Genomic DNA, 115,343 nt, shown 5'->3' on the forward strand with positions numbered 1-115,343 from the left:
CTGCACCTTCTGCGGGACTGGCGGCGCAACCCCGCCTTCTACCTCGACCAGGCCCTGCTGCCGGTCTATCACCACCTGTTGCGGCCCGCCGTCGAGGAGCGGGCGAGGGCGGTGGCGGATCTGCTGGCCCGGGTGCCGGAGACCCTCGCCCACGGCAGGCTCAACCTGGCCGGTCACGCGGCCGCGCCGCTCGCCGAGTACGCCCTGCGCCTGCTGGACACCGCCGGCGAGGCGCTGGGAGCGGGCATGGCGGCTCTCGCCCGGCGGCTGCCGACGGCGGTGGCGGCGGAGCTGGACGCCGCCACGACCGCCGCGCAGCGAGCCCTGGCCGACTACCGGCAGTGGCTGCGGGCGATGCTGCCGACCTTCACCGAGGCGTTCAGCCCGGGCCGTGCGGCGTTCCGCTACTTCCTGCACCATGTCGCGTTGCTCCCCTACTCGGTGGACCGGTTACGCGAACTGGGCCGCCGGGAGTACGCCCGAGCAGCGGCAGCCGAGCTTGTCCTGAACCGCCGGGGGGAGCCGTCCGCTCCGCCGCTGCTCGCCGGCGTCTCGGAACAGATCAGCCGGCAGCGGGCGGATGAGCTGGACGTCCGGAGGTTCCTGAGGGAGGAGGGCATCGTCAACCTGCCCGACGGTCTCCGGCACTACCGCAACGCCCCGGTGCCGGCCTACCTGGAGCCGTTGACCTGGCTCGGCGTACAGCACCACACCGCGGGGCAGGCGGGATGGGACGAGGACGCGCTTCGCTACATCCCCGAGCCCCGGCCGGATCTGCCCTACTTCCAGCTGGCCGAGGCCCGGGACCCGCGCGTCGGCATCGTCCATGAAGGGGTCCACGCCTGGCAGCTCGCCCTGTCCGCGCGGCACGAAAATCCGGTGCGCCGTCGCTACTACGACTCAGCCGCCAACGAGGGCGTCGCCTTCCACACGGAGGAACTCGCCCTGATCGCCGGCCTGTTCGACGACGCCCCGGCCAGTGGCCGGTTCGTCGTGAACGCGATGCGGCTGCGCGCACTGCGGGTGGAGATCGATCTGGGCCTCGCCCTGGGGGAACTGACGCTCGACGAGGCGGCCGGCCGGCTGGCCGAGCTGGTCCCGATGGACCGCCGGACGGCGTGGGAGGAGACCGCCTTCTACGCCGGCCGCCCCGGGCTGGGCCTGAGCTACCTGGCGGGCAAGGCCCAGGTGCTCGACCTGCTGACCGCCTGCGCTCAGCGGGAGGGTGCCGCCTTCAGCCTCTCCGCCTTCCACGACCGCCTGTGGCGGGAGGGAAACGTACCGCTGGCCCTGCAGCGTTGGGAGGTCCTCGGTACCCGCGATCACTGGGACGAGGCCCGGCGGCTCGGAGGGCCGGTACATGACTAGGTCGAAGGAGAGAGACATGCCACACGAGACCGGGACAGAGCGCCCGACCGGTTCGGAGTCCGCCGTGTACGAGGGACTGACCGCGAACGGGTTCGGCCCGTTCTTCGGTACGCCCTGCGGTGTCCTGGCGCCCTTGCTCGCGCTGCTGGAGGCGGGCGCCGACTACCACGTCGTGGCGCGGGAGGACAACGCCGTCGGCGTCGCCGCCGGGGCGAGTCTGGCGGGCGCCGCCCCGGCGGTGCTGATGCAGAACTCCGGCTTCGGACAGTCGGTCAACGCGCTCGCCTCGCTGGTCGTGCCGTACCGGATCCCCATGTTGCTGGTGGTCAGCATGCGCGGGACACCCCCGGACACCACCACCGAGAACCTCCCGATGGGGCGGCTCACCGAGCCCGTGCTGGAGGGCCTCGGCATCGACCACGACTACCTGACCGGCGAGAACGCGGCCCGGCAGATGGAGCTGGCCGGCGCCGTCGTGCAGGAGAAGCGTCAACCCTTCGCATTCCTCGTCCGGCCGGACGAGTTCGCCTGGAAGGCATAGCGCCATGACCATGACCAAGACATCGGCCGTCGCGGTCGCACTCGCCACGGCTCACGGCCTGCCGACGGTGTTCACCACCGGGTTCATCTCCCGCATCGGTGCCGCCTCCGCACAGCCGAACCACTTCTACATGACGGGATCGATGGGGCTGGCCCTGTCGCTCGGCACCGGTATCGCCCTGGCGTCCCGCCGGACGACCCTGGTGGTGGACGGCGACGGGAGCCTGCTGATGAATCCCGTAGGGCTGATCACGGCGGGCGCGCTGCCGGACCTGCCGCTGATCCAGCTGGTTCTCGACGACGGGGTCTACGACTCGACCGGCGGGCAGTGTTCCCCCGGCCGTTCCGTGGACCTGCCCGCCTGGGCGCGCGCGTGCGGGTTCTCCCGGACCCACACCGTGGACTCCGAGGAGGGGCTGGAGAAGACGCTCCGGCACGAGCTGGAGAACCCGGATGCGCCTGTTTTCGTCCACTGCCTGGTGACGGCCGACACCGCGCCGCCTCCGCCGCGGGTCACCGACGACCTTGAGGGGATCACGGCCCGGTTCTCGGAATTCCTGCAGCCGCAGACCTGACTCGATCGCTTCGTGGAAGAGGGCTCACGCCGCACGGCCACCCGGGCCGGCTCATCGATCATGCCGAAGGATGTCGCGTGCAACGAGGAATCAAGATCGTGGGAATCGGTGGCTCGTCCGGTCCGGGATCGAGAGTGGAACGAGCCCTCCAGGTCTGCCTGAACGCGGCGCAGGACCTGGGGGCGGATGTCCGGCTGATCAACGGTGCGGAGCTCACCATGCCGCTGTACACCGCCCGGACGGAGGTGATCGATCAGCATGCCACCGCGCTGATCCGCGAGGTCGCGGATTCCGACGCCGTCGTGGTCGGGAGCCCCGCCTATCACGGGACCGTCTCCGGTCTGGTCAAGAACGCTCTCGACCACCTGGAGGAACTGCGCGAGGACACTCGCCCGTACCTCACCGGCAGGGCTGTGGGGTGCATAGCCGTCGGCCAGGGGTGGCAGGGCGCCGTCGCCACTTTGGCCACGCTTCGCGACATCACACACGCCCTGCGCGGTTGGCCCACGCCGATCGGTGTGGCGGTCGGCAACGGGACGACGGTGTTCGGCCACGACGGGCGGTGTGACGACGCCCGTGTCCGGGACCAGCTGACGCTCATGGCCCAGCAGATGGTGGAGTTCGCCCGGATGCGACGAGCCCTCGTCAACTCGGCACCGCCGGAAGAGCATGCGGAGCGCGCGGACCGTGAACGGGGTGTACCGGCGAAGTCCGCGGGCCGGGCGCCACACGCCGTCGGTTGATCAGGCCGCGAGCCGTTCGCACCGAGCGTCCTCGCCTCGGACACCCCGGCAAGCCGGCCCGGGCCGGTGCCGGCACCGGCCCGGGTCGGGTGGCGGTTCACCGGGGGGCGAGGTCGACCGTTCCGGTCGAGCCGTCCACGGTGATCCTCTGGCCGGAGCGGATCAGCTGGGTCGCGCCGGTGACGCTCACCACTGCGGGAATGCCGTACTCGCGGGCCACCGTGGGCCCGTGCGCCATCGGCGAGCCGGTTTCGGCCACCAGCCCGCCCGCGGTCAGGAACAGCGGCGTCCAGCCCGGGTCGGTGGTCGGCGCGACGAGGATCTCCCCGGGCTCCAGGCGTGCGTCCGCCGGATCGAGAACGACCCGTGCCACCGCGGTGACCGTCCCCGGCGCTCCGGCCACCCCGGCCAGCAGCCCCTCGCGCGGTGCGGCGGGGGGAACGGCCGCCTCCGGGTCGGTCCCGTCGGACAGCAGGACCCGCGGTATGTACCGGCGTCGCTTCTCCCGGTCGTAGGTCTCCCGGCGTTCGGCGATCAGCTCCCTGAAGTTCGCCCCGTCCACGGCCCGCCGGGCCTCACGGAGGTCGAGGAACATCACGTCGTGGCAGCACTCCAGCAGGCCGCGGGCGGCCAATTCCTCACCGACCAGCAGCATTTGCTCGCGCATCTGGGCAATCGCGTACAGCCAGGCGAACTTCGGCAGCTCCCGCAGCCCGCCGAGCTCGCGGGCCCGGCGCAGGAAGAACCCGACGGCACCCGCCCGTACCCGCCCCAGGCCGCGGGCGCGCTCCACCAGCTCCCCGAGCATGGCCTCGGCGTCCGCCGCCGCCTTCGCGAACCGCCGGTCGGGCGCCTGTTCCGGGTCGGTGACCAGAAGATAGTTGGCGATCATCGAGAAGACCGGTGCGGGATCCTCCGCCCAGCGCGGCACGCCGAGGTCGATCTCGGCGGCGCCGCGCCGGCCGTACCGTGCCAGGAACGCGCCGAGCCCGAACTCCGGCAGCTCCCCGGCGAGGTAACGGGCGGCGAGCTCGGCCGGCGGTGTGTCCAGGAGCACGCCGCTGTGCTCCCGGGCACGGCGCGCCAGGTGCCACAGCTCCAGATCCATCTCCGTGGTGATGTTGTTCGGCATGCCGCGCAACACCGTCTCGACCTCACCGGCGGTGGCGGCGTCCCTCAGCAGGGCCACCGGGACGCGCGCCGCGAGGAGGCCGACCGCCACCGGCCAGTACAGGTCCGCGAGCGTCCTCTTGTGGAAGACCGACTTCTGGACGTTCTCGACGAAGTGCAGCCGCTGCGCCGCCGTCATGTGCGCGGGCGCCGTCGTCCTGCGTTCGGTTTCCTCCAGCACCCGCAGGGCCCGTGCGGGCGCGGCGGCGGGGCGCAGGAGGGCGCGGGCCGCGGCGACCGCGACGGAGGGGGCCAGTCGCAGTGCCAGCCTGCTCTTGAAGCGCCGCCGGGCGGCCCGTCCGTGCGCCGGTGAGATCGACAGGTCCTTCCTCACCCGCTCCAGGACCGCCGTGCCCTGCGGCCCGCCGAGCCATCCGTCGCCCAGGTAGCCGCGCAACCCCTTGTCGGCCAGGGCCGAGGTGGCGTCGAAGTACATCCGTCCGCCGATGTCGACGATGCCGGCGGGGCCGTCGAGCGGATCGGCCGGCAGGCCGAACTCCCTGAGGATGATCCCGAAGGCGATCTTCTGCCCGCAGAAGCCCATCCTGGTGAAGGGACGGAGCATGCCCTGCACGGGGCCGTTGGTGAGGTAGACACGCGGCTGCGGCCGGTCGGTCCTGGGCGGCAGCGGGAAGAGCGTGGTGACCGGCCGGCTCTGCAGCAGCCACAGCACACCGTTCTTGTCGATCGCCCACTCGACGTCCTGGGGCGAGTCGAACAGGTTCTGGAGCCGCAGGCCGGTGCTCCGGAGCTCGTCCAGCTGCGGCCCGTCCAGGCATCCGGTCCGCGTCGTGGGCATCCGGTGGCCCGTCAGGACGTAGTGGTCGGGGCGGCCGTGGCCGTCGACGACCGCGGTGCCCAGGCCGGGGGCGGCGTCCACGACGGACTCGGTGCGGGTGCCGGTGACCGGATTGGCGGTGAAGAGGACTCCGGCGACCTCCGGGTCGACCATCCGCTGCACGATGACGGCCATCCTCGCCGTGTCGTGGCCGATGCCGTTGGCTTCCCGGTACTGCACGGCGCGCGCGTTCCACAGCGAGGCCCAGCAGTCCCGTACGGCCTTCACGACCGCGTCCGCTCCGACGACGTCGAGGTAGGTGTCCTGCTGGCCGGCGAAGCTGGCGAAGGGCAGGTCCTCGGCGGTGGCGCTCGACCGTACGGCCACCGCGCCCGCTGCCAGGCGCTCGTAGGCGGTGACGATCTGCGCCCGCAGCCCGTCCGGGAGTTCGTCCGCCGCCGAGGACAGACCGTCGAACGCGGCGGTGGTCAGGCAGAATCCGTCGGGCACCAGTTCCCCGGCCTTGAGCATCTCCCCGAGCGCGGCCGCCTTTCCGCCGACGAGGTGCGTCATGGATGAATCAATGTGCTGCAGGTCGATCACCTTCACGGCAGCCCTCTTCCGTCGTCGTTTTCCACAAACCTGTCTCGGCGAAGAACCGCACATAGCCGTCCAGCACCTCCGCCCCCATCGGGGGGCATTCGATTCCCGAACCGGCCAGGGCGCGCGCTGCGTTGGCGCGGTCGTAGCGGACCCCGGCGGCCGCGTCCTTGCGGTGCGCGAGCAGGACCGCCGCGGACGGCAGGACGCTGCCCTCGGCCGCCGTACGCGCCCGGTCGGCCGCCCGCTCGGCCCACTCCTGGGCCGGCAGACGCTCCAGCGGATGGCCCGCCGCCCGGATGCGCTCCAAGACCGCGGCCACCGGAGTCGGTTCCGGGGCGCTCAAGCTGTAGGCGGAGCCGTCCGGTTCCGCGTGGCGCGCCAGGTGCACCATCGCCCGGGCGACGTAATCGACCGGCACCAGGTCCTCCTCCCCGAGCGGGCCCGCGCCGTCCGGAGCCGCCCCCAGCTCGACGCAGGCCCGCAGCAAGATCCACAACGCGTCGTCCGCCGAGCCCGCCCCGCTGCGCGTGTCCCCGGTGATGCGGCCCGGCCGGTGGATCACCGCCGGCACACCGCGCCGCCGCGCCTCGCGCAGCAGTTCCTCCCCCACCCACTTGGTCCGGACGTACCCGTTGGGCAGCACGCTCTCCGCCGGCACCCGCCGGTCCTCCCGCAGGACCTCCGGGTTGCCCCGGGAGGCGAGCAGAACGCTGTTGGTCGAGACGAAGTGCACCGGGACCGCCCGGCCCGCCGCCAGCCGCAGCACCTCCTGGGTACCGAGCACATTGGCGTCCCGCAGCCGCGCGTACGGGTCGACGAGGTCGACGCGGGCACCGTTGTGGAAGATCAGGTCGACCCGTGCGGCAAGGTCGGCGAAGGGGCCGTCCGCCAGGCCGAGCCGAGGGAGCCGCAGATCGCCGGGGACCGCGACGATCCGCTCCAGGAGGGGCTCGTGTCCGATCCGGTAGCGACGCAGGTTGCGTTCGACGCGTGAGAGGGCCTCGGCCGCGTGCGCCGCCCGCACCGGGCACACCAACCGGGCCCGCGGAAAGGCCCGTACGATCTCCGCGGCGAGGAACGCCCCCAGGAAACCGGTCGCCCCCGTGAGCAGGATGCACTCGGGCTCCGCGGCCGGCCGGCCGCGGGACGGCACGGAAGGCCGGATCGCGGGGTCCAGCCGCGCCTCCGCGACGAGGTCCACCTCGCCGTCGACGCCCCGGCCCGCGGCGGCGTCAACCAGCGCGGCGACCGACCGGGCCGTGAACACCTCCCGTACCGACAGCTCGACGCCCAGTGCGGCGCGGAGCCGCTCGGTGAGCCTGACGGCCAGCAGCGAATGCCCGCCCAACGCGAAGAAGTCGTCGTCGATGCCGACCGCGGGCAGCCCCAGTACGTCGGCGAAGACGGCGCACACGGTCTTGTCCCGCTCGTCGCGCGGTCCGCGCGCGGCAGCGGCGTCCGGAACCGCGGGGGCGGGAAGCCGGTCCCGGTCGGTCTTGCCGTTCGCGGTGAGCGGCAGCTCCGGCAGGACCACGATCGTGGCGGGCACCATGTACGAGGGCAGCCGTTCGGCCGTGAACGCCCGTGCCTCGCCGGGGTCGATTCCGGCCGGACCGGCCGGGGCGACATAGCCGACCAGGCGTCTGTCGCCGGGGCGGTCCTCGCGCAGCACCACCGCGGCCTGGGCGATCCGGGGATGGGCCAGCAGCGTGGCCTCGATCTCACCGGGCTCGATACGGAATCCGCGGATCTTGATCTGGCCGTCGGTACGTCCGAGGAACTCCAGTGTCCCGTCCGGTCGTTGGCGCACCAGGTCGCCGGTGCGGTACATCCGTGTGCCCGCGGGCCCGAAGGGGTTGGGGACGAACCGCTCCTCGGTCAGGTCCGGCCGCCCCAGGTAGCCGCGGGCCAGGCCCGCCCCGGCGAGGTGCAGTTCGCCGGGAACACCGGGCGGCACGAGCGCACCCGCACCGTCGAGAACGTAGACCTGGGTGTTGTCCATCGGCCGGCCGATCGGCACCGCGCCGCGGACCGGCCCGGTGACGTGGTGGTACGTGGCGAAGGTCGTGTTCTCCGTCGGGCCGTAGCCGTTGGTCAGCCGCGTGCCGGGGCAGGCGGCCAGGAAGCGGTCGAAGGCGGCGGGGGAGACCGCTTCACCGCCGGTCCACACCTCCCGCAGCCCGGCCAGCGCGCCGGGTCGCTGCTCGACGATCAGGTTGAACAGCGCGGTGGTGAACCACGCCGCCGTGGCGCCGTGTTCGGTGATGGTCCGCTCCAGCACGTTCGGATCCGGATCGCCGGGCGGGACCACGACCACCTGACCGCCGGACAGCAGCGGCACCCACAACTCGTAGGTGGCGGCGTCGAACGCCGCCGGGGAGTGCAGCAGCACCCTGGAGTGGTCGCCCTCCCGCCAGCACCGGTCAAAGGCCAGGCTCACCACGTTGCGGTGAGTGACCTCGACCCCCTTCGGTGTCCCGGTGGAGCCGGAGGTGTACATCACATAGGCCGGCTGATCGGCGGAGAGGGCCAGGGGCGGGGCGCCGCGGTCCTCCGCTCCGGCGGACGCGGCCTCCACGTCGATGATCCGCAGCCCTTCGCCGCGGGGGTGCGGCGGCGCCGACCGGTCCACCAGCAGGACCGACGCCCGCGTCCGGCCGAGGACCAGACGCATCCGGGAGGCCGGGGACCTGGCGTCCAGCGGAACGTACACACCGCCCGCCTTGACCACGGCCAAGATCGCCACCACGAGGTTCACCGACCGCTCCAGCAGCAGGGCCACCGATCCCCCCGGAGTGACCCCCAGCTCCCGCAGGCGCCACGCCAGCCGGTCGGCCGCCGCGTCCAGTTCGGCGTAGGTGAGCCGTTCATCGCCGCAGCTGACGGCGGTGCGGTCCGGGACACGTGCGGCCTGCGCCGCGAACAGCTGCGGCAGGGTGCCCCGCGGGATCTCCCGGCCGGTGTCGTTGACCCCGGTCAGCAGATGACGGCGTTCGGCCGGGGTGAGCAGGTCGATGCCCCCGACGGGTCGGTCGGGGTCGGCCGTCACCGCCCGCAGCAGGTGCTCCAGACGACGCAGCAGGGCCTCGACGGACCACGGGTCGAAGAGGTCGGTGCGGTACTCGGCCGTGCCGTCGACGCCCGCCGGCAGCCCGTCCGGGCCGTGCCGCTCGGTCAGCGACAGGGACAGGTCCAGCCGTGCGGTGCCGGTGGCCACGGGCAGCGCCTCGCTGCCCACTCCGGGCAGCTCCGGCACGGACAGCGGGGGCTGCCAGGCGAGCAGAACCTGGAAGAGCGGATGGTGGGCGAGCGAACGGGCGGGACGGAGGGCCTCGACGAGGTACTCGAAGGGGATGTCCTGGTGGGCGTAGGCGTCCAGACTCCGTTCCTTCACCCGGGAGAGCACGTCGCGGAAGGTGGGGTTCCCCGAGGTGTCCACCCGCAGGACCAACGTGTTGACGAAGAATCCGACCAGGTCCTCGGTGGCCTGGTCGGTGCGGCCGGCGACGGTGACACCCACGGGGATGTCGTCACCGGCGCCGAGACGGGAGAGCAGAGCCGCCAGCGCCGCCTGCACCACCATGAACGGGCTGGCCCCACAGGCGTGGGCCAGCCGCACCAGCCTCCGGTGCAGCGCGGCGTCCCAGGCGAAGGACGCGTTCCCGCCTTGGTGGGACGCCTGGGGCGGGTACGGGCGGTCGACGGGCAGGGCGATGTGTTCCGGCAGCCCCTCCAGCGCCCGGCTCCAGTACGCGAGCTGGCCGGACAGCAGGCTGTCCGGGGCGTCCCGCTCACCGAGCAGCCCCTGCTGCCACAGGGTGTAGTCGGCGTACTGCACCGGCAGCGGCGTCCACCGGGGAGCCAGGCCCGTGCGGCGCGCGGTGTAGGCGGTGGCCAGGTCCTTGCCCAGCAGCGTCAGTGACCAGCCGTCCGCGGCGATGTGGTGCACCACCAGCATCAGCACATGGTCCTGCGGCCCCAGCGTGAACAACCGGGCGTGCAGGGGGATCTCCCGCGCCAGATCGAATGCGTACCGGGCGGCGTTCGCCGTCGCCTGCCCGAGCCCGCCCGCGGACAGGGCGGTCACGATCAGGTCCGGGCGGGCGTCCTCCGGCGCCAGGATGTGCTGGCGCGGTACTCCTGCGGCGTCGGGGAAGAGGGTCCGCAGGGACTCGTGGCGGGCGACCAGGTCGGCCAGCGCGTTCCGCAGAGCGGCGGTGTCCAGTGCGCCGGTCAGGCGCAGCGCCACGGGAATGTTGTAGGTGGCGGACGGGCCCTCGGCCCGGTGCAGGAACCACAGGCGGCGCTGGGCGAAGGACAGCGGCAACGCCGCGGGGCGACCGGCCGGACGCAGCGGGGGGCGGCCCGCCGCGTCCTGCCGCACCCGGTGGGCCAGGGCGGCGGGAGTGGGGGCCTCGAACACGGCGCGGACCTGTACCTCGGCACCGAACGCGGCCCGCACCCGGGAGACCAGCCGGGTCGCCAGCAGCGAGTGACCGCCCAGGTCGAAGAAGTCGTCGTCGGCCCCCACCTCGGGCACCCCGAGGGTCTGGGAGAACAGCCCGCACAGCGTCTCCTCGACCGCGTCACGCGGGGCGCGGTACGCCGAACTCCGCTCGGTGGGGCCGGTGTCCGGTGCCGTCAGGGCCTTGCGGTCGATCTTGCCGCTGGGCGTCAGCGGCAACGCGTCGAGAAGGACGTACGTGGACGGAACCATGTAGCCGGGCAGGGTCCGGCCGAGTGCCTCGCGCAGCACGGCCGTCAGCCGCCGCTCGCGACGGCGCCGCGCCCCGTTGACATAGGTGTGCCAGGGCCGGGGCCCGGCATCGGGCCGCGGCGGGGCGGTGCGCGGGGCCGCGGGCGCGGGCGTGGTGCCGGCGTCGTGGCGGCGCAGGATCACGTCGAAGGAGCCGTCCGGGCCGTGCCGCGACCAGTCGAAGTCGATCCGGTAGCCGCTCTCCCTCGCCAGCAGCCACAGCTCCTCCGGGTCCGCGGCGTCCGCGACCGGGGTGTCACCGAGCTCCCGCCGCAGCTCCCGCACCGGTGGTGGCCCGCTCTCCCGCAGCCGCCGCAGCAGTGCGGTCAGCGGCCGCAGCCGCTTGTTCGGCACCTCGCGCAGGGCCAGCACGTGGGGGCCGCTCCCGGCCAGCAGGGCGCGGAGCGACCCGACCGTCAGGTTCTCCGCACGCCACTCCCGCCATGCGTACGCGCTCCGGTCCGTGGCCCGGCCCCCGACGGTCAGCAGGACGTCATAGCGGAAGCGGGTCATCTCGTTGGCGAAGCCGCCGCGTTTGGGCAGGACCACGACATCGCTGATCTTGGCCGACCGCGTGGCGAGCGCGGTGAACAGCGCGGGGTCCACGACCAGTTCGCGTTCGTCGTCGACGCCGCGGCGGATGCGCTCGCGCAACCGGTCGGCGGACAGTTCCTCCTCGGCGCGCGAGATCTGCACCGAGGCGTGGAAGGCTTCGAGCAACGGCAGGCTGCGCACGTCGCCCACCAGCAGCGTGCCGCCGGGCGCGACCCGCCGCACGGCGCTCTCCAGCACGCGCAGCAGATAGCGCTCGTCCGGGAAGTACTGCACCACCGAGTTGAGGACCACGACGTCGAACAGCCCGTCCGGCAGCTGCTCAAGCCGGTCGGCGGCGCATTCGAAGAGCTCGACCCGTCCGGGGAGCCCGCCGGGGCCGGCCGTCCGCCGGCGCAGCCCGTCCAGGGCGACCGGCGAGATGTCGGTGCCCCAGTACCGCTCACAGTGCGGGGTGACGCGGTGCAGCAGCATCCCCGTTCCGCAGCCGATGTCGAGCACGGACCGCGGCCGGAGGCCGAGGACCAGCTCCGCGGTCCGGTCGGCCCAGGCACGCATCTCCTGCGCGGGGAGGGACGCTCCGGTGTAACTGCTCTGCCAGCCGCGGGTGTCGAGGGCCGGGTCGACGTCCCCGGCGGCCTGCGCGTACGCGGCGTCCCAGACGTCGCGCCACTCGTCGGGCCCCTCCGACGGGGCCTGGCCGTCCTCGTGGACGCCGTCCTGCCCGGCCACCACATAGGCCACCAGCCGCTGGTCGCCCGGAGCGTGCTCACGCACCGTCACCACGGCGTCCTTGACACCGGGCTGCCGCGTGAGGGCCGACTCGATCTCACCGAGCTCGATCCGGTGGCCGCGCAGCTTCACCTGGTGGTCCAGCCGGCCGAGGAACTCCAGCCGGCCGTCGGCCCGGCGACGCACCAGGTCACCCGTCCGGTACAGCCGGTCGCCGAGAACGGATCCGAACGGGTGGGCGATGAAGCGTTCCGCGGTGAGCGCACGGTTGCCCAGATAACCGCGGGCCAGACCGGCACCGCCGATGCACAGCTCGCCGGGCACGCCGAGGGGAGCCAGGCGGCCTTCGGCGTCAAGCACGTGCAGCTCGGTGTTGGCGACGGGCTCGCCGAGCGTGACCGGGCCGTGAGGGGCATCGCCGGCGGTGTCGGTCCCGGTGACCTCGTTGACCGAGGACCAGACGGTGGTCTCGGTGGGACCGTACATGTTCCACAGGTGCACGCCCACGCTCAGCAGCTGCCGCGCCAGCTCCGCCGGCAGCGCCTCTCCCCCGGCGAGGGCGCGAAAGCCCCTCGCGCCCTCCCAGCCGGCGTCGAGCACCATGCGCCAGGTGGAGGGCGTCGCCTGCATGACCGTGGCGCCGGACTCCGCCAGGGCACGGACCAGCCGCCGGCCGTCGGCGGCGGTCTCCCGGTCGGCGAGTACGACGCGCGCCCCGGCCATCAGGGGCAGCAGAAGTTCGAGGACCGCGATGTCGAACGCCGGCGTCGTCACGGCGAGCAGGGTGTCGTCGGCACCGATGCCGGGCCGCTCCTCCATGGACAGCAGGAAGTTTCCCAGGGCACCGTGCGAGATCTGCACGCCCTTCGGACGCCCGGTCGAGCCCGACGTGTAGATGACGTACGCCAGGTCCTCCTCCGCCACGGGCTCGCCGAGGGCGTCGGCCGGCTCACCGTCCAACTCCCCGCCGATCTCGTCCAGGCAGAGCACCTGCGCGTCGGGCACCGGCAGACCGTCCAGGACCGGGCGCCGGGTCAGCAGCACCGACAGGCCGGAGTCCGCCAGCATGTGCGTGACACGCTCCCGCGGCAGGCCCGGATCCAGCGGAAGGTAAGCACCGCCGGCCTTCAGCACGGCCAGGAGCCCCACCACCATCTCCGTGGTGCGCTCCAGGAAGATGCCCACCAGCACGTCCCGGCCGACCCCGAGACGCTTGAGGCGCCGCGCCAACCGGTTGGCACGCTCGTCGAGTCGGCGGTAGCTGAGAGCGCCGTCCGCACAGCGCAGGGCCTCGGCCTCCGGAGACCGGGCGGCCTGCCGTTCGAAGCGCCGGTGGGCGAGGACGGGTCCGGGCCACCGCCGGGGTGCGGGATTCCACGCCTCCAGCAGCCGGCGCTCCTCCTGCGGGGTGAGCAGCGGCACCGAGGCGATGGACCGGTCCGGGTCGGCGACCAGGCTCTCCACCAGGGTCCGCAGATGCCGCGACAGCTGTTCCACGGTGGCCCTGTCGAACAGGTCACTGTCGTACTCCAGCGAGCCGCGCAGCCCGTCGGGTCCCTCGAAGACCTCCAGTGACAGATCGAAGCGGGAGGTGCTGCTCTCCACGGCGAAGGGCTCCATGCGCAGCCCCACCCCGTCGAAGCCGGGCAGCGCGATGTTCTGGTAGAGAAAGGAGACCTGGAAGACCGGCGACCGTGACAGGTCCCGTTGCGGTCGCAGCTCCTCCACCAGTCGCTCGAACGGCACGTCCTGGTGGGCGAACGCACCCAGGGACGTCTCACGCACCCGTGCCAGCAGCTCCCGGAACGCCGGGGCGCCGGACAGGTCGGTCCGCAGGGCCAGCGTGTTCGCGAACATGCCGATCAGCCGCTGGGTCTCGGGCCGGCCCCGGTTGGCGACCGGAACGCCGACGACGATGTCCTCCGCGCGGCTGTACCGGTGCAGCAGCACCTGGAAGGCGGCGAGCATCGTCACGAACGGGGTCGTGCCCTCCTGCTTGCTCAACGCCCGCAGTCCGTCCGTCACCGAGGCGGGCAGCTCGAAGGGGCACGACGCCCCCCGCATCCCCTGCACGGCAGGGCGGACCCGGTCCGTGGGCAGTTCCAGGGCCGGCGGGGCGCCGTCCAGCGCCCGCTTCCAGTACTCCAGGCCCGCCGCCAGGGCGTCCCCGCCGAGCTGCCGGCGCTGCCACACCGCGTAGTCCGCGTACTGGACGGGCAGTTCGGGCAACTCCGGCTCCGCACCGGCGCAGTACGCCCCGTACAGGGTCACGAGTTCTTCGAAGGCGACGGAAGCCGACCACAGATCACCGGCGAGATGATGCAGCGTCAGCAGGAGAAGGTGTTCGTCCTGGCCCAGCCGCAGGAACTTCACCCGCCACAACGGTCCGGCCGCCAGGTCGAACGGGCGGCTGAACTCGGCACGGGCGAGTTCCCGTAACTCGGCTTCGCCCTGCGGGCCGTGCAGCCGTCCGCATTCGAGGACGTCGAACTCCACCGAGCCGGATTCCGCGACGATCTGCACCGGCTCTCCGCCGGATTCCGTAAAAGTGGTGCGCAAGGACTCATGGCGGCGCACCACCTCGTTGCAGGCACGTCGCCAGTTCTCCACGTTCAGTGGCCCCTTGACGCGGAATGCGCCCGGGATGTTGTAGGCGGCGTTCCCTGGTGCCAACCGTTCAAGAAACCACAGGCTCTGCTGTGGGAACGACATGGGGAACGTCCGCGGATTCTTCTTCCGGTTCCGTAGGCGCTCGGCCAGCAGCGCGCGCTTCTCGGCCGCCGAAAGATTTCCCAGGTCGATATTTGTCACGGGCGCAGCGTCTTTCTGTGACACGGGGCGCGGTGGCCACGTGGCGGGCCGGTGCGGTGATGGGAATGCGGAGGTACGGCGAGGACGGCCGTCAGACGAATGGACGAATGGTTGACGCACGCGGCCGCCGCCGTCGGCGTCACCCGGTCAGGCGCCGAGGAGGTGGAGGGCCTCGGGGCCGAGCCGGGCCCGTGTCCGGGGGAGCAGCATCTCGGCCTGGGTGACCTTCCGCTTTTCCGCGTTGGCCGGAGTCGTGTAAAAGGCGAACAGCGAACGCCGGGGCCGGCCGCTGCGGTTCATTGTGCCGCCGTGCCACAGATGCACGTTGAAGACGAGCAGCGATCCGGCCGGTGCCACGATCAGCTGCTCCTGAGGATGGGATTCGGCGGGGTCGCGCATCACCTCGGCCGGTGCCTTTCCCCACCGGTGCGAACCGGGGACCACACGCGTGGCGCCGTTGTCGTCCGTGAAGTCGTCCAGAAGGAAAATCGAGTTGAGCCCCTGCCAGTTCCCCGGTTCGGGAACCTCCTCCCGCCAGTCCGCGTGCAGGACCTGGTGCCCGTGACCGGGCCTGGGATCACGACCGCTCAGGATTCCCAGGGTGATGTCCCCCGGCAGGACATGGCTCACCGCTGCCAGCAACAAGGGATGGGTGTAGAGCACGTCGAACATCTCACCGGAATTGACCAGGTCGGGAACGATGACCGAGCCCGGCTCGTGTTCACCGCACCGCTCGGGATCCTCCTCCACCAACTCCACGAAGCGCTCCCGGAACGCCTGCACCTGCTGCGGATCGAAGAATTCAGGGAGAACGAAAAAGCCGTCCTCATCGAGACGGTGCACCAGCGCCCGGTCCAGAACGTCATCGGTGACCTTGAAGTGCTCCAACACCTGGGCCTTGTTCACCGGCAATTCCCTTCAGTCAGCGACTCCCCCGCTTCCTTCACCCGGATACGCAGGAACGAGGACGACGGATCAGTACTCGTGAATCCAGGAAAGCAATGCCGCAGACCCGGTACCGGATCTGTCGGAGGATCACGCGTACACACCCTGCCAACTCACCGCCGGCACGTCTTTGACCGCCGGCGCACACTCCTTTGACGATCAGTGCACACGGCCCGCCCGGGGGCCGGTCACCGCGGAACGGCCCGGCACGCTCCACAGCTACGGGGACGGGCGGCGCCGACGGTACTCACCCGGAGGCAGCCCGTACCGCGCCTTGAACGCCCGGCTGAAGACGGCCGGGGCCGTGAAGCCCCAGCGCGCTCCGATCTCACCGGCGCTCAGCGCGTCGAGCAGGGGGTCGGCCAGATCGGCCCGGCAGCGTCGCAGGCGCTGCTCGCGGATGAACGCGCCGACGGACTCGTGATCCCGCTGGAACAGCAGGTGCAGGGAACGCACCGAGATGTGGTGGGCCTCGGCGATCACCGTGGGCGACAGCTGAGGCTCACCGAGGCGCTGCTGGATGAAGGACCTGACCTCGCTGAGCAGCACCGTCTGCCGCGTCGTGGCGGACGACAGGCCCTCGGTGCCGGCCAGGCCCGCCAGAAAGGCCGAGGCGAGGTCGACGACCGCCGCACCCAGCCTGCCCACCTGCGATCCGGGGAGCGTCGCCGCCTGCTCGACGAGCCCGTGCAGGACCCCGCCCAGCACCGCCCCCACACCGGTGTGCGAGGGCAGCCCCCGCGCCACCAGGCCGCGCAGCGCCCGCTCCGATACCGGGACCGCGCGCCGTGGCAGCCCCGCGATCACCATCCGCACCGGGCCGTTCGCGCCGAGCGCCATGGCCTCGAACGGTCGCGAACTGTCCCACAGCCCCAGGTCACCGGGCCCCAGCGACGCCGTGTCGCGCGCCTGCTGGACCTCCACCGACCCGCTCACGACCAGTCCCAGCTCCAGCATCTGCGGATCGGAGCGCTGGATCATTCCCCGCGTGCGCACGAACCGTGCCCAGGGGAACTCCGGCGCGGTCACCCGCACCTGTCCCAGGTCCATCATCATGATCGAAGCGCGGTGGCCGACAGGGCAGGTACCGGTGCCGCGGGCCGGCACCCGGGCACGGGACGTCAGCTCACGCCACCGCCGCAGCCGTTCCAGCTGCTCCGCGACCGGCACGTTCGAGGGACGGAGTTCGACCGCGGTCTCGTCCCATGGCCCACGGGCGCGGGACGTCAACGGATCCCGCCCCCTCGGTCGACGAGCGCCGGCAGGCCGAGGACCAGCCGTGCACCGGGCGGCGCCACGAGCAGGCCCGGCCACGCATCCCGTGACACCGGACCGGCCGCGACAGGCCGCGAAAATCCAGCGCCTCTTCTCCGCCCTCTGCCCTGGGCAGGGAAACGCACATGACCGACCACAATTCCCCCGAACCTCACTGATCAAGTCCGGGCGAGGGTGTCAAAGTTGCCGGTGTTCGGTCCAGAAGGAATCAGGCCGTATCCCGCCCGCTCACGGCAACGGCGGTCCGGTGCGGTGCCCCTGGACGGTGCGGACCGCGCTCCGGGGCCTCTCCCGAGGCGCCGGAGAGCGTGCCGCCCCGTGCCGGGCCGTGGTTCCGGACCTCGTTTTCCCTGATCACGACGCATGCCGTGTTCCCGACGGGGGCACCCCGGGCTGCCCTGCCCGAGGGGCCTGCCACCGGCTCCGCCGACGACCGGCCTCCGACCCCGCAGGTGCCGGGTTCGGCACCCACAGCGGTGGGCTCGCTGTCAGCTCTGCTTTCTGAACGCCTGCCGGGCCAGCGGGTCGTCGGCGGGGAGCACGTTCTTCTCCTCGCCGGGGGCCGGGGCTTCCACCGCCCGGGCAGCTTGCTCCGCCCGGACCGGGCTGGTCAGGCGCTTCGCGTAGGGCGAGTGGGCATGGGCGGCGAGCAGGCGCACCCGGCCGTCGCCGGAGCCGCGCGGGGAAACCGGCACCACCACAGCCGGCCGGCCGCTGTCGTCCGTCACGAACAGGGTGAAGTCGTCGTACCGGAAGTGGTCGATGTCCACGATCGGCTTGGGGTAGTGGTGGTACCCGGCGGACTTCGGGAGCACCCCTGAGTGGGTGCCGGCGGGCAGCGGCACCGAGGCGTTGAAAATCGAGTCCGTCCACTCGGCCACCTGAGCCGCCGTCTCGATGGGGTTGTCCAGGAGCCGTTGGCCGTCGTCGTAGCCGAAGCTCGCATATCCGGGCAGGGTGTCCGGGAACGCTCCGACCACCCGCGCGGCACAGCGGCGGACGTGGTCCACCTTCGCGGGGTCCGCGCAGAATTGCGCCGACCACTCGATTCCCAGCGGCAGGAAAAGGCACAGCCAGCCGTCGCTGTCCTTGACCCACACTCCCCCGCCGTGATGGTCCTGGTACGGTCCGGGCGCGAACGCCCAATCATCGGTCGTCCCGACGAGTTTGCCCATCAACTTGCGACTGGCCTGGTACTGCGGACTCTCGGTACGCGGTGGGTGGTCCGCCACGGAGATGGTCCACGGAAAGTCTTCGTGTTCCGGGTGTCCATGTTCCGGGCTGGTCATGGCGACCTCCTCGGCAGGCCGTTCAGCTGGCAGGAAGGGCCCTTGGCGAATCGGCATTCGATGAAATACCGTAATGCCATTTTCTCGATTCGGTTTCACCGGCCCTTCCGCAAATCTGCCCTACGCAAGGACCGGCGTCCGCTCCTCAGTAGGGGTGTGGCGGCAGGTTCGGATTCGCCTGCTGAACACGTGAGATATCTCCGTACCTGCGCCAGATGTAGTTGACGGCCGCCGCGATGTTCGCCAGCGGGTCATAGATCAGGTTGGAGGTACCTTTCTCATGGTCCTCGGCAAATGTCTCGGCAGTCACCTGTGCATAACCGCGCGAACAGTTGAAATGCGCTCCGTCCGACTGCACGGCTCCCGTCGCGTTGTCATCGCTCAGGTTCACCGCGTTCGGGTTGAAGGATGATTCCCGGAACATAAGAGTGAGCAGGTTCGCGCCATTACTGACCCCGGTGACCCAGCCTGACGGCGCGCCGGTCAGGGTGCACACGCGTTCCGCGAATCCTCTCGCCGTATCCTTGCCATGGAGAATACCGGAGTTTTTCGTGAACCGGACCGAACTCGCCGGAATGGCGCCCGGATGCCGGCAATCCACCGCAAACCCCGATTTATGGCCGAGCTTCGTCAAGGAAGAGCAGCCGGGAAATCCGTCGGCAGCTGGGCCGGTCAGGCCCAGCGACCTCTGCCAGGCGGCGTATGCGGATCTGGTCTGCCCGTCATAAACTCCCGTGACTCCTGCCGGAAGATTGAATCCCGCAGCCATCAAGGCCCTTTGCACGGTTTTCACGTCGTCACCGCTTCTGCCGAAACGGACGTGGGAAAGGAAAACCACCCTTGCCTCCTACCCCTGGAAACCTTTGCGGGGGCGGTCCCGGCCACAGCGCACACCACCGGTATCCACGACGACCAGGCACCGGCCGACCTCACGCGACTGGTGTGCGCAGAGGTGCCGGGGGCGTCGCGGCAGGCCGGCCCCGGCGGTGTCGCCGGTGCCCGTCATCGCGTCATGCGGGGTGAGGCACGCGGAGCCTGTTCCAGCTGGACTCTCCCGGAACCCCGTCGGCATCGCTGCCCGAGAGGCCGATCTTTTCCTGCCAGGCGGCGTAGGATTTCACGTCGCCCGATTCCCATACGTCGGCCTTGTCGCCGGGCGGGTACCGATTGCATCCCTCGGCGACGAGCCGGCTGTGCATGGCCGCGATGACCGGCGACTTGTGACCGGTATGGAAGAACGCCGGGCCGGGGAACGGCTCGGTGGCCTGCGGCTGCGCCACGAAGAGCGGCCATGAGCCGGGATCGACATGGTCGTTCTCGGGCACGTGGGCGTGCGCGTACCAGCCGCCCTCGGTCTCCCACATGGTCTCGGAGCGATGCGGAGTGAAATCGGTGGGCCGCCCCATGGGCCAATTGTTCGGCACACCCCAGGAGAGAACCCACGCGTTGAGTTCTTTCCACCCCTTGCACGGCGTATCGGCCAGATTGGCGTACACCTTTCCGCCGACACGGCAGTGCGGGAAGAACAGCGCCTCGATCTGAATGACGACCTTGCCCGCACGATTGGTGCGGGTACCGCCGGGCAGATCACGGAGGGCCTTGCTCCGGGACGTGGCAGGGAAGAATTGAGCGAAGACGCCGGCGAAGGGGTCCCACAGGAGATGCGGGGCCATCCCCGACCCGCCGTCCGTGAAGAAGCGCTTCAGATTGGCGAAGGGCACCAAGTCCTGTGGAGCCGCCGCACTGGCGACGCGGTCCGCCGTGATGTGTGCGATCGCTTTCGCCGGGAACGCCGCGTCACAAGGCGCATGGTCACCGACATCTGCATTGATGGCCTGAGGCATCCAAATATCGGGCATGGCGAACCGTCCTCCTGCCCCCATCAAGCCCAGATGGGCACGTGCAGCATTTACTCCAATTCTCTTACGGTGGACGTGGCCCAGCCACTGCTGAGGCAGGCCGGAAGACTGCTCGCAGGCCACTCATCCGCCCAGCGGGCCGACATACACATTTCGCCCGGCGTGATACGCAAAATACCGTCGGTGATGCGTTCCCCACTGATCCGCCGAAGCAGGTTCGCGGGGCTCGCCCCGCATGAGGGCATCGTCCACCGGTCGGCGGCAGCGGGGGCACGCGAGCTGCGTCATCGCCGTCGGCCCGGTTGATGCAGAATGGACCGGCGCCACGGCTGCGCTGCTCCATTCCGCCCGCTCGGGCAGGCCACCGGGGTGATGTGCAGACCGGCGCATCGGCCTCACCGCCGACGGCGGGGACCTCTGCCACATGAATACGCCCCTCCCCCATGACGGGAAACGCCGAGCGCCGAAAGCGGGCAACTGCTTCTGCACCATCGTGCCGCCGTTCGTTCTCGAAGGACTCGCCGAGTCGGACGACCCCAAGGTGAGCGAGCCCGCCCGGGCCACCCTCGAAGCCGACTCCGAGGCCGCGTTCCGGGCCTACCGCGCCGAATCGCCCAGCCTCATGGCACCGGCCGCACCGGCAACCGAACCCCACCTGGAGCGGACGCTCTACGACGCCCACCACGGCCTCGGGCTGCCCGGTGATGTGGTCAGGCCCGACGGGGCCGACCCGGTCGCGGACGGCAGCGTCAACCGTGCCTACGACGCCCTCGGCCTCACCTTCGCCCTCTACAAGGAGGCGTACGGCCGGTATTCGGTCGACGGCAACAACATGCCGCTGAACGCCAGCGTCCACTACCGCCGCGGTTACAACAACGCGTTCTGGGACGGCGAACGCATGGTCTTCGGCGACGGCGACGGTCACGTCTTCAACGATTTCACCGTGTCCGTCGACATTCCCGCCCACGAAATGACGCACGCGGTCACGCAATTCACGGCGGGTCTCGCGTACCAGGACCAGTCGGGCGCCCTCAACGAGTCGATCTCCGACGTATTCGGCTCGCTGGCCAAGCAGTTCGCCCGGCGTCAGACCGCCGAACAGGCGGACTGGCTGATCGGCGCCGGTATTTTCACCCCCACGGTGCAGGCGCAGGCGCTGCGGTCGATGAAGGCTCCGGGCACGGCCTTCAACGACCGCCGGCTGGGCGGCAAGGACCCGCAGCCGGCCACCATGGCCGCATTCGTCGAGACGAGCCAGGATGACGGCGGCGTCCACACGAACTCGGGCATCCCCAATCACGCCTTCTACCTTGCGGCGATCGGCATCGGCGGCTTCGCCTGGGAGAAGGCCGGCCAGATCTGGTACGACACGCTCACCTCGGGCGAGCTGGATCCACATGCCACCTTCCAGGAATTCGCCCGTGCGACGCTCGCCGCCGCGGCAAAGCGCTACGGCAAGGGAAACGAGTACGAGGCGGTGCTCAAGGCATGGTCCGAGGTGGGTGTGAACGGGAACAGCAATGGCTGATCAGCTCTCGCCCCGGTCCCTGAGCCGTCCGGTCGCGCAGGTGCCATGCGGATCCGGGTGACCAGGAGCGGCGGCCTGGCCGGGCTGTCGCGTCAGGCCGAGCTGGACACCTCCGGCCGGCCTGACGCGGCCGAATGGGAACGCCTCGCGCGCGCCGCCCTCGCCGGCAGCCGGGCCGGGCCCGCCCCCGGTGTGCCGGACGGCTTCCGGTACACCGTGACCGTGGACGACCGCACCGTCGAATTCGCCGATCCGCACCTCAGCGAGGCCCAGAACGAACTGGTCGACCGGGTGCTTCGGGAAGGGGCGTAGAAACCGCCGCCCGCCGGGCTTCCGCCTCGCGCGCCGGGGACGCGGTGGAAGCGGTGCACGGTGGCGCAGCAGCCCGGTTGCGGGGCATTCGGCGGAGAGTAGCCTGAAATTGATGCCCTGCCGGTTCAGGAGGTAAGCAATGTTTCTCCGACTGCTGCGGCGCCGTAAGCCGCCTCGGCTCGTCCTTCTCGGCAAAGGCCGTCTGATCCGCGGCTTCAGTGGCGGGCTTTACGACGGCCATGGATATCAGTCCTGAAGCCGTTCACGGTGGAACAGCGGAGGATATGCGGTGGCAGAGGAGCGTGATGCCCTGGCGGCCATGGAAAGCGTCCTCGCACCGCACTGCCGCATCACCCGGATGTCCGACGGGGTGCTGATCGCGGACTGGAAACGGACGCGTTTCCTGGGATTGGCGACGGCGGAAGTCCGGAAACTCACCTCCGGAACCCCTGCGGAACGCGCCGAAATCGTCAGCTCGCTCACGCATGCCGGGTGCACCACGGGCCGCCGGAAAAAATATACGGACGTCGGCGTCGGGCTGCGGCTGAAGGGAGTGCACCTGCTGATCCGGGCCCTGGGATTCGGGCGCGTCCTGCGGCTGCTGCCCTTGGCCGTCCCGCATTACGCCCGTGCGGACCGCCCCTCCGTGGCGGAGGTCGGGCGGCTGAAGCGAGCGGTGCACTCACACAGCAGCGGAAGCTGGTTCGTCAACGGCGACTGCACGTCCGAGGCGGTGACGGCCTTCGTGCTGCTGCGGCGGCGTGGTCTGAAGGCCGTACTCCACGTGGGCGTGCGGGAACACCCGTTCGCGCTGCACGCCTGGACGGCGTCGGGCGGGCTGTGCATCCCCGACGCGGCCCCGCGGGGGGCACGCGTTCACGCCGGTGCTTTCGATCGGCTGTGGAGCGCAGTGACATGGATGCGCTCCGCCTCGAATGGGTCGGGGGCGCACCGCGGCTGTGGACCAGCGCCGCCATGACGCGTCAGGGACTCGTGACGCCCGTCTCCACGCGGTGCGGCGCCGCGGCCGTCGTCGGCTGGGTCGGCTCGGCCCGGGACCGGGCGGCGGGCGCGCGCGGTCTCCTCGACTCCGCCGGGCGGGGAACCGCCTCACCTCTCCCGGCCGGCGATTACGCCGCCGTTCTGGTCTCTCGCGACCGCATCCTTCTGCTACGCGACGAGCAGGCCCGTATCCCGCTGTTCTTCCAGGAGTCCGGTGGCCGCGTCAACGCCGTGAGCACCTCGGTCCGCAGTCTGGGGAGCGTCACGGAACTGGACCCCCGCTACTTCTGCCGCTACCTCACCGGGAATCTGGCGCAACCGCACTCGGACCTCACCCCTTTCGCCGGGGTGCACCGCGTCCTCGGTGGCGAGGTGGTCGAGCTGTCCCTCACCGGGCAGTTGCGCAGTCGTACGCAGCGACGCGCCCATCAGGTCACCGTCCCGCCCGATCCGGCCGCAGGCGGCTGCGGCCTCGATGCGGCCGCACAGGAATTGCGTCTCGCGCTGGAGGACGCCGTCGGACGCCGCATGGGCACGACGACGGCATGCCATGTCTCGGGCGGCACCGACTCCACCGGCATCGCGCTGCTCGCCGCACGCGCGCCGGCCGCGGAACGGGGCAGCGCCGGGGAAGGCCTGGTCCTGCTCGCCGGGCGGTTCTCCCGCGGGGAGCTGGCCGCGGAGCGGTCGTACCTCGATGCCGCGTTGGAGGAGATCTGCCGCCACGCACCCGCGGCCCGCCCTGTGATCGTCGATGCCGACGAGGTGGCCGACTTCGACGACTTCCCGCACCACGCGGGAGACGCCGACGAGCCCCATGCGCACGCCTTCCGCGCCCCGTTCTGGGCCAGGCTGCACGCGGCGGCCGCGGAACTGGGCTGCGACACGCTCCTGACCGGCTGCGGGGCCGATCCGATCGCGGACGCCAACCCGTTCCACCTGTACAGACTGGCCCGCACGGGGCAGCTACGGCAGATGACCGAGCAGGCACGCGCCTGGGCCGCGGGAAGCGAGCAGGGCGTGCGGGACATCGTCCGCACCTACGTGCTGCAGCCGGCTCTTCCGCTGGCAACCGAACGGTTCGCCGCGCTCCTCCACGGCGGAACCGTTCTCGGCGGTCTCGGCACCTTCAACCGCCCCAGATGGCTGCGCCGTGGGTTCGCACGCGCGCACGGCTATCGCGAGGCGGGGATCGCGGAGAGCCGGTTCGTGTTCGGGCGCGCGCCGGAACGGTCGCTCTACGACGCCGCCAACTACGTTGCCGCTCCCGACCTGCTGTCCTGGCAGCGGGCACCACGGGACGGGTTCTTCCTGACGCACCCCTTCCTCGACCCGGAGGTCGTCGCCACGATGCGCCGCCTGCCCGCCGCGGTCACGTTCCGGCCGGGCCGTCCGAAGGCCGTTCTCCGTGCGGCCGTGGCGGATCTGCTCCCGGCCGCGATCCGCGAAAGGACGGTCAAGGTGCCCTTCAACGACCTTTACTCCCAAGGCCTGCAAAGACACGGGGACGCGCTCATCGCCCTGTGCCGCTCCGCCCGCCATCCGCTGATCACGGAGATGTTCGACGTCGAGATGCTCTGCCGAGCCGTACGGGAGGCCCGGCTCGGCCTGGGGGACTCGTACTCCTGGGATCGTATGAACAGATCGCTCGCCCTGGTGGCCTGGCTGGAGCGGCTGGACCGGCGTTCCGGCGCGCCCGACGCGGCAGCGCCCGTCACCGCCGGCTCTTGATGTCCCACAGGGTCCGCTCGACCGGACCGGTGAACAGGTCGACGAGTCCGTACCGGCCCACCAGTTCGCGTGCCTGCGCAGGGGTGGCGATGCGGTCTTCCTCTCCTTTCCGCCCGATGGATGTCTGCACGCTCGCGCCGTGCGTGCCGAACCGCCAGTAGACGGTGACATATCGCGGATCCCTTGTGCGTTCGTCGATCGCATTGTTCTCGTGCACCCTGGCACGGTAGATGAGAGAATCCAGACCGGCCTTTTGTTGCTCCTTCACCCATCCGGGGACGTTCTCCTTACCCCAGGAGTACGCCACGAAGTCGAGCGGTGGCTGCAGCACCAGCCGATCCTTGCGCGCGAGGCTCGCGGTGGCGTAGAACGCCACCTGGTCGTACGGCGTGTCCTTGGGAAGCTGCACCACCACTTGCGTGGCGAAGGTGTCTTTCGACTCGACCCATTGCCCATAAGGCATCCATGGTTTCGCCTCGACCAACTGGCCGGGCTGATGAATCTCCCGACGGGAGAGCGGGTTCACTTCCGAGGACTTGCGCCACTGCTCGGCATCGGTTCGCCACTGCCGGCGGAGCCGGTCCTTCGGGCTCAGCGGAACCTTTTTCCCCATGACGTGGAATTCGGTGCCGAGCACATAGAATCCCACATCGCTGTTGTTCTGGAGGGTGATGTCGACCGGTACGGCGAATGCTTTGTGGTCCTTGCTCAGTACCGCTTTCCCCATGGACAAGGTGATGAGCGGCCTGGTTTGCCGCTGGAACGGCTGGTAGAGGTCCTGGTAGCCGAAGTTGGCGATCGCGATGACCGAGGAGACGCTCAGCGCGGCGGCCACCCGTTTCGGAGCGGGGATCACCACCGACGTCCGCCACACCGCGAAGACGCCGTACGCCGAACCCACCGTGAGCGCGCCGAACAACGCCGGGTAGGCAGCGGAATCGCCGTTCTTGACCGTCTGCACCAGGAGCATGGCGTTGGTCAGCAAGGCCGCGAACGTGCCGATCAGCGCCACCAGACCGGAGTAGGGAAAGGTCTGCCGGATCCAGTGGTCCAGGACCGCGGCGGCGCCCACGAGCGTGGTGAACGAGACCACGAGAAGAACGGCGCCGGTGATGCGACCGGCAAAGGTCAGATCGTGGACGAAGTCCTCCAGGCCGAACCGGGACAGCAGCAGTGTGGTCGTGAGAAGGACCAGCACGATCACTGCCAGGGCCACCCGCGACTGCCAGGTTCCCAGCGAGGGCCCCCGCGTTTTGACGGGCGCGGGCGAGTCGTTCCCGGGCGGAGTTTGCACGCGGTCACCTCCTGAGGCCGCCGGTCGTGCCCAGCACGTGTGCAGCACGGAATCGGGATGCCTGCCGCCGCGCCGAGGTTTCGAGCACCATCGTCCGCGGCAATTCATCGGGTCGCCATCCCTGTGCCCCCGGATGCGCGAGAGGCAATGCCAACGGCCGGGCGAAGGGCAGCTCCACAGGTGACAGCGCCACGCATCGATGCGTGACCGACCCGCGCCCCGTCACACCCGAAGCCGAAGCCAGGCCGGCCCGGAGGCCCGGAGGCCCGGTCGACGGAAATGCGTACCTGAAAAGATAGCAATGAGAGGTTTCCGGAATTCTCGGCGTCTTCATCGCACTGCGCCACTCCCGCGGCGACACGCCATAGCGCGGTGACATGCCATAGGCGGCGCGGAAAGCTTGGCTGAAGTGAGCCGGGCCGGTGAAGCCCCAACACCGGGTCCGGAGCCGGCCACCGGGTCCCGACGGGTGGTCCGGATGGAGAAAACCGGTTCTCGGCGGTCCCGACGAAGCCGTACACAAGGCGCTCCTCGGGGCGGAAGACGCCGAGCGGTGCATTCAGGCCGTCAGGCGGGTCCAGAGGTGCACGTCGTCAGGGTGGATCCTGCTGCCCCACACAAGGGCGCCTTCGACGAGTCCGGGCTCGTCAGAGGTCGCCAGACCGGGGTTTTCGAGAGAATCGGCCATCTCCTCAAGGAATTCGGTCAGCGACTCGTATGCGACTTCGGGGTGGTGCTGCGCGTAGCGGGTCCAGCGGCACAGTCTTCCGGATTCGGCGTCCAGGTAAAGGCCGGAGGTCTGATCGTCGGCCGAGAAGGAGAAGACGGGGATCCAGGCCGCGCGCCAGGTGACGGCGGAGTCGGTGTAACGGCGCTGAAACTCCATCTCCTGGCCGTACTTCGTGGCAACCGTCTCCAGGCGCATCAGGGCGTGGCCTCCCATGAGGAAGGTGGAGTGCCGGTCTGCCCGGGTTCCCGCGCAGCGGGCCCACAGGGCGCTGAGGGAGGAGGGTATGCGGGCACCGGTCTGCCTCTGCAGAGCGGTGACGGTATCCCGGGAGGCGCCGCCGAGGAGCAGGGTGCGGGTGCGCGGGGCATGCCGGGCGATCCAGGTTTCGATGCGGGCCCAGGCGTCTGCTACCTGCCGGGCTTCGATGTCCCGGGTGCGGGGTATGCGGCCGGTCACCGGTTCTCCTTGCGGTCGCGGTGGTGGTTGCCCGGGACAGTACTCGTTGAGGTCCTCGTCGCCGTACTCAGCGAAGGGCCATGACACCTGCTCGACCGCCCGGCACCATGGGCACCATGGACGCGCCGAGCACCGACTGGATCACCATCGCAGCCTACGAAATCCTGCCGGGCCGCCTCCACCCGATGGCCGCTGCCCGCGCTTGACTGCGAGACCGTGGCATCGACTGGATGCCCTTCGCCCCGGACGAGATCCGATCGAATACGGCCTGCGGCATCGGCGCTGACGGACACCGGCACGGCTGGTTCGATGTCAGCATCCACGCGAGCGCGCTTCGACGGCTTGGACTTCACCCCGACCAACCCACCGCCGACGTCACCGGTGCGTCCCCACCTCGTTGGTGGCATGCCACCGCAGAACGCGACGCTCACCAGCACCCACAGAGGCCGCTCCCGAAACAGGCGCCCTGCCTCACCTCCTAGCGTTTTTGCTGGCCAGGTGTGTGAGCGGAGTACCACCTGCAGACCAAGAACCTTCTCGTGTCGTACTCGCCCAAGAAGCTGGGGTTCTTCCAAACACGGACAAGGAGGCGTCTGGCCAGGGAGAATTCCCGTCAGGCGCCCCTTTCGCGCTTGCCGTGGGACGCGAGCGCACCGGGCGGCCACGGCCGAGCCCGCACCACCGACGGTGAGAGATACGCCTGGGCGACCGAGAGGGTTCCGTCGAGTGCGATGAGGGCGTTGCGAGCGAACTTCGGCGGGTCCGCGTACCGCTGCTCGGAGTTGCATCGGTCGGCCCAGAAGGCCATCAGGTCGCCGTCCCAGCCACCGATGTCGCCGCCGTTCGCGGACTTCGGGGTCTTCCTGCCCAGCCCGAGGTTCAAACGCCGCCCGGATTCCGCCCGGTTGAGGTACGACGTACGGCCGCCCAGGACGGCACACACCTCACGGACCCGATCGCACGCAGCCGCCTCCCGCCCGCGATCCCCGAAAAGGGGACTTTCCATCCAAACAATTGATCTAATCGTACGAACTTCATTAAGGTCATGCGCCAACCCCCCGTTCAGTGCTCACTCAGACGGAGTGACGGCGGAAGGCCCCGCCCGTCGGCGAGTTGGCAGGCGGTTGAAGGAGCAAGGAGTTCGTCCCGTGGCGTCCCATCGTCGGCCCAAGCACCCCAGCCGAACGCGTATCACCGTCCTGACCACCGCAGCAGCCGCCGCCGTGGCACTGAGCTCACAGACCGCCAACGCCGCGCCCCACCAGAAGCTCAACAAGGACGAGGTCAAGGCGGAGGTCGACAAGCTCTACGAGCAGGCGGAGCAGGCCACCGAGAAGTACAACGGGGCCAACGAGGAGCGGCAGAAGCTGCAGAAGGGCCTCTCCTCGATCCAGGACGGTGTCGCCCGCTGCCAGCAGGAGCTGAACGCGATGCGCAACGGCCTGGGTTCGCTGGCCAGCGCGCAGTACCGCTCCGGAGGCATCGACGCCTCGGTCCAGCTCTTCCTGTCCTCCGCCCCGGACGACTACCTGGACAAGGCATCCAGACTTCACCAGTTGAGCGCACAGCAGGTTGCCGCCTTGAAGCAGATCCAGGACAAGCAGCGGGAGATCGTCCAGGCACGGGCCAAGGCCACCGAGAGACTCAAGGACCTCGCCGCCACCCGTACCGAACTGGGCCACAAGAAGCAGGAGATCCAGAGCAAGCTCGCCGAGGCCCAGCGACTCCTCAACACCCTGACCGCCAAGGAGAAGTCGGCCCTCGCCGACGAGCAGGAGCGGGCCAGCCGCTCCGCCACCGAGCGCGTGCAGCTCGGCAACGACACCTCCGCCTCCGGCCGGGCGGCCGCCGCCTTCGCCGCCGCCCAGGGGCAGCTCGGCAAGCCGTACTTCCGCGGCGGCACCGGCCTCGCCTCCTACGACTGCTCCGGCCTGACCTCCTGGGCCTACGCACAGGCCGGCGCCCACCTGCCGCGTACCTCCGAGGAACAGGCGGGCATCGGGACCCGTCTCACACGGAGCCAACTCCAGGTCGGTGACCTGGTCTTCTTCTTCAACGACCTGCACCACGTCGGCCTCTACGCCGGCAACGGCCAGATCCTCCACGCCCCTCGCACCGGCACGGTCGTACGGTACGAGTCGATGGAGACCATCGGCGGACCGTTCATGTTCGGCGTCCGCGTCTGACGCGTCCTCACTCAGGTCCCGCGTTTGACGCGTCCTCACTCAGGTGAGCCGCCCGCGCCTTCGGCGAGAAGACGCGGGCGGAATCCTCGTATGCGCGCGGCAGGCGCTGCCCCGGCCGCCGGGCGCCGCGGCCGGTCAGGGCCTGCGGTGCACGGAAACCGCATACGGGCCGCCGGCGTAGGGCTCGCGTGACCAGGTCGCATACCTGGCCTCCGGCACGAGCCCCGCCTCGCGGCAGTGCGCGTCGTAGTCGTCGAGACCGTAACCGCGGTCCAGGGAGAACCCGGCGACGAGGTGCCCTCCCGGCCGGACGTGCCGGGCCGCCCCGGCCACCAGGTCGGCCTCCGTCCCGGGCGGGGTGAACAGCGGGACGTTGCCGGCCATCACCACGACGTCGAAGGTCCGGCCCAGATCGAGGCCGACCAGGTCCCGGCGGTACCAGCGGATCTCCGCCGCCCGGCGCCGCGCGGTGTCGAGCATCGAGGCATCGGCGTCCACCCCCGTCACCTCGATCCCGTGCCGGGCCAGCTCCACGGCCACCCGCCCCGTGCCACAGCCAGCGTCGAGAACGCTCGCCGGCGCGAAGGCCCGGACGAACACGGCCTCACCGTGCACGTCCTCCCCCGCGGCAGCCATCCGATCGAACCGGTCCTGGTAGTCGTCACCGTTCCACGTCATGGGCCCCACCTTGGCACACCGGTCATCCGCCGCCCCGGGCCGTGGCCACCCGCTTCGGCGGGGCCGTCCCGGCCGGCTCATTTTCCGTTGCCCCGTGCGCCCGGTGATGCTGGAGTGAGCGGATGGATCAGGACACAGTGCTGGCGGTCTTCGATCGCGAGATGCGACAGGGCATCCGGGCCGATGGGCCCGGAGCCCGGGTGGAGCAGGTGGGCGGCGTCGTACGCCATGTCGGCGCGGACGCCGACGGCTGGAACGGAATCGTCTGGTCGGACCTGGACGAGGCCACTGCGGACGCCGCGGTCGCGGAGCAGGTCGAGTACTTCGCCTCGCTCGGGCGCGGCTTCGAGTGGAAGCTGTACGGGCACGACCGGCCGGCCGACCTGCCTGGGCGGCTGCGGGCAGCGGGTTTCGTACCCGAGCCCGAGGAGACGCTGATGGTCGCCGGGATCGAAGACCTGCCCACGAGCGTCGAACTGCCCGAGGGCGTCCGTCTGCTCCCGGTGACCGATGCTGCCGGGGTCGAGCTCGCGGTGACCGCGCAGGAGCGGGCGTTCGGCGCAGCGCGGCCGTACCACCGGCAGCTGTTGCTCGGCCGGCTGTCCGCCGGTTTGCCGCCCGCGGTCGTCGCGATGGCCGGTGACGTGCCGGTGAGCGCCGCCCGGCTGGAGCTGCACCCCGGTACGTCCTTCGCGAGCCTGTGGGGCGGGGGCACCGTGCCGGAGTGGCGCGGCCGGGGCGTCTACCGGGCCTTGGTCGCCTTCCGCACCCGCATCGCCGCCGAACACGGCTACCGCTACCTCCAGGTCGACGCGTCCGACCAGAGCCGCCCGATCCTGCAACGCCTCGGGTTCGTACCACTGGCCACCACCACCCCGTACGTACGCTGACCTCCACCGGAACGCGGCACCGGCGCCGCGACCGCGGCCACCGGCCCGGCCGGGCACGTCCGCCTCGGCCCCGCCCGCACCCCGACCACTGGTGGAGGGCGATTGACGCGATGGGCCCGGAACGTGGCACTCTCCTGAGGTGGTCAATCAGGATGATGAAGTGAAGGGCGGGGAGCGCGGCCGGCCGAGGGCCAGTTACGAACTTCCGCTGCTGCTGTTCGCGGGATTCCGCACGCTCATCGACGAGGTGCACACCGAACTGGCTCGGCAGGGACATCCGGATGTGCGTCCGGCCTTCGGTTTTGCCCTGCAGGCGGTCGGCCGTGGAGGCAGTACGGCGAGCGATATCGCCCGCCGCCTGGGGATCTCCAAGCAGGCGGCGAGCAAGACCGTCGACCGCTTGGCCATGCTCGGTTACGTCGAACGTGCCGATGATCCCGCCGACGCCCGGCGCAGGCTGGTGCAGCTGACGGAGCGTGGGTACGACCTGCTGGCACGGTCGGCGGCCATCTTCGACCAGTTGCGTACGGGGTGGGCCGCCGTGCTCGGGGAGGAGCGCCTGCGGGCGATCGAGGACGATCTGGGTGCCGTCGCGGCGCCTGGGGCGTTCCGGCTCGACGCGGCGGGGTGGATCGGCGGAATGGGCTGACCGGGGTTCCCGGGCACTCCTCGGGCGGGGGTGAGTCCGTGGCCGATGTTCTGGGGCGCGGCTCGCCACGCACAGGACCTCAAGGTGTGTCCCAGTTCACATTCACCTGACGGCCGGGACGCCCCTCGCGTAGGACGTCGCGGCTATCCGCACAGGTGGAGGGGTTGCACAGAGAGCGGCGGAGAGGTCCGCGATCCCGGGGCGCGCAGTAACTCCCCGTGAAGAACTGGCCCGTACATCTCCGCGGCAAAGTTGCGCGGCCGACTCTTTTGATACCGTCAACCTCGTTGACGATCATCAGGGGATTCGGGGGGTTCTCCGTCATGTCTGCAGCACAACTGCGCCGTAAATCGAGCGATTTGCTCTCGGCCACACTTCTTTCCGCTGTCGAGATGATCCGGTCCTGTACGGGAAGGGCGTGACCGGCATGCCCATGACTGACATGCCGACGACGTCGAACACCACGGACATCGCGACTGTCGCGGACTGGATCCTGTCCTATCTCGGCGAGGAACTATCCGTTCCGGTGAGCCGGTTGGCACATGAGGCGACCTTCTCGTCGCTCGGCCTCACCTCTCAGGACGCGGTGACCATGGTCAGCCGCCTGGGGCTGCATCTCGGCCGCGCCATTCCCGTCGCCACGCTATGGGCTTTTCCCACGGTGAACGGACTCGCGGCCGCAGCGGTGTCCGAGAAGCCGGACGCCGGCGTGCCGGGGAGCCGGCACGTTGCCGACGCGCAACGGAGCGAGCCGTTGACGGTCGTGTCCATGGCGGCACGCCTGCCCGGCGCCGACTCCGTCACGCAGTTGTGGGAGCTGCTGCACGCCGGCGGGGACGCGATCGGCCCGCCCCCGCCGGGGCGATTCCCGCATGCCGGGGAGGCGGTGCCCGACGCGGGCTATCCGGGCCGGCGAGCGCCCCCGCGGGCCGGGACGACGACTTCTTCGCGCTCGGCGGCAACTCGCTGCTCGGCGTCCGGCTGATGTCCCGCATCCGGACCGCCCTGGGGGTCACGCTCCCCCTGTCGGTGCTGTTCACGCACTCCACGGTCGCGGCCATGGCCGAGGCGATCCGCAGCGGACAGGCATCGCGCACGGTGCTGGTGCCGATCACCTCCCGGGGCGGTGGCCCCACCTCGTACTGGATCCATCCCGTGGGCGGCGACGTCGTCTGCTACCGCGACCTGGCGCAGCTGATCGGCGTGCCGGTGACCGGGGTTCAGGTACCCGACGGCCTGCCCGCCACGGTCGGCCTCGCCGAGCTCGCGGACCTGTACGCCGAGGCGATCGCCGAGGACGCCACGGGCCCGCAGGTGCAGGTCGCCGGGTGGTCGATGGGCGGGGTCCTCGCGTTGGAGGTGGCCGAGCGGCTGGCCGCACGGGGCTTCACCGTGGCGCCGGTCCTCGCGATCGACCTGATGGAGCACCCCGACGAGGACCGCGGCCAGGTGTCCCACGCCGAGCTGCTGGCCTGGTTCGCGCGGGACGTCGCACACATCGCCGCGCTGCCCGACCCCCTGGCCGGATGCGATCTGGCGCAGGAGGAGAGGCCCGACGACGTACTGGCCGAACGGCTGCGCTCCGGCGGGCTGCTGGACCCGGACACCGACGCGGAGACCATCGGTGCCCTGGTGGGGCGCTTCACCGTCAACTCCCGTGCGCTGTCCGCCCACCGGCCCGGTGCGTACAGCGTTCCCGTGGTGCTGATCCGCGCCGGCCAGGGAGCGTCGGAAGCGGTGACGGCCGCGTGGGCCACCCGTCTCAAAGACCTGGTGGCCGTCCATACCGTCGACGGCGACCACTACTCGGTGTTCCGGCCCGACCGGATCGATGCGCTCGCCACCGCGGTGCGCGCGAGCTGGGACACCGGCACCCAAGACCACCGAGTGGCAAGCCCGTCACTCGGCTCGGACCCCTCAGAGAGGAAATCCTGATGACCTTCACCCGCCACGACGCCTCCACCGCCCCGGAGAAGTCCCGCCCCATCGTGGAGAACACCGCCAAGGGCTTCGGTTTCCTGCCCGCGCCGGTGGCGATGATGGCGGAGTCGCCGGAGCTGCTCGAAGCGTTCATGACCGGCAACGGGCTGTTCAACAAGACGAGCCTGAGCCAGCTGGAGCGTGAGGTGTTCATCCTCACGATGGCCACCACCGTGGAGTGCCACTACTGCGTGGCCATGCACTCCTCCATCCTGGCCCGCTCGAAGGCCGACGCGTCCCTGATCGAGGCGCTGCGTGCCCGTACGCCCCTGGACGACCCGAAGCTGGAGGCGATGAGGGTGTTCACCCTCACCGTCATGGACGGTCACGGCTACGTCGAGCCGGCGAAGATGCAGGCGTTCCTCGACGCCGGCTACACCCGCCGCAACGCGCTGGAAGTCGTTCTCGGACTGGGCGTCTACACCATCTCGACGTTCGCGAACCGCATGACCGAGGCGCCCGTCGACGAGCCCTTCAAGGCCTTCGAATGGCACGCCCAGCACTGAGCACCGCACCTCGCACACCGAGCACTGAGCACTGAGCACTGAGCACCAATGAACGGGGGAACTCTGCATGAAGATATCCGGACGCCGAGCGCGCTGGTCGCTCCTCGGCCTCGCATGCGGCACGACGGCGCTGATCGGGCTCGCACCGATGGTCTCCGCCCTCGGCACCCCGGCCACCGGCCCTGCCACCAGAGCAGCCGGGGCCGGGGCGGCGGAGGACGGGGGTGATCTGCCGGCACTGACGCTGTTCAACAAGGTCTCCCTCGGTGACGGCTTCGTTCAGACGCTCTACGCCACCGACGACACCAATCATCCGAAGGTCCTCGCGGTCAAGGTCGACGCGGCCGCCATGAAGACGCTGCCGACGACGCCGACCAACGACGGCCAGACCTGCTTCGACAAGGACAACAACGGCATCGACCTCGAAACGGACTGTGCCAGCGGCCACGAGCGGGACCTGTGGTTCCCCAAGCTGCCCGGCCTGCCGTTCCAGTGGATGATGTTCGACTGGCAGCGCAACGGCCACGGCCCCAGCCATGTCTTCGACAAGCCGCACTTCGACTTCCACTTCTTCATGCAGGACTTCACGGAAAGGAACAAGATCCGGACAGGGCCCTGCAACCTCGTCATCAACTGCGACGACGAGAAAACCGCGATGAAGCCCGTCCCCGAGCAATTCATGCCCCCGGGCTGGGGAATGCCCGGAGCCGCGGGCCGCATGGGAAACCACATCATCGACCCCAACGCGGCCCCCGCCAACGGCGGCCCCTTCACCCAGGCCTTCGCCTACGGCACCTGGGACGGCCACGTCACCTACTGGGAACCGGTCGTCAACAAGGACTGGATCACCACCGAGAAGCCCGCCAAGGCCTGCCAGCCCATCACCCAAGCGCCGGAGGTGGAAACCACCGGCTACTACCCCACCCAGATGTGCACGCGCTACAGCACCGCGGGTGACGTCACCTTCACCCTGGAGAACTTCACCTCACGCACCGCACCCGACAACGCCTGAGCACCACACACCGTGCCCCCATCTCACGTCACGGGTGGGGTGGGGGCACGGTGCCGCCCGGGGCCGGGGCAGGAACCCCTCCGGGAGGAGGCCTCCTTCTCCACGGAGTGCAGGGCGTCGGACCGTCGGTCACGGTGTGCGGCGGCGTCGTACTTCCGGGGCGCGGGGCCGGCCCGCACGAAGCTTCCGGGTGAAGCAGTCGGGCGGACGCGCCGCGTCCGGGTGATGCGGGTGACGGACGGGGAGCGTCCGAGCCAAAAAGCGGAGCAAGTACGCAATGAATCACATGTGACTGATCCCGTGGACATGGCAATGGCCCTGCTGGGCGGATTCCCGACGGCGGCGCCCTCGGAGGGTGGCGCGGAGGAAGGCCGTACGACGTACGGACGCGGCGACGGGCCCGGCGGCCCGGACCCGGTCCTCGCCTCACCCGTCCGGCCCCGGTCTCAGCCCGCGGTCGACCGCAGCGCCTCCCGGAAGGTCCTGACCTGCCCGTTTGCCTGGTAGGGCGCAAGGCGGTGGGCGAGCCGGGGCAGGGTGCCGTGGGCGGAGCCCGGCGCCAGCCGCCGGTGCTGGCGCAGCGCCTTGAGGGCGTGGTCCGCGGCCCCGTCGACCTCGTCGAGGGCGAGCAGGGTGTCGGCGATCCGGGCGTGCAGCAGGGTGCGGGCCTTGTGGTGGTCGGCGGGGCGGCGGGTCAGGGAGAGTTCCAGCTCCCCCAGGGCGGCGCGGTGATCCCCCAGGCAGGAGAGCACCTCGGCGCGTTGGTAGCGCAGCGCGGTCTCGGGATAGCTGGTGAAGGGGCCTTCGGGACCGGTGGCGCGGGCGAGGCGGGTCTCGGCCGTCAGCAGATCGGCCCCGGCCCCGCGGCCCCGGCCCGCCCCCGCCCCGGCCGCCGCGCGCCCGGCGTGCAGATACGCACGGACGGCCTCCGGCACGCCGCCTCCCGCGAGGTCGACGGCCATGTCGGCGAGGGCGGCGGCCTGTTGGTGGTCGCCGAGGCGGTGCGCCTGCACGCTCAGGCAGCGCAGCACGACGGTGTACGAGGCGAGGTCGCCGGCGGTGCGGGCCAGGGCCAGCGCGACGTCGTAGTAGTGCCGGGCGAGGGCCGGCCGGCCGACCTCATCGGTGCGTCCGGCGAGCAGCAACGTGAGCTGGGCGGCGCCGGTGAACAGGGCGCGGCGGACGGTTGGGTGGGCGGGGGCGGTCAGCAGCGGCACCGCCTCGGCGGCGAGGAAGGCCGCGAGCGCCGGCCGGCCATGGGCGCCGCCGTAGCGCTCTCCCAGGACGGCGGTGCGGAGCGCGGCCTTCTCCAGGCGGCCCGGGGCGGCGGCGGGCACCCGCGGCGCGCGGGGGTCGGCCGGAGGGAGTTCGGGGCGGCGGCCGCCCCATCCGGTGTGGAGGCGGGGCGGGTTGGCGAGGGCGGCGGAGGCGAGGGCGCCGCGCCGGACGGGGTCGGCGTCGGCATGGCAGAGGGCGGCCAGCCGGCGTACCGGGTCGCCGCCGCGCAGCGCCGCGCGCAGCACCGGGGCGGCACCCGATGGCGGTTCGGCGAGTCCGGTGCCCTGAAGCGTGACGCGGCGGCCCAGACGCTGGCCGAGGACCTGGCCGATGAGATGGGCGACCGGCGGTCTGGGGCGGACCCCGTCGAGCCAACGGGCCACCGAGACATGGTCGTAGCGCAGCCGCAGGCCCTGGACGGCGCCGAGGGCGTTGACGGCCCGGGCCAGGTCGGTGGCGGACCAGTCGGCCTCGGTCAGCAGGGCCGCCAGCATGCGGTTGGGGTGGCGCGGGAGCGTCATGGCTGTCTTCCTCGCTCACTGATCGGACCGGAAGGATGATCTCGGCACGCACCTGGCGTCCCGGCAATCGCAGCGGCTTTCCGCGCTTTCACGCCGCCCGCTGCGATCAGGCGTTCCGCCTCGGCCCGTTTCATGGTCCCGTTGGCGTACGGCTCTTGTCTACGGCCGAACGCGGCGCAAGGGCGCGCAACGGACACCGCAAGGCCCCTCGGAAGAGTTCCGGTGAAGCCGTCAGGGATCAACGCGGTACGTGACCTTCACCGAGGACGAGGCGGCCGAAGGCGGGCGCGGTGAGATCCGTGACGTGACGAGGGAGTCGTCCGCAGCCCCGAAGAAGGCCCCGGGGGCGGCGAGGGCGAGGCGGAGAGGTGAGGAGGCCGGCCGCGGGGCCCGGTCGCGGAGCGGTCGGCGGGGGCTCCTCTCCGAGGGCGCCGCGTCCCCTCTGCCAGGCGGCACGGTGCGGCGGGAGGGTTTCGCCAGGGGTCCGGCGGGCCGGCGGACGCGCTCCCGCCATGGTGCGGACGCCCGGGGCCGCTCGGCCGGTCCTGCGGGGCTCCCCGCCGGTCCCTATGGTGGAAGAGACGGCCGTACGGGAGCCGGAAGCCGCGCCGTCCGGCGCTCACGCGGCATCCGGCGTCAACGAGCGCTGCACACCCGTTGCCGGGCGCGGAAACTCCCGGTCGGCGATGCGGCGCGCGGGAGCCGCGTTCAGCCGGGGCACGTCGCGTCGCGGGGCGGCGTACGGGTCCGCGAGGGCCGTGGGCGGCATCCCGCCGCGGCGGAAGGGTGAGCAACAGTGCGCAGGACAACCATGTGGCACGATCGGACCGCCGTGCGGATCGGTGAGACGGCGGTGTCCGAGCGCCCGCCGCTCTCCACCACCGTGGTGCAGACCCTCGACCGCCTGGGGCAGCTGACCCGCCTCGACCTGGTGGCCACTCCCCTCGCCCGCCTGGTGCGGGCCTTCCCTCTGGGGCGCATCCGGGACATCGCCCACGGGGTGCCGCTCGGCCATCCGCTGCATCCCTCGCTCGTCCAGCTGCCGCTCGGCACCTGGCTGTCCGCGGCCGCCCTGGACGCCCTGCCCGGTACGCGGCGCGAGGCGCGGTTCCTGGTGGGCGCCGGGGTCCTCGCCGCGGCACCGGCGGCGCTGGCCGGCTGGACGGACTGGGCGGAACTACATGCGGAGCAGCGGCGTACGGGGCTGGTGCACGCGCTCGCCGGCAGCGCGGCGACCGGGCTGTACGCGGCCTCCTGGGTGCAGCGCGGCCGTGGCCACCCGGCGCGGGGCAAGGCGCTCGGCTTCCTCGGGCTGGCCGCGGCCGGGGCGGGCGGCATGCTCGGTGGTCATCTGGCCTACCGGCAGGGCGCGGGCACCAACAAGGCCGTGTCCGTACCCGAGCTGGTGGCGGACCGCTGGTACCCCGTCGGGCACTTGGAGGACTTCCCCGTCGGGCAGGCGGTGCGGCGCATGGTGGGCGAGGTGGCCGTCCTCGTCGTACGGGAGGCCAACGGCCGGATCCTGGCCCTGGCCGACCGGTGCAGTCACCTCGCGGGGCCCCTGTCCGGCGGGCGGCTCTTGGACGGATGCGTGGAGTGCCCCTGGCACGCCAGCGTCTTCCGGCTGACGGACGGCGCCGTGGTACGCGGCCCCGCGACCGCCCCGCAGCCGTCCTTCCGGGTCACCGTCCGCCCTGGCGGCGCGGTCTGTGTGGCCCCGTCCGCTCCTTTGTGACACCGACGTCAGGCCCGGGGCGATCGGCCGTGCCCCGGGGAAATCCGTCGTGCGGGGAACGCTCGGTGGCGAGCTGCCCGATGCGCTCGGCGGAGGCGATGACGCGACGGGAGCGCGGACGGGTCTCCGGGCCGGTGCCGGACTCCCCGGGCCTCCCTCGGCGGGCCTCCCGGCCCCGTCGCGCCCGCTCGCCGGATGTCGCACAGTGGAGGAAGGGCGCGCGCCGCACGGGAGTCGTGCGCGAGCGCCGGGAGCCACCCGGGCGGCGCCGCAGGCAGCGCCTGCACCGCCTGCGCATACCGCGCTCGCGCCCCACCGCGCCGCATACCCGCACAGCACCTCGGTAACAGCACCTCGGTATCCGCCCGCGCCCGGCGACGTAAGGAGTGATGACCGTGTCCCACGGCGGAGACGAGATCGCGCCCGCCCTGCCGCACCCCGGCGCCCCGGGCGCCCCGCCCGCCACCAAGCTCCTGGCCCCCGGCCTCGTCGACCGCGCCCGGAACCCGGTCACGGGCCTCGCCGCCGCAACGGCCACGGCGGGCGGAAGGACCACCCGTACCTGAGCCGGCGGAAGGACACCCACGCCTGAGGAGGAGTCATGCCCGCAGGATCCAGCAGGAAGCGTGAGCGGCAGTACGAACACATCAAGGAGCAGGCCGAGGAACGCGGCACCTCCACGCGTCGCGCCAAGGAGATCGCCGCGCGCACCGTCAACAAGGAACGCGCCCGCTCCGGCGAGGCCAAAACCGCGAGCAAGGTCTCCACACAGGATCCGAAGTCGGCGCCCCAACGCGGTGGCGAACGCTCGCACAAAGGCCCGCAAGGGCCTACCCGCGACCAGCTCTACGAGGAAGCGAAACGCAAGAACGTCGAGGGCCGTTCGTATATGAACAAGGACGAGCTGCGCAAGGCCGTCGGCAAGTAGCGCGGCCCGGGTGGCCCCCACGGGCGGAGGTCGGCCGTGGCCGGGGGAAGTGCGCCGGCGGCCGGGCGGCATCGCCCGCCGGCCGGTGCCACGTGTGGCGGGGAGCCCGGCGCGCATCGGCGGGTGCCCGGGGCACGCGCATCGGCGGGTGCCCGGGGCAGCGGGGCGAGCGGCGGGCCGCCGCCGCGGACCTCCCTGCCGGCCCCGCCGTGGACGTTCCCGCACCGCACGCGCTGCGCATGGAGCAGGCGTGTCTCCCGCATGACGCATACTTCGGAGCCGTCGAGGACGTACGGGCCGGCGATGCGGTCGGGCGGGTCGCCGCCGAGATGCTGACGCCGTACCCGCCCGGCATCCCCGCGGTGCTTCCGGGCGAACGGCTCACCGCTCCCGTGCTGGACCATCTGCTCTCCGGGATCGCCGCGGGCATGAACATCCCGGACGCCGTGGACACCGGACTGCGGACGGTCAGGGTGTCCGCGGGCGCGGAAGACCGCGACGGCGCGGGCCGGTGAGCGGGCGGTGCGCCTCGCCCCGCCGTCGTGAGAGGACGCGTCGCCCCTGCCGCGCGGAGATTCCGTGGCCGTCGGGTGCCGCGTCCGGAGCGTCAACCGGCCCGGCGCCGATCCACCCTGATGCGGGGTGAACAGGGCTCGCCCGGCGGAGATTTCCGGCCTCGGCCCGCGCGGACCGGAGGGGGGCGGGAGGTGCCTGCGGCGGGAGCGGCGGGCCGTGGCCGGCAAAGGGGGCGGCGGGCCGCGCGCTGTCCGGCGGCAGGCGGCGCAAACCTGCCGCGCCGGCTCGTCCGAGTCCGCCCCTGCGGCGCTTTACGCACCCGGGCGCATCGGCTGCCCTGACAGGGTCCCGGTGCCGTCATGATGCCCTGAAAGGCGGCTGGTTGACGGCGCGTTGCAGTGTCGGTTCAGAAGGGGAAGAACATGACCACGCCTCCTCCTCCGCGCCGGGTTTCCCTGGCCAACGGCAGCTTCGAAGAGCCCGGCGTGACCGGTGTCGAGATCCTGCCGGACGCCTCGCAGACCCAGGCGGCCAAGCGCGTCCCGGGCTGGCTCACGACCGCCACCGACCACATGATCGAACTGTGGCACTCCGGCTTCCAGGGCGTCCCTGCGGCCGACGGCGCACAGTTCGCCGAACTCAACGCCAACCAGGTCTCCACGCTCTACCAGGACCTGCCGACCACCCCCGGCACCAAGCTGTACTGGAGGCTGTACCACCGCGGCCGTCTGGGGGACGACACCATGGCGCTGGACATCGGCGCCCCCGGTGCCGTGGTGCAGCAGCGGCGCTTCACGGACGGCAACACCGCCTGGGGCCACTACACCGGCACCTACACCGTCCCGGCGGGCCAGACGCTGACGCGCTTCGCGTTCCGGTCCGTCTCCGCCGCGGGCGGCAACCAGAGCATCGGCAACTTCCTGGACGGCATCTTCTTCGGCACGCCTCCCTACGTCGTGCTGGACAAGACCGCCGTCCCCGCCGGGCCCCTGGAGGTCGGCGACATCCTCACCTACCGCATCACCGCCAGGAACGAGGGCGGCGGCGCGGCCGAGAACCTCGTCCTGAGCGACACCGTCCCGCCGGGCACGACGTACCTGCCGGGCTCCCTGCACATCGTCGACGGCCCCAACGCCGGGCCGAAGACCGACGCGGAGGGCGATGACCAGGCGTACCACGACGCCCGGGCGAACCGGGTCATCTTCCATCTCGGCAACGGCGCCACCAGCGGCGGGGGCGGCAGCCTGCCCGACACCGAGACCCTCCCCGGCGGGACCACGGTGGAGTACCGGGTGCGCATCGACCGGGCCAGCGGCGGCAAGCAGATCAGCAACACCGCCACCGCGTCCTACGAGAACCGCCTCGGGGACACCCCGGAGCCGTTGACGTCCACCTCCAACGAGCAGATCACGCAGATCAAACCGGCCGCCGACCTGACCGTGACGAAGGCGGCCGACGCGACCACCGTCACCGTCGGGCAGACGGTGACCTACCGCATCACCGTCCGCAACACCGGCCCCAACGATGCCACCGGCGTCACCGTCACCGACCAACTCCCCGACGGCCTCACCTTCCTGTCCGCCGACGGGACCGGCGCCTACGACCCGGCCACCGGGGTGTGGCGCGTGGGCGACCTCGCCGACGGCGGTGCCACCACGCTCGTGCTGCGGGCCAAGGCCACCCGGGCCGGCCGGATCACCAACTCCGCAACCGCCCACGCCAACGAGACGGACCCCGACACCGCCAACAACACCGACACCGTCCTCGTCTGCGTCGAACCGGCCCCCGCCTGCTGCAACCCCTGCGCCACCGACGGCTGAGGCCCCTCCCCCGCCGGCCGGGCGTTCCCGAACGGGACGATCGGCCGGCGGGGCGATCGTCCGGTAAGGGATCGGTCCTCCGCCCCGCGTACTCGAATGGCGCAGACGTCCGGTGCGCGGTGGTGGTGACGTGCCGGCCGGCCGCGGGATCCCGCCCGCACCGGCCCCGGCTGCCGCGCGCCGGTCTGCGGTCGTGCGTCCACCTCTCCTGTGCCAAGGTGAACGGAAGATCCACTAGATAGCGGGCATAACAAGGCGGGCACGGCGTTCCCGGCCGCGCGGGAGCAGGCACCGGGCGGCGCCTCTCGTGCCGCCCGTGTGCAGGTCGCCGGCGGGGCGGACGCGGGCCGGTGGCATGCGTCCGCCCGGTGTACGGGGATGCCGCGGTCGGACCGGTCGTCCGCCGCACGGTTCCCCAAGGCGATCCCGTCGGCCGGCGGGTGCCGCCTGCCGGGCGGGGCGGCGAGCCGAGCGAGAGGAGACCGGGATGGCGGCCGACGGCGCGGGCGAGCCGTCCCCTCCTGTGCTGACCCGGCTGGCCGCCAAAGCAGCCGGGCTCGGGCTGCACCGCGCGGCCCGGCGGTTGCTGGCGCGGGCGCTGACCCGCGACCGCGGGTACGCGCCGGCGTGGCAGTGGCTGGCGGCGCTGGCGCGCGACGACGGCGAGCGCCGGTACTGCCTGGAACAGGCGGTGCGGGCCGACCCTTCCGGCGCCGACCGGCGCGACCTGCGACGGCTGCGGCGGGCGGAGTCACGCCCGCCACCGGAGGTGGCGCAGCTGGCCGGCCCTCCCCCGCCGCCGCGAGACCTGGTGTCCGGGCGCGCCGGGCGCCGCCGCGGACGGCGCCGGTGGTGGCTGGCGGGCGCTGCCGGTGTCGTGCTCGCGGCCGTGGTGCTCGGCGTGCTGCACCTCGTCCACGAGGAGCGGAAGGAGCCGCTGTACGTGGCGCTGGTGGCCGGCTTCCGCAACGAGGCCGCCCACCGGGAGAAGGAGGTCGAGGCGGTTCGCTCCCACCTCGACCAGGTCAACGAGGACGGCGGCGTACGGGGTCACCCCGTACGGCTGGTGCGCTACGACGACGGGGCCGCGACCGACCCGGCGACGGTGCGGGCCGTCGCCCGGCGGGTCGTCGCCGACGGCCGGGTGATGATGGCCATCGGCCACTTCGACAGCGAGAGCGCCCTGGCTGCCGGGCCGGTGTACGCGGCCGCCGGCGTTCCGCTGATCACCCCCACCGCCACCGCGGACGGGGCCACGGCCGCCCCCTGGGTCTTCCGCACCACCTTCGACGACAGCTATCAGGCGCGCTTCATGGCCGCCTACCTCCGCCACGTCCTGAAAACCCGCACGGCCACCGTCGTCCACGACGACAGCGCCTACGGCCGGGGCATGGCGTCCGGCTTCACCCGGGCGTTCGCCGGGCTCGGGCAGGTGCGGCGGGACCTGTCGGTCGGCGCACGGTTCGAGAGTGCGCAGCAGCGGGCCCGGCACGTCGATGCCGTCGTGCGCACCGTGCGGTCCGACCCCGATGCGGGGACGATCGTGCTGGCCACGGAGTACGAGCCGGCCGTTCCGCTCGTCCTCGCGCTGCGCTCACGCGGCGTGCGCAACCCCGTCATGGGCGGCGACGGCATGAGCCCCGATTCCCTCGCCCATGAGCTGGCCGGGCAGCAGGAGCGGCTGCGCGGCGGGGGCCTGACGCAGCAGGTCTACATGGTGTCCCCGCAGCTCGGCGACAGCCTCACCGGGCCGGGGGCCACCTGGGCGTACGCCTTCCGCCGGCGCTTCGGCTCCTCCGCCACCTGGGAGGCCGTCGCCGCGCAGACGGCGGCCGATGCGGCGGTCCACGCCCTGGACCGGTCCGGTGCCGGCGGGGGCACGGCCTCGCCCGGTGACCGGCGCGCCGTCCGGGACGCGCTGGCGGCGATGGACGCCCCCGGCCGGGGCTTCTCCGGCCTCTACGGCGAGGTCCACTTCGACCGGAGCCGCTCGCTGCGGGTGCAGGCGAACGTCGGGGTCATCGAACGCGGGGAATTCGTCTCGGCGCCTTTGCAGCTCGTCGCCTACCGGCGTGACGAAGGGGACCTCGCCCAGGCGCGTGCGGCCGGCCGGATCGTCGACTTCGACGGCCAGATCCTCGCCCGTCAGCAGGTGGTCCGTACCGGCTTCAATTTCAACCGGATCAGCGATCTGGACGTCCACACCCGGGAATTCAAGGCCGATTTCTTCCTGTGGTTCCGGTATTCCGGCGACGACGGGGCAACGGATGTGGAATTCGCCAACCAGGCGGACGCGCGGTACCGCCTGCCCGCTCCGATCCGTACCACCGCCGAGGGAGGAGTGAGGTACCGCCTGTACAGGGTGGTCACCACCTTCATCGCGCAACTCGACTTCCACGATTACCCCTTCGACCGCCAGCACCTGGCCGTGGTGCTGCAGAGCCGGTCGCGCACCGCCTCACGGGTGCTGTACGTCGGTGACCGGGCGCTGCTCTCGCAGGGTCAGTCCACGTTGCTGCACAGCGGCCGCGACCCCGGCACCTCGGTCAACGATCTGCCGGACTGGCGCGCCCAGGCGCTGAGCCTGCACAAGGACCGGGTGGGCAGTACGGCCACGCTGGGCGACCCGAGCACGGTCCGCGGCGGGACGGAGACGCCCGGCGTGCACTACAACCAGTACACCGCCGACTTCACCGTCGCCCGCAACGCCGGCGCCTACCTGCTGACGAACCTGCTGCCGCTGGTGCTGCTGGCCATCGTCACCTACGCCACCCTGCTGTTCTCCCGCGACCCCGGCTACGCCCCCGCGAAGGTGGGCATCCTGGTGACGGCCGTCCTGACCGCCGTGGTCCTGCGCACCACCATGCTGGATGCGCTGCCCAACGTCGGCTACACCGTCGCCATGGGCTGGGCCTACTACGCGTACTTCGCGCTGGCCGTCGCCTGTGTGTGCGTCGTGCTGGCCGGCGCCTGGCTGGTCGAGCACAGCCGGCTCACCGCCTGGCGCCGGCTGACCGTCCTGGCACGCGCCGGCTTCCCCCTCTACTGCGCGGCGGTCGCGTTGGCGTATCTGCTGGTGTACGGGTGACGGGGACGGGTGGCGGGCTTCCCTGGCCGCCACCGGACGAAGACGCCCCCCCCGCAGGCCTGTCCTGCGGGCTCGACCGGCCGGGCGATCACCCGCCGATGAAGCGCACCGTTTCGGTCGTCTCCGCCCGCCCGGTGCGCAGCGGGGGAACGCCCTCCTTCTCGAATCCGACGGCGACACCGCAGAACAGCGTGCGTCCGTCATCGGCCCCGACCGTCCGCGCGACGGTCCTGCGGTACGTCGTCCACATCACCTGCGGGCAGCTGTGCAGCCCTTCCGCCCGGAGCAGCAGCATGACCGTCTGCAGGTACATCCCCGCGTCTCCCCACTGCGCGGGTCCCATCGCGCGGTCGAGGTAGCAGAACAGGACGACGGGCGCCCCGAACGCCTCCGTGTTCAAGGCGGTGATCTTCTGGGGTCTCCCGGGATCGTCACGCGCGATTCCCAGCGCTGCGTAACGCTGGGCCGCCGCGGCGAAGAAGCGGTCCCGGTACGGCGAGGCCAGGTCGGCCGGGTACATCGGGTACTCCCGCTCGTCACCCGGATCCGATGCCAATGCCCTCGCCGTCGCGCGCTTCTTCAGTTCGGCCAGGGGCTCGCCGGTGACGACGTACACATGCCACGGCTGGAGGTTCCCGCTGGACGGGGCGCGTGCGGCGGCGGCCAGCACCCGTTCCAGGGTCTCCTTGGGTACGGGATCGTCGCGGAACGCCCGCACGGCCCGGCGGGTGTCCACGGCTTCGTACACGTCCATGCCTGCCTACCGCCCTCTCGGCCCCTTGGCCGGCCCGCCTCGCGCGCGGACGTTCGCCGCCGCGGCTTCCATGGTTCTCGACGTTGCCCTCATTCCGGTAGACCCGGCAGACGTGACCGGATGACCGCGGCAGGGTCGGCCGACTCCGCGCAGGGCGGTGCCCGCGGTGGCCCGTTGCCGACCGGCCCGTGCGCGGTGCGGCCCCGGCGCGGTGCCGATCTTTCGCGGAGTGTGCCAGCATGCGCGCCATGTGCGACTTACGGCCGGTGGAAGAATCCGGTGCAGATGAGTCCTTGCCGGCCGCCCCGCCCGTCCGGGCCCGGCCGGGGACGCTGACGATGGGGGTGGAGGAGGAGTTCCTCCTCGTCGATCCCGAGACCCGGCTCCTGGCCCCCCGAGCCGCCCCGGTCATCGCCGGCGCCGCCAGTACGCTGGGCGGCCGGGTGGGTTCGGAGATCACCCTTTACCAGGTGGAGACCCGCACCGATGTGCACACGCGGCTGAGCGGCCTGGCCGAGCAGCTCCACGAGACCCGGGCGTGTCTGGCCGGCGCCGCCCGCGATCACGGTGCGCGCCTGACGTCCAGCGGCACCCCCGTCCTCTCCCCCGCCGGCCCCATACCGATAGCCGCCGGCGCCCGCTACGCCCGCAGCGTCGCCACCTTCCAGGCGCTGAGCGAGGAACAGGTCTGCTGCGCCTGCCACATCCACCTCGGCTTCGACGACCGCGCCCTTGCCCTGGAGGTGAGCAACCATCTGCGGGTATGGCTGCCCACCCTGATCGCGGCGGCGGCGAATTCCCCCTTCTGGGCGGGGAGCGACACCGGGTACGCCTCCTGGCGCATCATGGCCTTCCACCGCTGGCCGGTCAGCGGTCCCCCGCCCCGCTTCGCCTCGCCCGGCCACTACGACGAGCTGGTGGCCGCCTTCGTCGCCACCGGCAGCACTCTCGACGAGGCCGGCGTCTACTGGGACATCCGCCCCTCCCACCACCTGCCCACGCTGGAGATCCGCGTCGCCGACGCCTGTCCGACCGTGGACCACACGCTCCTGATCACCGCCCTCGTGCGCGCCGCCGCCCTGACCGCTCTCGACGCCGTCCACGATCGCCGGCCCGCCCCGGACCCGGACCCCGGACTGCTGCGCGCGGCCTGCTGGCGCGCCGCCCGCGACGGGCTGACGGGATCCGCGGTCGACCCCCTTCGGCGGCGCCTGCTCCCCGCCCGCGAGCAGCTGTCGGCGCTGGTGCGGCAGGTGCGGCCCGCGCTGTCCCGGCTGGGCGATCTCCCCCATGTCGAAACCCTCCTGGACAACCTGCTCCGCGACGGCACCGGCGCGGAACGGCAGCGCCGGGCCCACCGGCGCCGCGGGCGTCTCACCGACACGGTCGACGACCTCGTCGCCACCACGCTCACCCCGCCCCATCGCCCACGGGGGCGGACGGCCCGCTGAACGGCCGGCGCCGGGCCCGCCCCGGGCCGGAGGCGTGACCGGCGGCCGCACCGGCTTCCCGAGCGTCCCGGGCGGCGACGCCGGGTGCAGCCCATTCGCCCGGCCCGGCCTGACCCACCCCGCCCCGCCCCGGCCCGCCCCGGCCTGGCCCGACCTGGCCTCGCCCGGCAGTGAGGGATGTCACCCGTCCGGTATCCGGCGCACACCCGGCCCGCGGTGCCATCATCTTCTTGTGCAACTTTCAACTACCTTCCCGGGTCGCCTGCCGATACCCGCGGTCAGGCGGGTGCACCACCTCGTCGGCAGGCTCCGGCACCGGCGGCCCGGCCGGTTGGTCCACGGGATCAAGGCGTCGGCGGCGGCGCTGGCCGCCTGGACCCTCGCCGGCCCGGTGGCTCCCGACGGGCGTGCCTACGTGGCGGTCGCCACCGCCCTGCTGATGGCCAACGCCGCCACGGTGTACCGCTCGGTCACCAACGCCCTGCAGAGCATCGGGGCCAAGGTCCTCGGCCTGGTCCTCGCCCTGCTGACCGTGCGGCTGCTGGGGCCGACCGCGGGCGCCATCGCGGTCATCGCCCTGCTCACCGTCCTGGCCGGTCCCCGCCGTACGGCCGGCGGAAGGGGGCAGGTCGCCTCCACCGCGGTCGTCGCGCTGGCCGTGATGGCGGGCGATCCGATGGGCGGTCTGGTCTCACCCGTGCTCCAGACGCTGGTCGGCGCGGCCGTCGGCATCGCGGTGAACGCCCTGGTCCTGCCCCCGCTGCACGTGGACGAGTCCGACTCCGCCGTCCGGGCGCTCGCCCGCACCCTCGGGGAGCTGCTGCACGACATGGGCGCCGGCCTGGCCCAGGGGGAATGGCGTTCCCGGGCCCATGGCTGGCTGCACCGGGGGCGCCAGCTCGAACGGCACCTGGCGTTCGCCCAGGAGCAGGTGCGCCAGGCCGACGAGAGCCTGCGCTGGAACGCGCGCTGCGTCACCCACGGACGGCACGCCGACGTCCCGCCCGGACGGCGCGGCGAGGTGACGTACGGGGAACTCTTCCACGCCCTGCGCGGGGTCTCCCTCCAGGTGCGCGGCATCGCGCGGACCCTGGCCGACAGCGCCTACGACCACCGCCCCGACCGCCATCTGGGGCCCCAGTTCCTGGACCGCTATGCCGAGACCCTTCGGCTGGCGGGCGCGGCGGTCCGTGGTCTGGTCGACGATCCGCGTGCGGAAGACGGCCGCCCAGGCCCGCGCGAACAGCTGCAGAAGGCGATCGAGGAGGTGCTGGCCTGGCACGAGACCATGACCGATCTAGTCGGCCGGGGAGCCCTCACCAGGCCGGATGCGTGGCACGTCTACGGCTCGCTCATGACGGACATGGAGCGGTTGCTGGCCGATCTCGACCACGTGGGCGCGCGCTGAGGGCGAGGCCGGCCACCAGCGGAGGGAGAACAGGGGGACGCCACGAGCCCGCCCAGCGGCCCGGGTTCTTTTTCCCGGAGCGCGGGAAAGGCGCCTGAGCTGGGAATTTCACCTCTCAGGCGCCTTCCGCCCGGGCGCCGGGCACGCCCGGCGCCGTCAGCCGGCGCGGCTCGCCGAAGGCTCGTGGAACGACTCGCGCAGCTTCGCCCGGTCGATCTTGCCGTTCCGCGTGGCGGGGAGCACGTCCACCTCGGTGAAGTGCCGGGGGACCATGAACCGGGGCAGCCGGGAGGCACACGCGCCGAGCAGGTCGGCCCGGTCGACCTCCGCGCCGGTCACGAGGGTGTAGAACGCCGCCAGCTGTGTGGAGGCGCCCACCTTGACCCCGACGACCGCGGCCCGCCGGACACCGGCGACCCCGGCGATCACGGATTCCACCTCGCCCGGCTCGACGCGGTAGCCGTTCACCTTGAGCTGGTCGTCGAGCCGGGAGACGAAGTGGAACACCGCACCGTCGAACGTGACCAGGTCCCCGCTGAAGTAGCAGCGCCGCACACCGCCGTCCTGATGCTCGACGTCCCGGAACTTCCGCGCGGTGAGCGCGTCGTCACCGGCGTACCCGACCCCGACGCAGTTGCCGGCGATCACCAGCTCCCGGGTCTCGCCGGGCTCGAACGGGCGCAACCGCCCGTCCACCTGGCACAGCAGCTCCGCGTCGACGACCGCGGTGCCGATGGGCGGCCGGTCGGGCCAGCGGGTGACGTCGCCCGTCAGCCGGTGCTGGGTGACGACATGGGTCTCGCTCGGTCCGTACTGGTTCACCAGCGTGAGGTCGCCGTCGGCGCAGAACTGCCGCACCTCGTCGTTGATCACCAGCTGTTCGCCCGCCACCGAGATCTCCCGCAGGCTCGGGGTCTGCTCGCCCGCGGCGCACGCGGCGGCGGCCAGTCCGTGCAGTCCGACCACCGGCTGGAAGAGCCGGGCGGCGTCGTGCTCGCGAATGATGTCGAGCAGAGTGAAGGGGTCCAGCCGGTCCTGGTCGTTCACCACGATCAAGGTCGCGCCGGCCAGCCACGTCGCCACCGTGTCCTCGTACACCATGTCGAAGCCGATGGACGACATGTGCAGGGTGTTCGGGGGCCGGTGGTGGCTCCACCGGCGGACGTGCCAGTGCCCCAGATCCGCCAGGACCACCGGCGGCACCGCGACGGCCTTGGGTTCGCCCGTGGAGCCGGAGGTGGGGATGACGTAGCAGACCGGGCCGGTCGCGATCTCGTCCAGCCGCGTTCCCCGGATCGAGTGGAAGGTGTGTTCCTCGACGCCCGCGTCGACCGGTGGGCACGCGTCGTCCCGCAGGATCATGGCGCAGTCGGCGCTGCTGACCAGTTTGCCGGTCCAGGCGGGCGGCATGGTCGGGTCGATGGACAGCACGCCGGCTCCGACGCGCCACACGCCCAGCACCGCCGCGCAGCGGGCCCAGGACCGCGTCCCGTGCACATCGACCACGTCGCCGGGGCCGATGCCGCGCGCGGCGAGGCCGCCGGCGATCTCGGCCGAGACGTCGTCGAGTTCGGCGTAGGTGTGGCGGACGCCGTTGTCGACGACCGCCACCGCGTCCCGGTGCCGGGCGAGGGCGTCGATCAGCGTCCGGATCAGGGAACCGTCGAGCCGGCTCATGCGATCAGCCCCCCGTCGACGAACTCCAGCGGCCGGTAGTCGCGCGAGGCCACGAACTCCGGGCGCGGGCGGGGCACTTCGCGCAGCTCGTTGTCGACGCTGTTGTAGCTGACGAACGCCATGGTCCGGTCGGCCGGCGACATGTTCGCGCCGGAGCCATGCGCGATGCAGGGGTGGAAGAACAGCAGGCTGCCGGCGCGTCCGACGACGGACCGGATCTCCGAATCGGCGGTCACCTCGGCCATCTGGTCCGCGTCCAGGGCGAACTCCAGCTTCGCCGACAGGTCGTTCTCCCACTGCGCGGCGCCCTCGGGCCCGGGGCGCCACGGGGCGATCGCGTCGTTGCGGTGCGAGCCGGGCACGACCAGCAGCGGGCCGTTGTGCTCGGTGGCGTCGTCCAGGAACACCGCGGCGTTGACCGCCCGCGGTTGCGGCATGCCGTCCTTGTGCTCCCAGACGCTGTAGTCCTGGTGCCACTGCCACACCTCGCCGCGGAGCGCCTGCTTGGCGTTGACCTTGCACTGGAACACATGCACCTTGCTGTCCAGCAGCTCCTCCGCCGCGGACAGCAGCTCGGGCAGCCGCACCAGCCTGGAGAACAGCGCCCCCGTGGTGTGGCAGCCGTGGATGCCCCGCACCGTGGTGCCGTCCTCCTCGAAGATCCGCCCGGGGTGGTCGGTCGCGTAGAGGTCGGTCACCTCATTCCGCAGCGCGGCGATCTCGTCGGCGTCGAAAACGCCGTCGAGGAGCAGGAACCCTTCGGAACGGTATTCCGCTATCTGGCTTTCGGTGAGCATGACTCGATGACCTCTCTGCCTTTTCTGTAGGGCGATGCTGCCTTTTCGGTAAGGCGATGGTGTCTTCTCGGCAGGGCAATGAAATGCGTGACGTGGGCGCGGGCGCCGCCGCTCCTTCACATCCGGAGTCCCAATTCGTCGATCACCATGCTGATGCTGATGATGCTCAGCCGCGTTTCCCACTTACCCTCGGCGCCGTGGACGTCGAACCGTTCGAGCGCGTCGGTACGGAAGACTCCGCCGGCCGCGACCAGGTCGCGCCACCTGGCCATGAGGGGGTCGTCGGTGAGTGCGGACAGGCTGTGCGCGGTGAAGCCCTGTTTCGCGCGGCGCAGGACGGACTCCGGGACGAGGCCGGCGTATGCCGATTTGAGGCAGGCCTTTCCCTCGAAATCGGCGACCTTCTCGTCGTCGCCGGTGCGCAGCGCCAGATCGACCACGGAATTGCCGAGGAACGGGTACCGGCCCTCCACGGAATTCGCCATCAGCATCGCGTCGCCGTGGTCGCCGAGCAGATGGCTGCCCAGTTGTACGGAGGTGTCGGCCACCGAGCGCAGCTGCATCGGCGTGAGCCGTGCGGCTTCGCCGTCGGAGAACGGAATCAGCCGCTCCCGCCAGAATTCCTGGCCGGCGAGCGCCTCGATGCTCTCCGGGGTCAGCGCGTCGGACCGCCGGCGGTCCACCTGCCGCCAGTCGACCTCCCAGGAGAAGTCGGCCCGGCCCCATGCGCGCTCGTTCTCCTCGCGGCTCGGGCGCCGCATGCCGCCGAGCCCGTCGAACGCGTACGAGTCGTAGCCGAAGAACAGCTCGTCGGCGCCCTCCCCCGACAGCACGCCCTTGAGGCCGCTCAGCCGGACCTCACGCGAGAGCATCAGGGCCGCGACGTTGTAGGTCTCCCGCTGCGGGTAGCAGCAGCGGCGCACCATCTGCTCGAACTCGGCGGTGATGTCCTCGCGCCGGCAGGAGATCTCGTGGTGCTCGCTGCCCACGGCACCTGCCACCTCACGCTGGAAGCGGTGTTCGTCCAGCAGGGCGTCGCCGAACACCACCGAGTACGTGCGCAGCGGCTTCTCCGTGGCCGCGGCGGCCTCCACGACCAGCGTGGAGGAGTCGAAGCCGCCGCTGAGGCAGGCCCCGATCTCGACGTCCCCGCGCAGCCGGTCGCGTACCGCCTGCCGGATCCCGTGCCGGATCTCCGCCGCGCTCACCGGGGGCCCGGCCGCCGCGAACTCGCCGTACCGCCAGTAGCGGACCGTCTCCTGTCCGTCGCTGCCGCACCGCACCACGGTCCCGGGCGGTACGGCGCGGACGTCGCGCACCAGGGTGCGGGGCGCCACGATGTTGCCGAGCTGGAGGTACTGGTCGACGGCACCGAGGTCGAGCCGCCAGGTGCCCGGCACCGAGCGCACCAGGGGGCCGAGTTCCGAGCAGAAGTGCAGCTGCCCGTCCCGCTCGGTGTAGTAGAGGGGGCTGATGCCGAAGCGGTCCCTGCCCAGGTGGAGCGTGCCCTCGGCGCGGTCGTGGATCGCGGTGGCGAACTGCCCGTCGATCAGGGCGAGCCCGGCGGGCCCGTGGCGGGCGAACAGCTCGGGGACGACCGCCACGTCGGCGGGGTTGGCCCGGCCCAGGCCGAGCCGGCGGCGCAGCGCGTCGGCGTTGTAGATCTCGCCGTTGGTGACGGCGACGAACCGTCCGCCGCTGTCCTCGGCGGGCTGCCAGCCGTCCTTGAGCGCGGTCATGCCGAGGCGGGCGAGCTTCGCGGTCAGCACGGGTGTGCTCAGCGAGTAGGTTTCGTCGGGTCCGCGGTGGGTGAGCCGGGAGTGCATGGTCGCCGTGACCGTGCGGTCGAGGCCGCCGTCCGGCGCGAAGGTTCCGCACAGGCCGCACATCGCGCTACACGCTCCGCTGCGGCAGCTGGTCGGTGAGCGCGCGCAGGTCCTTCGCGCGCAGCACGTCGCGCACCCCGGCGTCCAGCCAGCCCAGCTCGCGCAGCTTCGCCACCAGCAGCAGCGTCGATGCCGAATCACCGCCCAGCGCGTAGAAGTTGTCGTCCGGTCCGGCGTCGCCGATGCCGGTGAGGCGGCCCACGAGGGTGAGCACCTGCTGGGCGGGGGTGGCGACGGCGTCCTTTCCGAGGTTCCGGCTGCCGCGCAGGGACTCGCGGTCGACCTTGCCGTTCGGGGTGTACGGCAGCGCCTCGACGCGTTCGAGCACCGAGGGGACCTTGTACGGGTCCAGGACCGCTTCGAGGTGGCGGCGGAGGTCTCTGGGGTCGGCGTCGCCCAGGTAGTAGCAGACCAACGCGTCGCCCCCGGCGGCCGCCGAGCCGTCGTGGGACTCCACGGTCAACACCGCCTCGACGACCGATTCCGCCTGGCAGACGGTGTTCTCGATCTCGCCGAGGTCCAGGCGGTAGCCGCGCAGCTTCACCTGGTGGTCCAGCCGTTCCACGAAGTACAGGTCGCCGTCGCGGAGTTCGGCGACGTCGCCGGTGCGGTATTCCGTGCCGTCGCCCGCCGGCCCGAACGGCCGCACGCCCTGCGCGGTCAGATATCCGGCGGCGACGGCGGGGCCGGTGATCACGATCTCGCCCCGGCGCACCGCGTCGCCGGTCTCGGCGGGCGCGGTCCCTTCGTCGAGATCGCGCAGGTGGTAGGTGCAGTCGCCCACGATGTCGCCGAGGGGCACCCCGGCCCGGCACCGTGCCGGGTCGAGCGGGCCGGTCAGCAGATTGCAGACCGTGGTCTCGGTGGCGCCGTAGGCGTTGTGCAGCGCGGCCACCTCGGACCACTTGGCGACCACCGCCGACCGGCAGGCCCCGCCGCCGTTGATCACGTGGCGCAGCCGCATCGCGCGGCTGGGCTCGGTCGCGGTCAGCGCGAACGGGGTGGTCTTGAGGTGGGTGATGCCGAAGCGCTCCAGCGTCTCCTGCAGTTCGGCGCCGGGCGCCAGGCGTGCCTCGTCCAGCACCACGAGGCAGGCGCCGGCCGTCAGGGTCCACAGGATCTCGGTCATGCAGCCGTCGAAGGTCAGCCGGGCGAACTGCAGCGTCCGCGATTGCGGCCCCACCGACAGCTGCTCGACGTGGTCGCGGACCACCGCGGCGAGCGGGGCGGGGCGCACCAGGACGCATTTGGGTTCGCCGGTCGAACCGGAGGTGTGGATGGCATAGCAGAGCTCGTCCTCGCCGTCCAGGGGCCCGCGTGCGGCATCGGCGTCGGCGGCGCGCCAGGCCTCCGGGACGTCGGTGAGGTACGCCTCGCCGTCCTCGCGCGAGCGGGCCAGGAGCCGGACGCCGAGCAGGGCGACCTTCTCAGCGTTGGAGGCCACGCTGTCGCGGCTGTCGAGGAAGACGAACGGGCGCCGTGCCCGGAGCGCTCCGATCATCGCCGTGATCGCGCCGAGCCCCTTGCTCGCCTCGATCCCGACGAATCCGCCGGGCGGGATCTCCGCGCGGAGGTCGTCCGCGAACATCTGGCTCAGCTTGTCGAACTCGCGGTAGCTGACCGTGCGGTCCGCCGTCCGCACGGCGGCTCCGTCGGGATTCTCCCGCACCGCGCGTGCGAATCCGTGTATCAGGGACATGTGACTCCAGTTCCACTCGCCGCCGACGTGCAGGGTCGAACGGGTTTGAGACAGCGGGGGGCGTGCTCGGCGGGCCGCGGCGGGCACGCCCGCCTCCGGGTCAGCCGACCGGGTGGGTGAGCGTGCCGACGCCTTCGACCTCGGCCCGCACCGTGTCGCCCGGGTTGATCGGGACGGCGCCGGGGGTTCCGGTGCAGATCACCGTGCCCGGGGCGAAGGTCCGGCCCATGGTGAAGTACTCCACGAGGTAGCCCAGGTCGTACTTCATCTGCCGCGGCGTCGCCGCCGCGATCACCTCTCCGTTCCTGACGGTGGCGACCCGGATGCCGTCCAGGCTGTCGCCGGGGAACTCGTCCAGGGTCACCAGGGCCGGGCCGATGCTGCAGAAGGTGTCGAACCCCTTCGCCCACGGGATGTAGCGCGGGTTCTGCCGGATGGCGTCCTCCGCCGTCATGTCGAGGACGGTCGTCACCCCGGCGATGACGGACCGCCACTCGTCGCGGCGGACGTCCTTGCAGCGGGTGCCCACGACCAGTCCCAGCTCCGCCTCGGCGGTCACCCGGCGCGACTGGGCCGGCAGCCGGATGGTTCCGCCGTTGCCGATCAGGCACGAAGCGGGCCGCAGATACGATCCGGGGCCGGATCCGGGCTGCTCGGTCTCCAGGTCCTCCGAGTGGCGCCGATAGTTGAGGCCGGCGCCCCAGATGGCGGCGGAGCCGTCGGCGACGGGCGCCGCCTCGGACAGGTCGGGGCCGGGGCCGCCGGAGCCGGCCGCTGCCCTCCTGACCCGTGCCTCCAGATCGCCGAACCGCGGGTCCGCGATCAGGTCCCCGATGCGGGTGAGGTCTTCGTAGCCGCCGATCTCCCGCAGGGGGAGCCACCTGCCGTCGACTCCTGCGAAGATGTCCTGCCCGTTGCCGCTCCTGGCGAGCTTCATGGCGTCGCCTCCTCTCAGTTCACCAGTTGGAAGTGGTGCGGGCGCTCGCCGTCGGCGATGCGGGCCGCCGCCGCGTGGAAGTCGGCCGCGCGCGGGCTCTCCTCCGCCACCCGGACCGCGGTCTCCATGAGCCGGACCGGGTCGGTGCGGTACTTGACGGCGAGCTCCTCGACCAGGCGGAAGAAGCCCGAGTGGATGCCGATCACCGCGCCGAGGACCTGCATCGTGCGGCCCTGCCCGATGACCTGCATGTTGACCCGGCAGAGTTCGGCGAGTTCGGCCAGTTCCCGGTAGGCGAACCGGTCCTTGCCCATGACGTTGGCGAGCGCGGCGAGGGATTCGGTGGCGGCGTTGCCCGAGCCGCGGCCGATGCCGTTCAGCGTCCCGTCCAGGAGGGTGGCGCCCGCCCGGAAGGCGGTGACGGTGTTGATGGTGGCGAGGCCCAGGTTGTCGTGGCCGTGGAAGCCGACGACCGGGTACCGGTCGGCGACCGCGCGCACATACCTCTCCACGGTCTCGGGGGTCATCGCGCCGTAGGAGTCGACCACGTAGACGCCCGCGATCTCCGGCCCGATCCCGTCGAGCATGCCGAGCAGCCGGTCGACGGGGGTGGCGCTGGACTTCATCAGGTTGAGGTGGACCTCGCCGCAGACGTCGGCGACCTGCCGGAGATAGGGCAGGTGCTCCTGGACGCGGTCCGGTTCCACCCCGACCCGGATGAAGGACATGCCGCGGTCACACATCTGCTTGATCGTCGCCGGCCGGGTGAACTCGGGCTGCGCGAACATTCCCCACGGCTTCGCCGGCAGCGTCGAGCGGGCCAGGTCACACCAGGCGAAATGATCGATGTTTCCCGCCTTGATGCCGGTCCGTTCGGCCTCCAGCCCGATTCCGTGACCGATCTCGACCCGGGAAACCGGGGTCTCGTTGAGTCCTGCGAGAAGCTCGGCCACGAAATTCTCGTCGAACTCGAAATCGACGGCGTAGGCACCGTCGCGCAAGGTGCAGTCGAGCAGTTCCATCTCGGACATCGCCCGGGATCGGCGCTCTGTCATGGGCCTTCGCCCTCCTCGGCTCAGCACGGACGTACACACGGACAAGCAGGTGGTGAGGGTCGGGCTCAGATGTGCTGGCGCATCGGGGTGAAGTCGACGAGGATCACCGCGCGCTCGCCGGTCTCCGGCCCGGGCCCGCGCTTGATGGGGGACACGTAGTGGCTGACCTTCTCGTCGGTGACGCCGTAGGACTCCAGCGGCTCGGTCAGCTCGAACTCGGCCAGCGCCTCGCCGTCGCCCACGTCGGAGGGGAGCTTGCCCCGGTACTTCGGCGGGGCGATCACGTTGACGCCGCCGACGACGTTGCGGCGGTACACCAGGTGGGCGAAGACGAACGGCTCGCCGTCCTGGTGGAGTTCGTTGGGCGAGGAGATCGCCTCGTGGCCGGGGTCGTCCACCGCCAGCTTGATCAGATGCACCCCGACGTGCAGCGGGAACGCCGCGTCGTCCTGCGACCACCGCGTCTGCGCGTAGTCGAAGGAGAGGATCTCGTGGATGATCGGGTTGTTCCGGGCGGATTCGCTCATGGCCGGCAGCTTGCGGACCACGCCGACGTAATCGGGATTGTGGTCGGCCTGCCAGTAGCCGTTCATCCAGCCCTGGTCGCCGAAGTGCGTGTCCGGTATCCAGCTGAACTCCCGCGACCAGGGGAGGAAAATGCCGCGGGCGTAGCGGCGGTTGCGGCCCGCCTCGGTCGCGTAGGGGTCCGGGGGCAGGTCGACGAACTCGGCGCGAAGGCGCTGGAAGGCGTCGTCGGATTCGGTGATCCCGAATTCCGTGGCGAGGTCGTAGCGGGCGAATCCGTTCTCGACGAGGACGGTCGATTCGGTGAGCGTCTGCATGGCTTTTCCCAGGGGTAGTCGGAAGGGTTGGACGGGGGTGGACGGCGGCCGGGCCGTCAGACCGCGGCGAGCAGGCGGGCCGGGCGGACGACCACCTGGCGCCGGCGTCCGCACCGGGTGGAGAACTCCACCGTCGGGTTGTCGTCGAAGAGATCGAGGCGGAGCAGCCGCTCCTCGCTCCAGCCGAGCAGCCGGAACTCGCCGGCTCCCAGGTGCAGCAGCTCCACCGGCGCGCGCCCCGCGACGCGCAGGACCAGCCCGCCGTCCTCGGCGCCCACCTCGGCGACGAGGTCGCTCGCCGCGTCGTCGACCACCTGGAGTCCCCACTCCATGAAGGAGAGCGGGACGGCGAAGCGGCAGCTGAACTCGGCGAGTTCGGGCGCGGTCAGCGGCAGGACGCGGCGGTAGTAGGCGATGTCGCTGGCCGGCAGCTGCGCCCGGAAGCTCTCCGGGAACAGCGACAGCAGCCGGTCGTTGGTCGCGCAGTCGGCGACCAGATGGATCCTGGCCCGGTCGCCGGTGTTGCGCACGGAGTGCGGCCGGTCGAAGTCGGCGTACCAGAGCGTGCCCGGCTGCCAGCGCTGCTCGACGCCGTCCACCACCAGCACCGCACCGGGGTTGGTGACCAGCGGGAGGTGCAGCCGGACGTAGCCGTAGGGGAGCCCGATCGGGGTGTCCGAGTGCTCCTCGACGGACACCCCGGGGGCCAGCGCCATCAGGCGGACGCTGCGCAGTTCGGTGCCCAGCTCGGCCAGGATCTGGGCGAGGTAGGGCGCCTTCGCCATCAGCGGGGTGTCGGCGAAGCCGTCACGCCCGGGACCGCCGGGGTCGGTGCGCCGGACGTCCCCGTTCGGCGCACGCAGCGAGAGGACCTTCCAGTCCACATCGGATTCCTCCCCGACGATGCCGTCCTCGAAGGACCGCTGCAACGCCCAGAATTCCGAACCGCCAAGTTCTGCGAGATCCGCGTTCAGCCGGTCGATATCCAGGTCGTCCCGCAGCATCACCGCGGCCGGAAGATTCCTCAAGGATCCGCTCTCCTGCATGAAAGTCTCGCTTCCATAAGCCTTGTTCGCTTTGGCCTTAAGTCTTGTTCGCTTTGGCCTTGCTGACAGCATCTTACTTCTGCATTTCGCCGGGAAAAGACTCCGGCGACGCGCGGAATGGGCCAGGACTCTTTAGGACACGGCCTTTTCGTCCGCGGCCGGAATAACTGCGCGCGCGGATTCCGGGAAATCGCGCAATTTACGGATCGGACTGAAGACGAGAATGGCCGTCGACAGCACCTGAAGTCCGCTCATCGTCCAGAGCGTTTCCCGGACGCCGAACGCGTCGCCGAGCGCGCCGCCGAGCAGTCCGCCGACCGCGATGGCGCCGAAGCTGATCACGGCCGCGCTCGCGCTGATCCGCCCGATCAGGCCCGGTGGGCAGTACCGCTGGCGGAAGGTGTCGGTGATGATGCTCGCCGCGACCACACCGGCGCCGGCGCCGACCCCGCCGGCGACGAAGTACACGAGGCCGGCGCCCGGTCCGGTCATCGGGAAGAGCAGGGTGAAGGGCGCGGCACCCACCTGGCAGAGCAGCGCGGCGCGGGCGGTGCCGTGTCTCCGGGACATCCGGTGGGACAACAGCACCCCGAGGAGCCCGCCGAGACCGCACAGCGTCAGCACCCCGCCGACCACGGCCTCGCCGACGCCGACCGTCCGCACCAGGAAGGCCACCTCGATCGAACTGAGGCCGGTCAGCGCGATGTTGGACACCGCGCTGAAGATCGCGAGGGTGCGCAGAATGGGGTCCCGGAACAGGAATCGCAGGCCGTCGCCGACCTCGGTGCGCAGCCGGCGCCGCGGGACCTGAGGGGGCGGCGGCTCGGTCGTCCGGATCGCCCGCAGACAGAGCCAGGACACCACGAAGCTCAGCGCGTTGGCCAGCAGTCCGGCGACGGCGCCGAAGGCCTGCACCAGCAGTCCGGCGAGGCCCGGGCCGGTGACCTCGGCCGTCGACTCGCTGCCCTGCAGCCGCGCGTTGCCGGCCAGCAACTCCTCGTCCAGGAGCAGCGTCGGCAGGTACGCGCGCTGCGCGGTGGTGAAGAAGACGTTGGCGCAGCCGCCGACGAAGGCGGCCAGGAGCAGGTGGGGGATGGTGAGTACGTCCGCCCAGGCCGCGACCGGGACGCTGGCGAAGGCGACGAAGGAGACGGCGTCGCAGACGAGCATCACCGGGCGGCGCGGCAGGCGGTCCACCCATGCGCCCGCGGGCAGGCCGAGTATCAGCCAGGGCAGATAGGCGACCGAGGTCAGCAGTCCGACCACGAGGGTGTCGGCGTGCAGGGTGAGGACGGCGACCAGGGGCAGCGCCACCACCGCGATGCCGTTGCCGAACAGGCTCGTGGTCTCCCCGAACCAGAACAGCCGGAACTCGCGCCCGTTCACCGCGCCCTGGCGTGGCGTCTCGCTCATCGTTCTCCCGCCGTGGGTCGCGCACCGTCGAGTCGGGCCAGCTTTCCGGCGAGGACCGCGCCGATCCACGCGATCGGCTCCGGCTGGGTGATCTCGCCGTGGCTGCAGGCGATGTCGTGCACCTCAAGTCGTCCGGTGAGGTGGTCGCGCCAGGACTCCGGCGCGGGCGCGTCCGCCGGTTTCCCCTGCGTGGCGGAGAAGAACACCATGTCCCCCTGGTACGTGCGGGGTTTCAGGTCCCCGTAGATGCGGTCGTTGTCCACGAACACCCGGGCCAGGGCGGCGGCCTCCGGGCGCGTCAGCCGTTCGAGCGGGCCGCCCGGCCGGCGGACCGCCCGCTCGTAGTCGTCGTGGCGCAGTGGTCCCGCGCCGGACGCGGGGAGGTCGTACCCCAGGGAGTCCAGCAGCTCGGTGTACGCCTGCGGGCTGCCGTCGACGAGGGGCCGGTGGCCGGGTACCGAGTCGGGCGGGTAGCCGTCGAGCAGGGCGAGCAGGTCGACCCGGTCTCCTTCGGCCTGCAGCTCGGTGGCCAGCAGATGGGCGATCACGGCGCCGAAGGACCAGCCGAGCAGCCGGTAGGGCCCTTCGGGCCGGACGGATCTGATCCGCGCCATGTAGTCCCTCACCATCTCCTGCCAGGAGAGGCCCGTCGCCGCCGCATCGGTGAGGCCCCTCGCCTGGAGGCCGTACACGGGGTGGCCCGTGTCGAGGTGGCCGAGCAGGCCCGCGTAGACCCAGCTGATCCCGGCGGCCGGATGCACGCAGAAGAGGGCGGGCCGGTCGGCGCCCGTGCGCAGCGGGAGCAGGGGCGCCAGCGGGTCGTGACGCTCCCCGGCGGTCAGCCGGTCGGCCAGGTCGGCCACGGTGGGGGCCTGGAACAGGTCGAGGATGGTGAGTTCTCCGCCCAGCACCGCGCGCACCCGGGCGAGCAGCCTGGTGGCGAGCAGGGAGTGGCCGCCCAGTTCGAAGAAGCTCTCCTCGGCGCCGACCCGGCTCAGCCCCAGCACCTCCGCGAACAGTCCGCACAGGACCTCTTCGCGGGGGCCGCGCGGGCCGCGCGACGCCGGGCGGTGCGCGAGGTCCGGGGGCGGCAGCGCGTCCCGGTCGAGTTTGCCGTTGGGCGTCATCGGCAGCCGCTCCACCACCTGGAAGAACGACGGGATCATGTGGTCGGGCAGGGTGGCGGACAGCCGTCTGCGCAAAGCGCGGGTGTCGGGCGTCCGGCCGGCCGCGGGTTGTACGTAACCCACCAGCCGTTTGTCGCCCCCGGCGGCCTCGTGCACGGCCACGGCGGCCTGTGCCACCTCCGGGCAGCGGGTCAGCGCGGCCTCCACCTCGCCGAGTTCGATCCGGAAGCCGCGTACCTTGACCTGGTCGTCGACGCGGCCGAGGTAGTCCAGCCGGCCCCGGTGATCCCACCGGGCCAGGTCGCCGGTGCGGTACATGCGGCTCCCCGGCTCCCCCGCCGGGACGAAGGGGCAGGCGACGAACCGTTCCGCGGTCGCGGCCGGGCGGTTCACATAGCCGCGGGCCACGCCGGGCCCGGTCACGTACAGCTCGCCGGGGACGCCGGGCGCGACGGGGCGCAGCCGCTCGTCGAGCACGAAGACCCTGGTGTTGCCGATCGGCTTGCCGATCAGCGGGGACGGGCTGTCCGCGACGTCCCACCACAGCGCGTCCAGGGTGCACTCCGTGGGCCCGTAGAGGTTGTAGCCGAGCGTCCCGGGTGCCTCCCGGATGCGGGTCCACAGCGTGCGTCCGGCGGCTTCCCCGCCGAGCAGCAGCACCAGCGGCGCATGCGGTCCGGACAGCAGGCCCTCGTCGAGCAGGTGCTCCGCGTAGGTGGGGGTGACGTCCAGGACGTCGATGCCGGCGGCCGCGACGTAGGCGGTCAGGGCGGCGGCGTCGCGCCGGATGTCGTCGCCGATCACATGGAGTTCGTGTCCGGCCAGCATCCAGAACAGCGCCTCCCACGACGTGTCGAACGACAGCGAGGCGGTGACGGCGGACCGCAGCCGCCGGCCCGCGGTGGCCTCGGCGCGGGCGATCAGGCCGTCGCGGTGGAAGGCGTAGAGGTTGCTCAGCGCGGCATGCGGGGTCAGCACGCCCTTGGGGCGGCCGGTGGATCCGGAGGTGTAGATGACGTACGCCGCGCTCGACGGCGGTATGCGGCAGTTCAGGTCGGGCACGGGAGCGGTCGGCGCCTCCAGCCGGTCGATGTGCACCGCGGGCAGTTCGCCGAAGGCGTGCGTGGCCGCGGTCGCGGTGTCCGTGACGACGGCGACCGGTGCGGCGTCCCGCAGCATGTGCCCGATCCGCTCCGGCGGGTATTCGAGATCGAGCTGCAGATAGGCCGCGCCGGTCTTGAGCACCGCCAGCATCGCCACCACGGACTCGGCCGACCGCGGCAGGGCCAGCCCGACCACCCGCTCGGTCCCGGCGCCCGCGGCGCGCAGCCGGCGGGCGAGAAGGTTGGCCCGGTCGTTGAGTGCGGCGAAGGTGAGCCGGGTGTCCCCGCACACCACCGCGGTCGCCCGGGGCGTGCGCGCGGCCTGCGCCTCGAACAGCTCCGGGACGGAGGCCGGCGGCACGGGCCGGGCGGTGTCGTTCCAGGCGACGAGGGTCTGGTGGCGGTGTTCGGCGGAGAGCGGGTCGGCTTCGCCGATGGGGCGCTCCGGTGCCGAGACGAGCTGCCGCAGCAACCGGGGCAGGGCGTCGGCGATGTGGTCGGCGGTGGCCCGGTCGAAGAGGCCGGTGGCGTACTCCAGGGCGCCGTCGATGCCCGCGGGGTGCCCGTCCGGTGTGTAGTGCTCGCGGAAGTCCGCGGACAGGTCGAATTTCGCGGCCTTCCAGTCCGGGTGCTCCTCGGTGCACACCAGGCCCGGCAGCGAGAGCGTCGCCTCCTGTGCCCGGGAGAGGGTCAGCATGACCTGGAAGAGCGGATGGCGTGCCAGTGACCGCTCCGGGTTCAGCTCCTCGACCAGCCGCTCGAACGGGACGTCCTGGTGGTCGTAGGCGGCGAGGTCCGCCTCCCGCAGGCGGTCCAGCAGCTCGCCGAAGGACGGGTCGCCGGACACATCGGTGCGCAGCACCAAGGTGTTCACGAAGAAGCCCACCACGTCTTCCAGCGCCTCGTCCAAACGCCCCGCCACCGCGGTGCCGATCGGGATGTCCGTACCGGCCCCCAGCCGGGACAGCAGGACCGCGAGGCCGGCCTGCAGCACCATGAACGTGGTGCACCCGTGGTCGGCGGCGACGGTGAGCAGGCCGCGGTGCAGATCGCCGTCGAGCTTCAGCGGCACCCAGTCGCCGCGGTGGTCGGCCACCGCGGGGCGCGGGCGGTCGAACGGCAGGGCCAGTTCGGCGGGGAGTCCGGCCAGCCGTTCCCGCCAGAAGGCGAGCTGCGTGGCGAGCAGGCTCGCGGGGTCGTCCGCCTCGCCCAGCAGTTCCCGCTGCCACGCCGCGTAGTCCGGGTAGCTCACCGGCAGCGGTGCCCACTGCGGGGGCCGGCCCGCGGCCCTGGCCTCGTAGGCGGTGGCCAGGTCGTCGAGCAGCGGCTGCCAGGACCACTCGTCGCAGGCGATGTGGTGGATCACCAGCGCCAGCACGTGTTCGCGCGGCGCCAGGGCGAACAGCGTCGCCCGGACCGGGAGGTCCGTCGTCAGGTCGAAGCCGCGGTCGACGGCGGCGGCGAGCGCCTCGTCGAGCCGGCCTTCCGCCTCGCACTCGACCACGTCGAGCCCGGGCCGCCGGTCGGCGACCTCCGGTACGGGTTCGCCGTCGACGGCCGGGTGGACCGTGCGCAGCACCTGGTGCCGGTCTGCCAGGTCGGTCAGGGCCGCCGCCAGGGCGGTGCGGTCCAGTTCACCTCTGGCCCGGATCACGAGCGAGCAGTTGTAGACCGCCGACCGGCCGTCCACACGGTTCAGGAACCACAGCCTCCGCTGGGCGTAGGACACGGGGGACACGGGTCACTCCTCAGGGGGCAGAGCCGGATGCGGCGGAACGGGTGGCGAGGATCCGGCTCGGGAGGGCCTGCCAGATTTCCGGGGTGTAGAAGTGGCCGCCGGGGAGCACGTCGTGCCGGTACGGGCCGGAGGTCAGGCCGCTCCAGCGGGCTCCGGCGTCGGCGGCGATCAGCGGATCGTCGGCGCCGGAGAACACCTGCAGGGGCACGCCGACCTCGGCGCCGGTGTAGACGTAGGTGTCCCGGACGGCGAAGTCGGCCCGCATCAGCTCCAGCGCCAGCTCGGTCAGTTCGTCGTCCGCGCGGACGTGCGGGGGCAACAGACCGTAGGTCCCCAGCCACTGAAGGAGCCGCTCGTCGTCGTCCTGCTGGGCGGGAAAGCGTTCGCTGTCGGTCAGGCCCCGGTCGGGGGCGTTGCAGGAGGAGAGGACGAGCGCGTCCGGCCGGCGCGCCCCGGCCTTCTCCAGCCGGGCGGCGACGTCGAAGGCCAGCCAGCCGCTCATGCTGTGCCCGAAGAGCACGTACGGGCCGAGATCGGCGGCGGACAGCGCTTTGGTGACCCCGTCGGCGAGGTCGGCCCAGTCCCGGGCGAAGGGCTCGGTGAAGCGTCCCTCCCTGCCGGGGTAGCAGAGCGCGACCAGGTCCGTCCCGGCGGGCAGGTGCGCGGTCCACGGCCGGTACGCGGCCGTGCCGCCGCCGAAGAAGCTCAGGCCGACGAGGGTCCGCTCGGCGTCCGGCGTCCGGTGCAGGGGCACCATCGTGGTGTCCCGGGCGCCGCTCACCGGGTCGCTCCGGTGCGGATCGGCCCGGCCCGGAACCGGGTGATGCCTGTGGTGTTCGCGGCCATCGGTCAGGCCCCGTTCATCGTGGCGATCAGGCCGGCGGGCCGCATGTCCCTCCAGTGCTCCTCGACGTAGTCCAGGCAGGCGGTCCGCGGTCCCGCTCCGAACACGGTGGTCCAGCCGGCGGGCACCTCGATGTCCGCGGGCCACAGGGAATGCTGTCGCTCCGCGTTGGTCAGTACGAGGTAGGAGCCGTTTTCGTCGTCGAACGGGTTGTTCATGGGTCTGTCCTTTCACGGTGATGATCAGGCCGGATCAGGGAGATCGGCCTGGTGGCTGATGCTGCGTCAGGTACGAATGCGACCGGCCTGCTTGACGGTCAGAGCCAGCCGAGCCGGGCGGCCTTGACCCCGGCCTCGAAGCGGCTGCGGGCGCCGAGGCGCTCCATCAACGCGGCCATCATGCGTCGCGCGGTCCGGTGCGAAATGTGGAGCTGACCTGCGGCGGAGGCATCGGTGCACCCCTGGGCGACCAGCCTGAGCAGCGCCAGTTCCTTGCCGCTCGGGCCGTCGCCGGCCGCGGGCCGCCCGGCGTCCAGCGGGGTGGCCGACGCCCAGGTCTGTTCGAAGAGAAGGACCAGGGGGGCGACGAGGCCGGGATCGGTCACGTGGAGCGCGCCCGCCGCCCCGTCCTGCGGGTCGGCGGAGACCAGCGCGACCGCGCCGTCGACCACGGTCATCCGCGGCAGCGGAGTCTCACAGCCGCGGAACTGGCCCCCGTTGCCGGTCAGCCAGTGCACCTGAGCCAGCGTCGCGGCGTCGTAGGAGCCGGTGTCGGTGCCGACGGTCCGGACCGACACCGAGCGGCTCAGCAGCGCCGCCTCGTTCCGGCGCGACGCCATGAGTTCCTGCGGCGACGGCGCACCGCCGGGCCGGAACGTCAGCACCTCGCGGGTGGCCTCCCCCGCCAGGCGGTCCACCCGGCACTGCACCTCGTCCGCCCCCACGAGCCGCTCGACCTGTTCGGCCCTGCCCGACAGGCCGGAGGCGCCGGACAGGAGCAGGCGGACGACCTCGGCGTGGGTCTCGGCGAGCCGCCGCTGCCGGCGCAGCAACTCCTCGTGCTGGCCGGCCAGCGACTGCTGCAGGCCCAGGACCGGATCCACCGCGACGAACCCGCCCACCACCTCGAACGACTGCCGCACCAGGCCGAGTTCGAGCAGCCGGTCCAGGCAGCCGCGGACCAGGTCCGGCGCGAGGGCCAGCCGGTCGGCGATCGTCTCGGCGGCCGGCGCGGGTGAGGTCCGCATCTCCCGGTACACCGCTTCTTCCATCCGTTCCAGTCCGAACATGGTGAGCATGGGTCCGTCTCCCAGGTGTGTCGGTGAGCGCCCGCGGTCAGCGGGGGGTGGCCGGCCGCAGCGCCGGGCGGGCTGGCCGGGCCGTCGCCAGGTAGGCGGCGACACCGGCGACGGTCGGGGACCGGAAGAACTCGCGGACCGGCAGTTCCAGCCCGAGGGCCGAACGCACCCGGGAGATCAGCCGGGTCGCCAGCAGCGAATGACCGCCCAGGGCGAAGAAGTTGTCGTCGATTCCGACCGTGTCCACGCCGAGCACGGTGGCGAACAGCTCGCCGAGCACCTCCTCGTGCCCCGTACGCGGCCCGGTGGGGGCCGGCGCCGCGTCCCGCGGCGGAGCCGCGGTGGTGTCCGGGGAGCGCCGGTCTTGGACGGGTGGCACGTCGAGGTCGGCGATCGGCCGGTCCGGGTCCTCGACGACCTGGGTGAGCAGCCGGCGCAGACCGTCCGCGAGCCGCTCCCCCGTCGAGGCGTCGAACAGCTCGGTCGCGTACATCAGGGCGCCGGCCAGCCCGGCCGGTGCTCCGTCCCGGTCGAGCCGCTCCTCCACGTCGATGACCAGGTCGAACTTGGCGGTGGTCGTCGGGACCGGCCACTCCGTCGCCCGCAGGCCGGGGAATTCGGGCCCGGCGGTCGCGTGCTGGAGCTGGACCATGACCTGGAAGAGCGGGTGGCGACCGGGCAGGCGCGGCGGGTTCACCGCTTCGACCAGCCGCTCGAACGGAACGTCCTGGTGCTCGTAGGCCGCGAGGTCGGTGGCCCGGACGCGGCGGAGCAGCTCCGCGAAGCCCGGGTTCCCCGAGACGTCGGTCCGCAGGACCACCGTGTTGACGAAGAAGCCGACCAGATCGTCGAGCGCGCTGTCCGAGCGGCCCGCCACCGGGGTGCCGATCGGGATGTCGGTGCCCGCGCCCAGCCTGCTGAGCAGGGCCGCGCAGCCGGCCTGGAGCACCATGAACAGGGTGCAGTGGTGCTCCTTGGCGAGCGCGAGCAGGCCTCGGTGGAGTTCGGGGTCCCATTCGATGCCGGCCGATGCGCCGGCGCCGTCGCCGGTCTCGGGCCGGGGCCGGTCCGTCGGCAGGGCCAGTTCCACCGGCAGATCGGCGAGTTCGGTGCGCCAGTGGCTCAGCTGCCGGGACAGCAGTCCGTCCGGGTCGTCCTCGCCGCCGAGCAGCTCCCGTTGCCACAGCGCGTAGTCGGCGTACTGCACCGGCAGGGCGTCCCACCGGGGGGCCTCGCGCCGGGTGCGGGCGGCGTAGGCGGTGGAGAGGTCGCGCAGGAGCGGTCCGAGGGACCAGCCGTCGCAGACGATGTGGTGGAACACCAGCAGCAGGAGGTGGTCCTCCGGGCCCGTCGTGAACAGGCGGGCGATCATGGGCGGCTCCGCCGCCAGCGCGAACCGGTGGTCCGCGGCCTCGCGGACGGCCGCCTCGACCTCGGCCTCGGGCACCTCCCGGTGCACCAGCGCCGGCCGGACCTCTCCCGGTGCGCGCACCGACTGCACCGGCCGGTCGCCGCGTTCGGCGAAGACCGTCCGCAGGCTCTCGTGCCGGTCCGTGACGTCGGACAGCGCCTGTTCGAGGGCGCCTCGGTCCAGCGGCCCGGAGAGGCGGAGCGCCAGGGGGAGGTTGTAGGCGGTGCCCGCCTCCTCCCACTGATCCAGGAACCACAGCCGTTGCTGGGCGAAGGAGAGCGGCAGCACGTCCGGGCGCTCCCCCGCCCGGAGCACCGGCCTGGCGGGGAGCAGGTCGTCGAGGCTCTCCGCCAGCCCGGCCACGGTCGGGGTGGCGAACAGCAGACGGGCCGGGACTTCCACGCCGAGGACGGAGCGCGCCTTGCTGCTCAGCCGCACCGCCAGCAGGGAGTGGCCGCCGAGGTCGAAGAAGCCGTCGTCGATGCCCACCGCGTCGCGGCCGAGCACCTCCGCGAACAGCCCGCACAGGAGTTCCTCGCGGAGAGTGCGCGGGGCGCGCCCGGTGCCGCTGGTGGGGTGGACCGGCCGGGGCAGGGCCGCGCCGTCCACCTTGCCGTTCGGCGTCAGCGGCAGTTCGTCGATCACCACGATCGCGGCGGGCACCATGTGGTCCGGCAGGTTCTGCCGGACGAACTCGCGCACGCGCCGCACATCGAGTTCCGCGTCCCGCGCGAGTACGTACCCGACGAGGCGTTTATCCCCGGGGTGGTCCTCGCGCAGCACCGCCACGGCGTGCGCGACGCCCTCGTGGCGGGCCAGTGCCGCCTCGACCTCGCCGAGTTCGACCCGGAAGCCGCGGATCTTGACCTGGTCGTCGGCCCGGCCGAGGAATTCCAGCGCGCCGTCGCCGGTCCACCGGACCAGGTCGCCCGTGCGGTACATGCGCTCGCCCGGACGGAACGGGTTCGCCACGAACCGTTCCGCGGTCAGGCCGGGGCGGTTCACATAGCCCCGCGCCAACTGCGCGCCCGCGACGTACAGTTCGCCGACCACGCGCGAGGGGACGGGCCGCAGCGCCGGGTCGAGCACGTACACGTCCACCCCGGCGATCGGGCGGCCGATCAGCGGGCGGTCGCTCTCGTCCGACGACCAGAAGAGCGTGTCCACGGTGGTCTCGGTCTGTCCGTAGATGTTGTAGACGGTGATCCCGTCGGTCTCCCGGATGCGTGCCCACAGCTTCTCGCCGACCGTTTCCGCGCCGGTCATCACCACCGCCGGCGGCGTTCTGTCCGGATCGAGCATCCCCTGCCGGATCAGCTCCTCGGCGTAGCTGGGCATCACATCGAGGGCGTCGATGCCGCACCGGTCCAGGTACCGGGCCATGGCGACGGGGTCGCGGCGGGTGTCGTCGCCGATCAGGTGGAGTTCGTGGCCGACGGCCTGCCAGAGCAGTCCGACGACCGAGGTGTCGAAGGAGAGGGACGCGGTCAGGGCCATCCGGCAGCGTCGCCCGTCACGGATCCGTTCGGCGGTGGCGATGACCTCCGCGCGGTAGAAGGCCAGCAGGTTGGCCAGCCCGCCGTGGGTCACCATCACGCCCTTGGGCCGGCCGGTCGATCCCGAGGTGTACACGACGTATGCCGGATGGTCCGCGGCGAGAGTGGCGGCGGGTTCTTCGGTGGATTCCTCGGCGGACTCGTCGTCGGGCGCGGGGGCGTCGATGAGCAACGGTGCGCACGCGGGCAGCAGCTCGGCGGTTTCGCGGTCGGTGACGACCAGGGCGGCGCCGGAGTCCTCCAGCAGGTAGGCGATCCGCGGGGCCGGGTACGCCGTGTCGACGAACAGGAATGCGGCGCCCGCCTTCAATACGGCCAGCAGCGCGACCACCAGGTCGGCGGAGCGGGGCAGGGCCACCGCCACCACCCGGTCCGGGCCCGCGCCCCGGCGGGCGAGGCGGCGGGCGAGCCGGGTGGCGCGTGCGTCGAGTTCGGCGTAGGTCAGCGCGGTGTCCTCGAAGACCAGCGCCGTCGCGTCCGGTGTGCGGGCGACCTGCTCCCGGAAGGCGTCGGGCAGGAAGACGCTCCGCGGCGCGGGCGCCAGGCGCTCGGGCAGCAGGCGTCGCCGTTCCTCGTCCGAGAGCACGTCGACGGCGCTGATCGGCCGTTCCGGGGCGGCGAGCACCTGTTCCAGCAGCCGCCGCAGGCGTGCCACGAGCTGTTCGGCGGTGGCCTGATCGAACAGGTCCTCGGCGTACTCCAGGTAGCCGGTCAGTCCGGCGGGTGCGCCCTGGGCGTCGCGGGTGTCGACCAGTTCAAGGCTGAGGTCGAACTTGGCGACGTCCCAGCTCACCGGGGCCCGTTCGCCCTCCAGTCCGGCGAAGTCCGGGGTGGCGGTCTCGGCGGGCTGTACCTGGATCATGACCTGGAACAGCGGGTTCCGGGACAGCGACCGCTCGGGCTGCAGATCCTCGACGAGGCTCTCGAACGGGACGTCCTGGTGGGCGAAGGCCTCCAGGTCGGTGTCCCGGACCCGGCGCAGCAGTTCGGCGAAGCCGGGATCGCCCGCGGTGTCGGTGCGCAGCACCAGGGTGTTGACGAAGAATCCGACCAGATCGTCGAGCGCACTGTCCGACCGGCCCGCCACCGGGGTGCCGAAGGGGATGTCGGTGCCCGCGCCCATCCGGGTCAAGAGCGCCGCGAAGCCCGCCTGCACCACCATGAACGGGGTGCAGCCGGCGGACCTGGCGAGTGCGAGCAGCCTGCCGTGCAGCTCCGGGTCCCAGTCGACGGCCACGATCCCGCCGGACTGTGCCGCGACCGCCGGGCGCGGCCGGTCCACCGGCAGCGTCAGCTCCGGGGGCAGCCCGGCGAGCCGGGTACGCCAGTACTCCAGCTGACGGCTCATCAGGCTCGTCGGGTCCTCGGCGCTGCCGAGCAGCTCCCGCTGCCACAGCGTGTAGTCGGCGTAGCGCACCGGCTGCGCCGGCCAGTCGGGGGCGCTCCCCTCGCAGCGGGCGGTGTACGCCAGGCCGAGGTCCCGCAGCAGCGGGCGCAGGGACCATCCGTCGGCCGCGATGTGCTGGATGACCAGCAGCAGTACCTGTTCCTCGGGGCCGAGCCGGAACAGCGTGGCCCGCAGGGGTGCGTCCTCGCTGAGGTCGAAGCGGTGCCGGGCCCGCTCCGCCATGGCGGCGTCGAGACCGGACGGCGTCACCTCGACGACCTCGATGCCGGGGACGGTGTCCAGCACCACCGGGTGCGGCTCACCGCCGTCCTCGGGAAAGACCGTGCGCAGGCTCTCGTGCCGTTCCGCGACGTCGGCGAGCGCCCGGGCCAGCGCGTCCCGGTCCACCGTCCCGGTGAGACGGACCGCGACGGGCACGTTGTACGTCCCCGTGCCGCTCTCCATCCGGTTCAGGAACCACAGCCGTCGCTGGGCGAACGACAGCGGTACGGGCTCCGCCCCCGCGCGGGCGGTCAGCGCCGGGCGTGCGGCCCCGGTCAGCCGGGCCAGCCCGGCCACCGTGGGTGCGGCGAACAGGTCCCGGATCTCGAACCCCTCGCCCAGGACCGACCGGATCCGGGCGAGCAGCCGGAGCGCGAGAAGGGAGTGTCCGCCCAGGTCGAAGAAGTGATCGTCGATCCCCACGCGGGGCATTCCGAGCGCCTCCGCGAAGAGTGCGCACAGGATCTCCTCGCGCGGGCTCCGCGGCTCCCGCACGGTGTGCACGCTCCGGTCCGGCTCCGGCAGCGCGGCGCGGTCGAGCTTGCCGTTCACCGTCGTCGGCATGGTGTCGAGCAGGACCACGGCGGCGGGGACCATGGCGTCGGGCAGGCGGTCCGCCAGATACCGGCGCAGCTCCTGGTCCGTGCGGGCGCGGGACCGGGTCACGGCGTACGCGACCAGGCGCGGGTCGCCCGGCCGGTCCTCCCGGAGGACGACCGCGGCCTGGGCCACCTCGGGGTGGCCGGCCAGCACGGCCTCGATCTCGCCCGGCTCCACCCGGACGCCCCGGATCTTCACCTGGGAGTCCGCGCGGCCGACGAACTCCAGCTCCCCGCCGGCGCGCCACCGGACCAGGTCACCCGTGCGGTACATCCGCTCCCCCGCCGCGAACGGGCAGGCCACGAACCTCTCGGCGGTGAGCGCGGGACGCCCGGTGTAACCCCGGGCGAGCTGGACGCCGCTCAGGTACAGCTCGCCCACCACCCCGGGCGGCACCGGCCGCAGCGCACCGTCCAACACATACGCCGACACGTTGGCCAGCGGCCGGCCGATCGGCACCGTGCTTCCCGCGTCGTCGCGGCGGCACTGCCAAGAGGTCGCGTCGACGGCCGCCTCGGTGGGCCCGTAGAGGTTGTGCAGCTCGGTGGCGGCGAGGGTCGCGAACAGTTCGCGCTGGGTCTGCGCGGGAAGCGCCTCGCCGCTGCAGATGATCCGGCGCAGGCTGGTGCAGCCGGCCGCACCGGGCTCCCGGAGGAACGCCTGCAGCATGGAAGGTACGAAGTGCGTGACGGTCACCGCTTCGCGGCGGATCAGCTCGGCGAGGTGGCCGGGGTCGCGGTGCCCGCCGGGCTTCGCCAGCACCAGGGCCGCGCCGGAGATCAGCGGCCAGAAGAACTCCCACACCGACACGTCGAAACCGGCCGGGGTCTTCTGCAGCACCCGGTCGTCGCCGGTGAGCCGGTACTGCCCCTGCATCCACAGCAGCCGGTTGACGACGGCCGCGTGCGGGACCATGACGCCCTTGGGGCGCCCGGTGGAGCCGGAGGTGAAGATGACGTAGGCGGGGTGCGCCGGAAGCGGCGCTTCCGGACGGGCGGGGGCGGGCGCGACCGGCTCGTCGAGCAGCAGCGTCGGGAGGGTGCCGGGCAGGGCTTCGGCGCCCTGCGCGTCGGTCAGCACCAGGACCGGTCCGGCGTCCGCGAGCATCCCGGCGATCCGCCCGGCGGGGTGGTCCAGGTCCACCGGGAGGTAGGCCGCGCCCGCCTTGACCACGGCGAGGATCGCGACCACCAGCTCCACCGAACGGGGCAGTGCCACGGCCACGACCCGCTCCGGGCCCGCGCCACGGTGCGCGAGCTGCGACGCCAGCCGCTCCACCCGTGCGTCCAGCTCGGCGTAGCTCAGCCGTTCGTCGGGCGCCACCAGGGCCGTCGCCTGCGGCGTGCGCCGGACCTGCGCCGACCACAGCTCGGCGAGCGTCACCTCCGGCAGCTCGACCGCGGTGTCGTTCCACTCCCGTACGACCCGGTCGCGCTGCTCGGGCGTCAGCACGGTCAGCGCGGAGAGCGGCCGGTCCGGGTCCTCGGCCACCTGTTCCAGCAGCAGCCGCAGCCGGTCGGCGAGTTCGGCCGCCTCGGCGGCGGTGAACAGGTCCGGACGGTAGTGCAGGCGCAGGGCGAGCCGCTCGCCCGGTTCGACGGCGAGGGTGAGCGGGTAGTGCGCGCTGTCGCGGAACGCGACGCCGACCTGGAGTTCGCCGTCGGGCGAGTCGACCTGGTAGTCGTGCATCGGGAAGTTGTCGAAGACCACGTTGGTGTCGAAGAGCGCCGTGGGACACCCGGTGAGGGCCTGGATCTCCGTCAGGCCGAGGTGGTCGTGGTCGAGCGCTGCGGCGCGTCCCGACTGGATCTGCTCGAACAGCGCGCTCATCGACGCCGCCCGGTCCAGCCGAACCCGCACCGGGACCGTGTTGATGAGCATCCCGATCATCGAGTCCGCGCCGGTCAGCTCCGCCGGACGGCCGCTGACCGTCGAGCCGAACACGACATCCTCGCGTCCGGTGAGCGCACCGACCAGGACGGCCCACACCCCTTGGCACACCGTGTTGAGCAGGACGTGGCTGCGCCGGGCGTGCGCGGTCAGCAGCGCCGTCGTCTCCGCCGGCAGCAGCACCGCCACCTCCTCCGGCGGCGGGCCGCTCCGGGAGTCGGCGGCGGCGACGAAGGTGGGCTCATCGACCCCTTCCAGGGCCGCCGCCCAGTGCCGCTCCGCGCCGGCCCGGTCCTGCTCCGCCAGCCACGCCAGGTAGTCCCGGTACGGGCGCACCGGTGGCAGGCCGGTGGTGGCGCCGCCCTGGGAGTACACCGCGAACAGCTCCTGGAACAGCAGGGCGAAGGACCATCCGTCCAGCAGGAGGTGGTGGGCGGTGACGAGGAGCCGGTGGCGGCGGGCGGTGTGCCGGGCGAGGGTGAAGCGGATCAGCGACGCCCCGCCGACGTCGATGCCTTCCGCCCAGTCCCGCGCGGTCAGTTCGGCGAACCGCTCCGGCGCGCTCTCCTCCTGCCCCAGGTCGATCTCCCGCCAGTCCGGCGGGACATCGCGGCGGACCACCCGTATCGGCTCGCCCGATTTCCGGTACCGGAATCCGGACCGCAGCGTGGCGTGGCGCCGTATCACGGTCTCCGCGGCGGTCTTCAGGAGCGCGGTGTCCACCGGTCCGTCGAGGTCCACCGCGAATTGCGCGAGATAGGGGCTGTGCTTTTCCCGGTCGAACAGCGCGTGAAAGAGAAGCCCTTCCTGAAGGGGCGACAGGGGAAGGACGTCCTCGACTGCTGACTGACTCATCTTCAGTGCCACCTTCCTCAGATTGCCCGCAGATCGGATTCGATTTCTTCGAGCTCTTCCTGACTGAGCGAGCTCAGGGTCAGGTCGGACGGGGTGAGTCCGCCCGCTCCGGGTTCGCGGGCGTGCGCGACCAGCGTCCGGAGCATCCGGAACCACGTCTCCGCCAGCTCGCGGGTGTCCGCCTCGGACACCACGCTGCCGTCCCAGGTCCAGGTGGCGCGGAGCACCGGGCCGTCCGGCCGGTCCACCGTGGCCGCGTTGACCTCGATGCTGTGGGCCATGGGCATTCCGGGCCCGGTGTCGTCCAGACCGGTCCCGTACTCCGGTACGACCGACCAGTCGGCGTCGTCCGAGACCGGGAAGCGGCCCAGGTAGTTGAAGACGAACTCCGGCCGCTCCGCCTGCTCCAGCAGCGCGGCGGTTTGCGGGTTCAGATAGCGGAGCAGGCCGTAGCGGACGCCCTTGTCGGGGATGGAGCGCACCTGCTCCTTGATCCGCTTCACCGCGGTGCCCACCGCGGGCCCGGCGGCGTCCATCTCCGCCCGGTCCAGCTCCCCCAGGTCGAGCCTGATGGGGAACATGCTGGTGAACCAGCCCACGGTCCGGGAGAGGTCCACGTCCGCGAGCGCGCTCTCCCTGCCGTGGCCCTCCAGGTGCAGCAGCGCGGTGCCGTCGCCCGCCGTGCCGCGTGCGCGGTGCCAGTCGTCCAGCGCCAGCGCGAGACCGGCGAGGAGGACGTCGTTGATGTCGGCGTGGAACAACGACACCACCGAGGTCAGCAGCTCCTCCGTGAACTCGGCCGGCAGGGACACGGTGCAGGACCGCTCCCGGCTCTCCTCGTCGCGGCCGGACACCCGCGCCCGGTCGCCGAACCGGGCGGCGCCGGGGCGCAGCCGGTCGAGCCAGCCCGGGAGTTCCGCGGCGCCGGCCTGCGCGTGCGCCTGCTCGGTGAGCAGCTCGGACCAGCGGCGGAACGAGACCGGCACCGGTTCGAGGGCGATCGCGGCGTTCTTCGCGGCCGCTCGCCAGGCCGTCGCGAGGTCGTCGGCCAGGATGCGCCAGGAGATGGAGTCGATGGCCAGGTGGTGGACGACCAGCGCGAGTTCGCCCCGGCGGCCCGGTCCGGCGTCGCACCACACGGCCTGGAGGACGTTGCCCTCCCGCGGGCGGAGCCGGTCGCGCGCCTCGGCCAACTCCTGCCGGACCAGCGCGGCCCGGTCCGTCGCGGAGCGCCCCGCCACATCGATCCGCCGGACGGCCGGGGCCGCGGCGACCGCCCCCACCGGCAGGGTTTCGAGCGCCCAGTCCCCCTCGCCGCCGGGCAGGGTCAGCCGCAGGCGCAGCACGTCGTGGTGGTCGAGCAGGGCCTGCACCATCGCGGTCAGGTGCGCTTCGGTCAGCCCGGACGGGGTCCGCAGGACCGCGAACTGGTTGTAGGTGTCCACCCCGCCGCCGCGCTCGCGGAACCAGCGGATGATGGGAGTGGTGGCGACCGGTCCCACCCCGCTGTCCGCGACGGGCGCGGGTGTCAGGTCGACCGTGGTGGCCGCATCCGCCAGTGCCGCCAGGTCCCGCCGGCTCAGCACCTCGCCGACGGTGATCCGCAGACCGGCTTTCCGTGCCCGGCTGACGAGTTGCATGGCGAGGATGGAGTCCCCGCCGAGCGCCACGAAGCCGTCGTCGGGCCCCAGGTCGCTCACCCGGAGCACCTCGGCGACCAGTTCACACAGGATGCGCCGGCGCCGGGTGACCGGACTTTCCCCGGCCACGCTCGAATTCGGTTCGTCGAAAGGGCTGGTCACGTATTCCCTCATTCCGAGTCCGGTCTGGAATCGGGAACGAAGCTATCGAGCGGTGATCGGCGTCAGCGGCAGTCACAGCGGCAATCCGCGGGAGAACCACCGGGGAGGGCAGGGGAATTGCCGGTGCGATTGCCGCCGGAGGCGACGGCGCACGCCGAAACTGACAGGCGCGACGTTCACCCGGAATCACATCGAGAAGGGGCTTCACGGTGACAATCCAGCAACCGGCGCAGTCGACGGCCGGCCTCGCCATGTTCGGCGGCACCCGGGCCGTACCCAGGGACCTGCGGATCAGGCCCTGGCCGATGGTGACCGAGCAGGACGAACAGGCGGTCCACCGGGTGCTGCGCTCCGGCCGGTTCACCTCCGCCTCGTCGGGCGAGCAGGAGATCGCCGAACTGGAGCGGGCGTGGGCGCGGCACGTCGGTACGGAGCACTGCGTGGCGGTGAGCAACGGGACCGCGGCGCTGTCGGTCGCGCTGAGCGCCGCGGGCGTGGGCGCCGGCGACGAGGTCGTGGTGCCCGCCCTGAGCTTCATCGGCAGCGCCACCGCTCCGCTTCATCTGATGGCCGTGCCGGTCTTCGTGGACATCGATCCCGTCACGTTCAATCTGGACCCCGCGGCGCTCGAAGCCGCGATCACCCCGCGCACCAAGGCGATCGTCGTGGTCCATCTGCACGGTCTGCCGGCCGATCTGGACCGGATCTGCGCGATCGCCGACCGGCACGGGATCACCGTGGTCGAGGACGCGGCCCAGGCGCACGGCGCCCGGTACCGGGGCCGGGCCGTGGGCTCGATCGGCGCGGTGAACACGTTCAGCCTCAACGTCAGCAAGAATCTCGCCACCTGCGGCGAGGGCGGCCTGATCACGACCGATGACGCGGACGTGGCGACGCGGGCGACCATGCTGCGGCAGTTCGGTGAGCTCATCCCGGCCCGCGGCGAGCGCAGCTACGTCGCGCATCTGCTGGGCTGGAACTGCAAACCGAACGCGATACAGGCCGCGTTCACCCGCAGCCGTCTCGCGCAGTTCCCCGCCGAGGCGGCCGTCCGCGAGGAGAACGTCCGCCGGCTGCTGGGACGGGTGGCCGCCTGCCCCGGCTTCCTGGTGCCCGAGGTCCCGCAGGACCGCACCCACGCCTGGCACATCCTGCGCTTCCGGGTGGACCCCGCCGCCTTCGGGCTGGCCGACGAGTGCGCGGGCCCGCTGCGCGCCGTCGTCCAGCGCGCCCTGCGTGCCGAAGGGGTGCCCGCCGCGCCGTACCAGCTCCAGCCGCTGCCCGCGCAGCGGGTGTTCACCGAACAGCGCGGGTTCGGCGCCTACCCGTGGGCGTTGCCCGGCGTGGCGGCCCGCCCCTACCGCGCCGAGGACTTCCCGGCCACCCTGCGGGTCCTCGACGACTCCTTCACCCTGCAGAAGGCGCATCTGCACCCGGAGGCGGGGCCGTTGCTCGCCCGGTACGCCGATGCGTTCGAGAAGGTCTGGCAGCACCGCGACGAGCTGGCCGCCGTCGCTGCGACGGCGGCCCACACGCCGCACTGGGAACGCGCCTCACAGATCGCCGACGCCGAGTGGTCCACGGCGTTCCCCCACTGATGACCTCGGCGGCGGTTCAGGCCGGCAGCCGCCGCGCCTGCTCCGCCACCGCCGCGCCGGAGATGCCGTTGCGCGCCAGCAGATGGCGGTGGCCGCCGGTGCCGGCGGCGAACCGGTCGGCCACCGCCACCCGCCGCACCGGACAGGCGACGCCCAGGCCGGCCACGACCTCGGCGACGGCGGAGCCGAGGCCCCCGGCCGCCCAGTGCTCCTCGACGGTGACGATGCCGCGCGTGCGGGTGGCGGCCGTGACGATCGCCTGCCGGTCGAGCGGTTTGACGGTGTGCATGTTGAGCACGGCCGCGTCGATGCCGTCGCCGGCCAGCTCGTCGGCGGCCTCGACCGCGGTGCGCACCGGGTCAGGACCGGTGGCGATCAGCGTCACATCGGCTCCCTCACGCAAGGACTGCGCGACCCCGATCCGCACCGGCTCCGGCGAGGCCAGAGCCGGTGTCGCGCCGCGCCCGAGGCGCAGGTAGACCGGTCCCGGCAGCTGTGCGCAGGCACGGACCAGGCTCTCGGTGGCGGGGCCGTCCGCGGGTACCAGCACCGTCATGTTCGGCAGCATCCGCATGACGGCGAGGTCTTCCAGCGCGTGGTGGGTGGAGCCGAGATGGCCGGCGGAGAGCCCGCCGTGGGTGGCGGCGATCCGCACCGGCAGGTTGTTCCAGGCGATGTCGAGCTTCACCGCCTCCAGCGCACGGGTGGCGGCGAAGGTCGCCATGGTGTTGACGAAGGGGATCCGGCCGGACCTGGCCAGTCCCGCCGCCACGCCCATCAGGTTCTGTTCCGCGATACCGAGGTTGAGGTACCGCCGTGCGGCCTCTCCCCAGGACGTGGCGGAGAACAGGCCGGTGTCGCTGTCCAGGCACACATAGCGTTCGTCCTCGCCGGCCAACTCGACCAGGACGTCCCGGTAGATCTCCCGGGCCGCGCGGTCCCGGTCCACCGCGGTGGGTTCGGCTGTCACGACGGACATGTCGTCTCCGTTCAGGTTCGTTCGCCGCGCCTCACCGCCGCACGGGCACGCCGGTACCCGCGCTCGGTGAGTCGGACGTAGTGGCTGCGGGCCTGGCCTTCGATGTAGGGCAATCCCTTGCCCTTGACCGTGCGGGCCAGCACGACGGTCGGTCTGCCCGGGGTGTGCGGGACGCCCGACAGGGCCGTTCGCAGCTGGTCCGTGTCGTGCCCGTCGACCTCGTGCACCGTCCACCCGAAGCTGCGCCAGCGGTCCCCCAGCGGCTCCAGGCCCACGGTCTCCTCGGTGTCGCCGGTGATCTGGAGCCCGTTGCGGTCCACGATCGCCACCAGCCGGTCCAGCCCCTGGGAACCGGCGGCCATCGCCGCCTCCCAGACCGAGCCCTCCTGCAGTTCGCCATCGCCGAGCACGACGAAGCACCGCCGGTCGCTCCCGTCCAGCCGGGCGGCGAGGGCGAAGCCGACGCCGAGCGGCAGGCCGTGCCCGAGCGACCCGGTCGGCATCTCGACGCCGGGGACGGCCGGGTTCGGGTGTGCGGTGAGCAGGCTGTCCGGGGCGCCGTAGCTCGCCAGCCACTCCTCGGGGAAGAAGCCGCGCTCCGCCAGGGCCGCGTACAGTCCGATCGCGCCGTGGCCCTTGCTCAGCAGGAGGATGTCCCGCTCCGGGGCCTGCGGCTGCCGCGGGTCGATCCGCAGCACATGGTGGTAGAGCGTGACCAGGATCTCGACGAGGGACATCGATCCGCCGAGGTGGCCGCCTTCCGGGTTGGCGCACATCCGCACGATGAGTTCCCGTGCCCTGCGTGCGTGGTCGTCGCTCATCGGTCCTCTCCGGTGAGATGCCCGTCCAGTTCGGTCAGCGCCCGGGTCAGCACCCGGATGCCGAACAGGTAGTCGGGCAGGGTGATGTGTTCCCGGTCGGAATGGTCCAGGCTGCTGTCGCCCGGCCCGTAGGTGGCCATCGGCACCGTCCACTCCTCCGCCAGGGTGTTCATGTCGGAGGTGCCGGTCTTCACCTTCGCCCGCGGGCTGCCGCCCTGCGCGCGGATCGCGACCGACAGCGCCCGCACCACGGGATCGTTGCGGCCGACCCGGCAGGCGCGCACCGCGTTGACGACCCGGAGCGTGCCCGGCGCCGACCGTTCGGCCAGCGCGGCCACCAGGCGCTCGCCGTCGAAGCCCGGGGGGATGCGGATGCTGAACTCCGCGGTGGCGGACGTCAGTCCGCCGTCGATCGACGTCAGGGTCGGGCCGGGCGCGTCGAAGCGGGCATGGCTCGCCTCCGGGCCGAGCAGCTCCAGGAGTTCCGCCCACGCCCGGGTCGCCAGCTCGGACGCCTTGGGCACGACGTTGCTGGGGTGGGTCGCCTCGCACCGCACGTCGTAGCGGAGGTCGATTTTTCCCTTGTACCCCAGGACGACCGTGTCGCAGCCGCTGGGCTCGCCGATGATCAGCGCGTCCGGCGGCTCGTGCGTACGGCGGATCTCCACCGCGCCCCGGGACATCGTGGTCTCCTCCTCCACCGCGCCCACGACCACGATCCGGCCGCGGAATCCGGTGCTGCCGGCGGCCGCGCAGATCATCGTGGCGAGCGGCCCCTTGGCGTCGACCGCGCCCCTGCCGTACAGGCGATCGCCGTCCAGCCGCACCGGGACGTCCCCCGGCACGGTGTCCAGATGCCCGAGCAGCATCACCGTCGGCCCCGGGCCGCGCCGGATCTCCCCGACCGCGTTGCCCGCCTTGTCGATCCGGGCGGTGAGACCGGCGCCGCGCATGGCGTCGACCACGTAACCGGCCAGCTCCGACTCCGCGTAGGACGGGGAGGGGATCTTCAGCATGCCGTGGAGCAGGTCGATCGCTGCCGGATCAGAAAACCTTGTCACTCTTCCTCCAGGAGCACTTCGGTGCACGAGCCGGCCAGGGCCTCCTGTACCGGATGCGGCCGACGGCCGTCCGCGATCAGGACGCGCCCCGCACCGGCCAGCAGCGCCTCGCGCGCCGCAATCAGCTTGACCCCCATGCCGCCGGTGACCACCGGAGGAGTTCCCTCGCGGGGGACCCGGCAGACGGGGAGCACCGACCGTTCGTCGTGCCGGTCGGCCAGCACCCCGCCCGCCCCGGTGAGCAGCACCAGGGTGCTCGCCCGGACGGCGCCCGCGACGGCCGCGGCGGCGCGGTCCGCGTCCGTGTTGACCACCCGGCCGTCCTCGGTCAGCGCCGGCGGCGACACCACGGGCAGCAGCCCCGCCGCGAGCACCGCGGACAGCAGATCGCCGTTGACGCCGGTGATCCGTCCGCTGTGGTCGTCCCTGACCACGACCCGGCGTCCGTCGATGAGCGCCCGGTGCGCCGGTTTGCGGGCGGCCACCAGAAGGCCGGCGTCCAGCCCGGTCAGCCCGACCGCGTCCACCCCGCAGGCGCGCAAGGTGGCCAGCAGCCGGGGCTTGACGGAGCCGGCCAGCGCCAGTTGCACCACTTCGAGGGTGCGCTCGTCGGTGTACCGGGTCGACACCCCGTCCGGGGCGACGAGCCGGCGGGAGGGCACCCCCAGGCGTTCGGCAAGGCCGTCGATGTCGGCCGAACCGCCGTGGGCGAGGATCACCGGCCGGCCGCCGCGGTGCACGGCGGCGACGTCCGCGCAGATCGCCTCCGACCGCACCGCGGCGTTCCCACCGCACTTGACCACCAGCATGTCTCGCATTCGCTCTCTTCGCCTCACGTCAGTTCGGGTGCAGTCCGGTGAATTCCAGCCCGGTCCTCTCCGGCCAGCCGAAGCGGACGTTCAGGCATTGCACGGCGCCGCCCGCGCCGCCCTTGACCAGGTTGTCCAGGGCTCCGATCAGGACCACGGTGCCGTCGTCCGCGGACACCGAGAACCCGACGTCGCAGAAGTTGGATCCGGTCAGGATCTTCGGCTCCGGCAGCCGGTACAGGCCCTGGCGCTGGGCGATGACCCGGACGAACGGCTCGTCTTTGTACGCCGCGCGGAACGCGGAGCGGACGTCTTTTTCCGACACGCCGGACGCCAGCTTCGCGTGGCACACCACCTGCACGCCGCGGACCGCCTCGACACCGGTGGCGGTCATCCGTACGGGATGCCCGGTGGCCTGGGCGATCTCGGCCTCGTGCCGGTGCCGGGAGGGCGCGAATACCCTCAGGGCACCGCTGCGTTCGGCGTGGGCGCCGGCCGGTCCGCCGGAGACCCCCGATCCGCTGGAGCCGGTACGGGCGTCCACCTGCACCGTGCCCTCGATCAGGCCCGCCCGGGCCACCGGCCGGACCGCGAGAATGCCGGCGGTGGCCATGCACCCGGGAACCGCTATCCGGTCGCTCGACGCCAGTTGGGCGCGATGCCCTTCGGGCAGCCCGGTGGTGAATTCGGGGATCAGCTGCGGTGCGGTGTGCGTGACGCCGTAGTAGGACGCGTAAACGTCGGGGTCGTGCAGGCGGAAGTCCCCGGACAGGTCGATGACGGTCTCGGCCAGCTTCAGGAAACCGGCCATCCTTCCCATCGTCTTCCGGTGCGGAGCGGCCAGGAAGAGCACGTCGAAATCGGCGCTCTCCACCGCGTCGTGGCCGACGAAGCACATGTCCGTGTGGCCGCGCAGATGAGGATGGGGGCCGTCGATCCGGCGCCCGGCGAGGCGGTCGGACGTGGCGGCCACGACCGTGACCCGTGGATGACCGAGCAGCAGGCGCAGCAGCTCGCCGCCGATGTAGCCGGATGCCCCGACGATCGCTACGCGGCGCATGGGCGCGACTTCGTCAGGAGGTGGTCGACGATCCGGTCGGCGACGGACAGCGTGTCGCCGAGGGCCTGCTGCAGACCGGAGAACTCGACGCCGTGGTTGACCTCCAGGACGAGGACCTCTCCCGTCCCGTCCTCGATCAGATCGACACCGGCGATCTCCGCCTCCACCGCCTGCGCGGCCATGACCGCGAGTTTCGCGATGTCCGGTGTCAGGGCGCACAGTTCGCTCACCGCGCCCCGCGCCACGTTGGTCCGCCAGTCCTCGCTGCGCCGGTAGGTCGCCGCGAGCGCCTCGCCGCCCACCACGACGACCCGGATGTCCCGCCCCGGCTTGGCTATCCACTCCTGCAGATAGACGATGCGGGCCTGCGGTGAGGGCAGTGCGGCGACGTACTCCAGCACGGTTTCCGCGGTCCGCCGGTCCGGCAACGCGGCGACCAGCCGCCCCCACGACCCCTGCAGGGGCTTCACCACGGCCGGATAGCCGAGGGTCTCCAGCGCCGTCAGCGCCGCCTCCGGGGTCAGCCCGAGGGCCGTTCGCGGCGTCGGGAGTCCGGCCTCGACCAGCGCCGCGGAGGTGCGCCACTTGTCCCCGCACAGCTCGGTCGCCCGCGCCGAGTTGACCACCGTGGCCCCCGCCGACTCCAGCGCACGGGCCGCGTACGTCGCCCTGGCGAGCCCGATCTCCCTGTTCAGCACGGTCGGGCGCGGGCCGCGGTCACCGAGTTGGTGCCACCACGCACGGCTGTCGAGGTGCTGAGGGGCGATCCCTCTGCGCGCGAAGGCTTCGAAGATGCTCTTCTCGTCGGCCCGCACCCGGGAAGCGAGTACGGCGAGGGGCACGGCGCGGCTCACTCGCCCCAGTCCTCTTCTATCTCCGGCGCGAGCGCGGCCCGCAGCGGATCCAGCGTGAGGATCTCCAATTCGCTGGCGCACTCACCGCATTCCACGATTTCGCCGATCACTGGTTTTCCGGCGGGAACCACCGAGTTCTCGCATTCCGGGCAGGTGACCATTTCCCTTTCCTTTCGTCGGCCGTCACGGGGCACGGGTAAACGTAGGGGCCGGGCCGGGCCCCGACAGGCAGAACCAGCGGCAGTCTCAGCGGCCCGGCCCGCCCCCGGCGGGGCGGTCCTCCACGTACAGCAGCCGCACCAGTTGCAGCGCGGTGAACTGCTCCGGCAGGTGGGCGCCGGCCGGCCGGACCAGGCCGTGGATCACCAGCGCGTGCAAGGCCGCGGCCGGATCCGGGACGAGGTGATCGATGTCCGCGGCCGTCCAGGACGGCCGGTCCGCCACCTCGGCCAGCACCTGGCGGTAGCGCTCGCCCACCGCGTCGACGCTGCGCGCCAGCGAACGCAGCAGGTTCTGGCAGGCGCAGCCCGTCGGCGAGGAGAGGAGGCGGGAGTCGCGGCCGGCTCGGGCCAGCAGGAGCTCGGGCGAGTACACCAGGCACCAGCCCGCCGCGTATTCGAGCGCCCGGGGGACGCCGTCGAGCCAGCGGCACAGCCGCACCACGGCGTGCGCATTGTCCTCCCGCAGCCGGAATCCCGGCCGTGACCGGCGCATATGGGACAGGAACAGCGCCACGGACGCGACCTCGCTCAGGCGCGCGTAGTCGTACTCCCGCGCCTCCTGGGGCACGGCCATCGCGGTGAGCGGCAGGACGCGCTCGCCCGGCAGGTGGCGGGGCGCCAGACCGGTCACCACCACGCGCAGCCCCGGGCAGCGCCGCAGCAGTGCGCCGACGTCCACCCGGCCGGGCCCCGGAGCGTCGTCCCCGTCGATCACCAGCAGCTGGTGCCGCTCGCCGATCGCCGCGGCCAGGTCGTCGGTGACCTCGGTGGCGCGCGCCGGCGGCCCGCCGGAACCCGGGTCGGCCGCCGGGGGCCCGCCGCAGGACAGCGGATCCCCGGCCGAGGAGTGCCACCCCACCCGCCAGCCCCTGGCACGCAGCACCTCGGCCGCCTCCAGCACCAGATGCGTCTTGCCGATGCCGCTGATGCCGACCACGCTCACCAGCCGGTGGCCGTGCACGGTGACCTGATCGAGCAGCACCTGAAGCTCCGCCTCCCGGCCCACCAGCGCGCCGGGCGGAGCGGGCGGCGCGGGCAGTTCGCACAGCGCCGGCCGGTGGTCCGCCGGGCTCCCCCCGGCGGCGTGCAGCTGCAGGCGCTCCGGGGCGCCCAGCCGCAACGCGTCGGCGAGCAGCCCCACGCTCTCCCGCCGGGGCCGTCGCACCCGGCCGCTCTCCAGGTCGCGGATCGCCCGGACGCTCAACGTGGCGAAGTCCGCCAGTTGCTGCTGGGTCAGCCCGGACCGGCCCCGGTGCCTCTTCAACAGCTCCGCGAAGGGCACGGCCGAGCCGGCTCCCCCCGCCGGCGCCGGCGGCTCCCGTAGGCCGCGGGCCGCGCGATCGCGCAGCGAAGGCCTGCCCGCCGATATCTTTCCGACGGTGTGCGGACCGGCGTTCATGCGCCGTTCGGTCTCCCCACAGGCGTCCCCGAACGCAAGGTGTCCGAGCTTCTCCTTTTCCCGGTCACCAATTTCGCGGACTGCTTCCCGTAGTTTGCTGCTCACGGATTCGGGAGCCCTTTCTCTGTACGATTCCTGCATTCCGGGCCCGGTGGGCGGCAGGCTCCACAAGTCGTCAGGTGCCGGCTTTCCCCCGCGTACACGCAGGTCATCCCCGTCCGCAGCCGCCGCCGGCCAGGCCGGATGAGGCCGTCCGGGTGCCGGCGCGGCCGGGTCCGGCCACGGCAGCGACGGTCCTCACGCAGAAAACAGCGGCCGCGGCGGTGCGGACAGACTTCATGACTTCTCCCGGAATTCGGTGTGAGGGGTACGGGAAAAGTCCCGGCCGCCGTTGTCCGGCCGCTTCCTCCCGCACTTCCAGAGTGGTAGGCACCCGTCCCGGAATCCAGCAACGGAACCATTCACCAAGTTCTCTGGCACCAAAGCGACGGGTGAACACAACACCCACAGGACCTCGATCACTGGCAATACGGACAGATGCGTCCGTCCGGTGCGCCGCACACCGGCCATCCGCCGCCGCGACCTGCGACGACCGGCTCGATCCGATCCGCCGTCGGCCGCGCGCCGCGGGCCGCGCTCAAAATCGGTATATCTGGGTGGAGTCGGTCATCCAGTGCCAGTTCACCGGGGCGTGCCGCCTCTTCAGCGCGCCCCGTCCGGGGCCGTAGGCCTTGAGGGCGGCCAGGTTCATGTCCGACCCCTCGGGGAGACCGGGGCGTTGCCGGGCGCCGGCCCGCCGAGCAGGGCCGTCGCGGTGGGCGTCCCCTCGGGGGCGAACCGGGTGATCAGGTGGTATGTGAAGTTGAGCCGGCAGGGGTCCGAGGAGGCGACGGCCTGCGGTCGGTAGCGGACCGCTCCGCACAGCGCGTATATCTCACCGGCTGCGTTCGCGGTGACGTCGTACGTCGTGAAGGCCCACCCCTCGGCGGGCTTGGCGGTGAGGTCGACGCGGTGCTCGCCCACGACGGCGGCGGGCAGGGCCAGGGGAAGGAGCGCAGCCATGACCGCCATCTTGCCCCCGACCACTGACAGCGGTCCTGGACGGCTCACTTCGTCGTCGTCCTTGTGGAGACAAGCTGCCTGCCCGTCAGCGCTGCCCGGGCGGCGGCGGACCCGGTCTCCGCGTCACCGCCCGCCCGCGCGCGGTCGTCCACGAGACGTGAGTGAGACGTTTCCAGAACGTCAGGGACCCCGGCAAAAGTGGTGTCCACACCGCGGGAACGACGCAGCGAAGTCCCGCACGAGCACAGGGGGAACACCATGCGCATGTCCCGGACTTCCCGTATCCGCACCACCGTGCTGGCCGCCGCCACCGCAGCCCTCGCCCTGAGCCTGACCGCCTGCGGCGGCAACGACGGGGCCGCCAAGAGCGACGCCGCCGGGCAGAGTCAGTCCGGCGCGGCCGCCGGCGGCTCCACGGCGAAGGCCGGCGGCGCGGAAGCGAAGGGCTCCAAGGAGGAGGCCAAGTCGGCGTCGGCGACGGGCGGCACGGAGACCGCCGGCAAGGGCGGCTCCACGGCGGACGTCCGGCAGTGCGTCGGCGACGAGCTGCACGTCACCGTGGAGCACCGGTTCGCGGGCCAGCAGGGCGACCACCTGCTGATCACCGCGGTGAACAAGGGCGACACGCCGTGCTGGGTGACCTCGTACCCGTCCGTCAAGCTCAACGGCGAAGGCGCCGCACTGCCGCTGTCGAAGAAGGCGGAGGGCGGCGACCAGCGGATCACGCTCCAGCCCGAGGGCACGGTCTACAGCGCCGCCGCCCTCTTCGACTACGGCAAGGACAACCGCCGCGCCAGCGGCATCTCCATGGCGCTGCGCGACAACGACGGCCGCCTGCAGCCCGAGTACTCCCTCGACGTCACCGGCGAGAACAGCGAGTTCGCCTGGAACGAGGCCGACGTCCTGAACTGGAACACCAAGAAGCCCTACGACTTCTGATCGTGCCGGGAGACCGGGCGCGCTTCAGGGCACGCCGGTCGGGCGGGAACCTCGGGGGGAGGTTCCCGCCCGATCTGTCATGTGTGACATCGCACCCGCGGGACACGGGCTCCGGAGCCCACCGCCACGCACTCGGTGCCGGGCGGCACGGCGGACGGCTGACGCCTCAGCAGGTCTTCAGCAGGTTCTCAGTAGGTCTTCGTGCAGTACCACGGGGTGGGATAGACGTATTCCACGTGCGTGCACATGCGGACGTTGTCCCGGCCGGCCCCCATGGCGGTCCAGGTCCGCTCGAAACCGTTGCTGTAGCTGTAGGCCACGGCCGTGAACGTGTACGGCGGATGTGCGTCGGGCGGGGTGCCGTCCAGGTTGGTGGTCCAGCTGTTTCCGCCGCCGTTCTGCGACAGGCGTCCCCAATGGGCGTTGCAGGCAGGCGAGTAGCGCAGGTCCCAGATGTTGTCCCACACGTAGATCTGCTCGATGGTGACCGCGTCGGCCGCGCATCCCATGGCCTGCGGGTCCTTCCCGGTGCAGCCGCCGTCATAGCACTGGAACGACTGCGTGGACGGGGTCGTGGCACCGGCCGGTGCGGCGGAGGTGCCGAGGGCGCCGAGGGTGGCCAGTGCGAGCAGGACGGCGGAAGCCTTGCGGCGAAGTCGGAATGGCATGAGGTGGTTGTCCCCCGATGTGAGTGGTGATGCCGATCGGGATCCATGGTGAGGCCGGGCCGCGCTTCCCGTAAGGCCGTTCCCGATGGCTTTCCGATGCCGATTCATGTGCCTTCGGTTATCAGAGCGCGTGACCGCAGCGAGGCCCGGTCCACCTCGCCACGGGCCCCGAGTTCGTCACCGGCATCAAGCCGAACGCACATCACCCCGAACGCACATCACGCCATGCCATGCCACGCGCGTCGTGTCACGTCACGTCACGTCACGTCACGTCACGTCACATGAGACAACGTCTAAGCCTCGATGAGTGTGGCCGACCTGGCGGCCTGTTCGATCTTCGCGCGGTGGGCCGCCCGGGCTTCCTCGTCGATCCGCTTCTCGTGTTCGGCGCGCAACCCGGTCCGGCCGTCGAGGCCCTCGCGCAGGATGTCGGCCTGCCCGGCATGCCGGATGGACTCGCCGAGGACATGGACCAGGACAGCGAACAGGTTCGTGTCGGCATGAGGCTCCGGCCACCACGGCACATGGCCGGGGGCGTCGAGGGGAAGCTCGTTGATCGTCGCGTCCGCGTGTGCCCACGTGCGCCGGTAGAAGCCGGTGATCTGCTCGCGGGTCTCGTCCGCGGCCGCCCACAGATCGCTGCCGTCGGAGTCCTGCCACCGGGGCAGCGGCTCCGGGGAAGGCCGGTCGAAGACCTCGCCGAAGTACCTGGCCTCGATGGTGGCGACGTGTTTGACCAGGCCGAGGAGGTTGGTTCCGGTCGCCGTCAAAGGCCGGCGGGCGTCGTATTCGGACAAGCCGTCGAGTTTCCAGAGCAGCGCCTCACGGTCCCGCCGCAGTATCCCGTGCAGGGTGTCTTTCGCGAATTCATCGATCATGCGGCAGGAGCCTGCCATGGGCCGCTCGTGGCCTCAAGATCCGTTACGTGGTCCGCGACGACCGGCGGAGCCGGGGCCTGGCCACGGCCACCGCCCTGACCTGCCGCCAAAGGCTCGCGAAACATGCCACGTGAGACAACCTCTGAGCCGGGACCCGTGAGCCGTGAGCCATAAGGCATAAGACATAAGGCATAAGAGCCGAGGCGCGAGGAACAGCGGGCCCATGTGCCTTATATCCCCATGAATGAGCGAGGCGAGAGCGGCCGATTGCCGACTTGTGGCGGCCGATTCGCGCATGGTGCCCTTACCGCTTGCAGGGCAACTGATGCTTGAGGAGGCGAACAAGGCTCATGATCAATCGAATTGTCGCGGTGGCGGCGCTGGTCCCGGCCATGCTGGGCGCTACGGCCGCAAATGTTCCGGCGCAGTCCGCGCCGAAGACGTCGGCGGTCGTCACGCTCACCTACGACGCCAGCGGGGCCGGAAAGTGGGCGGATGCGATCAAGAAGTCGGCGGAGAATTGGAATAACGCGGTGCACAACGTGCATTTGCAGCCGGCGAGTTCGGCCGCTTCGGCGGACTTCGTCTACAAGGAGACCAACGGCTGGCCGCAGTCGACATTGGGGCCGATTTTCCCCGGCGGCCGCGGTGAGGTGCAGCTCGGCCAGGAAGCGGTGAATGAGGGTTACGACCTGGCGCGCGTCGCGACGCATGAAACCGGGCACATCCTCGGGCTGCCCGACGACTACGAAGGACCGTGCTCCGAGATCATGTCCGGTCACGGCCCGGGCCCCTCGTGCACCAACGACAAGCCGGACGCCACCGAGGCGGCGCAGGTCGACCAGAACTATGCGCGTGGCGCCTCGGGAGCGCAGCTGAAGGACCGTCAGGTGGTGGTGGACATCTGGCGCGGCGCCCCGGCTCTCGCGCCCTCGCACTGACCGGCCACCGGGCGACGCCGGCGGCGGTTTCCTGGTCGTCCGGGTGGACGGCACCGGATCGGCCAGGAGCCGCCGGCTATTCCCCCTCCCCCTCATTCCCGGCCGGCTGTGTGGCGGTGCCGGCGGTGTAGATGTCCTTGACCTTGACCTCGGTCACCGCACGGCCTTCGGGGAAGACGCGGCGCCAGTCGCCGATGACATGGAGTTCGTCGGTGCCCATGGCGCGAACGACGGTCAGGCCCTCCTCATGGGCTTTGAGCGCTTTCATCCAGAGGTTGGCAAATGCCTGGGAACGGATGAGGTGCATCCAGTCGGGGCGGTACAGCTCGCGGTTGTAATTCGATTCGCCCATGGTGGAGACGAATTTCGCGTACATCGCCTTGACGTATTCCAAGGTCACCGTGTCGTCCGTGGCCAGTGCGCCGTCGCGGGCGTTCTTGAGGACGGTACGGAATTTCTCCAGCAGGTTCTCGGTGGCGCCGGAGGTGTAGGACTCGTGGATTTCCGGCGGGTCGCACAGTCCGTAGCGGGGACCGGAGAGGCGCTGCAGAAGACGCAGGGTGGGTTCGGTGACCCACAGCGGGCCGGGTTCGTCGCGCTGTCCGAGCGGGTTGGGCAGGGTGTGCTCGTGGCTCCAGTGCGGCGGGGTGATGAGGTGGACGCCGGCGCGGCGGCGGTCGTGGGCGAATCCGGTGGAGTGCTCCAGCTGACCGATCGGCAGATGCGTCTTGAGCGCCGAGAGATACGCACCGTTGATGTCGAGCGCGGTGACCTGGTGTTCGCCCGGCGGCAGTTCGCCGCGGGTCCACTTGGGGCGGGCTTCCCAGATCTGGTCGGGGCCGCGGGAGCTCTGCTTCTGGAGGATGTCCGGCATCCAGGGGTGGGCGATGATGTCGTAGCGGGCGCCCTTCCGGGTCTCGTCCAGCAGCGCCATCGCATCCGGGATCGCCCTTCTCACCAGCGCCGCCGTGGCCGCTTCCGGGTCGCCGCCGTGGTCGGCGAGGGCGGCCTGAACCGCCCGGCCGATGGCGTCGGTCGGCTCGGACGGGGGACGGAAGGCGCGCCGGGTGGGGGGCTTGCCGGGCTGCGCGGTGGACTTCCGGGCGCTCGGGGCGGGGCGAGCGGCGCCCGCCGGCGGAGCCGCCGCCGGCTCCGCCGGGGGCGGCGGGACCTGCTCGGCGACCGAAGCGGCCGATGCCGCTGAAGCAGCCGATGCGGCCGATGCGGCTGATGCGCCCTGGCAATCGGCGGCGCTGAGGTGCTGCGGAAAACCCGCCACCCGGTGGGCGGCCGGGCGACCGCACAGGACGCACGACTCCGGCACGGCCAGGTTCTCGACGTCGTCGCCGCTGTCCTCGTCGCCGCTGCCGTCGTCGCCGTGCCGCTCGTCGTTCTCGTCGCCGGTCTCGCCGCGGCAGCCGTCGGGTGACGCGCCGGCGCCCTCGGCGGGCTCGTCCGTCCGGGACGGGGCGTCCGGCCCGGAGGCTGCCGGGATCTCCGAGGGAGAGGCGGGCGGGGCCTCCGGCTCGGGGGTGAGCTTGGCGGCCAGACCGTCCAGGAGATAGGCGTACTTCGCGCGGGTCTGCCCGGCCGGGTCACGGCCGGTCTCCCAGCCGGTGACCGTGGAAGGGCTCACCCCCAGCGCCCGGGCCACCTGCGCCTTCGACAGTCCGGCCTGCTCGCGCAGCGCCCGGCGGGCCTCGGCGTCGGGGAGGGGAGCTTCGGGAACGAGGGAAGCCAGCAGGGAGTCGATGGCCTCGAACTCACTCATCGCTGCGTCACCTCCGCACCGGCCCGCCGGGCGCGGCGCCGCTCGGCCAGCTCCGGGGTGACGACTTCCTTCACCCGCTGCTCGCCCCACCCGGTGATCTGCGCCGCCCGCCCGATCCGGCCGTGCACCGGCCGCCCGGTCACCGGGTCGCGGGCCAGATAGCCGCGCAGCGCGGCCGCGACCCGCTCCTCGGCGACCTTCAGCGCCTCGACCGCCGCCGCAAGCTCACCCTCGTCATCCACCCGATCCGACATACCACTGATCGTGTCAATTCTCGCTACCGCAGTCAAAACATTGACCGTCGGCGATTCGAGGACGAGGGGCTTGCGGTCAGGGGCGGGGGCCGCCGGTGTGCGTCAGTGTGCCGGTGTCGTCCCTTCCGCGGGGGCGCCGGAGACCTTGCAGGTCAGGTCGTGGGGCGGGAGCTGTCCGGTGGTCAGGTAGGCGTTGATGGTGCGGTCGGCGCAGGTGCGGGGGTCCTTCTTGTAGACGCCGTGGCCCTCGCCGCCGGCGACGTAGAGCATCCGGGAGCCCTTCAGGGCGCGATGCATGCCGAGGCCGCTGGCGAGGGGCGTCTGGGAGTCCCACTGGTTCTGGACGGTGAGCACGCCGGTGGTGTTGTTGACGGTGGTGGCCGGCTCGGCCGGTTCGGCCCAGAAGGCGCAGGGCGTGATGTTGGAGGTGAAGTCGCCGTAGAGGGGGTACGCGCGCTTGTCGCGGGCCGCGTCGCGCCGGTACTGCGCGGGGTCGCGGGGCCAGGCCGTGTCGCCGCAGGCGAGGGACCAGAAGGCGGCGGGGCTGTTGTCGGCGGGGGCGTCGTCGCCGGGACCGCTGTCGCCGGCGCCGTCCGCGGGCTCGGCTCCCTCGGCCGGCGCGGTGTCCTTGGCGGGCTTGCCGCTGCCGGCGGCGGCCTTGTGCAGGTCGGCGACGGTCTCGGCGGCGAACTCCGGGGTGACGAACAGCGGCTGCATGGTGGCGCGGATGCCGTCGCCGTTGAGGGTGTCGCCGTTGTGCGGGACCGGCTTGCGGTCGGCCCGGGCGACCAGGTCCCAGAAGGTCTTCCGCACCGCTGCCGGGGTGGTGCCCAGGTGGTACGTGGCGTCGTGGCGAGCGGTCCACCGCGCCCAGCGGGGGAATGCCTCTTCGGCGCCCTTGGCCCACGACTGGAACATGCCGCGCCAGATCCGCGCGGGATCGACGGCGCTGTCCAGGACGAAGCGGTCGGTGCGTTCGGGGAAGAGCTGCGTGTAGACGGCGCCGAGGTAGGTGCCGTAGGAGGTGCCGAGGTAGGAGATCTTCTTCTCGCCGAGCACGGCGCGCAGGACGTCCATGTCGCGGGCGGTGTTACGGGTGGTGAAGTGCCGGAGGTCGTCGCCGTGGTGCGCCCGGCACTTCCCGGCGATGCTCCGGGCCCAGGCGACGTCCTTCTGGAAGGTGCCGGGGTGGTAGGGGCGCTTGATGCTCTGTTCCGCTGTCGTCAGGCCGCAGCTCAGGGGCGTGCTGCGGCCCACGCCACGCGGGTCGAAGCCGATCAGGTCGTACCGTTCGCGGACCGTCTCGGGCATCGTGTCGGCCATCACCATGGGCATCAACGCGCCCGGCATCCCCGGGCCGCCGGGGTTGAAGAGCATCACGCCGTGCCGCTTGCCCGGGGTGCTCGTCTTCATCCGGGAGACCGCGAGGTCGATGGTCTTGCCGGTGGGACGGCGGTAGTCGAGGGGCACCTTGAGCGTCGCGCACCGGTAGGCGGCGGGCATCGTGGCGCCGCAGCGGTGCCACTCGGGGCGCTGGTGGTGGAAGCGGTGCAGCGGGTCCGCGGCGGATGCCCGCGCCGGCATCAGAGTCGGGGCCAGCGTGGCGAGGGCTCCCGTGACGAGCAGCGGTGCCCAGCGTCGTATGCGCACGGGTCCGTTCCTTCCGGTCGGCTTCATGATCGTTACGACGATCGCCTGCCGGAGCGGGCCGGCACATCACCCCGTGGACGTCAGTACGGCAGACCGGGATCAGACCCGATGCGTACGCCGGACGCTACCCAGGTATGACATGCGGGTCTGCCGGAGCGCTCATCTGCACCGGAACGCCATCGAGTTGACGACATGTCAGGGATTCGACACCCCCACACAATCGACGGACGGCGCCCCGGCGCGCTTCCCCTCTGCCCCGCTCCTCAAGCCGTGCGCAGGCCCGGATCGCTGACACCCGGCGTGCCGTTTTCCACATGGCCGGCGAGGCGGCGCAGGAACGCGGGGTCGGAGTCGGAGACGACGGTCAGGTCGTACCAGCGTTTTCCGGCGCCGAGGTCCGCCGTGTGCCGGATGCTGCCGCCCGCGGGGACCGTGAGGTGCGCGGTGGTGCCGTCGTAGGCATTGGTGAGGGTGAGGCGGCAGTCGGCGGCGTTGGGGTTGGCGAAGGTCAGGGCGAGGTTTCCGGTCGACGCGTCGTGGCGGGCGGTGACCTCGGGGCCGGCGGCCTTTCCCGAGCCCTTGAAGGTGCGCAGGAAGCCGTTGGGGCCGAAGACCGAGAGATCGTAGACGCCGCCGGAGTAGGCGGTGTTCCAGGTGTCGGAGAGCTGTGCGCCGGCGTGGGTGGTGTAGGTCCACGGGCCGTCGGTGCGGTTGCCGGCGGTGACGGTGAAGCACGCCCCGGCGTCGTCACCGGCGCCGAACGTGAGGGTGTACGTGCCGGCTTCGGGGGCGGCGGCGCCGTCCACCAGCGGGGCGTAGGGCAGCGCCCGCGCCGGGCGGGAGCCGGGCTCCTGTTCGGGGAGGGCGGGCGTGGCGGGCGGCTCGGGGACGTAGCTGTCGTGGCGGTCCCTGTCCGGTGGTTCGTAGGCGCCGGTGCCGGGCAGGGCGGCGGGGGCGGTGTCCTGGAGGGCGAAGTCGAAGGCGGAGGTCAGGTCGCCGCAGATGGCGCGCCGCCACGGTGAGATGTTCGGCTCCTCGACGCCGAAGCGGCGTTCCATGAAGCGGATGACGGAGGTGTGGTCGAAGACCTCCGAGCAGACGTAACCCCCGGTGCTCCAGGGGGAGATGACGAGCATGGGGACGCGCTGGCCCAGGCCGTAGGGGCCGGCGGCGTAGCTGGCGTTGCCGGGGAAGTGATCGAGGGCGGTGTCGACGGTCGAGGCGCCCTGGTCGGCGGAGGCAGGCGGGAAGGGCGGCAGGACGTGGTCGAAGTAGCCGTCGTTCTCGTCGTAGGTCAGGAACAGCGCCGTCTTGCTCCACACCTCGGGGTTGGAGGTGAGGGCGTCGAGGACCTGTGAGACGTACCAGGCGCCGTAGTTGGCTGGCCAGTTGGGGTGTTCGCTGAATGCTTCGGGGGCGGCGATCCAGGAGACCTGCGGCAGCGTTCCGGCCTGGACGTCGGCCTTGAGGTGGTCGAAGTAGCCGTCGCCGTTCTTGACGTCGGTGCCGGTGCGGGCCTTGTCGTGGAGTGGGTCGCCGGGCCGGGCGTTGCGGTATTTGTGGAAGTAGAGCAGGGAGTTGTCGCCGTAGTTGCCGCGGTAGGCGTCGTCGATCCAGCCCCAGCCGCCGTCGGCGTCCAGGCCGTCGCCGATGTCCTGGTAGACCTTCCAGGAGATTCCGGCCTGTTCCAGCCGCTCCGGGTAGGTCGTCCAGTCGTATCCGGCCTCCTCGTTGCCGAGGACCGGGCCGCCGCCCTTGCCGTCGTTCCCGGCATGGCCGGAGAAGAGGTAATAGCGGTTGGGGTCGGTGGCGCCGATCATCGAGCAGTGGTAGGCGTCGCAGAGGGTGAAGGCGTCGGCGAGGGCGTGGTGGAAGGGGATGTCCTTCCGGGTGAGGTGGGCCATCGTTCCGGTGCCCTTGGCGGCGATCCATCGGTCGTATCTGCCGTCGTTCCACGCCTGGTGGCCGCCCGCCCAGTCGTGGTTGAGGCCCTGGATGAACTGCATGCCGAGGTTCTCGGCGTCCGGGTGGTACGGCAGCAGGTCCGTGGTGCCGTCGGACTGGTGCCAGACGGGCTTGCCGCTCGGCAGCGTCACCGGGCGCGGGTCGCCGAAGCCGCGTACGCCCTTCAGCGTGCCGAAGTAGTGGTCGAAGGACCGGTTCTCCTGCATCAGCACGACGATGTGCTCGACGTCCTCGATCGTGCCGGTGCTGCGGCGGGCCGGGATGGACGCGGCGCGGGCGATGCTGCCCGACAGCGCGGAGAGCGCCGCGGTCGCGCCGGCGATCTGAAGGAACCTGCGGCGGTTGAGTTCTGGCATGCCTGGACCTCTTGTGTGTGTGGGGCGCCGTGGTCGGGCGGCGCGGTGGCAGGCGGTGCGGGGTGGGGCGGGTGTGCCGAGTGTTCCAAGAGGAGCGGGGAGCGGGAAGAGGGCGAGAGGTCCGCGTTGGTGCCCGGGGGCGTCGGATCCGGAGGAGGCCGGGCCCGACGGCACAAGGCGCCGGCGGCGGAACGGCGCAACGGCGGCGCCGGGACGCCGGCCGCGGCGGCAGCTCGGCTCAGCCCGCCTCCACCCCGTCGAGCAACCGCGCCAGGAACCGGCCGAACGTCGCTTCGGCGTCCTGGGGGCGGCCCGGGGAGGCGAGGGCGTCGGCGAGTTCCGGATGGGCGCCGTCGGCGGCGACGGCGGCGAGATAGCGGGACTCGGCGGCGGCCCGGTCCGGGGAGTGCGCGAGGGCGGCCTGGGCGATCTCGTGGCTGACGTGCCCGGCCACGAACGCGGTGAGCTGGGCGAACACCTCCAGCTTCGCCGCGCCGTCCAGACCGGTGGGGCGCAGCGCGGCGAGTGCGTGCTCCAGGAAGGCCAGGGTGCGAGGGCCCGGGGTGCGGCGCGTGGTGAGCGCGGCGGGCAGCCAGGGGTGGCGGAGCATGTGGGCGCGTTGCCGGTGGGCGAGGGTCTTCAGGTCGGCTCGCCAGTCACCGGTGGGCGGGTCGGTGACGGCGAGTTCGCCGGCGACGTGGTCGACCATCAACTCCAGCAGCGTCTCCTTGTCGGGGGCGTAGCTGTAGAGCGACATGACGCCCGCGCCGACCTCGGTGGCGACCCGGCGCATGGTGACCGCGTCCAGCCCTTCCGCGTCCGCCAGTGCGACGGCCGCCGCGGTGATCGCCTCGCGGCTGAAGGAGGGGCGGCGGCCCCGGCGGGGTTCGGCGGGACGCAGCCAGAGCTGTTCGGGGTCGGGGCCGGCGGAGCCGGGCGGTGCGCCGTGGGGCACGTCTGCTGTTCCTTGCCTGATGGTGGGGTGCGCTTGCGGTGGTCATCCAAACACCCTTTACCCTGTAACCCATTCTCGTACGCTGTACGGAATTAATGCTCGTGGGAACACGGGGAACGGAGGGGAGACGATGACGTCACCTGAGCGCGGCGCCGTCGGGATGGCCGCGTGGGCACCGCCGGCCGGGAGGCCGCCGCTGTCGTCGCGGATGCTGCGGGCCACCTGGCGGGGGCTGCCGGCGCGGCGGTACCGGGCCGGATGGGAGCCGGGGCTGGTGGTGCCGGGCGCCGACGGCAGCCCGTTGCTCACCGACCACTACTTCCCACGCGCGGAAGGCGACTTCCCCACCCTCCTGGTCCGCTCCCCCTACGGCCGCGGCCTGCCCTGGTCACCCCTGTTCGGCCTGCTCCTCGCCGAACAGGGCTTCCATGTGGTCCTGCAGAGCTGCCGCGGGACCGGCGGCTCGGGCGGCGCGTTCGATCTGTGGCGCAACGAAGCCGCCGACGGCCACGCCACGGTCGCCTGGCTGCGCGGACAGCCCTGGTTCACCGGCGTCCTGGGAACCATCGGCCCCAGCTACCTCGGCTACGTCCAATGGGCCCTCGCCCTCGACCCGCCACCGGAGCTCAAGGCCATGGTCGTCCAGGTGGGACTGCACGATCCGCACGCCCTCTTCCACACGGACGGCGCGCCGCACCTGGAGAACGCCCTCGCCGTCGCCGTCGGCATGACCCACCAGCACCGGGGCACGGTGCCGTTCCTCAAGGCCACCCTGCGCCTGCAGCGCCGGCTGCGCGACATCATCGGCGCCCGCCCCCTGCGCGGCGCCCACGCCGCCGCCCTCGGCGGCGAACCGCCCTGGCTGGACGGTGTGATGTCCCACCCCGACCCCGAAGACCCCTACTGGGACGGCGCCTCGCTCGCCGAGCCCGCCGAACGGCTCCGCGTGCCCACGGCGCTGATCACCGGATGGCACGACGTGCTCGCCGACCAGACCCTCGCGCAGTACGGCCGGCTCCGCCGAGCGGGCTGCCCGGCCTCCCTGCTCGTCGGCCCCTGGACCCACACCTCCGCCCTGGGCCAGGGCTGGCCCCGCGTCTTCACCGAAAGCCTCACCTGGCTCCGCGCCCATCTGCACGCCGACCCCACCGACCTGCGCCCCGCCCCCGTCCGCGTCCACCTCGGCGGCCACGGCACCTGGCACGACCTTCCCGACTGGCCGCCACCCGCCACCCCCACCACCTGGCACGCAGCCCCGGACCGGCGCCTCACCCGGCACGCCCCCACGGGCTCCGCACCGCTGGCGTCCTTCCGCTACGACCCGGCCGACCCCACCCCGTCCCTCGGCGGCCCCCTCCTCTCCCGCACGGCCGGCCCGCAGGACAACGGCCCCCTCGAATCCCGTGCCGACGTCCTCACCTTCACCGGCCCGCCCCTCACCGAACCCGTCGAGATCCTGGGCCCGGTCACCGCACGCGTGAGCATCTCCACGGACACCGGCCACGCCCATGTCTTCACCCGCCTGTGCGACGTCGACCCGCAAGGCCGCTCCGTCAACGTCTGCGACGGCCTGGGACTGCTCCGCGCCACCGCGCACTCCCCCACCCGCCTCACCGTCCCGATGAGCTCCACCGCCCACCGCTTCGCCGCCGGGCACCGCATCCGCTGGCAGCTCAGCGCGGCCGCCCACCCCCGCTACGCCCGCCACCCCGGCACCCACCACACCCCCCTCGACGCCACCACCCTCCGCCCCGTACACCTCACGCTCCACACCGATTCGACGCTGACGTTGCCGTACGGGGTGGGGGTCGGGGAGGGGGGTGTGGATCGTTGACCTGCCAAGAGCCCGCGCTCCCCGCGCCCAGGAAATCCCCTCCGGAAGATCCGCCATACTCGACCCGCACGGCCGGACACGGCACGGCGTACGGGAGGGGACTGTCAGATGGATCCGTCGGTCATCGCCACGCGGTTGGGGGCGGCCGCACTCCAGCCGCTGGTACGGAAGCTGCTCGTCGCGGATGGACCCGGCGCGGGGGTCGTGGAACGTCCCGTACGGATGTCGGGGTGGCTCTCCTTCCGCGGCGAGAAGAAGCAGCTGAGCGAGAAGGATCTGCACAAGCTGGCATCGGAGTTGGTGCGGCGGGCAGTCGGGCCGCTGCCGTCGAGCGACCGGCCGGCCGAGGACGAAACGGCCGCCACCGCACACGCCTTGGCCTTCACTCTGCACGCACTCGGCGACCTCGACATGGACGACATACACGCCGTCGAGCTGGGCGAAGGCAAACTGGCGGACCGCCTGAAGGAAAAAGTGCCCCCCGCCACGTTCCTGTTCCTGTCGCAGGACGCCGTGGTCCTGCACGACGCCGTGTTGCGCGTGGCGTGCCGGCACATCCTCGAATTCTTCTCCCAGCGGTCCACCTTCGTGGCGCGCTCCTTGGTGGAGCAGACCCGGCGTCAGGGACTCATACGCTCGGACACCTCGACGTTGCTGGACCGCCTCCCCAGCATCGATTCCCGGGACGCGGAATTCGAGGCCCGGTACGCACAGCAGGTCATACGCCGGCACAGCGAGCTGACGATCTACGGGCTGGATCTGCGCCACGCCCGCGAGTGGCAGCTGGACACCGCCTACATCTCTCTGGAGACGGAGACCCGGCAGGGCCCGGCGGTTCCCGTCCCCACCGAGCGCATCCTCGCGGGGCGCGACCGGGTGCTGCTCCGTGGTCTGGCAGGCTCCGGCAAGACGACCCTGCTGCAGTGGCTGGCCGTGTCCACCGCCCGCGAGAAGCTGCCCGATGAACTCGGAGCGCTGCGCGGCCGTATCCCGTTCGTGCTGCCCTTACGGACCCTCGCCCGCGGGAAACTGCCCCGCCCGGCGGAATTCCTCTCCTCGGTGAGCTTCCCCCTGACGGAACCCTCCGGATGGGCGGAGCGGGTGCTCACCGCCGGCCGCGGGCTGCTGCTCGTCGACGGGGTGGACGAGGTTCCCCGCGACATGCGGGAGGCCGCGCGGCAGTGGCTGCACCAGCTCATCGCCTCTTTCCCGGAACGGAATCTGTGGCTGGTCACGACGCGCCCCTCCGCGGTCCACAACGACTGGCTGCAGTCGGACACGTTCGAGGAACTGTCCCTGATGCCCATGACGGAGGAGGACATCGCCGCGTTCATCCGGCGATGGCACGCTGCAGCACATGCCGGGAACGAACGGGCCGAGGCCCTGCTGATGGCCGTCCGCACCAAACCGTATCTCGGGGAACTGGCCGTCAACCCCCTGATGTGCGGCTTGCTGTGCGCCCTCCACCGCGAGCGCCACGGCTTCCTTCCCGAGGACCGCAAGGAGCTCTACGACGCCGCCCTGGCCATGCTGCTGGAACGCCGCGACCTCGAACGCGGTATGCACCGCCCGGGCGATCTGCGGATCGGAAAGGAGCCGCAGATCGCGCTGTTGCAGCGCATCGCCCACTGGATGGTCCGCAACGACCGCTCCGAGATGGGCCGTGACGACGCCCACGCCGTTCTCGCCGAACACCTCCCGTCGATGACGCACATCGACGCCGATGCGGAGAGCGTGCTGCGGTACCTGCTCGATCGCAGCGGCGTCCTGCGGCAGCCCACCGCCGACACCGTGGACTTCATCCATCGCACCTTCCAGGACTACCTCGCCGCCAAAGCCATCGTCGAGGCCCGCGACTTTCCCTGGCTGGAGAACAACGCCGAGAACCCTCAGTGGGAGGACGTCATCCGCATGGCCGTGGCCCACGGCCGACCGGACGAACGGGCCCGCATCCTGCGCGGACTCGTCCCCGTCCTCAACGATCCCCGGCCCCCCGAGGGATCCAGCCCGGGGCGGCCACAGCTCCACTTCCAACGGGCTCGTACAGCCCCCGCGTCGAGATCCGTCAGGGGGCGGCGGCTGCCGCTGCGCCGCGTCCTGCTCGCACGTTCCTGCCTGGATCACGCCCCCGAGGTGGACTCGATGCTCCAGGAGCACATCCTGCTGCTGACGCGCGACCTGCTGCCGCCGAGCAGTCACGGGGCCGCCCGGAGGCTGGCCGAGTACGGCGGGCCGCATCTGATCACGATGCTGCCGGGGCCCGACGACCTCGACGACGACCAGGCCGAAGCCTGCGTCATCACCGCCACCCGGCTGGCGTCCAACGCCGCCATCGCCTACCTGGCCGGCTTTCGGACACATCCCTCACTTGCCGTGCGGCGCCAACTCGCCTGGTCCTGGCACCGATTCGACTGCACCACCTACGCCGACGAGATCATCTCCCATCTGCCGGAGGACGACGAGCTGTATTTCACCGCCGCGAGCACCGAACATCTCCTGGCACTGCGTGCGATGGGCGACCGCGCCCGGATCCAGATCCTCGGAAAACACCACCCGGGCGACCTCGCCTCGCATCTGTCCCCCGAGCGGCTGACTCACCTGTGGCTGCGTGAGGGGTACACCACCGTCTTCCGCAGCATGAACTGGCTCGCCCGCTTCCCCCGTCTGCGCACCCTCGTACTCCCCAGGCCGCCTCATCCGCTCGACGCCCACACGATCCCCAGCTCCGTACAGGTCGTCTTCACCCATCAGGAAGGACCGGAACCGCTGGCGCCGTAGGCGGCGGTCCAGCGATCGGGGGCGAGGGCCGACCCGAAGCCCGATGACGCTCCGTGCCCGCCCTCGCGGTCGCCCCTCACCGCCCCGGTCACTCACGCAGCGCGAACGACTCCTGCAGGTACCAGGCGGCGCCGTCGTACGCCATCAGGTCGACCGACGAGACCCGGGAGGTGAGGGGGAGTTCGCCGGAGAGGTCGGCCTCGATCTCGTCCAGGACCACGTCGTCCTGGCCATCGGCAACGGTCAGATGGGGCACGACCTCGGTGAACCGGCCGCCGTAGGGCCGCGCCTCGGGCCACCGGTCAGCGACCGCCTCGGTGAGCCGACGCAACGGCTCATCCGGCCCGGGACGGAGAAAGAGCACGCCGGGAAACCTTCCGCAGTCCTCGAACCGCAGGTCAAAAGCGTGATGCCGACCGAAAACATCCGACAGTTCCGAACGGACGCGTGCATCCGTCCGGCTCACGTCGAGGAATGGGAAGAGCACCGTGACGTGAGCAGGCACTCCTGCCCGGGCCGACGGATCGAACCGCTCACGCCAGGTACGGACTGCCGTCTCCGCGTCCGGGATCCTGACGATGAGCCCCGTCTGCCCCGCCTGGAATCGACTCGTGCTGTTGTCCGACATGACACAGCATCCTTCCAGCTCCCACGCCGAAGGCAGCTCTCGCGTACGAATCAGCCCTCCCGGAAGCGGGCCATCGCCCCTCAAGGACGACCCGGACCGGGCACGCGAAGCCACCCCGCAACAGCTTCTCCCGCACCAAACACCGTTGACCCAAGACCACGGAGGAACCGGATCGGCTCACCCGGTCAGCGAATCGGGACCCCCGGATCACCACCCTCGGCGTTTCGGTCACCTAGCCCTCGCAGCCGGCATCCGCCCGACAAGGGCCGATGCAAATGGAACGAACATCTTTTCGCTCCAGCGCTGGTTTCTCGCGACGTCCGAAACACATGTGTTCGAAACGCCGGTCGTCTCGTTGGACGCCGTGACAGCCCAGCACCGGCCCGAAGGACGTCGCGATGCACCCCACCCCTCGCCCCGCACACCGCCCCCGGCTGCACGGACAGCGGCTCGCCACGCCCCCGTACGGCGTCGGTGTTTTCGCCTGTCCGGACCGGGGGTGGGCGGTATGAGCGGGTCCGGCGAGGGTTCAGCCGGCAAGGTTCCGGGGCCGCGCTCCGCCCCGTCCGCGCCCGGGGCGCCACCCGCGGCGGCCGGTGCCGAGCCGACGATGCGGTACGTGGATGTGACCGGCAGGCGGGAGGCGGCCGGGCGGTCGATCCGGATGCGGGACATGGCCAGGCGGCTGCCGCGGCTGCTGCGCCGGTCACTGGCGCTCGCCTGGCGCGTCGACCGTGCGGCGACCGTCGGGCTGCTGGTGTGCCAGGCGGTCGCCGGGGTCATGCAGGCCCTGGGCCTGGTCGCCATCAGCGGCACCCTCACCGCCCTGTTGACCAGCGGCGACGTCTATCAACGGCTGGTTGACGCCTGGCCGTCGGTGGCCCTGCTGGCGGGCGCCTCCGGCGTCCGCGCCCTCCTCGGGATCACCGTCACCTGGCTCTCCTCGCGGCTGCGGCCGCTGATGTCACGGGAGGCCGAGCAGATGCTGCTGGCGGCCTGCACCGAGGTGGAGCTGTGCGCGTACGACGACCCCGCCTTCAACCGCGGCCGGGAGGCCGCCGACCGCGGGGCCCAGGTCACCGGCGATCTGATCGACGAGGGGCAGGATCTGATCGCCTCGTCCGCCTCGTTCCTCGCCGGGGCCGTCGTCCTGGCCGGGGTGCACCCGGTGCTCCTCCCGCTGCTGGTGGCGGCGGGCCTGCCGCAGGCACTCGCGCAGGTCAGCGCCGCCCGGGTGCGGTATCTGGCGAACCTGCGGAGCAACGGCGCCAACCGGATGCTCTCCGTGCTGCGCTGGCACATCTTCACGCGGGAGGCCGCCGATCAGATCCGGGCGGGCACCATGGCCGCCTTCCTGTCCGGCCGGTACCGCGACACGGTCGCCCGGATCAACCGCGAGGACCGGACCGCGGCCGACAAGGGCGCCCGGATGTCGCTGGTCGGGGCGGTGTGCGGCGGCGTGGGCTCGGCGGTCGTCTGGGCGGCGGTCGTGTTCCTGCTGGCCACCGGCCGGATCAGCGTCGGCCACGCCGGGACGGCCGTCTTCGCGCTGCAGACGGTGGGGCAGGCGGTCCGCGGTCTGGTGAGCGTCGGCGCCCGCGCCGTACGCACCGGGCTGTACATGGACGACTGGAGCGGCTTCCTCGACCGGGCCGGCGGGTTCCGGATGCGGCGGGGCGCACACCGCCCCGGGCCACCCGAGCGGATCGAGATCACCTCGGTCACCCATCAGTACGCCGGCAAGGACCGCCCCGCGCTCCGCGACGTCTCCCTCACCCTGCGCCGGGGCGAGGTCACCGCGCTGGTGGGCTTCAACGGTTCGGGGAAGTCGACGCTGTCGAAGCTGGTCAGCGGCCTGTATCTGCCGACGTCCGGACAGGTCCGGTGGGACGGCCTGGCCACCGCCGACGCCGATCCGCAGGCCCTGTGGCAACAGGTGGCCCTGGTACCACAGGAGTACGCGCGGTGGCCGCTGAGCGCACGCGAGAACGTCACGCTGGGGCAGCCTTCGGCGCAGGGTGACGCGGCGGTGCGGGAGGCGTGCGCGGCCGCCGGCGCGGACGAGGTCGTCGAGGCGCTCGGTTCGGGGCTGGACACGCTTCTCGCCCGCGAGTGGCTGAGCGGGGAGGAGCTGAGCGGCGGTCAGTGGCAGCGCATCGCGCTGGCCAGGGCCTTCTTCCGGGAGGCGGGCCTGCTGGTGCTCGACGAGCCGACGGCCAATCTGGATCCGCTGGCCGAGTTCCGGATCTTCCAGCGGCTGCGGGCCCTGGCCCGGCACCAGGTCGTACTGCTGGTGACCCACCGGCTCGCCAACCTGGCCGTGGCCGACCGGATCGTCGTCCTCGACGCGGGCCGGATCGTCCAGGAGGGCACGTACGGGCAACTCGCCGAGCAGGAAGGACTGTTCCGGGATTTGTTGGCCTGCCAGATCACCTCGGACACCGCTCGCGGCGACGACGACCGATACGAAGCGCCGGCATGAGGCGCCGGCATGAGCCGCCCCGGAACGCCGGGCCGTCGCGGCCCGCTCTGGCCCGCAGTGGCCCGCCGTCGCCCGACCGATACGGCGCCTTTGACGCTCCCGCGCCGGGGTCCTCCGCGGCCACCGGCGCAGGGCCGCCACCAGGCCGCCATCCCCCATCCGCCACCCATCCAACCGCCTCCCCGACCCCGCGAGGTACCGCCATGTCCTCCGCCCGATCCGCCCTTCGCACCCTCGTCCACGCCTACCTGGCGCAGCATCCCGCCGAACACCCGGCGGCGGGGCTTGCGGCTGCACTGGACGCTCCCGTGGAGGCGGCGGGTGCGGCGGAGCTGCCGGCGGGTCTCACCTTCAGTGCGGTCGTCATCGACCGGCACCGGCGCGTCCTGCACCTCCGGAGCCGTTCCGGCGGCGGTGCGGGCTCGCTGCCGGGCGGCCGGATGGCGCCCGGCGATGCGACGCCGCTGGCCACCGCCCTCCGCGAGCTGGGCGAGACGACCGGGCTCCGCCCCGGCGACCTGTGTCTGACGCCGCAGCTGGGTGGCGTACCGATCGACATCAGCACCCATGACGGCCACCACGTCGACATCGGGTTCGCCCTCCACCTGGCCCACGACGCCGCTTCCGGGAGCGCGGTGCGGCCGACGGAAGTCGCGGAGGTGGCGTGGCGGAGCTTCGACGAGGTCGCCTCGCCGACGCTCCGGGCCAAGCTGCACGGCAGCAGCCTGGACGGCCGCCCGCGCCCGGTGCACGCATCGGCCCTGCTGCACAACGGTGCGGGACGCTATCTGCTCCAGCTGCGGGACAACCTCCCCGGTATCTGGCAGCCTGGCGCATGGGGGCTCCTGGGCGGTGGCCGGGAGCCGCAGGACCGGTCGTTGCTCGACACGGTCCGGCGCGAACTGGCCGAGGAGGCACCGGGGATCGGGCCGCTCGACCTGGCACCGTTCGCCGTGGTGGAGGTGACCGGCGCCGACGGGCTGTGCGTGCCCGTGCAGATCTACACCGGCCGCTGGGACGGCGACGCCGGCATCGCGGGGCTGACCGAAGGCGTGCTGCTCCACTGGTTCGCCCCGCCGCTGCTGGACCGGCTGCTCCTGACCGAATCCACCCGCGAGCTGGTGTTCCGCCACGCGGCCGAACAGGGCACCGAGGGCCGGACCGGGGCCCGTTCCGGGACGGCGAGCGGGCCTGGGACGGGGACGGGGACGGGGGCCGGGGCCCGTTCCGAGGCGGAGGACGGGCCGGGGACAGAGGCCGATGACCGTTCCGGGACGGCGAGCGGCCCGGGGACGAAGACCGGTGACCGTCCCGGGACCGCCGCCGGCACCGCCGGTGCCGTACCTCCCCCGGCCCCGGAACGGCCCGCGTCCGACTCCCTTGAGGCGACCATCGCCCGGCTCGCCCGGCGGTTCACCGCGCACCACACGGCGCAGGGGCTCAGCCCCGTCGAGCAATGGACGCTGCAGGTGCTGAAGATCTCGGAGGAGACCGGTGAGGCCGCCCAAGCGGTGATCGGCGCGCGCGGCACCAACCCCCGTAAGGCGCCCGTCACCTGGGACGAGGTGCATGCCGAGGTCGCGGACGTGGTCATCACCGCCCTGGTCTCGCTGAAACGGATGCGCCCCGATGACGCCGAGCAGTACCTACGCCGCCAACTGGCCCTCAAGGCAGCGAAGTTCCTCCCCGGACCGACCACCCCTGCCAGGAGCACCCCGGTGGCGGACCGCCCCGGCGCCCTGCCGTAGCCCGGCCCCTCCGGACATCCCCCGCGTACGACGAAGCCGAAGGAGCACGATGAACGAATCCCGACCCGTCCCGGAACGCGCCCCCGGGCAACCGCGGATGACGCAGGCGGAGTACGCCCGCTCACGGCACGCGGTATGGCTGGGCGCCTCCGTGCTGTTCACCGATGTGCTCGGCCGGGTCCTGCTGGTCAAGCCCGTCTACCGGCGGCAGTGGCTGCTGCCCGGGGGCGGCGTCGAGTCCGGCGAGAGCCCCGCCGAGGCGGCGGCCCGCGAAGTCGCCGAGGAGCTGGGGCTCGTACGCCGTCCCGGCAGGCTCCTGGCCACCCACTTCCTCCCGCCGGGCCACCCGGATGTCGCCCGTGACCTGCCGTTCCCCGGGGAGATCCAGTACGTGTACGACGGCGGCGTCCTCACCGCGCCGGACATCGCCGCGCTGCGCCTGCCCCCTGACGAACTGGCGGACTTCGCCTTTCTCGATGCCGCCGGGGCCGCGGCGCGCATGATCCCCGTGGACGCCGGGACCATGACGGCCGCGCTGCGCGCACGCCTGTCCGGTACGACCGCGGATCTCGCCTCCGGACGGCATGTGGGAGAGGCCCCGACGGCCGGGTGATGGTCGTCGTCGATCCGGGAAGCGGTATCCGATGCTCCCCGGCGGCACCGTCGAGGCCACCCACGGTGCCCCGAGGCCGCCTTGCGGCGTGAGGCCGATGAGGAGGCCGGCCGGCGGTGGGTGAGACCGTCCGGTTGGGCTGGGTCCACGATCCGGCCGGTGAGGTCTGCGGAGGGATCGGGGAGTGCGCGCGGCTCCGGTCGGCCGCGCCGGTGACCGCCGCCGGGCCGTCCTCGGCGGACCCCGCCACCGGCAGGCGCCTCACCCGGCTCCTGGCCGCTCCCCACCGGGTCGCCGCGCTGCTCGGCCGGGGCGCCCAGGGGCATCACCAGGCCACCTCGGCCGTGCGGATCGCCCACGAGCGCTGGGGTATCCCCCGCCCGGCGCCGTCGCCCGTCACCGGACTCCACGCGGGGCAGTGGTGACGTACGCCCTCGTCGGCGGCCGGGTCACACGCCGCCCGCCGGGGAGACCCGCCGGGGAGAGCGGAAGGCCCCCCTCAGAGCGTCTCCCGTATCCGCGCCAGGCGGGCGGCGTCCCAGGTCACCTCGGGGTCGGGTTGGAGGAAGGAGAGGGCGGTCGCGGCGACGCCCAGGGCGGGCTGGGACCACTCGACCTCGTCGGCCATCCCGAATGCGCCTGGCCGTAGCTGCCTTTCGGCCATTTCCGGGCGGGCGAGAGAGGTGAGGACGAAGCCGCGCATGGTGGCGTTGAGCTGCGTGGCCAGCTCCTCGAAGGTGGTGTGGAGGTCCGGCCGCAGCCGCATCCCGAGGAGGTCGGCCAACTCCCGGTAGGAGTGGGCGATCCGGTCGTTGAGGTCGTGTTCGGCGGCAGCGAGCGCGGCCCGGACCTCGCGCCGCAGGTCGTCGTCGGTCAGGCCGAGGAAGGTGGCGTGCAGCGCGATGTAGGTGCGCCACTGCGTGGAGGTGCGCATGGCCTCGAAGTCCTGCAGCGCGCCTTGCCGCAGCAGCTCCACGCACAGCTCACGCCGCCCCTGGGCGGTGGCGAGCTGGTCGAGGCGTTCCCGGGCGAGCCGGCGGACGGCCGCCTCGCCGACCTGACCGTCGGCGCCGGCCGCCGCGGGTGCGCGCCGGGCGAGGTCCTTGAGCAGATCGCTGAAGAAGAGGTCCTTGTACGGCCAGCGGCGGTAGACGGCGCTGCGCGCCACGCCGGCGTCGCGGATGACGTCCTCGAAGCTGAGGTGGTCCAGGGACACGGTCAGGCCGGTGCGCTCCACGGTCGCCACCGCGGCGTCCAGCATGCGCTGCGCCGTCTCGGCGTCACTGAGGCGCCGACGGCGCCGGACCACTCCGGTCGGAGGTTGCTCGTTCGACATCCGGCCCTCTACTCTCCCAATTGAGACTTGAGACACTGTATCCCAACTCTCCTCGTTACTTCCGGATCGTCTCCCAGGAGAACCCGATGTCCGACCAGCAGCTTCCCGCCTCCGCCCGTCCGGCCGGCCGCGCCCTCTACGCCGCCGCGATCCTGGCCGTGGCCTCGGCAGGTGCCATCGTGATCGACCAGGCCACGGGCGGCGGCCTCGCCCAGCAGCTCCAGAGCGTCTACCCGGAGCGCAGCGCCGCCGACATCAAGATGGCGGAATCCAGCATCCTCACCTATCTGTTCACCCTCGCGGTGCTCGGCGCCGCCCTGTTCACGACGATGGCGTGGGCGCTGCGCCGCGGCCGCCGCTGGGTGCGCGGCGTCGGCGCCGCCGCCGTGGTGCTGGGGTCCGTGCTCGCCGTGTACAACTTCAGCCAGCCGCACCCGGTCATGATGACCGTGGCCGGCGTCGTGCCCTGCGTGGCCGGTCTGGCGGCCGTCGTCATGCTCTGGACGAAGCAGTCCGCGGCCTCCCCCACCCCCGCCTGAACCTCGTCACTTCCTCCCGGACCGGCCTCCCCCTCGCGGGGAGCGGTCCGAGAGCGCGGGCCCGGCGGCGAACGCCGCCCGCAGGGAAGCCCGGTGGGGCGCCTGCGACACCCGGCAGCCGCTACGGCGTGCCGGTCATCCGCTCTGCGGCTCACCGGGCTCGACCACCCGGAAGCGCTGAGCGACGACGAGAGTTTCCCCGTCGATGACCGGGGTGCGGCCCAGGAACGCGCTCACGCCCGCGCCGCGGAAGAACTCCTCGTGGGCCGTGCGCCACTGCGCGGCGTCGGCGTAGCCGCGGCCCTCCGCGTGGGCGAAGGCGTCGTCGATCTCCTTCATGGGGACGGTGGCGACCTCGGTGAGTTCGATCGTGGCGGCCGGGCGGGCCGCGGAATCGAGGACCGCGAACCGTGCTCCGGCCTGCGGTACCGCCTCACCGGCGTGTTCGTAGATCTCCAACAGGCCGGTGAGCGCGGTCTTTTCCCCGCGGAGGATCGCCGCCACGCCGCGGTCGCGTTCCGGGCCGGGGAAGGCCAGTTCCAGGGCGGGAAGGTCGTCATGCGCCATCGGGCGAGCGTACGGAGCCGGGTCGCGGTGATCAACGGGATATCGCCCCCGTCCGCTCCGCCGCCCACCGCGAGCGCCTCCCCCGCCCGTGGCCCGTCGGCGGGCGGCCGCGCGGGACTCCCTCCGGATGTCGCGGTTCTCCCTCCGGATGCAGGGGTCAGCGCTGGTGGACGGGGCGTACGACGATCTCGTTGACGTCGACGTCCGGTGGCTGGGCGAGGGCGTAGGAGACGGCGGCGGCGATGGCGCCGGGGCCGATCGGGTGCGCGCGGTAGGTGCGCATCGCTTCGGCGGCGCCGGGTTCGGTGATGGTGCCCGCGAGTTCGGAGTCGACCACGCCGGGCGAGACGGTGGTGACCCGGATCGCGGGATCGGCCTCCTGGCGCAGGCCCTCGGTGATCGCCCGGGCGGCGAACTTCGTGGCGCAGTAGACGGCGCCGGTGGGCACGACCTCGTGGGCGCCGGTGCTCGCGACCGTGACGAAATGGCCGCCGCCCTGTTCCCGGAAGACCGGCAGGGCCGCGGCGATGCCGTGCAGCAGACCGCGGATGTTGACGTCGATCATCCGGTCCCACTCGTCGACGAGCAGGGAGTCGAGGCGGGACAGCGGCATGACGCCGGCGTTGCCGATGAGGACGTCGACCCGGCCGTGGCGGTCGCGGGCGGTGCGGACGAAGGCCGCGGTGTCCTCGCGGTCGGTGACGTCGAGCCGGACCGGCCGCAGGCTGCCGCCGGATCGGGCGGCGGCCCCGGCGGTGGCGGCCGTCAGGGCCTGCAGGCGGTCGGTGCGGCGGGCGCCGGCCACCACGTGGTGGCCTTCCGCGACGAGTCGTGCGGCGACGGCCGCGCCGATGCCGCTGCTGGCGCCGGTGACGAGGACGACCTTGCGGCCGTCCGGCCCGGCGGTTTCCGGTGCTGGTGTGCTCATGGCCAAGACACTGGCCCGACCAGGGCGTTCGCGGGAGAGGCGGCCTCTTCCCGGGTGCGGCACACCCAGGAAGAGCGGCCGGGCCCGGGGCTACGATGCGGCATGCCCCGCTCCGAACTCGGCTCCTTCCTCACCGCCCGCCGCGCCCGGGTGACACCGGCCGCGGTGCGCCTTCCGGTGACGGGTCACCGTCGCGTGCCGGGCCTGCGGCGTGAGGAGGTGGCGCTGCTCGCCGGGATCAGCGCCGACTACTACGTACGGCTGGAGCAGGGCCGGGAGCGCGCCCCTTCCGCGCAGGTGCTCGATGCGCTCGCCGCCGCCTTGCGGTTGGACGAGGACGGCCGTCTGCATCTGTTCCGGCTCGCCGGAATCGGGCCGCGCCCCAGGGACGCCGCGGTGACGGACCGGGTGGACCCGGGACTGCGGGCGCTCCTTGCCGACTGGCCGCACCACCCGGCCCTGGTCCACAACCGCGCCTACGACGTGCTGGCCGCCAACTCCCTCGCCGACGCGCTCTTCGACGGCTGGACGCACTCGCGCAACCTCCTGCACCTCGTCTTCACCCACCCGGCCGCCCGGACCTTCTACCGGGACTGGCCCGAGGTCGCCCGGGGCGCCGTGGCCGGTTTCCGGCTCGGTCACGGCGAGGCCCCGGACGATCCGCGGGTCCGGCGGGTGCTCGGCGAACTGCTGGAGGCCGACGCGGAGTTCGCCGAGCTGTGGGCCCGCCATGACGCGCGCGGCAAGACATTGCACCGCAAGCGCCTGCACCACGACGGCGTCGGCCCGCTGACGCTGACGATGCAGGTCTTCGGCGTCCGCGCGGCCCCGGGGCAGGAACTCGTCGTCTACCACGCCGAGCCCGGATCGCCCGGCGCCGAGGCCCTCGCCCGGCTCGCCGCCGGCCGGCGGGCGTGAGTTGAGCTGCGACCCGCCCGACCTGCGGTGACCCTCCCCCACCGATCCGATCCGGCCCCTCCTACCATGATCCTCAGACATTTTCCGTGGGCAGGAAGGCAGTTGTGATGACCGAGGGCTATTCCGGCGTGGACCAGTCGAAGCCGAGCATCGCCCGGGTCTACGACTATCTGCTGGGCGGCAAGGACAACTACGTCGTCGACCGTGCCGTAGGAGATACGTTCAAGCACGACATGCCCGGTTCGGTGGCCATCGCGCACGCCAACCGGCAGAACCTGGTGCGTGCCGTGCGGGAGCTGGCGCTCGCCGGTGTCGATCAGTTCATCGACATGGGCAGCGGGCTGCCGACCGCGGACAACGTCCACCAGGTCGCACAGCGCCATCTGCCCGACGCCCGGGTGGTCTACATCGACAACGATCCCATCGTGCTGGCGCACGGCCGGGCCCTGCTGGAGGACAACGCGCACACCCGCGTCCTCCAGTCGGACGTCCGTGACCCGCAGGTCATCCGGGAGCACCCGGACACCGTGGCGCTGATCGACTTCGACCGGCCGGTGGCGGTGATCCTCAGCGCGATCCTGCACCACATCAACGACGACGAGGACCCCCGCTCCCTCGTCCGCTACTGGCAGGACCAGGTGCCGTCCGGCAGCTACTTCTTCCTCTCGCACTTCCGCAGCGGCAACAATCCGCAGACCGCCGAGGCGGAGGCGGTGCTCCAGTCGACGTTCGGCCGTGGCCGGTGGCGCAGCGACGAGGAGATCCGGGAGCTTTTCGGCGATCTGGAAATTCTTCAGCCGGGGATCGTGCCGTGTTCGCTGTGGCGCCCGGAGGCGGGGTCGGACCCGCTGCACGCCGGGGCGGCGAAGGCCGAACTGACCGTCTGGGAACAGCTCATCGTCGGCGGGCTCGCCCGCAAGGCGTGATAGGGGGCGGGGCGGCGCCGGTGGAGTGCCGCCCCGCGTCCCGCCGTCAGGCTTCGTCGTCGTGGTCGAAGTGCACGACGCCGTCCTCGTCGAGGAACGGGTGGAGCTTGTCGGGCAGATGGGTGTCGGTGTCGGACGGGCGGGGGCCCTCGGGGCCGTCCGGGCCCCAGCGGAGCAGGCGGCGGGCCCGGCAGATGCGGTGGACGGTGCCGTGGACCTCGATCTGGTTGGCGCGTTCGGTGCGCAGACGGTCGGCGGCGCGGATGTACTCGGCGAGCGCGGCGGCGGTGGCCTCGTCGCTCTCGGCGGCCACCGCGCGGGCGTCGACGGTCCGGTCGGGCAGGTCCCAGGGGATGAGTCCCTGCTGGCGCGGCTCGAACCAGGTCAGGGAGAAGTCCAGGGTCTTGCGGGCCTCGTGGGCGCTGGCGTGCAGGGCGCTGCCCGTCTTCCAGCCGATGCCGTCCTTCTCCACGACCCGGAAGGCGGGCGGCAGCAGCAGGACGTCGGGGTGGCTCTCGCGGATCAGCCGGGAGTCGCGGCACACCTCCTCGGGGAAGCGGGAGCCGTCGTAGACGAGCGCGCGCAGGGCCAGGCGTTCGGCGGCGTGGGTGGGGGTGACCGGTTCCTGCGGGTCCAGGACCAGCTGGTCGTCGATGCGGTCGTGGCCGCTGTGTTCCCAGTCGGGGACGGCGGGTTCGGGGTCGGTGGCGCGGGGCTGCTCGATGCCGTCGCGGCCGCTTCCGGCGTACTCCTCGGCGCGGACGACGCGGTAGCGGGTGCCCTGGACGGTGAGTTCGTCGGCCGGTTCCTTCTCCAGGCGGGCGACGCCGGCGAGCAGGGCGCGGCGTTCCGCCCGGCTGCCGGCCTCGTCCTTCGCCCGGAACCACAGCCAGGAGTTGAGGCTGTCGCGGGCCTCCTGGGGGCTGCCCGCCGTGACCGGGACGACCACCCGCCAGCGGGGCGCGTCCTCGGGGCTCTGGGCCGCGACGCCGAACAGCGGGCCGCGTACGAGCATCACGTCGACGTCCGACATCGCGTCGAGCGCGTCGGCCTCCATGACGGCCTCGACGGGACCGTCCGGGTATCTCACCACGACCGGCCGGCTCCGGCCGGGGCGCACCTCACCATGACTCATGTGCTCATCCTGGCGAGGCGTGCGGGGGCCGACAGGCGTTCCCCGGAACCCCACCCCGCTCTCCCCGACCACCACCCGGACGAGTGAGCGGAATCAGGACAGCGCGGCGCCGCCCGGGCCCGGGTGGTCTCCCGGGGCCGGGCGGCGTCCGTGCGGGGCGTCAGGCGGATTCGAGGTCCGGGGCGACCGGGTCGGGGCCGAGGACGTCCTCGCCGTAGAGGGCGTGCAGCCAGTTGGTCTGGTAGATGGTGTCCAGATAGCGTTCGCCGAGGTCAGGAGCTATGGCCACGGCGGTGAGGCGGCGGGCGCGGTGGTGGGAGAGCCAGGCCGTGGCGCCGCTGACGACGGTGCCGGTGGAGCCGCCGAAGAGGAAGCCGCGGCGGGCCAGGCGGTGGCAGGCGCGGACGGTGTCGGCCTCCTCGACGTGGATCACCTCGTCCACGAAGTCCTCGTCGAGCAGGGCCGGGCGGACGCCGGCGCCCAGGCCCGGGATCATGCGGCGGCCCGGTGTGCCGCCGAAGGTCACCGAGCCGACGCTGTCCACCGCGACGACCTTCACCGCCGGGTGGCGTTCGCGGAAGTAGCGGGCGCAGCCCATCAGGGTGCCGGTGGTGCCGGCGCCGACGAAGAGGACGTCCAGGTGCGGGAAGTGGCGGGCGATGCCCGGTGCGGTGATGCGGTAGTGGGCCTGCCAGTTGCCGGCGTTGGTGTACTGGTTGAGCCAGACGTACCGGTCGTCGGCCGCGCACACCGCTCGGACGTGGGATATCCGCGCGCCGAGCAGGCCGCCGGTGGCCGCCGGTTCGGCGATGATGTGCACCCGGCCGCCCATCGCCTCGATGAACCGGCGGGCCGAGAGGTTGCAGCGGGCGTCGGTCACGCACAGGAAGCCGTAGCCCTTGCTCGCGGCGATGATGCTGAGCGCCGCGCCCAGGTTGCCGGAGGAGGACTCGACGAGGACGGAGCCCGGTTTGAGGATGCCGTCGCGTTCGGCCGCCTCGACCATGGCGGCGGCGGCCTTGAGCTTGATGGAGCCGGCGAAGTTGAAGCCCTCGCATTTGAGGAAGAGGGGGTGGTCCACTATCGGCCGCAGGTCGACGTAGAGGTCCTCGGCGTTGAACTCCGCGGGACCGGAGATGATCGTCATGCTGCGTCCCTCCTCGGCGGCAGCGCTCCCGGCCGGTCAGCCATGACGGCGCAGTTCGTGGAAGAAGTCGTCGACGCGGTGGAGTTCGCCGGTGCGGACCACCTCGTCGTAGACGTACCGGCCCACCGCCAGGTCGAGGACGCCCAGGCCGAAGGGGGAGAAGATCACGGTGCGGTCGGCGGGGACGGTGACCCGGCCCGCGGTGACGTCGTCGAGGGTGCCGGTGAGGAAGTCGCGGCCGCCGGTGCGCTGTTCGGCCAGGTGGGGGGAGGTGTCCGCCTTGAGGCAGTGCTCGATGTCGTCGACGATGTTGGTGGCGGCGAGGATCACCTCGGGGGCGAGGTCGCGCAGGGAGATGTGCAGCACCAGCGGGTGGTGGTCGAACCACGAGACGTCGTCGACGTGCGGCTGCCCGGCGACGGTGGCGAAGACGACGAGGTCGCTGGTGCGGATCAGGTCCTCGGCGCCGGGGTGGACGGTGACCGGTCCGGCGCCGGACTGCTCCAGGTAGAGGCGGAATCCGGCGGCGCTGTCGGGGGACAGGTCGTGCACGCCGATGTGGTCGAACTCCCAGCCGGTCTCCGCCAGGAAGGTGTGGATGTAGCGGGCGATCAGGCCGGTGCCGAAGAAGCCGATGCGGCGGGGGCGGGGGCGGCCGCGGCTGAGCCGGTCGGCGGCGAGCGCGGCCGAGGCCGCCGTCCTGGTGGCGCTGATGATGGAACTCTCCAGGCAGGCGAACGGGTAGCCGGTGTCGTGGTCGTTGAGGATCAGCACCGCGGAGGCGCGGGGGATGCCGGCGCCGACGTTGGCGGGGAAGCTGGAGATCCACTTCATGCCGTCGACCGGGGCGCGGCCGCCGAGCGAGGCGGGCAGCGCGATGATGCGGGAGGCGGGCCGGTCGGGGAACTTCAGGAAGTACGAGGGCGGGTTGACCGAGTTCCCGTCGCCGTGCAGGCGGTAGGTGGCCTCGACGAGGTCGACGATCTCGTGGGCCCGGCCGGTCAGGGCGCGCTGGACCTGGTGGCCGGGGATCACCGCGAACGACGGCACGGGGGCGGGGGTCCGGGGGTCGGTGTGGTGCGGCGTGGTGGTCATGCGGCGGTCACCTCGATGGTGGGCGAGCAGTCGGTCAGGGACACCCGGTCGGCGAGGGCGACCAGGATTTCGCGGCGGCCGTGGAACGGCTCCCGGCCGTGCGCGGTACGCACGTTGTCGACGAGCAGCAGATCCCCCGAGCGCCACGGTGTGCGGCGGGTGAGCGCCTGGTAGACGTCGTTGAGCAGCTCGACGGTCTCCGGTTCGAGGGGGTCGCCGTTGCCGTAGCGGGTGTTGAACGGCAGGCCGTCGGGGCCGTAGCTGTCCACGAGGTACTCGCGGATGTCGGGGGCGAGCGTCCATTCGTTCAGGAAGGCGACCTGGTTGAACCAGCAGCGCCGGCCGGTGACCGGGTGGCGGACGACGGCGCTGCGGCGCTGGCGGGTGCGCAGGGTGCCGTCGGGGTGCCAGCGGTGGGCGATGGCGTGGGTGCGGCAGTGCTCCGCGACGGCGGCGCGGTCGTCGGTGCCGAAGGCCTCGGCCACGGAGGCGCCGATCTCGTCGTTGTAGGTGCGGGTCAGCAGCCAGCCCTGCCGGGCGAAGCGCCGGACCAGCCGCCGGGGCAGCGCGTCGAGGACGGCGGACGCGTCGGCCACCACGGTCTCCCCGCCGCCGTCGGGCTCGGTGAGGCAGGCGAAGAGCATCAGGCCGGGGAACTCCGTGGCGTAGCTCAGCTCGTGGTGCGGGCACATCTGCTGGTTGGGGGGCCAGGGGGTGGTGGTGTACGTGCCGGGG

General features: G+C 72.1%; 87 protein-coding genes and 1 pseudogene (2 of these 88 running past the window's edge). 36 read left to right on the top strand and 52 right to left on the bottom strand.

The features are described from left to right. From ABT345_RS03660 to ABT345_RS03675, 4 genes are all read left to right on the top strand, one after another. Positions 1 to 1,368: the 3' portion of a DUF885 family protein gene (locus ABT345_RS03660; protein WP_345081315.1), read on the top strand. 273 nt of this gene lie to the left of the window's left edge; only the last 1,368 of its 1,641 coding nucleotides appear in the window; the start codon falls outside the window, past its left edge; it ends in the stop codon at positions 1,366 to 1,368. Positions 1,369 to 1,384: 16 nt separating this feature from the next. Beyond that, positions 1,385 to 1,909 carry a thiamine pyrophosphate-binding protein gene (locus ABT345_RS03665; protein ID WP_345081318.1) on the top strand — a complete coding sequence of 175 codons (525 nt, stop codon included), beginning with the start codon at positions 1,385 to 1,387 and terminating at the stop codon, positions 1,907 to 1,909. Between the two features lie 10 nt (positions 1,910 to 1,919). Continuing rightward, positions 1,920 to 2,483, top strand: a complete 564-nt coding sequence (locus ABT345_RS03670; protein WP_351320630.1) for a thiamine pyrophosphate-dependent enzyme — start codon at positions 1,920 to 1,922, stop codon at positions 2,481 to 2,483. 77 nt (positions 2,484 to 2,560) lie between these two features. Then, the gene (locus ABT345_RS03675) at positions 2,561 to 3,226 is read left to right on the top strand and encodes an NADPH-dependent FMN reductase (RefSeq protein WP_345081322.1); all 666 of its coding nucleotides are present in this window, start codon (positions 2,561 to 2,563) and stop codon (positions 3,224 to 3,226) included. 97 nt (positions 3,227 to 3,323) lie between these two features. On the opposite strand, the gene ABT345_RS03680 is transcribed toward ABT345_RS03675, so the two are convergent. The 7 genes from ABT345_RS03680 to ABT345_RS03710 form a co-directional block, all read right to left on the bottom strand. Beyond that, positions 3,324 to 5,747: a PEP/pyruvate-binding domain-containing protein gene (locus tag ABT345_RS03680; RefSeq protein WP_345081325.1), complete on the bottom strand. Its 2,424-nt coding sequence runs from the start codon at positions 5,745 to 5,747 to the stop codon at positions 3,324 to 3,326. 7 nt (positions 5,748 to 5,754) lie between these two features. Next, complete coding sequence (locus ABT345_RS03685; RefSeq protein WP_345081328.1) at positions 5,755 to 14,628, bottom strand: non-ribosomal peptide synthetase; 8,874 nt, start codon at positions 14,626 to 14,628, stop codon at positions 5,755 to 5,757. 147 nt (positions 14,629 to 14,775) lie between these two features. Next, positions 14,776 to 15,534 (bottom strand): phytanoyl-CoA dioxygenase family protein, encoded by a 759-nt coding sequence (locus ABT345_RS03690; RefSeq protein WP_345081331.1) that lies wholly within the window; start codon positions 15,532 to 15,534, stop codon positions 14,776 to 14,778. 258 nt (positions 15,535 to 15,792) lie between these two features. Continuing rightward, positions 15,793 to 16,803 (bottom strand): helix-turn-helix domain-containing protein, encoded by a 1,011-nt coding sequence (locus ABT345_RS03695; RefSeq protein ID WP_345081334.1) that lies wholly within the window; start codon positions 16,801 to 16,803, stop codon positions 15,793 to 15,795. A gap of 533 nt (positions 16,804 to 17,336) precedes the next feature. Beyond that, positions 17,337 to 18,137, bottom strand: coding sequence for a DUF6424 family protein (locus ABT345_RS03700; protein ID WP_345081337.1), 801 nt, complete (start codon positions 18,135 to 18,137; stop codon positions 17,337 to 17,339). A gap of 145 nt (positions 18,138 to 18,282) precedes the next feature. Then, positions 18,283 to 18,975 carry a transglycosylase SLT domain-containing protein gene (locus tag ABT345_RS03705; protein ID WP_345081341.1) on the bottom strand — a complete coding sequence of 231 codons (693 nt, stop codon included), beginning with the start codon at positions 18,973 to 18,975 and terminating at the stop codon, positions 18,283 to 18,285. 172 nt (positions 18,976 to 19,147) lie between these two features. After that, positions 19,148 to 19,996 carry a peptidoglycan-binding protein gene (locus ABT345_RS03710; protein ID WP_345081344.1) on the bottom strand — a complete coding sequence of 283 codons (849 nt, stop codon included), beginning with the start codon at positions 19,994 to 19,996 and terminating at the stop codon, positions 19,148 to 19,150. A gap of 424 nt (positions 19,997 to 20,420) precedes the next feature. Between ABT345_RS03710 and ABT345_RS03715 the strand changes: the two genes are divergently transcribed. The 4 genes from ABT345_RS03715 (at position 20,421) to ABT345_RS03730 (ending at position 24,569) form a co-directional block, all read left to right on the top strand. After that, the gene (locus tag ABT345_RS03715) at positions 20,421 to 21,524 is read left to right on the top strand and encodes a M4 family metallopeptidase (RefSeq protein ID WP_345081346.1); all 1,104 of its coding nucleotides are present in this window, start codon (positions 20,421 to 20,423) and stop codon (positions 21,522 to 21,524) included. Positions 21,525 to 21,569: 45 nt separating this feature from the next. Next, positions 21,570 to 21,836: a protealysin inhibitor emfourin gene (locus tag ABT345_RS03720; protein WP_345081349.1), complete on the top strand. Its 267-nt coding sequence runs from the start codon at positions 21,570 to 21,572 to the stop codon at positions 21,834 to 21,836. A 289-nt stretch (positions 21,837 to 22,125) separates the two neighbouring features. Beyond that, complete coding sequence (locus ABT345_RS03725) at positions 22,126 to 22,815, top strand: lasso peptide biosynthesis B2 protein (protein ID WP_345081352.1); 690 nt, start codon at positions 22,126 to 22,128, stop codon at positions 22,813 to 22,815. Then, positions 22,752 to 24,569, top strand: a complete 1,818-nt coding sequence (locus tag ABT345_RS03730) for an asparagine synthase-related protein (RefSeq protein WP_345081355.1) — start codon at positions 22,752 to 22,754, stop codon at positions 24,567 to 24,569. The genes ABT345_RS03725 and ABT345_RS03730 overlap by 64 nt, the downstream gene beginning before the upstream one ends. On the opposite strand, the gene ABT345_RS03735 is transcribed toward ABT345_RS03730, so the two are convergent. Both ABT345_RS03735 and ABT345_RS03745 read right to left on the bottom strand, forming a co-directional pair. Continuing rightward, positions 24,553 to 25,773, bottom strand: a complete 1,221-nt coding sequence (locus ABT345_RS03735) for a hypothetical protein (RefSeq protein WP_345081358.1) — start codon at positions 25,771 to 25,773, stop codon at positions 24,553 to 24,555. The two genes, ABT345_RS03730 and ABT345_RS03735, sit on opposite strands and share 17 nt — an antisense overlap. A 649-nt stretch (positions 25,774 to 26,422) precedes the next feature. Further along, a complete protein-coding gene (locus ABT345_RS03745; protein ID WP_345081361.1) occupies positions 26,423 to 27,049 on the bottom strand; it encodes an SMI1/KNR4 family protein in 627 nt (208 codons plus the stop codon). Positions 27,050 to 27,129: 80 nt separating this feature from the next. On the opposite strand from ABT345_RS03745, the gene ABT345_RS03750 reads away from it, so the two are divergent. Then, the gene (locus tag ABT345_RS03750) at positions 27,130 to 27,255 is read left to right on the top strand and encodes a hypothetical protein (protein ID WP_345081364.1); all 126 of its coding nucleotides are present in this window, start codon (positions 27,130 to 27,132) and stop codon (positions 27,253 to 27,255) included. A gap of 407 nt (positions 27,256 to 27,662) precedes the next feature. On the opposite strand, the gene ABT345_RS03760 is transcribed toward ABT345_RS03750, so the two are convergent. Beyond that, a complete protein-coding gene (locus ABT345_RS03760) occupies positions 27,663 to 27,992 on the bottom strand; it encodes a hypothetical protein (protein ID WP_345081370.1) in 330 nt (109 codons plus the stop codon). Between the two features lie 205 nt (positions 27,993 to 28,197). Between ABT345_RS03760 and ABT345_RS03765 the strand changes: the two genes are divergently transcribed. Beyond that, complete coding sequence (locus ABT345_RS03765; protein ID WP_345081372.1) at positions 28,198 to 29,235, top strand: C40 family peptidase; 1,038 nt, start codon at positions 28,198 to 28,200, stop codon at positions 29,233 to 29,235. A 135-nt stretch (positions 29,236 to 29,370) separates the two neighbouring features. Here ABT345_RS03765 and ABT345_RS03770 read toward each other — a convergent pair whose 3' ends face one another. Next, positions 29,371 to 29,913 (bottom strand): class I SAM-dependent DNA methyltransferase, encoded by a 543-nt coding sequence (locus ABT345_RS03770; protein ID WP_345081376.1) that lies wholly within the window; start codon positions 29,911 to 29,913, stop codon positions 29,371 to 29,373. 122 nt (positions 29,914 to 30,035) lie between these two features. Here ABT345_RS03770 and ABT345_RS03775 point away from each other — a divergent pair, with 122 nt between their 5' ends. From ABT345_RS03775 to ABT345_RS03800, 6 genes are all read left to right on the top strand, one after another. Next, positions 30,036 to 30,803: a GNAT family N-acetyltransferase gene (locus tag ABT345_RS03775; RefSeq protein WP_345081379.1), complete on the top strand. Its 768-nt coding sequence runs from the start codon at positions 30,036 to 30,038 to the stop codon at positions 30,801 to 30,803. A gap of 139 nt (positions 30,804 to 30,942) precedes the next feature. Beyond that, complete coding sequence (locus tag ABT345_RS03780) at positions 30,943 to 31,452, top strand: MarR family winged helix-turn-helix transcriptional regulator (protein ID WP_345081382.1); 510 nt, start codon at positions 30,943 to 30,945, stop codon at positions 31,450 to 31,452. A 427-nt stretch (positions 31,453 to 31,879) separates the two neighbouring features. Continuing rightward, positions 31,880 to 32,437: an acyl carrier protein gene (locus tag ABT345_RS03785; RefSeq protein WP_345082508.1), complete on the top strand. Its 558-nt coding sequence runs from the start codon at positions 31,880 to 31,882 to the stop codon at positions 32,435 to 32,437. Beyond that, positions 32,437 to 33,387, top strand: a complete 951-nt coding sequence (locus ABT345_RS03790) for a thioesterase domain-containing protein (protein WP_345081385.1) — start codon at positions 32,437 to 32,439, stop codon at positions 33,385 to 33,387. Before ABT345_RS03785 ends, ABT345_RS03790 begins: the two co-directional genes overlap by 1 nt. After that, positions 33,387 to 33,938, top strand: a complete 552-nt coding sequence (locus ABT345_RS03795) for a carboxymuconolactone decarboxylase family protein (protein WP_345081388.1) — start codon at positions 33,387 to 33,389, stop codon at positions 33,936 to 33,938. Before ABT345_RS03790 ends, ABT345_RS03795 begins: the two co-directional genes overlap by 1 nt. Before the next feature lie 67 nt (positions 33,939 to 34,005). Next, entirely contained in the window at positions 34,006 to 34,950 is a 945-nt protein-coding gene (locus ABT345_RS03800) for a hypothetical protein (protein ID WP_345081391.1), read from the top strand. Between the two features lie 446 nt (positions 34,951 to 35,396). Here the strand turns inward: ABT345_RS03800 and ABT345_RS03805 are convergent, their stop codons facing one another. Continuing rightward, positions 35,397 to 36,749, bottom strand: coding sequence for an NsdA family TPR-like regulatory protein (locus ABT345_RS03805; RefSeq protein WP_345081394.1), 1,353 nt, complete (start codon positions 36,747 to 36,749; stop codon positions 35,397 to 35,399). Positions 36,750 to 37,560: 811 nt separating this feature from the next. Between ABT345_RS03805 and ABT345_RS03810 the strand changes: the two genes are divergently transcribed. From ABT345_RS03810 to ABT345_RS03835, 6 genes and pseudogenes are all read left to right on the top strand, one after another. After that, complete coding sequence (locus ABT345_RS03810) at positions 37,561 to 38,484, top strand: Rieske (2Fe-2S) protein (protein ID WP_345081397.1); 924 nt, start codon at positions 37,561 to 37,563, stop codon at positions 38,482 to 38,484. Between the two features lie 395 nt (positions 38,485 to 38,879). Continuing rightward, a complete protein-coding gene (locus tag ABT345_RS03815; protein WP_351320953.1) occupies positions 38,880 to 39,050 on the top strand; it encodes a hypothetical protein in 171 nt (56 codons plus the stop codon). Positions 39,051 to 39,085: 35 nt separating this feature from the next. Beyond that, on the top strand, positions 39,086 to 39,412 hold the full coding sequence (locus tag ABT345_RS03820) for a plasmid stabilization protein (RefSeq protein WP_345081400.1): 327 nt from the start codon (positions 39,086 to 39,088) through the stop codon (positions 39,410 to 39,412). A gap of 176 nt (positions 39,413 to 39,588) precedes the next feature. Then, positions 39,589 to 39,927 (top strand): annotated as a pseudogene (locus tag ABT345_RS03825) (Orn/Lys/Arg family decarboxylase); the annotation flags it as partial. A gap of 423 nt (positions 39,928 to 40,350) precedes the next feature. Then, the gene (locus ABT345_RS03830; RefSeq protein ID WP_345081403.1) at positions 40,351 to 41,748 is read left to right on the top strand and encodes an isopeptide-forming domain-containing fimbrial protein; all 1,398 of its coding nucleotides are present in this window, start codon (positions 40,351 to 40,353) and stop codon (positions 41,746 to 41,748) included. 487 nt (positions 41,749 to 42,235) lie between these two features. After that, positions 42,236 to 44,836 (top strand): ABC transporter substrate-binding protein, encoded by a 2,601-nt coding sequence (locus ABT345_RS03835; RefSeq protein ID WP_345081406.1) that lies wholly within the window; start codon positions 42,236 to 42,238, stop codon positions 44,834 to 44,836. 88 nt (positions 44,837 to 44,924) lie between these two features. Here the strand turns inward: ABT345_RS03835 and ABT345_RS03840 are convergent, their stop codons facing one another. After that, positions 44,925 to 45,590, bottom strand: coding sequence for a nitroreductase (locus tag ABT345_RS03840; protein WP_345081409.1), 666 nt, complete (start codon positions 45,588 to 45,590; stop codon positions 44,925 to 44,927). Between the two features lie 248 nt (positions 45,591 to 45,838). Between ABT345_RS03840 and ABT345_RS03845 the strand changes: the two genes are divergently transcribed. After that, positions 45,839 to 47,041: a carboxylate-amine ligase gene (locus tag ABT345_RS03845; protein WP_345081412.1), complete on the top strand. Its 1,203-nt coding sequence runs from the start codon at positions 45,839 to 45,841 to the stop codon at positions 47,039 to 47,041. A 232-nt stretch (positions 47,042 to 47,273) separates the two neighbouring features. Continuing rightward, positions 47,274 to 48,449 carry an FUSC family protein gene (locus ABT345_RS03850; protein WP_345081415.1) on the top strand — a complete coding sequence of 392 codons (1,176 nt, stop codon included), beginning with the start codon at positions 47,274 to 47,276 and terminating at the stop codon, positions 48,447 to 48,449. A 156-nt stretch (positions 48,450 to 48,605) separates the two neighbouring features. Here the strand turns inward: ABT345_RS03850 and ABT345_RS03855 are convergent, their stop codons facing one another. The 15 genes from ABT345_RS03855 to ABT345_RS03925 form a co-directional block, all read right to left on the bottom strand. Then, positions 48,606 to 50,126, bottom strand: a complete 1,521-nt coding sequence (locus ABT345_RS03855; protein WP_345081418.1) for an AMP-binding protein — start codon at positions 50,124 to 50,126, stop codon at positions 48,606 to 48,608. Further along, positions 50,123 to 50,923: a phytanoyl-CoA dioxygenase family protein gene (locus ABT345_RS03860; RefSeq protein ID WP_345081421.1), complete on the bottom strand. Its 801-nt coding sequence runs from the start codon at positions 50,921 to 50,923 to the stop codon at positions 50,123 to 50,125. Before ABT345_RS03860 ends, ABT345_RS03855 begins: the two co-directional genes overlap by 4 nt. A 116-nt stretch (positions 50,924 to 51,039) precedes the next feature. Further along, positions 51,040 to 52,812, bottom strand: coding sequence for an asparagine synthase (glutamine-hydrolyzing) (asnB, locus tag ABT345_RS03865; protein WP_345081424.1), 1,773 nt, complete (start codon positions 52,810 to 52,812; stop codon positions 51,040 to 51,042). A 4-nt stretch (positions 52,813 to 52,816) separates the two neighbouring features. After that, positions 52,817 to 54,508, bottom strand: coding sequence for a non-ribosomal peptide synthetase (locus ABT345_RS03870; protein WP_345081427.1), 1,692 nt, complete (start codon positions 54,506 to 54,508; stop codon positions 52,817 to 52,819). A gap of 100 nt (positions 54,509 to 54,608) precedes the next feature. Beyond that, on the bottom strand, positions 54,609 to 55,445 hold the full coding sequence (locus ABT345_RS03875) for a fumarylacetoacetate hydrolase family protein (RefSeq protein WP_345081430.1): 837 nt from the start codon (positions 55,443 to 55,445) through the stop codon (positions 54,609 to 54,611). Positions 55,446 to 55,459: 14 nt separating this feature from the next. Beyond that, positions 55,460 to 56,500, bottom strand: a complete 1,041-nt coding sequence (locus tag ABT345_RS03880) for a hydroxymethylglutaryl-CoA lyase-like TIM-barrel protein (RefSeq protein ID WP_345081433.1) — start codon at positions 56,498 to 56,500, stop codon at positions 55,460 to 55,462. A gap of 65 nt (positions 56,501 to 56,565) precedes the next feature. Further along, positions 56,566 to 57,342, bottom strand: a complete 777-nt coding sequence (locus tag ABT345_RS03885) for a 2OG-Fe dioxygenase family protein (protein WP_345081436.1) — start codon at positions 57,340 to 57,342, stop codon at positions 56,566 to 56,568. 56 nt (positions 57,343 to 57,398) lie between these two features. Continuing rightward, positions 57,399 to 58,370, bottom strand: a complete 972-nt coding sequence (locus ABT345_RS03890) for an aspartyl/asparaginyl beta-hydroxylase domain-containing protein (RefSeq protein ID WP_345081439.1) — start codon at positions 58,368 to 58,370, stop codon at positions 57,399 to 57,401. Between the two features lie 150 nt (positions 58,371 to 58,520). Further along, on the bottom strand, positions 58,521 to 59,801 hold the full coding sequence (locus tag ABT345_RS03895; RefSeq protein WP_345081442.1) for an MFS transporter: 1,281 nt from the start codon (positions 59,799 to 59,801) through the stop codon (positions 58,521 to 58,523). Continuing rightward, on the bottom strand, positions 59,798 to 63,769 hold the full coding sequence (locus ABT345_RS03900) for a non-ribosomal peptide synthetase (RefSeq protein ID WP_345081445.1): 3,972 nt from the start codon (positions 63,767 to 63,769) through the stop codon (positions 59,798 to 59,800). The genes ABT345_RS03895 and ABT345_RS03900 overlap by 4 nt, the downstream gene beginning before the upstream one ends. Positions 63,770 to 63,779: 10 nt before the next feature. Then, entirely contained in the window at positions 63,780 to 64,550 is a 771-nt protein-coding gene (locus ABT345_RS03905) for a thioesterase II family protein (RefSeq protein ID WP_345081448.1), read from the bottom strand. A 68-nt stretch (positions 64,551 to 64,618) separates the two neighbouring features. Further along, on the bottom strand, positions 64,619 to 64,831 hold the full coding sequence (locus ABT345_RS03910; protein ID WP_345081451.1) for an MbtH family protein: 213 nt from the start codon (positions 64,829 to 64,831) through the stop codon (positions 64,619 to 64,621). A gap of 98 nt (positions 64,832 to 64,929) precedes the next feature. Then, positions 64,930 to 65,910, bottom strand: a complete 981-nt coding sequence (locus ABT345_RS03915) for a helix-turn-helix transcriptional regulator (RefSeq protein WP_345081455.1) — start codon at positions 65,908 to 65,910, stop codon at positions 64,930 to 64,932. Positions 65,911 to 65,947: 37 nt separating this feature from the next. Beyond that, a complete protein-coding gene (locus ABT345_RS03920; protein ID WP_345081458.1) occupies positions 65,948 to 73,891 on the bottom strand; it encodes a non-ribosomal peptide synthetase in 7,944 nt (2,647 codons plus the stop codon). A 17-nt stretch (positions 73,892 to 73,908) separates the two neighbouring features. Continuing rightward, entirely contained in the window at positions 73,909 to 75,693 is a 1,785-nt protein-coding gene (locus ABT345_RS03925; protein WP_345081461.1) for a condensation domain-containing protein, read from the bottom strand. Positions 75,694 to 75,902: 209 nt separating this feature from the next. On the opposite strand from ABT345_RS03925, the gene ABT345_RS03930 reads away from it, so the two are divergent. After that, on the top strand, positions 75,903 to 77,291 hold the full coding sequence (locus ABT345_RS03930; RefSeq protein ID WP_345081464.1) for a DegT/DnrJ/EryC1/StrS family aminotransferase: 1,389 nt from the start codon (positions 75,903 to 75,905) through the stop codon (positions 77,289 to 77,291). Between the two features lie 16 nt (positions 77,292 to 77,307). Here ABT345_RS03930 and ABT345_RS03935 read toward each other — a convergent pair whose 3' ends face one another. The 9 genes from ABT345_RS03935 to ABT345_RS03975 form a co-directional block, all read right to left on the bottom strand. Then, positions 77,308 to 78,270 (bottom strand): transketolase family protein, encoded by a 963-nt coding sequence (locus tag ABT345_RS03935; protein WP_345081467.1) that lies wholly within the window; start codon positions 78,268 to 78,270, stop codon positions 77,308 to 77,310. Between the two features lie 11 nt (positions 78,271 to 78,281). Beyond that, positions 78,282 to 79,091 carry a transketolase gene (locus ABT345_RS03940; protein WP_345081470.1) on the bottom strand — a complete coding sequence of 270 codons (810 nt, stop codon included), beginning with the start codon at positions 79,089 to 79,091 and terminating at the stop codon, positions 78,282 to 78,284. Then, entirely contained in the window at positions 79,088 to 80,152 is a 1,065-nt protein-coding gene (locus tag ABT345_RS03945) for a M20/M25/M40 family metallo-hydrolase (RefSeq protein ID WP_345081473.1), read from the bottom strand. The genes ABT345_RS03940 and ABT345_RS03945 overlap by 4 nt, the downstream gene beginning before the upstream one ends. Further along, complete coding sequence (locus tag ABT345_RS03950) at positions 80,149 to 80,970, bottom strand: [LysW]-aminoadipate kinase (RefSeq protein WP_345081476.1); 822 nt, start codon at positions 80,968 to 80,970, stop codon at positions 80,149 to 80,151. The genes ABT345_RS03945 and ABT345_RS03950 overlap by 4 nt, the downstream gene beginning before the upstream one ends. 19 nt (positions 80,971 to 80,989) lie before the next feature. Next, positions 80,990 to 82,021: an N-acetyl-gamma-glutamyl-phosphate reductase gene (gene argC / locus ABT345_RS03955; RefSeq protein ID WP_345081479.1), complete on the bottom strand. Its 1,032-nt coding sequence runs from the start codon at positions 82,019 to 82,021 to the stop codon at positions 80,990 to 80,992. Continuing rightward, positions 82,009 to 82,875, bottom strand: a complete 867-nt coding sequence (locus ABT345_RS03960; protein WP_345081482.1) for a RimK family alpha-L-glutamate ligase — start codon at positions 82,873 to 82,875, stop codon at positions 82,009 to 82,011. Before ABT345_RS03960 ends, argC begins: the two co-directional genes overlap by 13 nt. Further along, positions 82,872 to 83,036 carry a lysine biosynthesis protein LysW gene (locus ABT345_RS03965; protein ID WP_345081485.1) on the bottom strand — a complete coding sequence of 55 codons (165 nt, stop codon included), beginning with the start codon at positions 83,034 to 83,036 and terminating at the stop codon, positions 82,872 to 82,874. Before ABT345_RS03965 ends, ABT345_RS03960 begins: the two co-directional genes overlap by 4 nt. An 85-nt stretch (positions 83,037 to 83,121) precedes the next feature. Then, positions 83,122 to 84,378 carry a helix-turn-helix domain-containing protein gene (locus tag ABT345_RS03970; RefSeq protein ID WP_345081488.1) on the bottom strand — a complete coding sequence of 419 codons (1,257 nt, stop codon included), beginning with the start codon at positions 84,376 to 84,378 and terminating at the stop codon, positions 83,122 to 83,124. Positions 84,379 to 85,242: 864 nt separating this feature from the next. Further along, the gene (locus ABT345_RS03975) at positions 85,243 to 85,557 is read right to left on the bottom strand and encodes a hypothetical protein (RefSeq protein ID WP_345081491.1); all 315 of its coding nucleotides are present in this window, start codon (positions 85,555 to 85,557) and stop codon (positions 85,243 to 85,245) included. Between the two features lie 264 nt (positions 85,558 to 85,821). Between ABT345_RS03975 and ABT345_RS03980 the strand changes: the two genes are divergently transcribed. Continuing rightward, a complete protein-coding gene (locus ABT345_RS03980; RefSeq protein ID WP_345081494.1) occupies positions 85,822 to 86,496 on the top strand; it encodes a DUF4232 domain-containing protein in 675 nt (224 codons plus the stop codon). A gap of 188 nt (positions 86,497 to 86,684) precedes the next feature. Here ABT345_RS03980 and ABT345_RS03985 read toward each other — a convergent pair whose 3' ends face one another. Both ABT345_RS03985 and ABT345_RS03990 read right to left on the bottom strand, forming a co-directional pair. After that, positions 86,685 to 87,164: a DUF2690 domain-containing protein gene (locus ABT345_RS03985; RefSeq protein ID WP_345081497.1), complete on the bottom strand. Its 480-nt coding sequence runs from the start codon at positions 87,162 to 87,164 to the stop codon at positions 86,685 to 86,687. Between the two features lie 293 nt (positions 87,165 to 87,457). After that, positions 87,458 to 88,042 (bottom strand): DinB family protein, encoded by a 585-nt coding sequence (locus tag ABT345_RS03990; RefSeq protein WP_345081500.1) that lies wholly within the window; start codon positions 88,040 to 88,042, stop codon positions 87,458 to 87,460. A gap of 350 nt (positions 88,043 to 88,392) precedes the next feature. Here ABT345_RS03990 and ABT345_RS03995 point away from each other — a divergent pair, with 350 nt between their 5' ends. Continuing rightward, positions 88,393 to 88,983: a snapalysin family zinc-dependent metalloprotease gene (locus tag ABT345_RS03995; RefSeq protein ID WP_345081504.1), complete on the top strand. Its 591-nt coding sequence runs from the start codon at positions 88,393 to 88,395 to the stop codon at positions 88,981 to 88,983. Positions 88,984 to 89,059: 76 nt separating this feature from the next. On the opposite strand, the gene ABT345_RS04000 is transcribed toward ABT345_RS03995, so the two are convergent. From ABT345_RS04000 to ABT345_RS04020, 5 genes are all read right to left on the bottom strand, one after another. Beyond that, positions 89,060 to 90,754 (bottom strand): helix-turn-helix domain-containing protein, encoded by a 1,695-nt coding sequence (locus ABT345_RS04000; RefSeq protein WP_345081507.1) that lies wholly within the window; start codon positions 90,752 to 90,754, stop codon positions 89,060 to 89,062. Then, positions 90,751 to 91,008 (bottom strand): hypothetical protein, encoded by a 258-nt coding sequence (locus ABT345_RS04005; protein ID WP_345081510.1) that lies wholly within the window; start codon positions 91,006 to 91,008, stop codon positions 90,751 to 90,753. The genes ABT345_RS04000 and ABT345_RS04005 overlap by 4 nt, the downstream gene beginning before the upstream one ends. Positions 91,009 to 91,110: 102 nt before the next feature. After that, positions 91,111 to 92,658 carry an alpha/beta fold hydrolase gene (locus ABT345_RS04010; RefSeq protein ID WP_345081513.1) on the bottom strand — a complete coding sequence of 516 codons (1,548 nt, stop codon included), beginning with the start codon at positions 92,656 to 92,658 and terminating at the stop codon, positions 91,111 to 91,113. Between the two features lie 263 nt (positions 92,659 to 92,921). Further along, positions 92,922 to 94,979, bottom strand: a complete 2,058-nt coding sequence (locus ABT345_RS04015; RefSeq protein WP_345081516.1) for a phosphocholine-specific phospholipase C — start codon at positions 94,977 to 94,979, stop codon at positions 92,922 to 92,924. A gap of 238 nt (positions 94,980 to 95,217) precedes the next feature. Further along, positions 95,218 to 95,934 carry a TetR/AcrR family transcriptional regulator C-terminal domain-containing protein gene (locus tag ABT345_RS04020; protein WP_345081519.1) on the bottom strand — a complete coding sequence of 239 codons (717 nt, stop codon included), beginning with the start codon at positions 95,932 to 95,934 and terminating at the stop codon, positions 95,218 to 95,220. 130 nt (positions 95,935 to 96,064) lie between these two features. Here ABT345_RS04020 and ABT345_RS04025 point away from each other — a divergent pair, with 130 nt between their 5' ends. Together ABT345_RS04025 and ABT345_RS04030 are read left to right on the top strand one after the other, a co-directional pair. Next, on the top strand, positions 96,065 to 97,768 hold the full coding sequence (locus ABT345_RS04025) for a CocE/NonD family hydrolase (protein ID WP_386458408.1): 1,704 nt from the start codon (positions 96,065 to 96,067) through the stop codon (positions 97,766 to 97,768). Between the two features lie 108 nt (positions 97,769 to 97,876). Continuing rightward, positions 97,877 to 100,546: an NACHT domain-containing protein gene (locus tag ABT345_RS04030; RefSeq protein ID WP_345081522.1), complete on the top strand. Its 2,670-nt coding sequence runs from the start codon at positions 97,877 to 97,879 to the stop codon at positions 100,544 to 100,546. 88 nt (positions 100,547 to 100,634) lie between these two features. On the opposite strand, the gene ABT345_RS04035 is transcribed toward ABT345_RS04030, so the two are convergent. After that, positions 100,635 to 101,174: a 2'-5' RNA ligase family protein gene (locus tag ABT345_RS04035; RefSeq protein ID WP_345081525.1), complete on the bottom strand. Its 540-nt coding sequence runs from the start codon at positions 101,172 to 101,174 to the stop codon at positions 100,635 to 100,637. 610 nt (positions 101,175 to 101,784) lie between these two features. Between ABT345_RS04035 and ABT345_RS04040 the strand changes: the two genes are divergently transcribed. The 4 genes from ABT345_RS04040 to ABT345_RS04055 all read left to right on the top strand — a co-directional run bounded on the left by ABT345_RS04040 (position 101,785) and on the right by ABT345_RS04055 (position 106,442). After that, positions 101,785 to 103,656: an ABC transporter ATP-binding protein gene (locus tag ABT345_RS04040; protein WP_345081528.1), complete on the top strand. Its 1,872-nt coding sequence runs from the start codon at positions 101,785 to 101,787 to the stop codon at positions 103,654 to 103,656. Between the two features lie 203 nt (positions 103,657 to 103,859). After that, the gene (locus ABT345_RS04045) at positions 103,860 to 105,404 is read left to right on the top strand and encodes an NUDIX domain-containing protein (RefSeq protein ID WP_345081531.1); all 1,545 of its coding nucleotides are present in this window, start codon (positions 103,860 to 103,862) and stop codon (positions 105,402 to 105,404) included. A gap of 49 nt (positions 105,405 to 105,453) precedes the next feature. Continuing rightward, positions 105,454 to 106,017, top strand: a complete 564-nt coding sequence (locus ABT345_RS04050; protein WP_345081534.1) for an NUDIX domain-containing protein — start codon at positions 105,454 to 105,456, stop codon at positions 106,015 to 106,017. Between the two features lie 116 nt (positions 106,018 to 106,133). Beyond that, complete coding sequence (locus ABT345_RS04055; RefSeq protein ID WP_345081537.1) at positions 106,134 to 106,442, top strand: hypothetical protein; 309 nt, start codon at positions 106,134 to 106,136, stop codon at positions 106,440 to 106,442. A gap of 74 nt (positions 106,443 to 106,516) precedes the next feature. On the opposite strand, the gene ABT345_RS04060 is transcribed toward ABT345_RS04055, so the two are convergent. Beyond that, a complete protein-coding gene (locus ABT345_RS04060; RefSeq protein WP_345081540.1) occupies positions 106,517 to 107,353 on the bottom strand; it encodes a TetR/AcrR family transcriptional regulator in 837 nt (278 codons plus the stop codon). Positions 107,354 to 107,373: 20 nt separating this feature from the next. Between ABT345_RS04060 and ABT345_RS04065 the strand changes: the two genes are divergently transcribed. Continuing rightward, the gene (locus tag ABT345_RS04065) at positions 107,374 to 107,892 is read left to right on the top strand and encodes a hypothetical protein (protein WP_345081543.1); all 519 of its coding nucleotides are present in this window, start codon (positions 107,374 to 107,376) and stop codon (positions 107,890 to 107,892) included. 135 nt (positions 107,893 to 108,027) lie between these two features. Here ABT345_RS04065 and ABT345_RS04070 read toward each other — a convergent pair whose 3' ends face one another. Next, the gene (locus ABT345_RS04070; protein WP_345081546.1) at positions 108,028 to 108,459 is read right to left on the bottom strand and encodes an ASCH domain-containing protein; all 432 of its coding nucleotides are present in this window, start codon (positions 108,457 to 108,459) and stop codon (positions 108,028 to 108,030) included. 157 nt (positions 108,460 to 108,616) lie between these two features. Further along, a complete protein-coding gene (locus ABT345_RS04075; protein WP_345081549.1) occupies positions 108,617 to 109,387 on the bottom strand; it encodes an SDR family oxidoreductase in 771 nt (256 codons plus the stop codon). 102 nt (positions 109,388 to 109,489) lie between these two features. Between ABT345_RS04075 and ABT345_RS04080 the strand changes: the two genes are divergently transcribed. Together ABT345_RS04080 and ABT345_RS04085 are read left to right on the top strand one after the other, a co-directional pair. Next, positions 109,490 to 110,305 (top strand): helix-turn-helix domain-containing protein, encoded by an 816-nt coding sequence (locus ABT345_RS04080; RefSeq protein ID WP_345081552.1) that lies wholly within the window; start codon positions 109,490 to 109,492, stop codon positions 110,303 to 110,305. A 107-nt stretch (positions 110,306 to 110,412) separates the two neighbouring features. Continuing rightward, positions 110,413 to 111,231, top strand: coding sequence for an SAM-dependent methyltransferase (locus ABT345_RS04085; protein WP_345081555.1), 819 nt, complete (start codon positions 110,413 to 110,415; stop codon positions 111,229 to 111,231). 46 nt (positions 111,232 to 111,277) lie between these two features. Here the strand turns inward: ABT345_RS04085 and ABT345_RS04090 are convergent, their stop codons facing one another. The 4 genes from ABT345_RS04090 to ABT345_RS04105 form a co-directional block, all read right to left on the bottom strand. Next, complete coding sequence (locus ABT345_RS04090) at positions 111,278 to 112,366, bottom strand: DUF5954 family protein (RefSeq protein ID WP_345081558.1); 1,089 nt, start codon at positions 112,364 to 112,366, stop codon at positions 111,278 to 111,280. Positions 112,367 to 112,526: 160 nt separating this feature from the next. Beyond that, entirely contained in the window at positions 112,527 to 113,513 is a 987-nt protein-coding gene (gene sbnA / locus ABT345_RS04095; RefSeq protein WP_345081561.1) for a 2,3-diaminopropionate biosynthesis protein SbnA, read from the bottom strand. Positions 113,514 to 113,549: 36 nt separating this feature from the next. After that, positions 113,550 to 114,608: a 2,3-diaminopropionate biosynthesis protein SbnB gene (sbnB, locus tag ABT345_RS04100; protein ID WP_345081563.1), complete on the bottom strand. Its 1,059-nt coding sequence runs from the start codon at positions 114,606 to 114,608 to the stop codon at positions 113,550 to 113,552. After that, a protein-coding gene (locus tag ABT345_RS04105; protein ID WP_345081566.1) for a TauD/TfdA family dioxygenase crosses the window boundary here: on the bottom strand, positions 114,605 to 115,343 show its 3' portion. Its footprint extends 266 nt past the window's final position; the window shows 739 of its 1,005 coding nt (coding positions 267-1,005); the start codon falls outside the window, past its right edge; the stop codon is at positions 114,605 to 114,607. The genes sbnB and ABT345_RS04105 overlap by 4 nt, the downstream gene beginning before the upstream one ends.

The organism is Streptomyces sp. NPDC000404 (assembly GCF_040300365.1).
Taxonomy (GTDB): Bacteria; Actinomycetota; Actinomycetes; order Streptomycetales; family Streptomycetaceae; genus Streptomyces; species Streptomyces ramulosus.

Bases quoted from the DNA above. Each gene is read 5' to 3' on its own strand.
- ABT345_RS03665 (WP_345081318.1), top strand. From the start codon at position 1,385: ATGCCACACGAGACCGGGACAGAGCGCCCGACCGGTTCGGAGTCCGCC.
- ABT345_RS03670 (WP_351320630.1), top strand. From the start codon at position 1,920: ATGACCAAGACATCGGCCGTCGCGGTCGCACTCGCCACGGCTCACGGC.
- ABT345_RS03680 (WP_345081325.1), bottom strand. From the start codon at position 5,747: ATGACGCACCTCGTCGGCGGAAAGGCGGCCGCGCTCGGGGAGATGCTC.
- ABT345_RS03700 (WP_345081337.1), bottom strand. From the start codon at position 18,137: ATGACCAGCCCGGAACATGGACACCCGGAACACGAAGACTTTCCGTGG.
- ABT345_RS03710 (WP_345081344.1), bottom strand. From the start codon at position 19,996: ATGCCCGATATTTGGATGCCTCAGGCCATCAATGCAGATGTCGGTGAC.
- ABT345_RS03715 (WP_345081346.1), top strand. From the start codon at position 20,421: ATGAATACGCCCCTCCCCCATGACGGGAAACGCCGAGCGCCGAAAGCG.
- ABT345_RS03720 (WP_345081349.1), top strand. From the start codon at position 21,570: ATGCGGATCCGGGTGACCAGGAGCGGCGGCCTGGCCGGGCTGTCGCGT.
- ABT345_RS03730 (WP_345081355.1), top strand. From the start codon at position 22,752: ATGGATGCGCTCCGCCTCGAATGGGTCGGGGGCGCACCGCGGCTGTGG.
- ABT345_RS03750 (WP_345081364.1), top strand. From the start codon at position 27,130: ATGACACCTGCTCGACCGCCCGGCACCATGGGCACCATGGACGCGCCG.
- ABT345_RS03770 (WP_345081376.1), bottom strand. From the start codon at position 29,913: ATGACGTGGAACGGTGACGACTACCAGGACCGGTTCGATCGGATGGCT.
- ABT345_RS03775 (WP_345081379.1), top strand. From the start codon at position 30,036: ATGGATCAGGACACAGTGCTGGCGGTCTTCGATCGCGAGATGCGACAG.
- ABT345_RS03785 (WP_345082508.1), top strand. From the start codon at position 31,880: ATGCCCATGACTGACATGCCGACGACGTCGAACACCACGGACATCGCG.
- ABT345_RS03790 (WP_345081385.1), top strand. From the start codon at position 32,437: ATGTCCCGCATCCGGACCGCCCTGGGGGTCACGCTCCCCCTGTCGGTG.
- ABT345_RS03795 (WP_345081388.1), top strand. From the start codon at position 33,387: ATGACCTTCACCCGCCACGACGCCTCCACCGCCCCGGAGAAGTCCCGC.
- ABT345_RS03800 (WP_345081391.1), top strand. From the start codon at position 34,006: ATGAAGATATCCGGACGCCGAGCGCGCTGGTCGCTCCTCGGCCTCGCA.
- ABT345_RS03805 (WP_345081394.1), bottom strand. From the start codon at position 36,749: ATGACGCTCCCGCGCCACCCCAACCGCATGCTGGCGGCCCTGCTGACC.
- ABT345_RS03810 (WP_345081397.1), top strand. From the start codon at position 37,561: ATGTGGCACGATCGGACCGCCGTGCGGATCGGTGAGACGGCGGTGTCC.
- ABT345_RS03820 (WP_345081400.1), top strand. From the start codon at position 39,086: ATGCCCGCAGGATCCAGCAGGAAGCGTGAGCGGCAGTACGAACACATC.
- ABT345_RS03830 (WP_345081403.1), top strand. From the start codon at position 40,351: ATGACCACGCCTCCTCCTCCGCGCCGGGTTTCCCTGGCCAACGGCAGC.
- ABT345_RS03835 (WP_345081406.1), top strand. From the start codon at position 42,236: ATGGCGGCCGACGGCGCGGGCGAGCCGTCCCCTCCTGTGCTGACCCGG.
- ABT345_RS03840 (WP_345081409.1), bottom strand. From the start codon at position 45,590: ATGGACGTGTACGAAGCCGTGGACACCCGCCGGGCCGTGCGGGCGTTC.
- ABT345_RS03845 (WP_345081412.1), top strand. From the start codon at position 45,839: ATGTGCGACTTACGGCCGGTGGAAGAATCCGGTGCAGATGAGTCCTTG.
- ABT345_RS03855 (WP_345081418.1), bottom strand. From the start codon at position 50,126: ATGAGCCGGCTCGACGGTTCCCTGATCCGGACGCTGATCGACGCCCTC.
- ABT345_RS03860 (WP_345081421.1), bottom strand. From the start codon at position 50,923: ATGCTCACCGAAAGCCAGATAGCGGAATACCGTTCCGAAGGGTTCCTG.
- asnB (WP_345081424.1), bottom strand. From the start codon at position 52,812: ATGTGCGGCCTGTGCGGAACCTTCGCGCCGGACGGCGGCCTCGACCGC.
- ABT345_RS03870 (WP_345081427.1), bottom strand. From the start codon at position 54,508: ATGTCCCTGATACACGGATTCGCACGCGCGGTGCGGGAGAATCCCGAC.
- ABT345_RS03875 (WP_345081430.1), bottom strand. From the start codon at position 55,445: ATGAAGCTCGCCAGGAGCGGCAACGGGCAGGACATCTTCGCAGGAGTC.
- ABT345_RS03880 (WP_345081433.1), bottom strand. From the start codon at position 56,500: ATGACAGAGCGCCGATCCCGGGCGATGTCCGAGATGGAACTGCTCGAC.
- ABT345_RS03885 (WP_345081436.1), bottom strand. From the start codon at position 57,342: ATGCAGACGCTCACCGAATCGACCGTCCTCGTCGAGAACGGATTCGCC.
- ABT345_RS03895 (WP_345081442.1), bottom strand. From the start codon at position 59,801: ATGAGCGAGACGCCACGCCAGGGCGCGGTGAACGGGCGCGAGTTCCGG.
- ABT345_RS03910 (WP_345081451.1), bottom strand. From the start codon at position 64,831: ATGAACAACCCGTTCGACGACGAAAACGGCTCCTACCTCGTACTGACC.
- ABT345_RS03915 (WP_345081455.1), bottom strand. From the start codon at position 65,910: ATGCTCACCATGTTCGGACTGGAACGGATGGAAGAAGCGGTGTACCGG.
- ABT345_RS03920 (WP_345081458.1), bottom strand. From the start codon at position 73,891: ATGAGTCAGTCAGCAGTCGAGGACGTCCTTCCCCTGTCGCCCCTTCAG.
- ABT345_RS03935 (WP_345081467.1), bottom strand. From the start codon at position 78,270: ATGTCCGTCGTGACAGCCGAACCCACCGCGGTGGACCGGGACCGCGCG.
- ABT345_RS03940 (WP_345081470.1), bottom strand. From the start codon at position 79,091: ATGAGCGACGACCACGCACGCAGGGCACGGGAACTCATCGTGCGGATG.
- ABT345_RS03950 (WP_345081476.1), bottom strand. From the start codon at position 80,970: ATGCGAGACATGCTGGTGGTCAAGTGCGGTGGGAACGCCGCGGTGCGG.
- argC (WP_345081479.1), bottom strand. From the start codon at position 82,021: ATGCGCCGCGTAGCGATCGTCGGGGCATCCGGCTACATCGGCGGCGAG.
- ABT345_RS03965 (WP_345081485.1), bottom strand. From the start codon at position 83,036: ATGGTCACCTGCCCGGAATGCGAGAACTCGGTGGTTCCCGCCGGAAAA.
- ABT345_RS03975 (WP_345081491.1), bottom strand. From the start codon at position 85,557: ATGGCTGCGCTCCTTCCCCTGGCCCTGCCCGCCGCCGTCGTGGGCGAG.
- ABT345_RS03980 (WP_345081494.1), top strand. From the start codon at position 85,822: ATGTCCCGGACTTCCCGTATCCGCACCACCGTGCTGGCCGCCGCCACC.
- ABT345_RS03985 (WP_345081497.1), bottom strand. From the start codon at position 87,164: ATGCCATTCCGACTTCGCCGCAAGGCTTCCGCCGTCCTGCTCGCACTG.
- ABT345_RS03990 (WP_345081500.1), bottom strand. From the start codon at position 88,042: ATGATCGATGAATTCGCGAAAGACACCCTGCACGGGATACTGCGGCGG.
- ABT345_RS03995 (WP_345081504.1), top strand. From the start codon at position 88,393: ATGATCAATCGAATTGTCGCGGTGGCGGCGCTGGTCCCGGCCATGCTG.
- ABT345_RS04000 (WP_345081507.1), bottom strand. From the start codon at position 90,754: ATGAGTGAGTTCGAGGCCATCGACTCCCTGCTGGCTTCCCTCGTTCCC.
- ABT345_RS04005 (WP_345081510.1), bottom strand. From the start codon at position 91,008: ATGTCGGATCGGGTGGATGACGAGGGTGAGCTTGCGGCGGCGGTCGAG.
- ABT345_RS04015 (WP_345081516.1), bottom strand. From the start codon at position 94,979: ATGCCAGAACTCAACCGCCGCAGGTTCCTTCAGATCGCCGGCGCGACC.
- ABT345_RS04025 (WP_386458408.1), top strand. From the start codon at position 96,065: ATGACGTCACCTGAGCGCGGCGCCGTCGGGATGGCCGCGTGGGCACCG.
- ABT345_RS04030 (WP_345081522.1), top strand. From the start codon at position 97,877: ATGGATCCGTCGGTCATCGCCACGCGGTTGGGGGCGGCCGCACTCCAG.
- ABT345_RS04035 (WP_345081525.1), bottom strand. From the start codon at position 101,174: ATGTCGGACAACAGCACGAGTCGATTCCAGGCGGGGCAGACGGGGCTC.
- ABT345_RS04040 (WP_345081528.1), top strand. From the start codon at position 101,785: ATGCGGTACGTGGATGTGACCGGCAGGCGGGAGGCGGCCGGGCGGTCG.
- ABT345_RS04045 (WP_345081531.1), top strand. From the start codon at position 103,860: ATGTCCTCCGCCCGATCCGCCCTTCGCACCCTCGTCCACGCCTACCTG.
- ABT345_RS04050 (WP_345081534.1), top strand. From the start codon at position 105,454: ATGAACGAATCCCGACCCGTCCCGGAACGCGCCCCCGGGCAACCGCGG.
- ABT345_RS04060 (WP_345081540.1), bottom strand. From the start codon at position 107,353: ATGTCGAACGAGCAACCTCCGACCGGAGTGGTCCGGCGCCGTCGGCGC.
- ABT345_RS04070 (WP_345081546.1), bottom strand. From the start codon at position 108,459: ATGGCGCATGACGACCTTCCCGCCCTGGAACTGGCCTTCCCCGGCCCG.
- ABT345_RS04075 (WP_345081549.1), bottom strand. From the start codon at position 109,387: ATGAGCACACCAGCACCGGAAACCGCCGGGCCGGACGGCCGCAAGGTC.
- ABT345_RS04080 (WP_345081552.1), top strand. From the start codon at position 109,490: ATGCCCCGCTCCGAACTCGGCTCCTTCCTCACCGCCCGCCGCGCCCGG.
- ABT345_RS04085 (WP_345081555.1), top strand. From the start codon at position 110,413: ATGACCGAGGGCTATTCCGGCGTGGACCAGTCGAAGCCGAGCATCGCC.
- ABT345_RS04090 (WP_345081558.1), bottom strand. From the start codon at position 112,366: ATGAGTCATGGTGAGGTGCGCCCCGGCCGGAGCCGGCCGGTCGTGGTG.
- sbnA (WP_345081561.1), bottom strand. From the start codon at position 113,513: ATGACGATCATCTCCGGTCCCGCGGAGTTCAACGCCGAGGACCTCTAC.
- sbnB (WP_345081563.1), bottom strand. From the start codon at position 114,608: ATGACCACCACGCCGCACCACACCGACCCCCGGACCCCCGCCCCCGTG.